The following is a 115,343-nucleotide window of genomic DNA, read 5'->3' as shown; positions in this document are numbered from 1 at the left end:
CTGACAGGTCAATTCATTCTCAACTACCTGCATATCAGCATCGCATCCCTACAGGTTGCAGGAGGACTGCTACTCTTGCTGATTGCACTAGACATGCTGCGGGGAGAAATGGACATCCCCATCGTAGAACAAGAACGAGATGTGGCTATCACACCACTAGCGCTCCCCTTACTGGCCGGACCCGGAACCCTGACAACGGTCATGGTACTGGTGTCTGATGCCCCTAATGCCCGCTTGAGTGTTGTGTTGGGAATCGTTGCTGCTATGGCTGTGACTTGGCTTATCGTTCGTCAAGCCAATCGGGTTGAACGTTGGATTGGTGTGCAAGGCTCGATCATCGCAATGCAGCTACTGGGCTTTTTGTTAGCCGCGCTGGCAGTCGAAATTGGGATTGGCGGACTGCGTGAACTTCTAGGGACGCCCTAATGGGCGATGGCATAAGTCTGGTAACCACTGGGTTGGAGGCGTTGCTGAAAAGCAGTATGAATCGAAACGAAGTTTCGATTCATACTGCTTTCAGCAACGCCAGGTTGGGGAGTGGAGAGTAGGAAGGAGCCAGAATAGTATCTGTATTCCCGCCGTGTTGAACTAGCCAAACAACCTTGGGCCGTGGTTAATGCGGTAGAAATAATCCTTCTTCTCGCGTTTATGCTGAAGTGCCCGGTGAACGAATTGAACCGGTCGCCCAATTAGCTTCTGAATTGGGGATTGTCGCATCCACCGCTCATACCCTTCTGCGATTGGACCGGCTAAAACATCCCGCCAAATCTGGGCTGTTCGATCGGCTGTAAAGTCTTTCGCTCGCTCAAACCCATTCTCAACCATCGCCTGATATAGCCCCGAATCGTTTTTCAGGCGCTGTAGGGCGGCAATTACTTCTTCTCGGCTACGAACTTCAATGTAATCTAGCTCTGATTTGCGTAAAGCCTGATAGGCGGGCTCCGGCCCTAAAATGGCAGGGCAACCCGCAAACCAGGAGTTAATCAACTTCAGGGACGGTTTGAGGGTGAGGTCGTACTCAGTGTTGTTGCGAACAGCCAGAACCACGTCGGCCTTGGTGTAGTCAGACCAGTAGCTAAACTGGAATTCTGGGTCTTCGATGGAACTCAGAACGAATTCAATGCCCATCGCTTGCAATTGCTGGATGAACTCCGGGTCCTTAAAGGGGTAAGCCAGATTTCGCTCGAACCCTTTGAAGACTACATTTTCAACCCGCGCACCCCGTGCTCGATCGCGGGGCTTCAAGTTGGGTTGGGGCCAGTGGGGGATGAAATGATCGGTATGGTCAACTACATTGAGCTCATTGTGCACAATCCGTTGTTCACAAATTCCTGGCCTGGCTCGATCATGGTGACAGACGACGACATAGCTGTTAAACACCCCTTCCCGAATATACAGCTGGTCGTAGGTGACGATGCAAATCTTGCCGGGAACGTAGTCAGGAACGAGAAAGACGTTCAATCCCCGCCGCTTTAGATCCAGATAGGTCTGGGGTGACCAGATGTCGCTGGCATCCGTGCAGCGTTCATACAAAGATTCAATTGAGGGGAGGCGATCGCCATTCATCACGTCTCCCCACTTCTGCCGGTCCTTGCAAACAAAGTAAACCGAGTAGGGTAAGGGCTCTAACTGCTTTAATTGAGACGATTCAGGAATAGAAGTGACCATTGCTTTCAATCATGAATGGGCAAATGCACAAAACACTACAAAGCACCGCACCCATAGGGCGACATTATAGTTCAGTCTTAACTTATGGATGAGAGAAGGAAATTGCAAGAAGATTTTTCCTGTGGGAAAGCCCCCTCGCAATCTAAATCGGATCGCTATAGCGCAGACGGTTTCTCAAACATCACCGTATCAGGGAACCCAAAATAGGCATTTTGTTCAGCACGTAACCGATCGCAGAGGCGATCCTGCGGCAGTTCTACATCATCGTAAGTAAGAACCTGGTCTCTAGAAATATTTCGCTTCAACCGACAACCTTCTGCCAGCCCCATAGGCAGCAATCGTTCGGCCTGGGCGATGTCAGAATTCTCACATTGTCCATAGGTCATGTAGTAGCCAATTCCATCCAGAACTTCCCCCACTTTCAAATCAATTTTTGCCGTCGCCACCACATCAATTCTCGGTCCAGCCAATGGAACCATCACCGGGTCATGGAAGAGAACCGCTCGTGCTACAGAGAGAGGTACTTCAAAATGGCAGAGATGATAGGGGGTGTAAAAGCTATACAGCGGACCTTCCCCCATCTTGTAATAGCTCAGATAGTGCTGATGCTTTGGATCTTCTTGAGTAGCCAGGACAAAAACTCCGGGTCCTGGCCTGGCTCCAACCACGTAATCGACCACGCCCCCCAATGCTTTAAGCTGGTCAACCTCGTACATGGTGGTCATTTCATCCACATGACCAGAGAAGTGATAGCCCAACATTTCCCGTTTTGCAACCTTCATGCCAGTCGCATTTGCCACTGTTGCCTGTTCAAAAGAAATTTTAGTGCCGTCGGCAAAACTTGTGACCATGTGGGGCTTCTGTCCCCACTTCCTGGCAAACCCTGCCTGCGTGGTGGGATTGCGGTAGGGATCTTGTAAACCCTTAATATTGCCGCACAGCAGAGGAGTCATGCCAAGCCCTCGAACAAATCGATAGAGGTTCATCTCAACCCCAGGCTGATCCCCATCACAGGCGGAAAGAATAACCCCGACGCGATCAGCATAAACTTTCAGGATCGGACCCAGCGTGCCATCCAGTTCAGCATTCATCAGGATGATGTGTTTGTGATGGGCGATCGCTTCCAACACTACCGCCGCCGCCAATTCAATCGTCCCAGTCACTTCAATCAAGGCGTCAATGCCTTCTGCCTGACATAGCAACATTGCGTCTTCCGTGACGGCGTACTGCCCCTGGGCAATGACCGCTTCTAACTCCGCCACCGTCTTCACAACTCGAACACTATCCACCCCCGCTTCTTCATAAGCTCGCCTGGCATTACTCAAGCGACGGCTAAAAACAGCTACTAGCTCCATTCCAGGAACCGAGTTCATGATCTGATTCGCAATGCCCCGCCCCATGAAGCCAGCACCAACCATACCAACCCTGATTGGATTACCAGCTTCCTGGCGAGCTTTAAGAGCATTGTCCACAATGATCATGGTTCAAGTGCCGGAGCGATCGCAGTAAAGGGTACCCAAGAAACATCTTTCTCTGAAATTTTGCTAACAGGCAAAGGCCAACGAATATCAAAAGCGGGATCATCATATTTAAAGCCCCGCTCACAGGCTGGATTATAAAGAGAACTAACCTGGTAAAAAACCTCCGTATTATCCGTCAGGGTTTGATACCCATGGGCAAACCTATCTGGTACATAAAGCATCCGGTAGTTGTCTGCCGTTAATTCAACACCGATGTGCTGCCGATAGGTTGGAGAATTGGGGCGCAAGTCTACAATCACGTCATAAATCGCTCCGCGGGTACATCGCACTAGCTTGCGCTCGATTGCTGGAGCAACCTGATAATGAAAGCCGCGCACAGTTCCTTTTTGATAATTAAAGCCGATATTAGATTGTAGAATGTCCATCTGAATTCCATAAACCTTCAATTCCTCAACACAGAAGGTTCGTGCGAAAAACCCTCGATCATCCTCTCGTTTCTCAAGTTCAATAACAAAGGCATCTGGCAAAGGTGTTGCGGTCAATTTCACGATATTCCATATCCTCCGCGCTCACCCTTTATCCTAGTCCAGCACGGCGGGAATATGGATACCATTCTGGCTCCCTCCGACTCCCCACTCCCCAACCCAATGGTTACTGGACTTATGCTATCGTCCACTAGTCCTTCTGGCTGTTGCCCTTTCAAATCTTCATTGTCTGGTTTTCTGGGCTTTCCAGTGAAAAAGTAGCTTATCACCAAAGTCTTAAGGGGGCCCATTGTCTTTACATGAAAGCATTTCGTAGCGACGAATTTGAGCTTCCATAACTGCTCGCACATCTCCCCCAGCAAAATAGACCTGATAAAACTCAATAATCCATTCCAGAGCTGTTTCAATCGAAATCTTGGGAGACCACCTCAGTCGACTCCTGGCTTTGGAGCAGTCCAATTTGAGATAGGTGTCTTCATAGGGATGGCAGGCCTGGTCAAGTTCCCATCTTGCACCTTTACCCCACTCCCTGGTTAAATGATCCACAATCCATGCTACGGGCTTGACATCTTCGTCAGCAGGACCAAAATTCCAGGCTTCAGCATATTCAGCCCCCTTGTCCCATAGATACTCAATCAGGGTTAAATAGCCGCTTAAAGGCACCAGTACATGCTGCCAGGGGCGAGTGGCTATAGGATTGCGAATTAGTACCGGTTCTCCAGCTTCAATTGAACGCATGATATCGGGAATCAGTCGATCCTTCGCCCAATCCCCTCCTCCAATCACGTTTCCTGCCCGGGCACTGGCAACGGCAACTCTGTGGCGATCGTAGTCATGGGGAGGAAAGAAAGACATCCAGTATGCCTGAATCACCAGTTCTGCACAGCTCTTACTGCTGGAATAGGGATCAAAACCGCCTAACGCTTCATTCTCACGGTAGCCCCAAACCCACTCCCTATTCTCATAACATTTGTCACTGGTAACCATTAAGACCGCTCTAACACTTTTAGTGCGAGCAGCTACTTCCAACACATGAACAGTGCCCATAACATTCACTGCAAAAGTCTCAACTGGTTTTTCATAAGAAGACCGTACAATCGACTGAGCAGCCATATGGATTAAAATTTCAGGCTGGTGTTCTTTCATCACTGCCTGAAAATGCTCTAAATCACGAATATCCCCATAAATAGAGGTCATTCCTTCAGTAATCTGGGCAATCTCAAACAAATTGGGTTGGGTAGGAGGTTCTAGCGCATAGCCCACAACCTGAGTTTTATGCATTTGAAGCCAAACAGAAAGCCAACTTCCCTTAAAACCTGTGTGCCCGGTTATAAGAACTTTTCGCCCTTGCCAGAATGCTAAGTTCATCGAGTTCCCTATGGTAGGTGGAAACCTGGAACGCTAATTTTCATACAACAATTCTCTAATAATCATTTTCTGTAATGGCAAAAGTTCTGTAATAGCAAAAGCCATTCGCCCCTACAGGTATGTCATCATTGATTAACGGGATTTGATATTGCCTGTAGGCTTGACAGCTAATGCCAGCAAACTTCGCCATGCTGAAAAGGACTGAGGGCGAACTGCAACTGCCCAAATTCCAGTCCTCAAAGCTTGAAGCTTCTGACCGCTCTGGTGTTCTTGCCATGATCTTCCCACCAGCATACCCTGCTTTTGTTCGCTAGCTGTCATAACTGCATGGTCAGTATTTGGAGGAGGAGTTGGGATGTGCCCCACCTGAACGTCATCAAATCCACGACTTAGCCGTTGCCGCTGGAGTTCAATGACCAGAGAATCAAAAAATACCCGTTCAGCAATCCGTTGCTTCCGAGTAATTGAAGAGTCATGTAGTCGATAGAAATACTCGATTTCCGGTAAATACCAGACTCGGCAAAGTTCTCCCATGCGCAACTGTAAATCAATATCCGCAGCATTTGCCAAACAAGATCGGCATCCACCGGATGCCTTTAAGACCTCCGCTCGAATGGCATAGGTGCAAAAGTGATTTCGAGTCACTCCCTGTTTCAATTCCTCAGTAATTTCCTCTTCCTTACTTTCACAAAATTTAGAAATGATACGGTCCTTCGCATCAATCGTAGCGAACCCCCCGCAAACCGCCCCAAACTCTGGATGTTGTGTCAACCATTCCACCTGTCGCTTAATCCGCCCTTTAGAAAATAAATCATCCGCATCCGATCGCATAATGATTTTGCCCTTCGCAGCTGCCCATCCTGTGTTAGCGGACTCTGCAAATCCCTGACGTGGCCCTGAAATAATTTTGACTCTGGGATCAGCGATCGCCTTCACTTTCTCGACCGAGCGATCAGTTGAACCGTCGTTGACAACGATCACTTCAAGCGGAATATCCTGTTCATCCAAAATAGAAGCCAATGTACCTGTAATGTAAGGCTCTGCATTATACATAGGAATAATGACAGTGACTAAAGTCATGATCTGAGTTAGTGCCTACAGATGGAAACTTCATGAGATAGAGAGTTCATATACTTCATTAATCCTGTGTTTTGGTGTTAATGCCCCTTTACAAGGGGGAACAGAAAGGTACGAATAAATTCAACAGGTCGAGTCGTCTATTGTTGGCCTCCTGTTCTCGAATATATTGCCTGATCACAGGTTCATCACACTCCACCGTCAAAACATAATAACCCTATGCCCAAAAGCTCTGCCTTATAAAGTTCCGCCTGAAAAGACTTTTGCTTAGCTCCCAGCCCCTAACTGGTGACAGTTTGCTAGGACAGGAATATAAGTATAGCGATAGTCATTATGGTTAGGACGGGGTGCAGGGATAGCATCCCTGGCTGGGAGGCTTCGCCCCCACTTTCTAATTCCAATGTCCTAACGCACCCGCGTAGAGCTATAATCAAAATTCAAGACTGCTCGTTATGAGCAAGTCTGCAGAAAGTGATTATGTAGAAAGTGATCTGTAGAAAGTGATTCTAAAATTCAAAGCCTAAAACTCAAAGCTTAGTTGTAGGCCATACATCCATAAACTGCTATCCCCAGCTCTGGTACCAGAGCTGGGGATAGCCATAGTAGATATAGCTGTAGTCACCAAGTAGATATAGTTGTAGTCACCAGGCTTAGAATGAGGTGTAGAGGTGGAACCCCTAGCTGGTGTCAAAGCCCCCATACCCCCTTAAAGCCAATGTCCTAAGAAACCTAGCAACTGCTCTATGTCCGTTGGGTTGGAGAATGGAGAGTAAGAGGAAAGCAGAATGGTATCCGTATCCCGCTGTGCTGCCCTACAACAGAGGTGCCATTGAGGGGGCTTGGGCCAGGGGCTTACCTTCAAAGTGTGGAGGAATCGCTACATTCATTAAGCTTAAGATAGTGGGTGCTAAGTCGAGCGAATGCCCATCCGGGAGCTTTGTACCTGATGCTACACCAGGTCCCTGAATCGCCAGAAACCCATCTGCACGGTGGCTACCTGTACGGGTGTAAGGAACAGGACCAATGCGCCCAACATCGGGACTGTCCACAGTATCAGTAACACATTCTTCCTGCCAGGTAACGACAATATCGGCATCTGGCAGTTTGGGATCTTGATCTGCCGCCGCCTTGCGCGTCCTCAAAACTCCCTTCACCATCGGCTTCCCTGTACGGGCATCCCGGAGCCGATACAGCTTTTCAATAATCTCATCACAGAGAGAATTGTACTCTGAAGGAGCAACGATACCACTGGGTTCTCTGCCCTGCAAATTGATGCGAATATATCCCTCAGAAAAGGTAGGAATCGCAAAAGCCTTCATTTGGGGCCACAGATGTTTGTACCAAACAGCTGGTTGGAAACATTGGGGCTGTCCTTGATGGAAAAGTTCGAAAGGAGACATCGGCCCCGGTTCTGAAGAATTTCCAAATAAGGGTTCAATCCGGTTAAAGTATCGGCTTGGTAGGTTCTGCCGCAAAAAAGACTTGAGTGGATTTGGCTCGTACTTTGTATTCCACAGAGCGCTAGCCCATCCCTCTTTTCTCGGATGTCTGCCAGTGATTGAAGGTTTGAGGGGACTGCCGACCTTGCCTGGTGCCAATCCCATTTTTCCTGGAAAGTTCAACCGAAAGAGGAATTCTGGTAGCAAAATCATGCTGGGGATATCCATGATGTTTGCCCCCATGCCATGGGCAGAAAAGAGCATTACATAAGCATCTTCTGGAGCTTTTTCCAGGATTTCGGCGATCGCCCGGTCCATTGCTTCAAAAACTTCCAGCATCATATCGCCAGAATATTGAGCGCCCATCTGCTTATACAGCGGATGATCTGAAGGATGCATCATGTGCCAGCAATAGTGGCCTACAACATGGGCCTCACCAAACACAGTCAAAAAGAGATCCCACCGTTCCCGGTCTAGCAGGTCGCGGCAAATTTTAGCCCGACGAGCAATTCCAGTCTCCATTCCTTTCTGAAGACGTTGCAAATCTGGCAAATCTAAAATATTTGCTTCGTCATTCCGCAGGAGGGGGTGTTCGCCATGACGAGCAACGAGTTCCTGAAATAACTCCTCAGGAGAGGACTCACTGGGGGTTTGAGGCGAATGGGCCCCCCAGGCTGAAACCTGAACTCCATTGATTCCTTCTAATACGGGAGCCTGGGGCACATCAACTACTGCAACCCGTCGGTTACCAGCTAGGGCATAAAACGGGCGGTACTCATCAAACTTATAAGCCTCAATTTCCTCTACGGTGTAGTTGTGCCCATGATATTTAATCGGTGACCAATAGCCTGTGGTGTTTGGAGAGCAGCCAGTTAAAAAAGTTGTCCAGGGGGTTTCCGCCCGGTAAAAGTCAAAGGTTTTCAAACGCCCGTAAGCACCGCCTTCCTTAAACCGACGCATTGTTTTCAAATGGCCCTGTGCCATCCATCTTTCGAGTAATGCTGGATCAGCGGCATCCAGTCCGATAGCGATTACAGGCTTGTTCATCTTCCTCTACTCACCTTCAAAAACATTTAGAGTTTTCCGAAAATTACTGGAATTTGAATCAGTTTGAAACAAAAAACATTCAAGAAGCTCTTAGAAATGCGAATTTAGTCCAACTGCTTTTACCTTGACTTCAAGTTTAACTTTGCCCAAAACTTAACCTTGCCCAAAAGCCCGACAAAATATTATATCCTCAAAAGAGTGTATGCAGAAAAAGAGTGTATACAGATGAAAGTATAGCTTTTCCACAAAGTAGATAGAGCAAAGCGCCTTAAAGATTCAAATAGTAGAATGAAGCTTTGATAAAGTTGTCTGTCAGTAGCCCCTCATGGCACAGGCAAGAACTTTCCAAGAATCAACAGAAATCAGGTTGTTTCTTAATGCCAAAAAAGCATGTTTTCTGGCAGTTTTAACATTTCCAGAAACCAAAGATTGCCAGGCCCAAGCACGATGAATTTTACTCAAATTGACATCACCTTCATTATTAATAACTTCATGCATAAAAGTAATTTGAAAATCGATTGATCGCCGATGATGAGCTTCTTTGAGTGCTTGAAAATTCGATTTTAACTGTTCAAGCCGTTTCGTATAGCCAATACTATTTGCATGCATTCGATATTTGAGCAGGATATGGGGCAAATTAGCAACTTTACCTACTTCAGCTAAGCGCAGAAACAGATCAAAATCCTCAGCGTACTTCATTTCTTGGCGGTAACCGCCTAATTTCTGTAAGATGTCTCGTCGGAGCATGCTGGCAGGATGGCAAATTGCTCCTCCCTTACCCTCCATATGAGCGGCATCAATGGCTTCGTGCTCCGTTAGGGTGGAGAAGGGACAGATGGGCAAACCCTCTGGATCAATCAATAAAACTTTTGAGCCAACAACTACATAATCGGGGTGGGTTTCTAAAAACTCAACTTGCTTTGAAAATCTTTCTGGTAGAGCAATATCATCAGCATCCATCCGGGCAATATAGCGTCCTGTAGCACAGTCAATTCCTTCATTTAGAGTGGCAATCAGCCCCTTATTTTCACGGCTGATGATTTTAATCCGCCCATCCCTCTGCTGGTAGTGCTTCAATATCTGCCCAGAACCATCAGTTGAACCGTCATCCAGAATAATGAATTCAAAGTTGTCAAAGGTTTGAGCCAGAATGCTTTCTATAGCTTCCCCAACATAAGCCTCAGCATTATAGACTGGCATCACAACTGATACGAGCGGATGGCCCATCCTGATTACCTCCTATCCCCCAACGTGCGTGTTAACTAAGTACAGACCAGCCGTAATGATAACTGCTGAGGAAAGCATTCCTAGTGCATCTAACCAGGGAATCCAAAGGGAATACTTTCTATATACAGCAACCAGGAATGGGTAGAACACAAGGTTGTGGATTGCGATACCGCAGATTAGCCCAGTTGTATCATAGAGTAATGCACCTGCAATCATTGAACCAAACAGGGCAATTGATCGCACCACCAAAAGATACAACAGCGTAAATGAATCACCAAAAGCAAGGAAAAACGGGCCGATAATTGAAGACACTGATACAGCGAGTCCCGCAGACAGAACTTGAAACATCCAACCAGCCTGGTGGTATCTGGAATCAAACAGCCAGTCAATGATAAAGGTGCCAAAAATGGCTGAGACCCAGATTGGCGGGAGCAACACCGCCATCATCGCAAGACGTAACTTTCTAACTTTCCTCCGCAATTCTTCGATGGGAATATGCTTGAGTTTAGAGTAGACGGGCAGCAATACGTTTTGATTCACACGATTGTGGATATCTTGAATAACCCCTGCTAACAGCACCGCAAGGGAATAAATTCCCAGTTCACTGATACTGAGGAATTTTCCTAAAACCAGCCTATCTGCATACTGAAGAAAAAAACCTAAAGCTGTGCTGAGGAAGATCCAGCGCCCAAACTTGGTTAAGGACTGAACCGCTTTCCAGTCCCAGGTAAACTGATGGTGAATCCCTGGTAGCCATCTATAGCTTAAAATCATCTTGACCAGTACCCCAAACATGCTTCCCGCGACTAACCCCCAAACGTTTGGGTAGTGCAATACCCAATGCAGGACGACGACTAAGGAAGCAGCCTGGGAAACTAGTTCAATCAGGGTCAGCCGACCGAGAGTAAGCTGGCGATTGGCGGTAAAGAGGGATGTTGAGTTAAAGCCAGAAATAACCGCACTCAAACCAGAGACTATAATCAACGCAAATAGCTCTGGCTGCTCGTAGAACTGGGCGAAAGGCCAGGCTCCGATGCAGGCACATAACCATAGAGCGACACCTCTAATGACCTGGATTGTCCAGGCAGTGTTAAGAAACTCCGGTTCGTCTCCCCGATCATTTTGAATAATGCTTGGACCAATTCCAACATCTGAGAACAGTTGGAGTCCAATGAGAAAGGTATTAACTAATGCCATCAGTCCAAAAACTTCTGGAGCCAATAGACGAGTTAAAACTAACTGACTACCAAAGCTTAGAATTCTACCAGCTCCATAGCCAACGAAAGTCCATAGAGTTCCACGAATGGCAAGGTTTTTGAGGGATGATGAGACGTTGGCAGCAGACATCAAGTTATGTTCCTGGCAAACAGAATATCTGAGTTATTGTTATTTCGTGGTAGTTTTAAGCGTTACCCACTCTGGCAGCACGGTTGAATGCACAGATGGTTAAAAATAAACCTTATTCAGGTTGAAAACTGTAGATTTTCCCAGGAAAAACTATAGGCTTCTAGGGCGACGAGGTTTAACTAATATGTCTAGATACCTTAGGTTACCCATAAACGATATGCATAAAGCAAATAGAATGAACAAAGACATACCATTCAACTTCTAGCAGATGAGAAAAGCTTATCACGATCCCTTTAGCAAGATTCTGTGTGGCAAAACAGAGCGCTAATATCTCGTGGAAACACGGATCAAACTTTATATTAGTGGCTTAACTGAAGCATGTCTGTAAAGGAATGATGAGTAAAAGGGTTAAGTCTATAAAAAAGAAAAGGAAATCTATAGCGATCCGGCTTGAAATTTGAGCAGGGTGCAGGGATTCCATTCCTTCGTAGGGGCTCTGCCCTCCTTGTTCACAAATAGTTTGGTTCACAAATAGTTTGTGAACGCTGTAGTATTGTTGGCCTCTCAAGGCAGGGTTTTCGATAACCGTGTAGCCTGGGGTGGCATCGGTTTCACCGCAGCACAGGCCAACAATTTCCACCCCTCAACTCGAAAGGGCAAAGCTAAGATGGCTCGGGTTCCGTAGATAATGGCGGTTTGACGCTGTCCACTATTGAATGCCCACCAACCGTATTGAAGCATAAATTGGAATCGGGATTGTCGGGTATCCAACGGTCGCCAGGGTTCCTCCGCCTCAAATTTGCCTTCAATGCCCCGCCGCTTCCATGCCCGCTCACAAGCTTCTCGTCCTTCATCTCTTTGGGCTAAACCCAAACGTTCACTGATGGAGTTCATATGCAATCGGTATTTGAGTAAGGGAGTCTTTAAATTTGCGAGTTTGCCGACTTCACCCAGTTTTAACCACAGGTCGAGGTCGTGGGAGGAAGGCATGGATTCTTCATAACCTCCAACCTTTAGAGCCGCTTCCCGACGAAACATTGCACATGGATGCCAGATACTACAATGCCCTGCTAAAGCCAGCCTTTGGATTTCATCGTCGTGCTCTGGAAGCTCTAAGCGCGTCAGGAATCGTCCGCGATCGTCAATAATTTCAAAAGCACCACTGACACAAACGACCTCTGGGTTTTGTTGAAGAAATGCCACCTGCAAAGCGAGGCGATCGGGCAGGGCAATGTCGTCAGAGTCCATGACAGCAATAAACTCCCCCTGTGCCTTGTTTAGCATTTCGTTTCTGGTACGGGGGATACCCCGATTTTCTCTGCTTGTAACGTTAATTCGGTTATCTTTGGCAGCAAACGATTTGAGAGTATCAAAAGATGAGTCTTGAGAGCCATCATCAATAATGATGAACTCAAAATCTTGGAATGTTTGGTTCAACACACTTTCGATGGTTTGAACCAAATAATTTTCACTGTTGTACACAGACATTAGAACTGAAACTTTTGGCCTATTTATCATATTTAGAGCGAAATAAAATTTGTCACAAAAAAGATGGGGAGTTCTTAAACAAAAATCATTTCTACTTTCAGATTTTTATAAACTATGCAATAAGCTATGCAAACGTCTTCCTTTCTCTTTGGTTTGTTATCGTTTTCAACGATCGCGTTCACAAATAGTTTTTGAACAAGGAGGGGGCCGCCCCCATGCAGGGGTGGAATCCCTGCCCCCCGTTCAAATTTCAAGAAGGATCGCTATATCTCAATTTCTGAATCGAAATCAGGTCTAACAACGAAGTAAGTAGGTAGCCATAATTAATTGTGAAGGGGGAGTGGGGGCTGCGCCCCAGGTAGGGGGTTTTACCCCCTCCACCCCCAAAATTATCCTTAATTTAATTGTGCCCAGCTACTTAGGTGAAGTTAAGCAATCCTTAATGTGGGAATAAGCCGATAAAAAAAATAAAGGTCACCGCGATCGCAACAAGAATAATAGGAATATCAACCTCAGGTTGCCAGATAGAGATTCTGTACAGAAAAATTGCCTTTAACGGGTACAACATCCAACCTAGAAACGATAGACCCAGGAGAACGCCTTGTTGACCTGCTACCTGGTTACCAAATAGCATAGCGGATGTCTGTATAGCGATCTGGAGTACCAGAAACACAGTAATGAGGGAACTTTTGCCCAGAGCAAGGAGGACATTATCGTAGGTCAGCGCTAAGATGCCAACGAGGGTGTCGATTGAAAGGAGTTGTAACATCCACCCTGCTGCTTTGTATCGGTCGTCATAAAGTAATTCAATTAGTTTATCCCCAAACATAATCAGAAATAGAGAGGCACACCAGGCAGTACCAATTAAGCCCAGGCGGGTTTTGCGCAGAACTGAACGTAGCTCTTCCGGTCTTTCGCGAAAGATTTCTGAGTAGGAGGGGAATAGCACCTTATCACCCAGTTTCATAATTAGCTGGTTTACAAGACGAGCCAGGGTAATGGCAATGGTATAGATTCCAAGGAAATGGACGTCCATCAATCGCCCAAGCAGGAGGCGATCGCCCTGCCCCGCCAGAAATGTTAAGGCTGTACTGACAAATATCCAGCGCCCAAATTGTTGTAATGACCTAAAAGCTTCTGGATTCCAGCAGAAGCGATTGGGTACCCCTTCTAGGAACAAGTGGCTTAGGATCGTCTCAACAAGAACAGTCACAATGCCCCCACCTACGAGAGCCCAAACGGAGGGGAAGATCCAGGCCCACAAAATCGTGACCATTAATCCTAAAGCATAAGTTCCCAGTTCTAGGATTGTTAGCCTGCCAAGTGCAAGCTTGCGGTTGGCAGTTGCAAGTTTGGTTGACTTGAATCCGGCGATTAGCGCGGTTGTTCCAGAAACTGGTAATAACTGCACCAGCATGGGCTCTTTGTAGAAGTTGGCTGCTGGCAGAGCGATAAGGCAAGAAAAAATCCAGAGTAAAAATCCTCGACTGACCTGGATCGTCCAGGCTGTATTGAGAAATTCAGGATCATCCCCCCGCTTGTTCTGGATAATACTGGGAACAATGCCGATGTCTGAAAACATTTCCAGTCCCATCAGGAAGACCTGGACGAGGGACATGAGGCCAAAAGCTTCGGGAAACAGGAGTCGCGTCAGGATCAGGTTACCACCTAATCGAAGGGCGTAGTGGGTCCATTCCCCTGCAAAAACCCACATCAGTCCGGTTAAAGCTCTTTTCCGTAGGGATGGCAATGGTCCTTCTCCGTTGAATTGGGATTCACAGGCTTAGATGATGACTGAGAGGCTTTAATCAAGGCTGAACAGCTTGCTGTTGCCTATGGTGGCGCCACTAGTGTTGCAAACACTAAATTCTGCAACATGGGAGTTTGGGGGCTCCGCTCCCAAGCAGGGGTGGAACCCCTGCCCCCCAGCAAAGCGAAAGTTTTGCTGTACTAGTGGTTTGTCAGTATTATCAGTATTAATTTTGTGTCCTGGATTGAGTCAGAGTGGTTATTTTGTGAGTTTTTAACTCACAAAATAAGTCTTGACAGACTACTAGATTGAGAGTGCCTATCTCTGACTAATATTCTCCACTGATAAGGCCATCTTTCAAGAACGTTTTCTAAAGCATAGGTGCAACTATTCCAAAGTATTCAGAATCGTTTGCCGCTTGGCATGAATGCTCTTCATATGCTTTTTGACGGTGTTGTAGCTGATGTATAGCTTGGAGGAAATGTCTTTGTAGCTGTAGTTTGCTCGATAGCAGAGCCAGACTTCAATTTCACGGGGGGTTAATCCATAGCGGCGAGCTTCGGCGATCGCGGCATTTTGAATCGACTGAAATCGATCTTCAAGGGTCACCAGGACGCAGGGGGGGTGTCCCTGTTCCAGGTTTAGCCATTGGGCCCGAATCCGGTAGGATGTTGCTTGTCCGGCATTGATCTCATCCTCGACTGTGAGTATCTGGTGAGGATAGCGATTGAGGCTTTCAATCAGGCGCTTGCAGGCGTTCCAGATTTCTTTGGGAACTCGCTCGGACTGGGAGATGCCTTTGCTCAATTGATGGCAGATCCGACGGGCACAGTCGTTAGCATGGATCCACTCACCCTGATCGGTCAGAATCAGAATGCCGTCAATAAAGCCTTCAAGAATAGCTTGCAGTAAGGAAGGTTGGTTACTGTAGGAAATTGAGGTGTCCATTGCGGTTCATTGGAGGTAGATGAGCAATGAGGAAGTACCCTAGGATAAATATGGATCCTTTAGAGATTTATGCCTTTCCGGAGAGGTGGGGATACAGTTTTATAAAGTCCTGCTTGGTCGGACAGAATTTTGCTGGTAATCAATCCTTGAAATAAGCAGTCTTTGAAGAGGTTTAGTTTAAGCCTGTGGTCATTACTTTGACGCAACGGTTGGCGATGTCCCCGGAGGTTCCGGTCAATTTAACGTTGTCATTGACGGCTGAGGAACGAACGCGATCGCGCCATCGCTTTGAAACGACGGATAGACAGCCGGTCTATCTTCAGTTACCTAGAGGAACCGTGTTGCGAGATGGGGATTTGCTCCAGTCCGAAGCGAATGGGGTAGTGGTCAGAGTCGTTGCGAAACCGGAACCTGTACTTACGGTGACTGCCGATAGCTTCCTGGAACTATTAAAAACGGCCTACCATTTGGGCAACCGCCATGTACCTCTGGAGATTACTCCATCCTACCTGCGGTTGTCTCCAGATCCCGTTTTACGGGACATGCTGGAACATCGAGGGATGCATATTGTGGAGGAAATTCAGCCGTTTCAGCCAGAGGTTGGGGCGTATGTATGGACATGGGCATTAGTGCAGGCTGTTAGAAATCCCGGCTAGTTGTGAGTGCACGGATGGGTGGAGGCGTTGCTGAAAAGCAATATGAATCGAAACGAAGTTTCGAGCATACAGCACCTATTTCATACCCAAATTCAGCAAAGCCCGGATGGGTGGATGGATAGATGGATAGATGGGCAGATGGGACACTCATCGATGATGCTGGCGTGGAGCTACTGCCATAAGTTGCTACAGAGAAGGGGGAGTGGTGGTTGAACGGAGTTTGTTGCGATTGTTGCAGCTGGCCAGCCCAGCACTGCCGGTAGGAGCTTATAGCTACTCTGAGGGGCTGGAGTTTTTGGTGCATAGTGGCAGGATTCTTGACCAGGGAAGTTTGCAGCACTGGTTGGTGCAGGAATTGTGCTATGGAGCGGTTCGGCTGGAAGCGGTAGTGATGGTGCGGAGTTACCAAGCAAGGGCAGGGGAAGACTGGGAGGCGGTTTGTGCCTGGAACAGGTGGCTGTCCGCAGTGCGGGAGACGGAAGAGTTACGCTTGCAAAGCTGGCAGATGGGGCGATCGCTACTCCGGTTATTGGTGGATTTGCAACCAGAGACGGCTGGAAGGCTACCTGTCGGGTTACGGGAGGAGGGGTGTAATTTTGCGATCGCCTTTGGTGTGGTGGCAGCAGACTGGCAAATTGATCTGCAAGGGGCCGTGCTGGGTTACTTGCATAGTTGGTCAACGAATTTGATAAACGCTGGAATCAAGCTGATTCCGTTAGGACAAACGGCTGGACAACAACTTCTGCTGGCCCTCAATCCGGTTCTGGAGCAGATGGCTCAAGAAGTTCTAAATATTCAGGACGAGGATTTGAGTACCTGTGGCTGGGGACTGGCACTGGCCAGTATGGCCCATGAAACTCAATACAGCCGTCTGTTCCGAAGTTAGAGATATAGCGGTACCAGATTGCTTAAGACACTGGGTTTAAGAGGGTGTGCCCCAGCCAGGGGTTCCACCCCTGCACCCCGTCCTAACCACAATGACTACCGCTATAAGGAGTCATTGATGTGTTGAATATGGCTGACATGGCTTTAATAATGACCACTAACTTCATTAAGATCTAGAATCTAAAATCCAAAATCGAGAATTTTTATGAGTACGCTTCGAGTTGGGGTTGCGGGTCCGGTTGGGTCGGGAAAGACAGCCCTGGTGGATGCACTATGTAAGGCGATGCGCGATCGCTATCATCTCGCCGTCGTTACCAATGACATCTACACTCAGGAGGACGCTCAGTTTCTGGTGCGGAGTCAAGCGTTGGAGCGCGATCGCATCGTCGGGGTTGAGACGGGCGGTTGCCCCCATACGGCCATTCGGGAAGATGCATCGATGAACTTGGCGGCGATCGAGGAACTGGAACAGCGGTTTGCCAATCTAGATCTGGTTTTTGTGGAAAGCGGTGGGGATAACCTGGCAGCAACCTTCAGCCCGGAACTGGTTGATCTGACGATTTATGTCATTGACGTAGCGGGTGGAGACAAAATTCCCCGCAAAGGTGGACCGGGGATCACGAAATCAGACTTGCTCGTAATCAACAAAATTGATTTGGCTCCCTATGTGGGAGCGGATTTGAGCGTGATGGAGCGGGATGCTAAAAAAATGCGAGGGGAAAAACCCTTCGTGTTTACAAATCTAAAAATAAATCAGGGTTTGACAGAGGTGATTGCCTTCATTGAGTCTCAAGCCAATTTCGCAGTCGAACCTCAAAACTAACCCGTTCAGGATCACCCGTTTGGAAATCCCTCTAAATCAGAGCCAGCGAAGGTTGCTCGCTCAAAAATTCTGGGATTAGCAGTTAGCAAGTGCAAAGAAAGAAGAGATTGTATATTGCAATACAATTCGGCGTAGAAGCCTGGACATAATATCTCAGAGTTATCACCGAGTCCCTATGTACTTCTCGGCTTAGTTTTAGTTGGGAGCTTCTAACTCCATGACAAAGCAATTTGGTCGGCGCGAATTCATTATCCTTGGTTCCACAGCCGCAGGCAGTGTTCTCTTAAAGGCTTGTGCTAGTTCTACGCCTACAGCAACCAGCCCATCTCCCGAAGCGTCGCCGGCAGCCACTGCTGCCTCTGGCGATGTGATTAAAGTGGGCATTCTTCATTCGCTCAGTGGCACGATGGCAATCAGTGAGAAGAGTGTGGTCGATGCTGAGCAGTTAGCCATTGAAGAAATTAACAACGCCGGTGGGGTGTTGGGTAAGAAGATTGAAGCGATCGTCGAAGATGGGGCTTCTGACTGGCCCACTTTTAATGAAAAGGCGAAGAAACTCATTGACCAGGATAAAGTGGCCACAGTCTTTGGCTGCTGGACTTCGGCGAGCCGTAAGGCTGTGCTTCCGACTTTCGAGTCAAAGAACCACATGCTGTGGTATCCCGTTCAATACGAAGGTCAGGAGTGTTCCAAAAACATTTTCTATACGGGGGCTGCTCCGAACCAGCAGATTGAGCCTTCTGTGGAATGGCTTTTGGAAAAACAAGGGGAAGGAGTTCTTCCTGGTAGGTTCTGACTATGTTTTTCCCCGAACGGCAAACACCATTATCAAAGCGCAGCTGGAAGCCCTGGGAGGCAAGACGGTTGGCGAAGACTATATTCCTCTCGGCGGCACAGAAGTGACCCCAATCATTTCTAAAATTAAGGCGGCCTTACCGAATGGTGGCGTAATTTACAACACGCTAAATGGTGACAGCAATGTGGCCTTCTTCAAGCAGTTGCAGGGTGCCGGGATGGGGCCTGACAAGTATCCTTCCATGTCGGTGAGTATTGCCGAGGAAGAAGTGAAGGCGATCGGCGTGGAATACCTGAAAGGCCACTACGCCGCCTGGAACTACTTTCAAACCGTAGACACGCCTGAGAGTAAGAAGTTTGTTGAAGCATTTAAGAAGAAGTATGGCGACGATCGCGTCGTTAACGATCCGATGGAAGCTGCTTACATCATGGTTTATCTGTGGAAGCAGGCTGTCGAGAAAGCTGCCACGGCGGATGATTTAGAGAAGGTGCGGACGGCGGCTATTGGTCAGACCTTTAACGCCCCAGAAGGAAAGGTGACAATGGAACCCAACCACCATATTTCTAAGTTCGTCCGGATCGGGGAAGTGCGGGATGATGGTTTGTTTGAAATTGTCTACTCCACTGACGAAGCGGTGAAGCCAATTCCCTGGAACCAGTTTGTGGCAGACACCAAAGGCTATGCCTGCGATTGGTCTGACCCTGCTAAGGGTGGAAAGTTCAAGATGACCTGAAGCCTTTCGCTTTTCTCCTTATTCTGCATTTTGGATTACAGACTTAGTTCGGATCCAAAATGCAGAATTGGCAAGTACATCGGTATCGCTTCTATGGGGGGAATACCCGTTGTCAGCACTGTTGGAATCGTTATTTGGCGGACTTAGTATTGGCTCTGTGTTGTTGCTTGCAGCGCTGGGTCTGGCAATTATCTTTGGATTAATGGGCGTCATCAACATGGCTCATGGCGAGTTGATGATGTTGGGAGCCTACACGACTTTTGTCGTGCAGAATGCGCTCAAGAAAACTGCTCTGGCCGAGGTTTACATCTTTTTTGCGCTGATCGCTGCTTTTCTGGTCACGGCATTAATTGGTCTGCTGCTGGAACGGGGGGTGATTCGATACCTCTATGGCAGACCCCTTGAAACGTTGTTGGCAACCTGGGGCGTTAGCTTGATTTTGCAGCAGTTTGTACGCACACTAAGCTGGCAGTTTGTGATTGGGCTGACACTTTTTTGCTTGTTGTTTTTTGGGGTATTTGGGGTGGTGTCTCGTCGCCCGGATTTTGAACGCATGCGAGGCTGGGTGATTGGTTTGATGCTGCCACTTTCGGCGGCGATCGCAGTCGTGGTCTCTTCTCTTATCGGGCAAACTTTTAAGCTGGCAGTAACCAAGCCCTGGTTTGGCACTCAGGGGGTGGATGTTACTGCTCCCAGGTGGCTCAGGGGTGGATTGCAAATTGCAGGAGGCTACCAGCTTCCCTACACCCGATTGTTCATCATTGCGCTGACAGTGACCTGTGTGTTTGGAGTGTATTGGTTTCTCAACAAAACACCCTGGGGGCTGCGCATTCGGGCGGTGACCCAAAATCGCAACATGAGTTCTTGTTTGGGAATTCCGACTAAGACAGTGGATGCGCTGACATTTGCGATCGGGTCTGGGCTGGCGGGTATGGCCGGTGTGGCGGTCAGTCTACTGGGTTCGGTGAGCCCCAACACGGGTCAGGCTTACATTGTGGATACCTTCATGGTGGTCGTTGTGGGAGGGGTGGGAAAGTTGGTCGGCAGCATTGTGGCAGCCGGTGCCATTGGAACCGTCAGCTATATCATTGGCTCGAATGCGCTCGGTCCGCTGGTATCGTTTAGCCCAGTCTTGCAAAGCTTTTTCGAGTTCTTTGCCAGTGCCAGTATGGCGAAGGTCATGGTTTTCGCGCTAATTATTGTGTTCCTTCAGTTCCGTCCTGCTGGGTTGTTTCCGCAGAAGGGACGGACGGTGGACGCATAGGAGGAGTTTGCCATGACGATTGAAACAGTCGAATCCCTGCCGGAGGTTGCACCCAGTACCACTGTACGTAGGCGGCGGCGATCGCTGTTGTTTGAGGCGGCGATCGTTCTGGCTGTGGCATTGCTGCTGCTATTTGTGATTCCTCCCATTCTGGTTGGCCTGGGGCAGGGTGTGCGAGTCAACCAGTTGGGCCGGTTTTTGGCGCTGGCGATCGCGGCCCTCGGTATTGATCTGATCTGGGGCTTTACAGGGCTACTCAGTTTGGGGCACGGCATCTTCTTTGCTTTAGGGGGGTACGCCCTGGCGATGTACCTTCAGCTGCAGCTTCCGCCTGGGCAGATTCCAGAGTTCTTTACTCTGTATGGAGTTGAGAAACTACCCTGGTTCTGGCAACCCTTCTACTCATTCCCATTTACACTGGTCGCAGTTTTTCTGATCCCGATGCTGGTTGCGGCGGCACTTGGCTACCTGGTTTTTCGCAACCGGATTCGGGGCGTTTATTTCTCGATTCTGACCCAGGCGGCGCTGATTGTATTTTTCAACTTTTTCAATGGTCAACAAAAGCTGATTAACGGGACTAATGGCTTAAAGACTGACACCGCAACCCTCTTTGGCATGCAGGTGGGCAGCAGCCCCATCATTCAGGGAGCATTTTATGCCCTCAGTGTATTGCTTCTGGTCGGTGGCTATGTCCTCTGTCGCTGGCTGACCAGTGGCCGCTTTGGACGAATGCTGGTTGCCATTCGAGATGATGAGCCGAGGGTTCGTTTTTCAGGTTACAACCCAACCTGGTACAAGGTTTTTGTCTTTGCCATATCAGGAGCTTTAGCAGGGGTGGCTGGAGCCTTATACACTGTGCAATCCGGTATTATCACACCCAAAGCAATGGATGTGGCGTTTTCGATTGAAATGGTTATTTGGGTTGCTCTGGGTGGACGGGCAACGTTGATTGGCGCCATTATTGGGGCATTGATTGTGAATTTTGCCAGAACGCTTCTCAGTGAGCAGTTTCCTGCATTCTGGTTGTTTTTCCAGGGAGCGCTGTTCCTGGTAGTGGTGACGGTGTTGCCCGATGGAATTTTAGGTTGGTTACGACGGGAGGGCATTAGTTGGGTGCGATCGCTCCTGGGTCGCTCCAAAGAAATTGAGACCTATCCAAGCCTTGAAGAAGATCCAGAAGTGCAATATGAGCGGGAAAATCTTGGAGATTGACAATTTAACAGTTAGCTTTGATGGGTTCAAAGCGATCAATCAACTCAACTTCAGTATGGATGAGGGAGAGTTACGAGTGGTCATTGGTCCAAACGGGGCTGGAAAGACAACCTTTATGGATGTGATCACTGGCAAGACGAAACCCACTGAAGGTCAAGTTTTTTTTAAGGGTAAGAACCTGCGCCCCTACGCTGAACACGAAATTGCCCAGATGGGAATTGGGCGCAAATTTCAAACACCACGAGTTTACCTGAAGTTGACTCCCCGCGAGAACTTGGAGCTATCCTGCGCCCGTCCCAAGAGCGTGTTTAGCTCGTTGTTTGGGCGTACTTCAATGGCGGAACGTCGCACGGTAGTTGGGATACTTGAAACGATTGGCTTGATCACCAAAGCAGACATTCCAGCCGAACTGCTTTCCCATGGCGAAAAGCAGCGTCTGGAAATTGGGATGCTGGTGGCTCAATCCCCGGACCTGCTACTGGTCGATGAACCTGTTGCTGGTCTGACCGATGAAGAAACAGAAAAAGTGGGAGACCTGCTGCTCGCTCTGGCTGAGAGCCACTCGATTATGGTGATTGAGCATGATATGGAATTTGTGCGTCAAATCGCCCGCACGGTCACAGTGTTGCATCAGGGTTCCGTCCTGTGCGAGGGCAATATGGACGAAGTGCAGACCGATCCGCGAGTGATTGAAGTTTACCTGGGTAAGCAACAAGAAGAAACCCCTAAAGCGGCTTGAAAAACTTTGAGTTCTAAGTTGTCTGGAGAAATTCAAGGAGTGTTTGAAATGGATCGATAGCGGCAGTTCAGCAACAAGGTTAGAGAGCCGCATGCATTAAATTAACTCGGCACTCAAAACTTAATACTCAAGGCAGGCAGAGACACTGCCCCGGTCAAAACTCAAAACTTGAACTTAAAACTGACAAACCACCCCATGAACCAAACCAATGGCGCAGTTGCACTTGAATCGGTAAACACGGCCTCTCAGCCAATGTTAGAAATTAATAATTTGAATGTGTACTACGGTGAAAGCCACATTTTGCGCAATGTAGACATGGGGGTGGCGTTGGGGAAAATGGTGTGTTTGATTGGGCGCAATGGGGTAGGCAAAACCACTTTGTTGAAGACCGTCATGGGCCTGTTGATACCCCGCAGTGGAACGATTAAACTAGCAGGGCAAACAATTACCAGCAAAACACCCGATCAACGGGCTCGTCTCGGAATTGGTTACGTTCCCCAGGGGCGCGAAATTATCCCCCGGTTGACGGTGAAAGAGAATTTGATTTTAGGGTTAGAAGCCAGACCGGGTGGGGTTGCCAGAACCCAGGAAATTCCAGAAGAGATTTTTGAATTGTTTCCGGTGCTAAAGACGATGCTGTCTCGCATGGGAGGAGATTTAAGTGGTGGGCAACAGCAGCAGTTAGCGATCGCCCGCGCCATGATGGGCCGTCCCCGGTTACTGGTGTTAGATGAACCCACTGAAGGAATTCAGCCTTCCATTATTTTGGAAATCGAAGCGGCTGTTCAGCGGATTGTTCGAGAAACTGAAATTTCGGTGCTACTGGTCGAACAACACCTGCACTTTGTGCGTAAAGCTGATTGGTACTATGCGATGCAAAAAGGTGGAATTGTGGCGCAGGGACCCACCAGTGAATTGAGCAATGAAGTTATTCAGCGATTTCTGGCTGTTTAATGATTTAGCATCCACGGTCGCCCGCAGGATTGATTTTGAAACGTTTGCGGTTTGGGTTCGCGATCGCGTTTGACCACTTCAGGTTCTAAACCCTGTTTGCGTAATGACAGACTACTTGACAGACTAATCGCAGGAGCCGTGATTACCCGTTTACCCAGCATTTGGCAAGTTGGGCAGAAAGCTGGATCACTGGATTGGGCGAGCGATCGCCATTCCTCAAAGACCCCACACAGTTCACACTTAAATTCGTACAGTGGCATGGTCAACCTCTTGCTAGGCAGGCAAAATATCCATATCAAAAATTTCAGTGGGAATAGCCAGAGTGCAACAGGCATTGGGGATATCCACAATGCCGCTGACCCTGCCTTCAATTGGAGCACAACTGAGCAACAGATAGGCCTGCTCACCTGTGAAACCAAACTTTTTTAGATATGAGATCGCATTCAAACAGGCCCGCCGATAGGCAATATGAACATCCATGTAATACTGCTTGCCAGTAAATTCATCCACCGAGATCCCTTCAAACACCAGGTATTCGGAATAGCGGGGTTCCACCGGCCCCGGCTTAAAAATGGGATTAATCAGACCATATTTCTCAACCCCACCCTTGATAAGATCAACGTGCAAATCGATATAACCCGACATTTCGATCGCACCACAAAAGGAAATTTCACCATCCCCCTGGGAAAAGTGAATGTCGCCCATCGAGAGCTTTGCCCCTTCTACATACACGGGAAAATAAATGCGCGTTCCTTTCGACAGGTTTTTGATGTCACAGTTGCCCCCATGTTCGCGGGGAGGAACAGTGCGGGCGGCCTCGGCTGCCACTCTTTCATATTCAGACTTTGGCAACGTACCCAAAATAGCGTTGGTAGGATTGGGTAATGCGGCCAAAACGGGCTTATCGCCAGAAAGCCCCGCTCCATAAGTTCGCAAATCGGGTGCAGTAGCCACCAGCTCTGATTCACGCTTATTCCAGGTTGCCAGCAGCTCATGGGAAGGTGCGCAGCCAATTAAACCGGGGTGAATGATACCGGCAAACCGCACCTTGGGAATATGTCTGGACGTAGTATAGATTCCTTGAAAATCCCAAACTGCTTTTGCCGCTTTAGGAAAATGATCGGTCAAAAAACCGCCCCCATTCTCTTTGGCAAAAATTCCTGTAAAACCCCACTCCTCGCCTTGAAGGGCACCAATGTCAAGCAGATCAACGACCAAAATGTCACTAGGTTCCGCGCCATTGACCCAAATTGGTCCACTTAAAACGTGAACAACAGTGAGATCGACATCCCGCACATCATCCGGATTATCATCATTTTTGATCTGTCCATCGGTCCAGTCTTTGCACTCAATGCGAAAGATATCTCCCGGATTGACAGAAACAACGGCTGGAATGTCAGGATGCCAGCGGTTATGTCCTGGCAGTTCCTGCTGATCCATTGACTTTGTTAGATCAACTTTGAAGAGTGTTTTAGGCATGGAATTACCACCACGAATGAGTCTACAACTGTTTTTGAGTCGCTTATGAACAGTTGTTCAGAGATTTGATGACGTTCTGACTTTAATGGTTGAATTTTGTATGATCTGTAAGATCAATCACATTATTCCAATTTTGTAAGTGAGTATCTGTCTACCCATCCATCCATTTATACTGTGTCCATCCCAGGGAACTGTGTTCATCCCAGGGGTTAGCAACGCCCAAGTAGATTTTAGAGAGTGTGCAAGTAACTAATTCCCCTCCAGATTTGAACCCGTCCTGTGGTTGGCACGGCACTTTACAACTTGTCTTTGCTCGGCAGAGAGAAGCAACTCAGCTTATGCATGAGTATGGGAAAGCTCCTCTTAAAGTGCAGCGCCCGTTTTATCCAGAAGGTTCAGAGGTTTGCCACAGTGCCATTTTGCATACAGCGGGAGGCATTGTGGGGGGCGATCGCCTCTCTCTCAATCTCCAACTCCAGCCAGATGCCCATGCTTTAGTCACTACAGTTGCCGCTGCAAAAGTCTATCGCAGCAATGGACTGGAGGCGAAGCAAACAATCCAGGTCGAGATTGCCCCAGGAGCCTGCCTGGAATGGTTGCCCCTGGAGACGATTGTGTTTAATCAGGCAACCTACCGTCAGGAGATGCGAATTGAGCTGGCTCCGGGCGCAAGCTGGCTGGGCTGGGAAATGACCCGGTTCGGTCGTAGCGCACGGGGAGAGCAGTTTGTAGCAGGGAATTGGCGATCTCACACGGAGGTCTGGCAGCAGGGTCGTCCATTATGGTGTGATCGTCAATGGGTTCCAGGTAGTAAGGAACTTTTTGACAGCCCACATGGTTTAGCAGGATGGCCAGTCGTTGGCAGTTTTGCTTTTGTGGGGCGACCCGTTGAACCTGACTTGGTTGAGAAAGCCCGTGCTCTTTGGGATAGTTACTCTGGGAAAATGACTGGAGAAACGGGGGCAACCCGTCTCATGTCCGGTTTTCTCTGTCGCTACCGGGGCCGTTCGACAATGGAGGCCCGTCAGTGGTTTATTGCCATCTGGCACCTGGTACGAACCCATGACCTGCATCGACCTGCCTGTATTCCCCGTGTCTGGCAATTGGAGCAGAGGTGTTAAGATGAATCGCACCCTCCCGATTGAACTTCCCTTGGATCAAATCGAGGCGGTCTGTCGCCGCAATCCGATTCGTCCACTCTCCCTGTTCGGCTCCATTTTACGCGATGACTTTCAGCCCGAAAACGATATGGATAGGCTTGTTGAGTTTACGCCAGGAGCGAAAGTCGGTTACTTTGACCTGGCAGTAATGGAAATTGAGCTAACTGAAGAGCTAACTGAAATTGTCGGTTGCCAAGTGGATTGACGAACGCCTGCCGAACTCAGCCAGTATTTTCGGCAAAAGGTCGTTGATACGGCTCAAGTTATCGATGTACCTGGATGATTCAACTCGTCTTAAACACCTGCAAGATGCGGCACAGAAAGCGATCCAATTTGTTCAGAAAACTCGAAGTGATCTGGAATCCAATGAAATGCTGGCGTTAAGTTTGGTTAAGTGTATTGAAATTTTGGGCGAAGCGGCATCCAGCGTTAATTGCCGGAGCTTGAGAAAATGATTGCTGATGAGGAGAAGAACTGAATATGCAATTGACACCGCAGGAAAAAGATAAATTGTTGATCTTTACGGCTGCCCTGCTGGCAGAACGCCGCAAGGAACGGGGCGTGAAATTGAATTATCCTGAAGCGATCGCTTACATTACCGCGGCCATTCTAGAAGGGGCAAGAGACGGTCGCAGTGTGGCTGATTTAATGAGCTATGGCACTACACTGTTGACTCGAAGCGACGTGATGGAAGGGATTCCAGAAATGATTCATGAAGTGCAAGTGGAAGCAACCTTTCCAGATGGAACGAAGTTAGTAACGGTGCACAATCCAATTCGTTAAAGGGGTACAGCAAATGATTCCTGGAGAGATGCTGATTCAAGAAGGTGAAATTGAACTGAATACCGGACGCGAAACGGTGAAACTATCTGTAGCAAATACGGGCGATCGCCCAATTCAAGTTGGTTCCCATTTTCACTTCTACGAAGTCAATGCCGCCCTCCAGTTTGACCGAGAAAAAGCCAGGGGAATGCGTCTGGATATTCCAGCAGGAACAGCGGTGCGCTTTGAACCGGGAGATGAGAAGGAAGTGACCCTCGTTTCTCTGGCTGGAAGCCGCGAGGTTTATGGGCTCAATAACAAAGTCAATGGTTCTCTCTAAAGTTATCCCTTTCAATTTTGGCGCATTTCTTCCAGCATCCTGGACTGGCGATCAGTGGTTGCCGCCAAAGCAGCGGCAACTGCTGCTAATTGCTCAATATTTTTTGCCTGCCGTTCAGTCGTCACTTTCAAATCTTCAAAAGCGATTTTCAAATCTCCAAAACCTTCTTTCATCGCAGCCCGTAGTTCAGCATTGCCTCTGGCGAGTTCTTCACGCAGTTCGGCATTGCCTCTGGCGATCTGCTCTCGCAATTCTGCATTGCCTTCTTTCAGAGCAATGCGCAATTCGATAATGCCCTCTGTCATTCTGCCAACCTGGTCAATCAAGATTTCAATCTTGCTGTCCATTAAGTCCACTTTTCGTTCAATACTCATACAACGAGAGGAAGGGGGGAGATGAGGTGGATCTTGAGGCTTGCCAATTATATGCCAGGTTGATACGGGTGCATTCAGGTGATTTTTGGAGTAAAGCAGAGACTTCAACGTGGGAGATATAGTTATGTATAAAGGAAAATATCAATTCAGGTGATTTTTGGAGTAAAGCAGAGACTTCAACTCCTCTGTTTCCAAACTCCCCTGACCCAATTCGCGCTTAAATAGGTAAGGTTCCTTAACCATTCATCGTTACGTGACTGAATTGAAAAAGCCTTCCCGCTCCCTGGTGGGAATTGCCGGAATTGTAGCCGTTGCGACATTGATCAGTAAGCTGTTTGGGCTGGTGCGGCAGCAGGCGATCGCGGCGGCCTTTGGCCTGGGTCCCGCCTTTGGAGCTTATAACTTTGCCTATGTCATTCCGGGCTTTTTGCTGATTTTGCTGGGTGGAATTAACGGCCCCTTTCATAGCGCGATCGTTAGTGTCCTGGCAAAGAAGAAACGGGAAGAAGTGGCTCCCATTGTGGAAACCATCACCACCCTGGTGGTCTGCATTCTGCTGCTAGTTACGGTGGGTCTTATCATCTTTGCAAAACCCTTAATGCATCTGGTTGCCCCTGGGCTGTTCATCACCGCTCAGCAGGGAGGCAATCTTGATCCCGCTGCTGTTCAGATCGCCCAACAAACGAGGGATATTGCCATTCAGCAGTTTAAAATCATGGCTCCCATGGCGGTGTTGGCCGGACTAATTGGGATCGGGTTTGGCACCCTGAATGCCGCCGATCAATACTGGTTGCCGTCGATCAGTCCTCTCTTTTCTAGTGTGACTGTGCTGCTTGGGATAGGAGGGCTGGCAATCTACCTGGGAGACAAGATTACGCTGCCCCAGTATGCGGCGATCGGGGGAGCCGTACTCGCCTGGACAACCCTGGCAGGAGCTGTATTACAGTGGCTGGTTCAGCTACCTGTTCAGTGGAAAGCTGGGCTGGGAAGCCTGCGCCCGCGCTTTAACTTTCGCCAGCCAGAGGTGCAGGAAGTCATCAAAATTATGGGACCTGCCACCTTCTCATCCGGCATGATGCAGATCAATGTCTGGACAGACTTGTTTTTTGCATCCTTCATTCCCAATGCAGCGGCTGCCGTTTCTGCGATGGGGTACGCTGGGCTACTGGTTCAGACACCTCTCGGCATTCTGTCCAATGTGATCCTGGTGCCGTTGATGCCCATTTTTGCCCGATTGGCAGCCCCTGAAAGCTGGGATGAACTCAAGCTCCGAATCCGTCAAGGTTTGATGATGACAGCCATCACAATGCTGCCCCTCAGTGCTTTTATGATTGCGCTGGCGCTCCCTATCTCGCGAGTAGTATATGAGCGTTATGCCTTTACACTGGAGGATTCCTATCTGACGGCCTCGGTGCTGGTTGCTTACGCCATTGGCATGTTTGTTTACCTGGGTCGGGATGTCCTGGTCCGTGTGTTCTATGGGCTTGGAGATGCGGATACACCATTTCGCATCAGTGTGGTGAATATTTTCTTGAATGCTCTGCTGGATTTCCTGTTGGTAAAGCCATTGGGAGCTCCCGGCCTGGTGTTAGCGACGGTTGGGGTTAACCTGATTTCAATGGTGGTTATGCTGTGGGCTTTAAACCAACGGTTGAATGGGTTGCCGCTAAGAGAATGGAGTGTGCCAGCACTGGGTTTGGCTGTTGGGAGCGCGATCGCCGGATTTGCCTGTTGGGGAACTCTGTGGGTAACTCAACAAACATTAGGCACAGAAGGTTTGCTGATACAACTCACGCAGTTACTCATTTCTGGCTTGATCGGCTTTATCGTTTTCGCCCTATTTGCAGCTCAACTGCAAATACCAGAAGTTGATTTACTGGTCAATCGGTTGCGTCAACGTTTCTTTAAGCAAGGCTAGTAGATCGAAACGAAAGCTTTGAAGGGGGAGTGGGGGCAACGCCCCTACTCCCCTATGTTGCAAAATTTAGTGTTTGCAAGACTAGTCAAATTCAATCTCATCTGAACGGAAGATAAATACAGCCTGCATTCCAGCTTCATCCGTATAAGTAGTGGCAGTCTCAGGGTCATAGAGATAGACCAGAATTTCAATAGGGGTTGAGGAAGTTGTCTGCTTAGGCTCTTCTCCCTCACCCCAAATCAGCGCAGCAACAATTCCAAAGGTATACTCCTTTGAATCTTTTGATCGCGCTCTAAATGGTTTTCTGAGGCGCACAATGTCGCCTATCTCCATCAGACAAGCTCCTGGTTTCCTGAAACGCTATACCTGATAGGGAAGGCATAGAGGGCGTACCTCCCTGAGATCGCCTTCCGCTGAAATGCCGGCGCTTCTTAACCAGATCTTAACCTAGAGCGGACTCGATCCTTTCAAAAGTGTAAAATCAAGAGTGTAAAAACCTCTCACAGGTTACGCTGAAATTGCTCCAAAATATCCATCAAGTTAACCTGACACTGCATTGGCAGCAGATCGGCCAAAGGGACTTCCCGCTTTCCGCCCCCCAGTTTCACTGGAATGCTTTGCAAAACCTTGAGGACCTCATCTTCATTTAGGGACTTGGAGTTGAGCATGGGATAAAGCCGCTCTGCCAGAACTGTATGCAAATGGGCATTTGAAAGGTAAAGATGCCACTTGGCGACGTCAATATAAACGTTTTCCCCAATTTCAGCGGCAAGAGACTCAATTGCTTCGCTAGTACTGATGTTTGCCATTGAAGGTATCCTCAAATTAAAATTTCAGCAAAGTTGCCCAGTTATCGTTTAGTTTTGGTTGTTTTTTTGTCAGATTTTGGTTGAAACCCCGTTCCTGAAACTGTATTAGCGGTCGAGACCGAATCTTCGTATTTCGCGATCGCAAAGATGAAAATAGCGTGGGCAACCAGAACGGCTCCCCAGCCTGCTGTGATCCATGGTGTCCAGGGTAACCCCCCAGGAGCACCCAATTCAGACGTTTCACCTAAAATGCGGAAAAACCACAGTCCAGAGTTGATAACCGCAAAGATTGCCACATGGACAGCAAAATTCATCCGGTCATCCAATCGACGGTAGGCAGAATCTTGGCGATCGGGTTTACGGGGCCAGCGAGGAGGCATAGGCAAATGATGGGATAGGTCGTCTACTTCAAGTCATCTACTTCTACGTTATCGGATTGCCTGGACGATGGACATCAAAAAATAGCCAGAAAGAATAGCATTGTAGAGTCCAAAGAATTGTTTAAATTGCGCCAGAATACTGGCTCTTTCAGCCAGAAACTAAGGTTAAAATTCAAACAGCGTTCACCCTTCCCACACACTGGACTACATTCGTGACTATCGCACGATTCCTCCGCAGAAGCACTCTCAAGAGTCGCTCAACTTACCTTGCCGTTATTGTGCTTCCTAATGAAGCGGCTACGTTTCAAGCCTACCGTTTGCTTCACTACCATGGTATTTCGCCAGAACATCTGGCGATCGTGGGTGAAGGATATAGCAGCCCTGAACGGGTTGGGCTAATGCAACCGGCCCAGATTGCGGTTCGTAAAGCCTGCAACTATGCCCTGGTTTCAACATTAGTAGGCACTACAGTGTGTCTGACAATTTCATTAATTGGCAGAATTGAATCAAACCTGATGCTCATCGTACCCCTGACAGGTCTATTAAGTGGGTTATGTGGGGCAGTCTTGGGGGCTTTACTGGGGTTCCTTGGCGAAGGCAGTACTGCCAGTATTTACCGCCATCACCTCAACCAGGGGCGTTACCTTCTAATGATGGAAGGTCCTGAACAACTTGTCCGCTGGGGCCAAGAAGTCTTGAGCCACTACTCTGCACCCAGCCCTCGCTAGTACAGCAAAACTTTCGTTTTGCTGAAGATGCAGGGGTGGAACTCCTGCTTGGTTACTTTGCCCCCAAACCCCAAGGATAATTTCGGGAGTGGAGGGGGTAAACCCCCTGCCTGGGGGCGCAGCTCCCACTCTCCCCTTTACAATTCTTTTACAATTAATAATGGCTACCTAACTTATAGCGATCCTATTTGGATGATGAGAAAGAGTTCTACAGAAACTCCTTTTCACAAAGCCTCTCCATCTCACAACTGATTTGGGACTGCTATATTTGGGGCTGCTATGTATAGCAGATATAGAGTTTAGGGGGTAGTTGTTAGTGAGGGGCGAGGGGAGTTGTTAGTTTGGCGTTGCTACTAAAAAGCAGTATGAATCGAAACGAAGTTTCGCGAGCATACAGCACCTATTTCATACCCAAATTCAGCAACGCCCTCAGTTTTAAGGTTTCATGAGGCAATAGGCTACAGGCTACAGGTGTTTCTCCTGGCTTCTGTCTCCTTCACCTCTAGCCCCTGCTCCCTCGCCAGAATCGATTCCGTTGGCAGAAGGAGAGACATGTCGCTTCAGCTCAATTCAACCCTTGAGCAAATGGTCAGGCACTTGCGGCGGGCCAATCAAATTGCCATTCGCGCCCGCAAGCTTGGGCACCATCCGTTTGGTGCCATTCTTGTTGCCCCAATCACGAAACAGTGTTAGTCGAGCAAGCAAACATTAATACTGTTAACCATGCTGAGTCCGTTCTAGCACGTGTAGCGTATATAAATTTCAGCCCAGAATATCTGTGGGAGTGTACCATCTACACAATGGTAGAACCCTGCGTGATGTGTGCGGGAACTCAATATTGGGCAAATAAATATTGGGCAAATATTGGTCGCCTGGTTTACGGCATTTCTGAGTTGCGTTTATTGGAACTCACTGGCAGTGATGAGCAAAATCCAACGATGAATGTTCCCCTGTCGTTTTGTGTTTGAAAATGGTCAAAAAGCTATCAAGGTCTGGGGTCCCTTTCCTACCTTGGAGGAAGAAATTGTGGCTGTTCATCGAGATTTTTGGCGATCGCACAAGTAGCAATCGTAAACTGCGTGCAGGAGCATTTATGGAATTGGGAAGCCAGGGGGCAGGAGTCAGAAGAAGAAAGGATTCTGGTTTCTGGGTTCTATTTTCAAATCAGCTTATAAGGTAAATAATGGAAGGGCAATTCACATTGCCCCCGGATGCCCTACTTTCTAGATGCCCTATTTCAAAGTATCTTCTAACGTCTCTTTCAAAACGGTGCGTGCCGCCAGGTGGTTACGAGTTGAAATCAGAATTTCAGCTTCCCGCTCTAGTCGAGCAGCAGTATCTTGCATTTCTAAAAGGGCCTGCTGTTCTTCTGCCACTCCGTAAAGATTACTGGCAATCCAATAGGAAAGCTCGATTGGCAAATCTGGCATGGTTTCGGGAAGGACGATTTCCTGCTCAGTTAGCTTTGAGGAAAGCCGAACCACATCTTGTAATAGTTGAGCAACGTTTTGGGTGAGGGGCCTTAAATCCTTTTTAGGTGGGTAGTCCTCTATCCACTCCACCAATCCAATCCGGTATGGCTTCTCCCGGACATATTCCAGCACTCGAAACCGTTGCTGACCAACCGTCAGAATTTTCATTCGGTCATCCGGTAGCCTTTGAAATTGAATGATCTCAGCGCAACAGCCAACGTTAGCTGGTTTTCCCTGATTTTGATCCCACATCAAAACTCCAAACCGGCGATCGCTCTCCAGAATTGTGTTCATCATAATCCGGTAGCGAAACTCAAAGATATGGAGCGGAAGGGGTCTACCTGGAAATAGAACCAGTTCAGGTAAGGGAAAAAGGGGAAGTTCTCGAACAGCGATTGAAGACGAAGGTGTCATTATGGATTAGAGAAAAGACAGTGCTTCTTTCTCTACTGTATCCCATCTAACCTGGGGATCAGCGACGGCAAGACAATTCTTGATGGCAGAAATAATAAGTAGGTAGCCATCATTAATTGTTAAGGCGGGAGTGGGGGCTGGGCCCCAGACAAAGGGTTTTACCTCCTCCACCCCCGAAATTATCCTTAATTTAATTGCGCCTAGCTACTTAGAAAACAAGACAGTGAATCCTGACTTCTGACCTTAAGAAAAAAGCTTCACCGCAATATCAACTCCAGCAGGCAAATCTAGCTTCATCAGGGCATCAATCGTCTTAGATGAGGTCTGGTAAATGTCAATAATGCGATGATGAGTACGGGTTTCAAAGTGTTCACGTGAATCTTTATCAACGTGGGGCGATCGCAACACACAATAGATCCGACGTCGGGTCGGTAAAGGAATGGGACCAATTGCAGTGGCATTCGTGCGATTTGCCGTGTCCACGATCTTTTCACAGGAAGCATCCAGAAGACGCCGATCAAAAGACTTCAGACGGATGCGAATTTTGTTCTGCTGAATAGTTGCCATTTCTGTGGAATGTTGAGTGGAATCTAAATTGTCAAGGTTCTGTTCACTGGATAGCTGTCACCAACCAGCTTTTAACTATCAGTCTTTGCAGTATATCTCGATTAGAGACGTGAGAGAGAAAAGCTATCAGCAGTCAGCTAGCTGACCACTGATAGCTAGTAAGCTAATTACCAAGTTTTATTTGAGAATCTTGGAAACAACACCAGCACCAACGGTACGGCCACCTTCACGAATAGCAAAACGCATACCCTGCTCAATGGCGATTGGGTTAATGAGTTCCACTGTCATCTTGATGCGGTCACCGGGCATCACCATTTCAGCTTCGCCGCCTTCATCAGTAGTGAAGTTGCTGATAGTTCCGGTTACGTCCGTGGTCCGCACATAGAACTGAGGACGATAGCCAGGGAAGAATGGAGTGTGGCGTCCCCCTTCTTCCTTCTTCAGGATATAAACTTCAGACTCAAATTGGGTATGGGGAGTGATGGAGCCAGGCTTGGCCAATACCATCCCACGCTCAATATCAGTCTTCTGAATACCCCGAAGCAGTACGCCAGCATTGTCACCAGCTATCCCTTCTTCCAGGCTCTTCTTGAACATTTCGATCCCCGTTACGGTCGTCTCACGGGTCGGCTTAATTCCAACGATCTCAATCTTGTCATTCAGCTTAACCTTACCCCGTTCAATCCGTCCCGTAGCAACAGTTCCTCGACCTGTGATGGAGAAGACATCCTCAACTGCCATCAGGAAGGGCTTATCCACATCCCGCTCTGGGGTTGGAATGTAATCATCCACCGCATCCATTAACTCGTAGATTTTGTCAACCCACTCGTTTTCACCCCGCTGGGTTTTGGGATTAGCAGTCATTGCCTCCAGTGCCTGCAGTGCAGAACCCGCAACGATAGGAATGTCATCACCAGGGAAGTCATAGGAACTCAGAAGTTCGCGAACTTCCAGCTCAACCAGTTCTAGCAGTTCCTCATCATCAACCATATCCTTCTTGTTCAAGAAGACCACCAGCCTGGGAACGCCGACCTGACGAGCCAGCAGAATATGCTCACGGGTTTGAGGCATCGGACCATCAGCCGCAGATACCACCAGGATTGCACCATCCATCTGCGCTGCACCGGTGATCATGTTCTTCACGTAGTCAGCATGTCCAGGACAGTCCACGTGAGCATAGTGACGATTGGCCGTCTCGTATTCAACGTGAGCGGTGTTGATGGTAATACCCCGCGCTTTTTTCTTCAGGGGCTGCATCAATCTCATCGTACTTCTTAGCGGCTGCCTGACCCAGAGCCGCTAGGGTCATGGTAATCGCAGCCGTCAGTGTCGTCTTACCATGATCTACGTGACCAATGGTACCGATATTAACGTGGGGTTTTGTCCTTTCAAACTTTGCACGTGCCATGAGTTATGTGTTCCTCTTCCTGTTTAAGCGTTCCCTTTGTTTTTAGCGATGATCGCTTCAGCTTCGTTGCGGGGTACCTCATCGTAGTTACTGAATTCCATCGTGAAGATCCCCGCGACCCTGCGTTTTTGTTCGAATATCAGTAGCATATCCAAACATATTCGCCAATGGAACCTTTGCAGTTACCTTGGCAATTCCACCCTCGTTGTCCTGTCCTTCAATTTGACCACGACGGGAATTGAGGTCACCGATCACGTTTCCAACAAAATCGTCGGGAACTTCAACCTCAACTTTCATCATAGGTTCTAGAAGAACAGGTGAAGCCTTCATGACAGCATCCTTGATTGCCATTGAACCAGCAATCTTGAACGCCATTTCAGAAGAATCGACCTCGTGGTATGAACCATCAACCAGGGTTGCTTTAAGGTCAATGACCGGGTAGCCAGCCAAAACGCCGGATTCACAGGCTTCTCGCATACCTTGCTCAGCAGGGCCAATATATTCTTTAGGAACAACCCCACCAACAATCTTAGAGACAAATTCGAAGCCGCTACCGGGTTCTCCAGGTTCTACCTCAATAACAACATGACCGTATTGACCTTTACCGCCACTTTGACGGACAAATTTGCCTTCAGCTCGAACTGGCTTGCGGATCGTTTCACGGTAAGCCACCTGAGGAGCCCCAACGTTTGCCTCAACCTTAAACTCTCGCTTCATCCGGTCCACGAGAATATCCAGGTGAAGCTCACCCATACCCGCAATTACTGTCTGGTTCGTCTCTGGATCGACATGGACTCTAAAAGTAGGATCCTCTTCCGCAAGGGACTGAAGCGCTTTGGAAAGCTTCTCCATGTCCTGCTTCGTCTTCGGTTCGACGGCAACAGAGATGACGGGTTCTGGAATGAAAAGAGACTCCAGAATTACAGGAGAACCTTCTTCACAGATGGTATCTCCAGTAAAGGTATCCTTCAGTCCCAAAACTGCGCCTAAATCACCTGCTCGCAGTTCGTCTACTTCGATACGTTCGTCTGCCTTTAACACGATCAGGCGAGAAATTCGCTCCTTTTTGTTCTTTGTTGAATTCAGGACATAGCTGCCCTTCTTCAAAATGCCAGAATAAACCCGAATGAAGGTGAGGCGACCGTAGGGGTCTGCCATGATTTTGAAGGCCAGGGCAGACATCGGCTGATTGTCATCGGCGCTACGTTCAACTGTTGAACCATCGGGTAGAGTTCCCTGAATCGCCGGGATATCGATGGGAGCGGGAAGGTAGTCAATCACAGCATCCAGCAGTAGTTGAATCCCCTTATTCTTGAAGGCCGAACCGCACAACATCGGAACAATCGTGCCGGCAATGGTTCCCTTACGTAAAGCAGTTCTGATCTCCTCTTCGGTAAGTTCTTCCCCTTCCAGATATTTTTCAGTGAGGGCATCGTCAGTTTCTGCAACTGACTCAATCAGTTTGAGGCGATACTCTTCAGCCAGAGCCATAACATCATCTGGGATTTCCATTTCCTGAATGTCAGTGCCCAGATCATTGGTATAGATGTAGGCACGCATCCTGACGAGATCGACGATGCCCTTTAGATTGTCTTCAGCACCAATGGGAATTTGAATGGGGACTGCGTTAGCGCGAAGGCGATCGCGAATCTGGTTATAGACCTTATAGAAATTCGCCCCCGTCCGATCCATCTTGTTCACGAACACAAGCCGGGGAACGTTGTAGCGATCAGCCTGCCGCCAAACCGTTTCGGATTGGGGTTGAACTCCCCCAACCGAGCAGAACACGGCAATCACCCCGTCCAGGACGCGCATGGAGCGTTCAACTTCGATCGTGAAGTCTACGTGCCCCGGTGTATCAATAATGTTGATCCGGTGCTCTGGCGCTCCTGGCATGGGCTGGTTCGGATTCTCAGGATCGCGATGAGTCCACTGAGTGCTAATTGCAGCAGCCGTAATCGTGATACCACGCTCCCGCTCCTGTTCCATCCAGTCGGTGACGGCGGTTCCTTCATGAACCTCTCCCATTTTGTGGACAACACCGGAGTAAAACAGGATCCGTTCGGTCGTTGTTGTTTTACCCGCATCAATGTGGGCGGCGATCCCAATATTTCGGACTCGTTCAAGCGGGATAGTACGTGGCACAGCTACCTCCTTAAGTCTCTGCCGCAAAGAAATTAAATTGACTGCTCTGTTAAGATTTTATACTTTTTGTGGGTTTGTTGGTGTTCTACTGCGCTTCCGGTGCAGGACTAGTAGCGGTAGTGGGCAAATGCCTTATTTGCCTCAGCCATGCGATGGGTTTCTTCCCGCTTACGAATTGCACTACCGGTCTCGTTGGCGGCGTCCATCAATTCGTTGGCTAGTTTGCTCGCCATACTCTTGCCAGAACGCTGACGAGAGAACTGGATCAACCAGCGCAATGCCAGGGCTGTCCCCCGATCAGAGCGGACTTCCATCGGAACCTGATACGTGGCACCTCCGACCCGACGTGCCTTGACCTCTACTAAGGGAGTGGCATTCTTAACTGCGCGCTCAAAAACTTCGATCGGGTCAGCTCCTGTCCGCTGGGCGATCGTATCAAAAGCGTCATAGACAATGTGAGCGGCAAGTGATTTCTTGCCGTTTTTCATAATTCGCCGAATCATCATGCTGACAAGGCGGGAATTGTGAACAGAATCGGGGGGAACAGGACGCTTTTGAACGGTAGTACGGCGAGACATATTAGACCTTTACAGTAAGAAGACAGACAGTAGTAAGACGGCTAGAAAGCCGACCGGAGAAGCCTGGGTTCTCAAAAACACTGGGGGAGATTTAAAGCGAACTCGTCAAACCAAGCTTATAGAGCAAGCAGCAAAACAGGCATACGCCCACAAAAGCCCCTTAGACAGGATAGCAAAACTAAGGACCAATCTGTTAAGCAAGCGCGGTAATTTCTAAGCTTTCGGGCGTTTAGCACCATACTTAGAACGCCCCTGCTTGCGGTCCTTCACTCCAGCGGTATCAAGCGTTCCACGAATAATGTGATAGCGAACACCGGGTAAATCCTTTACCCGACCACCCCGAATCATAACAACGGAGTGCTCCTGTAGATTGTGACCAATACCCGGAATATAAGCCGTAACCTCATAGCCTGATGTCAAACGAACCCTGGCAACCTTGCGCAGAGCTGAGTTTGGCTTCTTAGGAGTTGTGGTGTAAACCCGCGTACAGACGCCACGTCGCTGAGGGCAACTCTTAAGGGCTGGGGATTTGGTTTTCTTCTGGGTTTTTTCGCGTTCGCTGCGGATGAGTTGCTGAATCGTGGGCATGTTACAGAGTAGGTGCGGTTATGTTTACACTAATTTTTCCAAATCTTAATAGTATCGATGTTTATTCACTTCTGTCAAGTATTTGGAGAAAGTTGCAGCAATTCTCATTATAGGAATTCAACTGCTATAGAGTTCACAAATCGTTTGTGAACAAGGGGGCGAAGCAGGGATCAGTTGCCATCAGCATCATCCAGTCGGCAACGTCCCTGTGCTTTGCACTCAAGCCGCTTTTGACGTTCAAAGACGAGGGTTGCCAGGTCAGGCCTGCCGGTGAGTGGGAGTCGCCAGTCTGCCCAGATTTCGTATAGTTTGTCAGCCAGGAAACCAATGACGGGCAATTTTGTCACAGCGTAGATCCAGCCCATTCCAAGGACTTCGTAGACTTGACGAAACACTTCTACGTTTCTGATGACTGTGCCATTGGGAAGTAGGGCGTGGATGCGCCCCATTGCGGTTTCAAAATCAACTCCGCCATTAGTTTCGGGTGTATAGTCATCCTCTGCAATGTCAACGAATGCAACCAGGCCTCGCCCAGCATCCCGTCTTTTCAGAAAGTTGACTTCCCGCACGCACAGAGGACACTGGCCGTCATAGAGCAATTTAATTTTCCAGGAAGGGGCGGTTGATGGAGAAGGGACTCCTCCAGATAGCTGCTCTGACGCGGGTGCTGGTTCGGATGATAGTTGATTCATTGCTGCGCATTGTAAGGGACTCGTGGTCTGTCAAGACTGTTTTGATGGGTTGAAAACCCTCAAAACACCTAAGAGTTAGGTTTTGTAGATTTGAGTTATCTCTCAAATCTATCCTGACAGACTACTAGGGGTTGGGGGTTAGGGGCTGAGATGGGATTTATAGCGGTAGTCATTATGGTTAGGACGGGGTGCAGGGGTGGAACCCCTGGCTGGAGGCGAAGCCCCCACTCCCTCTCTAATTCCAATGTCCTAACGCACCCGTGTAGAGCTATACACATTTGAAAATAGCTGCAAATTTCTGTAGAGGGGGCGATGCCCACCCTACATAGAGGTTTCGGATGGGCACCTGGCTATTTTATGCGGTTTGCCGTTGAAGAAATGGGTAGTCAATCTATCCCTTCGCATCACCGCCATAAAAGGTCGAGCGATCATAGGGATTAAGGGGAGCATTGTGGGCAAATCGTTCTACCAGGTCGGGGTTGGAGATGTGGAGTCTGCCAAAGGCAATCAGATCTGCATCGCTATTTGCGATCGCCCGTTCCCCTGACTCCCGATCGTGCCCTCCAGCAGAAATGAGGGTGCTGTGGTAAACCGAACGGAAATAGCCGGAAGTGAGTTCTGCCTGTTCTTCAGTGGCTTCCGTACAAAGCACGGTACTGCGGTGCTTTATAGTCTGTCTAGCATCCTCTGGCTTCATGCCACAGATTTGGATGGGGAAATGCGTTGTTCCAACAGGGTGTACAACTTTTCAGCGATCGCCCTTTGGGGCACAATCCCAACCACCCGATCCACCACCTGACCAGCCTGGAAGATCAGAATTGTGGGAATTGCTTGAATTCCATAAAGTGAGGCAATTTCGGGGTTCTCATCGACATTTACCTTGCCAACTTTAACCCGTTCTGCAAAGTCGTCTGCCAGAGCTTCGACTGTAGGACCCACAACCCGACAGGGTCCACACCAGGGAGCCCAAAAGTCTACCAGGACGAGACCTGCATGGGTCAGTACTTCGTCCTTAAAGTTCGTGTTCGTCAGTTTTAAGGTGTTGATATTCATGGCAACTCCTGATGGCTCGTCAATCGCTTGAGAATAGTGCGCCATATGCAACCAGCAGCACTGTCACCCATTTGGAGCCAGATGATATTAGCGGCTAAGTACATTAATGGTTAAACAACCATTTAACTATAATGATAGTAAGGACTCTTGAGTTTAGTCAAGTAATTATTTACCTATTTCAGTAAAGGATGGCATGAGATAGTAGTATTCAGTAATTGCGATCGCCTATGACAGACAAACTCTCCCCTTTCTCTCCTTCTGCCACTGTTCCCAACGACACTGAACAGCGGGCGAAGATCTTTGCGGCTCTTTCCGACCCTACCCGTCTGCGAATTGTTGAATTACTTTCTAAGCAAACTGAACTAAGTGGTTCGGAAATTGCGGGACAGCTTGGAATCAGCCTTGCTTTATTCTGCCACCACTCCAAAACCCTGGCAGAAGCAGGGCTATTGTGTGTTCGCAAGGAAGGACAGACGAAGTACAACTCCCTCAACCGCAACTTACTCAACCATTGCTTTGCCAGCTTTATGGAAGGGGGACGTGAATGGATGGGTAGATAAGTTTTGAGTTTTCCCCTCACTTCTCCTAAAGAGTCGTCAGTCCAGGGCGATTGAGAAATTTTTCTGGTAGTTCTTGTCCTCTGCCTTCTGCCGTATTTTGGAATAGACTGGTAAATGCTCCTGCGCCCCAGCCTTGTTGGGGAAACATTCGGTAGCAGGGACGCGTGGTCAGGTGGGATTGGAAAGCGGCCAGGTGGGGAACTTCTACCGCCTGAAATTGAGGAAACCGCTCTAAAAACCATTCAACAACTTGCTCATTTTCTTCTGGAGAATAGGTGCAGGTCATGTATACCAGAAAACCTTGTGGTACAACCAGTTGGGCGGAGTTTGCTAGAATGCGTTTTTGACGATTGGCATTGGTGTTAATGGTGACTGGATGAAAACAACCGGGGGCTTTTCCACCTTTTGCAATCAGGGATTGGCCACTACAGGGAGCATCGACCAGAACAACTTGGGCTGTTTGGGGAATCTCTTCGGCAAGAATTTTGGAGTCGAGGCGGAGGGCGATCGCAGGACTGACCTGGCACCGTTTCAAATTAGCAATTAATGGCGCAGTTCGCTTCCCAATTACCTCATTACTGATTAACAACTTCGGGCGCAACGCAACCCAGGCAAAGATGCTCTTTCCACCAGGGGCAGCGCACATATCAAATACAAGCCCTATCGATTCAGAAATACCGAGCAGTGGAGATGCAGCAAACACCGATGAAAAATCCAGGCAGTAATAGGCACCCTCCTCATGCAAAGGACTCTGTCCTGGCTTTTGCCCAAGCGCTAGTCGGTCAACAAAGTGGGGTTGCCAGGATAGGGGTGGCTCGATTTCAAAGGGGGGGGGGTCTGGTTTTTCGCGACACCAGAGGATACAGGGACTGAAGGATCCAGGTTGTAACAGGCTATCAAGAAATTGTTCGCGTTCCTCTGGTTTCTCAAATAATCGCTGGCTCAGTTTCAATAACAGCTTGGAAGGCTTTTCCATCAAAAGGGATACGAAGTGCATGGTGGTAGCATGTCCAGTCTAATCTAGTGTTGCAAGTCATAAATTTTGCAACATGGGGCAGAACCCCCTTCAAAACTTTTGTTTTGATCTATTAGTCCGTTCTCGGATGAGCAAAGGATCTTGCTTCCAGAAAATCAGGAGTTCAGGTAGTCTATATTCCCCGACAACTCTGAGGCATCCTTTACACTGAAAATAGCAACGCTACTCTTCAGCTATGAAAAAGCTTGCCAAAGTTCATCGTCTATCTCCTGTCTTGCCAAGCTTTTGGGGCATTGAACAATTGCCCGGATTGGATACGCAAGATCAGGCAAAGCTGCTGGAGTGCGGAATTGAAACGACTCAGGATTTGTTGCAAAAAACCAGTACTCCTGCCAGAAAAGAGGCCCTTGCAGCAGAACTCCAGCTCCACCTTCAGCACATACAGAAATGGGCTGCACTCGCTGATTTGGCAAGAATTCCAGCCGTTGGTTGTCAGTATTGTGGCTTATTGCTCCACTCTGGAATTTGTTCACCTGAGCAACTGGCCCAAACACCGCTTCAGACTTTGCATAGACTGATTTTGCGCTTCTATGTGGCAAACCTGCAACGGCAAGATTTGTGTCCGCCCAAAGAACAGCTTGCCCAGTGGATTCAGCAAGCACAGAATTTATAGGGTTTAGAGAATGATCTCGCTTGATAGGACAGGGTTGGGGGTAAAAATCAATGATAGTAACCACGGCTAAATGGAATTTGGACGATTACCACCGTATGGTTGAGGCGGGAATTTTGGACGATCGCCGGGTTGAGCTCTTAAAGGGAGACATTGTTGAAATGGCACCCGAAGGGGAACCTCACGCCTATTCAAGTGACGAAGCGGGTGAGTATTTGTCAAGGCTACTGGGCGATCGCGCCAAAATTCGCCAGGCCAAGCCAGTGACCTTACCAAACAACTCCGAACCAGAACCGGATATTGCGATCGTTCAACGGTTGGGGCGGGAATATCGATCGCACCATCCCTACCCTGAAAACATCTTCTGGTTGATTGAGTACGCTCAATCCAACTTGGATAAGGATCTTGAGGTTAAAGCCAGAATCTATGCAGAAGCAGGAATTCCTGAATATTGGGTCGTTAATTTGAAAGCACTGCAACTGTTTGTCTTTCGAGATCCTCAAAATGGTGAATATGCATCAAAAACTATTCTGACTGAAGGCACCATTCAACCGTTGGCATTTCCAGATATTCTCATCTCTGTTGCTGCAATCCTGAATAGTTAGCGCGATCACTTTCTGGATAATGCTTTCTTTAATGCTGTGTTGTATAACTTTTCATTCGCTTCCGCTGATTGAAACAAATCTACTATTGGAGAGGGATAATCTACTCCAATTTCGACACTGAAGCGTTTTTGTTCTACCGGCAATAGTTTCCAGGGCTCGTGAACTTTCCCAGCAGGCACACCGGCTAACTCTGGCAACCAATGTTTCACGTATTTGCCATCCGGGTCGTAATCCTTCGATTGCTTCAGAATATTGAAAAATCGAAACCCACGAGCATCGTTGCCAACCCCAGCGGTATAGTTCCAGTTGCCGTAATTGCTGCACACGTCATAGTCAATCAACAGCGACTCAAACCATTCTGCCCCCATGCGCCAATCAATACCCAGATTTTTGGTCAAAAAGCTGGCAACGTTTTGTCTGCCCCGGTTAGACATAAACCCCGTTGCGGCCAGTTCTCGCATGTTAGCATCTACTAGAGGAAATCCAGTTTTTCCTGTACGCCAGAGGTCAAACTGTTCCCAATCTTGCTTCCAGGGAATTTCAATCCCTTGCAATCCCTCAGGAAAGAAGATTTTGTTACCATGCTTGGCCGCAATAAAGCGAAAATAATCTCGCCACAGCAACTCAAACATCAACCAGTAGGTGGAGTCATTTTTGATCCGCAAGTTTTCGTACTGCTGCACCTGCTCATAAATGTAGCGGGGAGAAATACAACCCAACGCCAACCAGGGTGAGAATTTTGAAGAATAATCGGCACCCACCATGCCATTCCGAGTTTCTTTATAGACCCGCAAGCCATCCTGTTTCCAGAAATAATGGTCAAGCCGTTTCAGGGCCTCAGTTTCACCACCTTTGAAGGGTAGAACAGAACGGGGATCGAACCTGGGTAATTTCAATCCAAAGTCTGATAGTTGGGGCAATTCCCCAGGTTCAATGATGCCCGGCAGGGGCGGTAATTGGGAGGGAGCCAGCAGCGCGGGTTTGACCGTAGATTCCTTTTCGACTTGCTTACGAAAATGGGTGAAGAGTTCGGGGAGTTGCTGAATTTCAAAGGGTAAATTATCAGGATGGTAGAGGGTATGTCCCCAAAAAGAATGGAGAGTAACACCGAGAGGTTGGAGCGCTGCTTCGAGGGCAGTTTCAACCGCAACCTCTTCGGAAGTGACTTCTGAGGAACAGTAAATGAATGTTATTTCAAACTGCTTAACAAGTTCAGGAATGATGGCTTCTGGTTTGCCGTGACGAATGATCAGCTCATTACCCAGGGAGCGGAGCGATCGCCGCAAATCCGCTACACTTTCCAGCAAAAACTGTGCCCGAAATGCCCCTGTCTTAGGAAATCCAAAGAAAGTTTGTCCAAACTGGCGTGGATCAAAACAATAGAGTGGAATGATTGCTGAGGAAATTTTTATAGCCTGGTGCAACGGCTCGTGATCGTGCAACCGCAGATCATTACGGAACCAGATCAGGGTGCGTGGTTCAGTCATAAGTCAAATGGATTCAAATGGATAGCTATAGCCATCAGGCTTAGGACGGGGTGCAGGGGTGGAACCCCTGGCTGGGGACGAGGCCCACTACACCCCCTTAAAACCAATGTCCTGAGCAACCTAGCGACAGCTATAAACACTGGGGAGGGGGAAGGGGGCAACCCTTTCTTAATAAAGCGTAATATGGTTTTCAGAATTAAGCCGCAATTTCGGAAAACTGAAGTACGATCGCCTTTAGATTGGCAATCTGCACGTCTGGGCTGGAGTGGTGGGAAAGTTCTGCTACTCCAGTTTGCGTTAGATTGATGCCTCCGGGGGAATATGCACAAAACACGACCACGACAGACTTTAATGGCCTTCCAGTCTTTTCTAATGACTCCCCTGGATGGGCTGCTAAGCAATTCGGAAACCAATGCAGAAACGCAAGTGTTGAAATTGTTTCGTCAGGTGACGGCGAGTGTTCCGGCTTATCAGCTTTTTCTCAAGAAACATGGAATCGATCCAGCCTCGATTGAAACATTTGCTGATTTTCAACAAATTCCGCTGACAACGAAACAAAGCTATTTACAGCATTATCCACTGGCGCAACTATGCCGCCACGGACAGTTGGAAACCTGCGATATGGTTGCTGTTTCATCCGGTTCCACAGGGCAACCGACGTTCTGGTTGCGATCGCTGATCGATGAATTTCAAATTGCGACCCGGTTTGAGCAAGTGTTTCACGACAGCTTCTGGGCAGACCAGCGGCGGACGCTGGCAGTTGTATGTTTTGCCCTGGGCACCTGGGTTGGTGGGATGTTTACAGCCAGTTGCTGTCGCCACCTGGCCAGTAAGGGCTATCCGATTACGGTCATCACTCCGGGTAACAACAAGGTTGAGATTTTGCGTGTGGTAAGAGAGCTAGCCCCTTTGTTTGATCAGACGGTGCTATTGGGCTACCCACCGTTCCTTAAGGATGTGATTGATACTGGCATCGCTGAAGGCATTCCCTGGCAGAACTACGGCATAAAGCTGGTCATGGCAGGAGAGGTGTTTAGTGAAGAATGGCGATCGCTCATTGGCTCTCGCATAGGCTCCACCTATCCCTGTCACGACTTTGCATCCCTTTATGGCACCGCAGACGCAGGTGTATTGGGGAATGAAACGCCGCTCAGTATTTGCATTCGTCGCTGGTTAGCAGAAAATCCAGGGGTTGCTCGCGAGTTGTTTGGCGAATCTCGTCTACCAACACTGGTGCAGTACGATCCGGGGTTACGCTTTTTTGAAGTGCAGGAGGGTACCCTGCTGTTTTCCGGCAATAATGGCATTCCCCTGGTGCGCTACCACATCTCAGACCAGGGCGGAATTATTCCGTTTAATAGGATGTTGAAATTCCTGGCCGATCGGGGGTTTGACCCTGTTAAAGCGTTATCCGGGACATTCCCGCAAGTGGAAGGACGGGGAATACGCCCTTTGCCCTTTGTGTATGTGTTTGGGCGATCGCATTTCACCGTTTCCTACTTTGGCGCAAATATTTATCCCGAAAATGTCACAGTGGGATTGGAACAAACGCCAGTTTGTGAATGGGTGACTGGCAAATTCGTGATGCAGGTCGAAGAGGACCCGGATCGTAACGAATTTCTGTCGATTGTTGTGGAGCTGGCACCGGGGATTGAAGGGAATGATGCCAAACGGGGAGCGATCGCCCATTCCATCACCCATCACCTAAAGCGGCTCAACAGCGAGTTTGCCAACTATGTCCCGAAATTCTTTCAAACTCCCCACATCATCCTCAAACCAACTGGCGATCCAGAATATTTTCCTGTCGGAGTGAAGCATCGCTACACAAAACGTCCCTAATTCGTTCTAATTCTCTCTTCCCTCCAATTTCTGCCGAATGACTTCAATCAGGCGATCGCATTCGGATTCCAGGGTGAAGTAGTGAACACAGGCGCGAATGCAATTGGGGTTAAGGATCGTGCGTACCAGAAGATTCTCCTTTTCCAGAGACTGCACCAGTTGAGGATGGGACTGACCTCGCACCTGAAACGATACAAGCCCCGCTTCTGGAGGCTGGGTTCGCAGGCAGGAGACACCGGGGAGTGCAACTAGTTGCTGCCAGAGGTAGTGGCTGAGGGATTGGGTGCGCTGATAGCGGTCCTGGGGGGTGCCTGCCTGGTGGTGAAGGGCGATCGCTTCCCTCAGGCCGGTGAATAGCGGAAATGCAGAGGTTGCCACCTCGTACCGCTGCCCATCTGGTTTCCATCCGGTTGGATGACCGGTGGCGTCGGTGGTAACGCCACGCCATCCGGCAAAGGTAGGGTGGAGGTCATCCCTCGCTTCCGGTCGGACATAGAGCCCTCCCACCCCCTCCGGACCACACCACCACTTGTGCCCGGTAAAGGCGTAAAAATCTGCCTGTAACTCATCCAGCTTGAGAGGTAATACGCCGACGGATTGGGCTGCATCCACCAGAACCCTGACAGGGTAATGTCCTGAGTGGGTATGACAGGCTGCCACAACCTCTGCCAGTGGCAGCACCTGCCCAGTATTCCAGAGGATGTGACTAAGGGCAACCAGGCGGGTATTGGGTTGCAGGTGGCTGGCAATCATCTCAACAGGGTTGCCTCCATTCAGGGTTTTGCTCAGGGGACAGGTAGATACTGCAATTCCAAACCGACGCTGAATTTCCTGCACCGTTGCAATTATGCTGTGATGTTCGCAGTCGGTCAGTAGCAGATGGTCGCCCGCTCGCCAATCCATTCCCCACAGGACGATGTTGCAACCAACCGAGACATTTTCGGTGAGGGTGATGGTTTGCGGAGCGGTGCCCAGTTCGGTCGCGATCGCTCCCCCTCAATTTTTCCATTTCGTCCACAACCCAGGCATAGGCTTTGCCCGAAAACGGTCCCAACTCCTGGATGCGCTGGTAGGCGTACTGGATGGCTGCGATCGCCCCCTGGGACATCGGTCCCTGCCCCCCGTAGTTGAAATATCCCTTGTTCTGCAAAGCTGGAAACTGCTGACGATAATCTTCAAGCACCGCCTGAGAAGGAAAAATGCTGATCATAAGTAGGTAGCCCCAATTAATTGTAAAGGGGGGAGTGGGGGCTGCGCCCCCAGGCAGGGGGTTTCACCCCCTCCACCCCCGAAATTGTCCTTAATTTAATTGCGCCCAGCTACTTAACAGGTTGATTTTTAGCAATTCGTGATTAGCAGTTCCCCCTTACCTGCTAGCATTAAGCTATTGACTGAATTTACAGACGGATGCATCGATTAATGGTGTGTTCTAGAACACTTTAGATTCGCATCTGCTGGTTCATACTTACTGGTTCATCCTTAATAGGGTTTTGTGAATATAGGTCAGGGCTAATTGAATCTCTAAATTAACAATCCTTACTGCAAGTAGCCATTCGCTAGTCGCTTACGCCAACAGACGCATGCTCATTGATGCCGAACTGCTACTGAACTATCAACGCTGTAGCCGACGGGCGTTTCTAGATAAGCACGGCAATTTAGCGCAACGCGACCCACCAAACGATTATTTGCTCAAGATTCTACAAGACAGCCATGCCAATCGGCAGACGATCATGGCGAATCAGGTCTTCCGTCAGCCCAGCTATTCCCATCGAGACTGGCGAGCCGGAGCCTCCGAGACCCTGAAACTAATGCAGCATGGGGTAGATCGGATCTATCAGGGGGTGTTGCTATTTGAAGGAGAAGACGGCGTTACCCTCGTTAGCAATCCTGATTTACTGATCAAACAGCCCGGTCAATCCATCTTTGGCGATTGGCTCTACCTTCCAACGGATATCAAGTTAGGCAAGCGTCCCAAGCTGGAATATCAAATTATTGCGGCTTACCATACTTACGTACTGGCTCAGGTGCAGGGAGCCTGGGTGGAGACGGCATGGCTGCTTCTGCGAGAGCGGGGACATTACGCCGTTGACATGTGGGAAATGCTGCCCAAAATGCAGGAAATTCTAGACGAGTGCGTCTTGACTCTGTCGCAATCCCAGGAACCGGAGGTCTTTATCGCTCGCAACCGATGCAGTCTCTGCCACTGGTTTAATCATTGTTATTCGTTGGCAAAGTCTGACCATCACCTTTCTCTACTTCCCGGTGTCACCCCTGCCCGCTACGCTCAGTTGCAGGCGCTGAACCTGACAACCGTGCGGGACCTGGCAGAAATTCACCCTGCTCAATTGGAACCTCTACCCGGATTTGGCAGAGAAGCCGCCTACCGGCTGGTGCGCCAGGCTCGCTCCACGCTGCAAAATCGGGCCCTGCTGACTGAAGAAAATGTAGACTGGACATCATCAGCTAATACCCGCTCAGCACTGCCTGCCCGCCCACCCCAACGTTTTTTGCCGGATATCGAATTGCCAACGGCTTCGATTGAACTTTATTTCGACATTGAAGCGGAACCTGCTTTGAATCTGGTCTATCTACATGGAGTATTGGTAGTAGATCGCCAGGCTAAAACAGAAACCTTTCACCCCTTTATTGCCGAATCCCCTGAAGAAGAAGCCATCGTTTGGCAACAGTTTCTAGACTTGGTCTGGTCTCACCCAACGGCTCCCATTTATCACTTCTGTCCCTTTGAGGTACAAACGGTTGAGCGCCTGGCAAAACTTTACGGTACGCCTTCCCATCAAATCCAACCTCTGCTGACCCGCTTCGTCGATTTGCACGAGCGGGTCACGCGTTTGGTGACACTTCCGGTTGAAAGTTATGCGCTTAAGCCGATCGCCCGCTGGTTGGGTTTTGAGTGGCGTGACTCAACTGCAAACGGGGCCCAGTCAATTTACTGGTACTCCCAGTGGCAGGTTACGGGCGATCGCACCTATCTCGATGCCATCCTTGCTTATAACGAAGACGATTGCCGCGCAACTTATCGTGTCAAGGACTGGCTGGTGAATTTTTTGCAGAATGTCTACCAGGCAGAGTTGGCTTAGAGCCTTCCAAAAACTATAGCTGTCGCCGGGTTGCTCAGGACATTGCTTTTAAGGGGGTGCGGGGGGTTCGCCCCAGCCAGGGGTTCCACTCCTGTACCCCGTCCTAAGCCTGGTGGCTATAGCTATAGCAACACCTACCTTCCGGCAGCAGGTTTGCCCCCGGTGACTTTCAGGCGTCGAGTGATGAGGGTCATCCCGTCATGCCGAACGAGGACGGCAGAAATCCAGCGGCTTTCTCCATTGAGGGGAGCACGCCCCACCTTGAAAATACCACCCGCATTGAGCAGTTCCAGTTCAGCCGTGGTGGGATTGACAAAGCCATCTGGCTTGATGGGCTCCTCCAGGGCAGCCCCCAACAGCAAATCATTCCCCAAAGGTTCCTGCACGATCGCATCAAAATTAAACGACTGCCCCACCTTCACCTGCTCCGGCAAATTCAGAATCACATTTGGGGGGTTGCTGCCAGAAGTGAGGGCTGTTTTCTCTGCCAGAATCTCTTGCTGAACAATTTTTTGAGCTTCAAAGCGCTGTTGCGATTTCAGCGTGGAATTAATTTTCCATTCGCGATCGCCTACCTTCTGGGTACCAGTAATTTGGGTGGTTGTTTCTGCCACAACACCCTTTCCATCTGTTGTCCAGGAAGTAATTTGGGTCTGGTAGCGCAAATCTGGGTAACGCTTCCATAACTGGGTCAGAGCCCGTTCCAGCGTTTGACGGGTCAGGCCATCAGAATGGGTAAAGTTTGGGCTGTAGTATTGCAAAACCGCCTGAACGTCGTGCTTGTTCGCTGCGGCATCAATTTGAGTGACCAGATTACTCAGTTCGGCGGGTGCTGACTGAGGCGTCTGCGCCCTGACATTGCTAGCCTGGAAAGCGCTGCCCAGGGAAACAATCACTCCCACTGCACCCCAAAACATCTTCCATTGCCGCCCCCGTGCCCAGTCTGGGAGAACTGCTTGCCAAAGAGGTTGGTGGGTTAGAGGTTTGTGCATAGTACTGGCAATGTAAACAATGTAAAGAACAGAAGGAAGCATTCAGAATGCGGTTTGCAATCTATCATCTATAGGTTAGCCTGACAATTCATGTTGGGTCACTGCAAGAGAATTAAGACAACCTGTGAATGAGTGACCTGATTTTACTCTGAACCGATAGCCTGGAGTCGCCCCCGTGACACCCATTCGATTATTGATTGCCGCCAGCGGAACAGGAGGGCACGTGTTTCCTGCGATCGCCCTCGCTGAGCAATTGCCCAACTTTGAGATTGAATGGTTGGGCGTACCTGATCGCCTAGAAACTCAACTGGTTCCTTCCCAGTATCCCCTCCACACTGTCGGCGTAGAAGGTTTTCAGAAGCGAGGGCTGGCAGCCGTCAAGGTTTTGCTGAAACTCGTTGGCTCCATCTGGCGGGTGCGGCAATTACTTCAGCAGGGAAAATTTCATGGGGTGTTCACCACTGGCGGATACATCGCTGCACCGGCTGTGATTGCAGCCCGTTCCCTGGGTTTGCCCGTGATTCTGCATGAATCCAATGCCCTGCCGGGGAAGGTTACTCGCCTGCTGGGTCCCTGGTGCAGCACCGTTGCGCTTGGGTTTGAAGCCGCCGCCGCCTATCTGCCCCGTGCTAAAACGGTTGTCGTTGGCACCCCTGTCCGGAACCAGTTTCTAACCGATACCAGCCTCGACCTGCCTGATTTGCCGATTCCAGTCGATGTTCCTTTGCTGGTGGTGGTGGGTGGTAGTCAGGGAGCGGTGGCGGTTAACAAATTGGTACGAACCTGTGCCCCTGCCTGGTTAGACGCAGGCATTTGGATTGTTCATCAAACGGGAGAGAATGATGCGGAGGTCGGTAGCCTCCAGCATTCCCACTACTTTCCACTACCGTTTTACAGCCACATGGCAGGGTTATTTCGCCGTGCCGATTTAGTTATTAGCCGTGCCGGGGCCGGAACTTTGACCGAACTGGCGATCGCTCACACCCCCTCTATCCTCATTCCCTACCCCTTCGCCGCTGAGGATCACCAGACCTACAATGCAAAGGTGTTTGCCGAAGCCGGTGCTGCCCTGCTGTTTCAGCAATCAGACCTAACTCCAGAGGCGCTAAAAAAACGAAGTTCTACGTCTACTCAAAGATCCCATGCCAGATTCCAGCGGTAAAACACCCTTAAAAGCAATGGCAGAACAGGCCAGTAGCCTGGCAGTACCAGATAGCGCTCGCCAATTAGCAACGTTAATAAATCAAATATTGACCCGTTGATTGGGCGAAAGAATTATTGAGAACAGTAGTAGGCATAGGGGGGAGGGGGTGATGAGGTGATATAGCGGTAGTCATTGTGGTTAGGACGGGGTGCAGGGGTTCCACCCCTGGCTGGGGGCGAAGCCCCCACTCCCTTTCTAATTCCAATGTCCTAACGCACCTGCGTAGAACTATAAGTTTTGAGTTCTGAGTTTCCCATACCTGTTCCCTACTCCCCAGATCCCAGTCCCTAACTCTTCCTCACTCCTGGCTTCTTACTCCTAGTCCCCAACCTCTATCACTTGGCCGCCGTGGCTGCGCGGATCAGAGCTTCCCCTGAGAGGTGACTGGGGCAGAAAATGCAGAGGTCTGTCCGGTTGTTTGAGCGTAGGGAAGAGGTTCTTTGGCTGCCAGTGCTACCAGGTTGGCTTCCATGATGGAACGGGGTTGTTCACCAATTGCCTGAGCGACCGCTTGCCCATCCTGGCTCAGGAACACAAAATGGGGGATGCCGTCCACTCGATAGGACAGGATTTCGGGTAACCACTTGCTGTTATCCACACTCAGCATGACGAAATTGATGCGATCGCCATACTGTTCCTTCAACGCTTCTATATCCGGTGCCATCGCCTGACAACTGGTACACCAGTTGGCATAAAACTCCATGAGTGTGGGTTTACCATTTGTTAACGCCACCTCCAGGGGCACGGAATCTTCCGCGATCGCCGTCAACGTTGCAGGTCCACTCTCTGTCCGCAATCCTAAAAATACAGACACACTGAGAACTACGGCTACCAGTACAATCAGTAAATTTCTGACCCTGGTTGCGAGCTGAGAAGATGGGGCAGTCTCAGTTGAGGCAGATGGGGAGTTGGGTAATCGTTCGGTCATCTTTGAATGCTTTCTTCACAAGCCGTTACACCACCTTCAGTTTACCGAAACTCCCCCTCATATTTGAGAAATACAATAATACCCCTCCCTTACCCTGGTTCCTGCTGCCTGCGCTTCCGTAAAGCTCCTAAACCCAGGCCAATCAGACCGGGCAACAAAGCTGGTGTTGGGATAGCCGCACCATACTGCTAAATGGCCCACTTCCCAGTCCGTATCAGGAATGTCATTGAAGGATCGAGAAGCGATCGCCCCTTATTTCCGCACTCAGGACAATGAGCCAATGCTATCTTGGTCTTCGCCAGAAGAGAAAACAAATTAGTTTCCTAGAGCTGAATCCGATAAATTCTACATATTCTTACTCAAATAACAACGGCTCCTCAGTATGTTTTCTGAAAAAGCTTTGGATATTGGGCGAATTCAAAAATTCAGTAAAATATAGTGAAATTATCCGGCTTGCATCATTGATCGAAAGAAGAAATAATACTTAGCCTGAGATAACGTTTTGAGAAAATCCACAAATCATAAATAGGTAGTCATTATTAATCGGTAGGCATTGTTGAAATTGAGTATGAAATAGGTGCTGTATGCTCGAAATTTCGTTTCGATTTATGCTGCTTTTCAGCAACGCCAATTGGTAAAGGGGGGAATGGGATCTACGCCCCCAGGCAAGGGGGTTTACCCCCTCCACCCTCAAAATTATTCTGAATTCAATTGCGCCTAGCTACTTACCAAGTGAATTAGATTCCGCTCAACTCCCTACTTGTCTTTTGCAAAGGGCGCTAAGGAAGGCTATAAACCTCTAAGTCTTAAGGATCTCGTTTAGAATCGAGTTGCGATTCTTTCTGAAGGTACTGTGAAAAAGCGAGTCACGCTCACTTTTCCTAAGAGATCTGTGCAAATGCCAGTCACCTACCGATTGGCAAAAGACTTTAATGTTGCGGCAAACATCATTCGGGCTCAGGTTGCCCCTAACCAGATCGGCAAACTGGTACTGGAGCTTTCCGGTGATATTGACCAATTAGATGCCGCAATTGACTGGATGCGTTCTCAGGATATTGGGGTCTCCTTTTCTAATCGGGAAATTCTGATTGATGAAGAAACTTGTGTTCACTGCGGTTTGTGTACTGGTGTGTGTCCTACGGAAGCACTAAGCCTCGATCCCCAGTCCTTTAAGCTGGTGTTTACGCGATCGCGCTGCATCGTTTGTGAACAGTGCATTCCTACCTGCCCAGTTCAGGCAATCTCGACCAATCTTTAGAAGTCAGGAGTCAGAAGCCAGAAGGGGTAGGTGGAGGAGTGGATGGGTAGAGCTATGGGTTTGTCAATTTTTTGTGGTAATCCTGGAAAGGGGGTCAAGGAATCAGGGTTTCAAGCGGCCTCAAATTGTTAATGATTTTTCTATCAATGCTCCTGGAACGATTGGGAACACTAGGATTAAGAGCAGATTTTGCAGTTGCCTCTGCTTGTTGTTCTTGTTTCCCTGCGGCGGATATCTGCCATGTCTATTCAAAAAGTTCCCCTCGAAAGTATCCATAAGATCCGCCAGCATATTAAGAGCGTCTTGGCGTTGCCAGAGTCAGAGAATCATCCCCGCTCCTGGTCTTCCTATGATGAGGTGGATGAACTGCCTGAACCCGACTCTCTTAGCGACTTGGGAGAACTGTTTAACTTTGGCGGAGTAGTTGAGGAAGCCGTCTACGCTCCCAATACGAAAGGACAGTGGTTTATTAGTTCTGCTAATCCTGGAGATGCATTGTTGAAACTGCCGGGGCTGCGATTGAAACCCGATCTGCGATTGGTTTGCTTCCTGCATCGGACTGTCGATGATGGCATTGGAGTAACCTGGGCTGTGCCGGAGGCCCTCAGCACAACGGCTCAGCTAGAAAAAGCACTTATCAGTTGTCGCGATCGCGCCCATGTGCCTAAGCCTGAAGGGGCATTAGCAGACGTGATGGAGGCTATTGAGGGCGATCGCTCCCCTGCCACCTACATTGTGGCCTCCATTCTGCGGCGAGAGCTAAAAGAACTGGGAGCATTGGGCAAGTCTTGTAACTGGACGCACCATCGCCTAATCAACGTGCCGCCTGGTCAGGCAAACTGGCACTGGAAAGTTGAACAACCGAAAGATTTATCACCCAAAGTGCGCGTATTTCCCGATGGAAAGACGGCTATTGAGTTCTTCACCTGCCGTATCGTAGCTCCGGTTGCAATTTTTCAACACATTGATCAGTATCCTGACGGACATTACAGAGCGGCCTGTTTAGATCGGCCTGTGGCGATCGCTCAGAAAGCTTGAACAACGAAAAGCTTGAACAATGAAATTTTGAGATTATATAAGATTATAGCTGTCGCCAGGTTGCTTAGGAATGAGAGTTAAATAACTCCGAAAACCTCACCCCGCCTTTGGCATCCCTCTCCGACTCGGAGAGGGAAAGGGGGAGAGGTTAATTCACTCAAAGAATGCGGTGTGATTAAATCCATGATCCCTACGATATTGGATTTAGGAGGGAGAGCAAAGCTCCCAGCCAGGGTTTCTACCCCTGCACCCTGGCCTAAACCTAGTGGCTATAGCTATACCTGGAAATTAGGGTGAGGTTCGGAATAATCAGCCGCCTTTGCAACGTCCCCCAAGGCATAGTAAGCCACTTTGAGACTGCCTAAGACCTGCTCTTCTACACGATGGTCTTGCATCAGACGGGCGATCGCCAGGCGTTGCTCGTAATAATCAATTGCTTTCAGATATTCGCCGAGGGCATCATAGGCTACACCAATGCTTCCTAAGGCCTGCTCCTCACTTCGTCGGTCTTGAATCTCACGGGCTACGGTTAGCCATTGGTGACTGTAATCGATTGCCTGCTGATAGTTTCCCAGAGCGTAGCAGACATTACTGAGATTGCGTAAGATTTTACCTTCTGTGCGGCGATCTCGAATTTCCCGTGCCAGAACTAGCCGCTGCTGGTAGTAGTTGATTGCCTGCTGGTAGTCCCCCAGGGCGTAACAGGCATTGCCCAGGTTTTTAAGAATCTGGTCTTCAACCTGATCATCTCCCAGTTCTCGAACAATCTCAAGGCTTTGCTGTTCATAACCAATAGCCGTTTCATAGTCACCCAGAGCTTTATAGGCTAAACCGAGATTGTTCAGGGCTGCCATTTCACCCCGGCGGTCTTGAATTTCCTGGGCGATCGCAAGGCTCTGCTTCTGATACTCAATTGCCTTAGTCTGATCTTTCAAATGGCGGTAAGCATTACCCAGAGTACTTAATATTTTGATGATGCTGCGTCGATCTTGAAGCCTTTGGGCAAATTCCAAGCCTCTCAAAGAATATTCAATTGCTTGGGTGTAGTGTCTTAGGTTGTAGTAAGTCAAGCCTAGGTTGCTGAGAGCTTTTCCTTGCCCCTGTTCATTTCCAATCTCCCGGTAGGCGATGTAGCCTTCTTTTAGAAGCCGAATTGCCATTTCAAACTGGCCAGCCTGGTGGCACTCTAGCCCCTGTTTCAGCAGACTATCTGCCAGGCATTGCGTTGCCTCTAAATCTGAGCTTGCCAGTCCGGAGCCTGTTTGACCTGGTGCTTCACTGTCTGCTGAATTGTCAGATGGAAAGAGAGTTTCGCGAGGAGGTACGGATGCTGGGGAGGTTTCTTCGAAATCGCCCTGCAATGACTCATTAATAGGGTATTTAGACCAGCTATCCATTGTTTACGCCTCACTGGATGATTTGGCTCAACCCGGTTGGCATCTGCATCCCTTACCATTCAATTTTTGCTGACCAGAGGTTGATCATTTAAGTGCTTTGTGACACCTGTAAAATCGACTGCAAGGGTAGAGTACACCGGTTAGTAATCAGCCTAACGCTTATGACTCACCGAAGACTCTGTGATTTTCCTGAGTTTATCTAATGATAGTTTACGAATCGATCCGTATTTTTTACAGGGGGTCTACTAACCCCTTGACAACGGTTGAAGGACCGACCAAGGAAACGTAAGGCTCAACCAGATAGCGCTGGGCAACTGCCTGAGTATCTTCGGCAGAAACGATAGTGACTTGCTCTTGAAAGTGATGATCAAATTCGATACCTAAACCCAGCGTTTCGTACCAGCCGTAGATTTGCGCGATCTGGGCGTTGGTTTGTTTGCCCAGGGCATATTGACCCAGCACCTTATTCTTGGCGGCTTGCAGGTCTTCTGGGTCGAGGAGGTGGTGGCGCAGGCGATCGACCTCGGTTTGTAGCCCTTCTACGGCGATCGCTGTATTTTCGGGTGCGGTGCCCATGTAAACGACAAATTGGGCCGGGTCAAGCCGGGTCGGGTAAAAGGCCGATACTTCGTAGGCCAGCCCCCGCTTTTCCCGGAGTTCCACAAATAACCGGCTTGAAAGTCCATTCCCCAAGTAGCTATTGAGGAGTTTGAGGGCGACATAGTCTTTAAGGGAGTCAGGGTAGAAGACAGAGGAGGAATGCGAAAAGACTTGTGTATCCGATGCTTGCATAGTCGGGCTTCCCACCGGGGGGGCCAGGTAGCCAAGCATGACGATGGATTGTTGGGTTTCTTGAGCGATCGCCGCCCGCACCGGATTCGATGCCACAGCGGGAAGGGTAAGACTGGGCAAAGGATCTTTGGGCGGATACCAGTCGCCAAATACACGATTTACCAGGTCAATGGCTGTGTCTGGATCAATCCGACCGGACAGACTGATGACCATGTTGTCCGGGCGAAAGTGGGTGCGGTGGAAGTTCACCAGGTCTTCCTGACTCAACCGGGCAACCGCTTCTTCTGTCCCTAAGCCGGATAGGGCATAGGGATGCTCCCGGTACATAATCTGCCGCAATTGGTCAAAGGCAACGGTAAAGGGCTGCTCTTGCTGGGAGCGGATAGCCTGAATGGTGAGACGACGTTCCAGTTCAATTTCTGCCTGGGGAAAAGTGGGCGATCGCAACAGTTCCCCAGCCAGGCTCAAAATTTCCTCAAAATCAGCAGAAACCGTTTTCAAGCTAAGGAGAAAGTAATCGGTGGTGGAGTCGGCACTCAGACTGGCTCCCACCGTTTCCACCCGTTCAGCGATCTCCAGGGAGGACAGGGTTTCTGTTCCCTTTGTAATAACAGTGGAAAGCAGGTGCGACAACCCTGCCTGGTGAGTGGTCTCCCAGCGGCTACCTGCCCGGATGAAAATGCGGGCGGCGATAATATCGGCGGCTGGATTCTCCCAAACCAGGACGGTGATGCCGTTGTCTAAAACCGTTCGTACCTGGGGCGAATAAATGGAGGTCAAAGTCACAAAATTGTCCTTAACGAATCAGATCAACTTTCAGAATCAATACCCAACATCAATGCACCGCTTTACGCCGCCAACGGTCTAACTACCGTAGCCGCATAGTGGTAGGGGGAAAGATAGTGGCTGGCGAGCCGCTGCAAATCGCTTGCCTGAATGGCTTGAATCCGCTGTGGGTAAGTGGTTGCAATTTCCGGTCTGGCCAGGATGCTGTAGTAGCCGTATAGCCCTGCTAATTGACTGGGGGTTTCGGTGGAAAAGGCGTAGTCATTGCAGAGGAGGCGTTTGCAGCGAGCCAGTTCCGCTTCGGAAACAGGGATAGAGGCCAGTTCGGAGAGGCGATCGCAAATAATGGCTTCTACCCGCTCCAGATTGTCAGGGTCAAGCCAGGCTGTAATTGTAAATAGCCCTGACTCGCGCTGAAGCGAAAAACTACTACTAACCGCCTGCACCAGATTGCGTTCCTCGCGCAGTTCCCTCACCAGGCGAGAAGTGCGCCCTTCCGCCAGCAATACGGATAAAATATCGAGCCCATAGGCATCGTGCAGTTGCTCATCTAACCCCTGGAGGGGAGAGTCGATACCCGGTCCCAGCCAGGCCATCATCAGCCGTGCCTGCTCCAGTCGGGGAAGCCACAACTCCTGCCGCCGAATGTCGGTGATAGGAGGTTCTGCTTCCGGTTCACAGCGGGGGCAACTTATCGGGGCGAAGGACGGTTTAAAGGTCTGGGTAACCAGATTAACAGCATCATCCTGCGTAATGTCGCCCACAATTACCACCGTCATATTTTCTGGCTGGTAATGGGCTCGATGGAATCGACGCATCGCGTCAGGCGTCAATTCCATCAGGATTTCTTCCGTACCCAAAATGGGACGTCCGTAGGCGTGATGCTGGTAAATACTTTCGATAAGTGCCTGAAATGCAAGCCAGTCAGGACTGTCGTAAGCCTGGCGAATTTCTTCCAGCACCACGCAACGCTCTCGCTCAAACTCTTTGTCAGGAATCGCGGCATTCATTATCAGTTCTGCCAGATAGGGCAGGGCTTCGTCCAGATGTTGGGCCGCTGTGGTGACAAAGAAGTGAGCGTAGTCATGACTGGTAGCTGCGTTGGTGATGCCGCCCCGGCTTTCAATGATCATGTCAAACACACCAGGGGGCAGCAGTTCCGTACCCTTGAAAATCATGTGTTCTAAAAAGTGTGCCATGCCGCACCACTCATCGGGTTCGGCGATCGCTCCCGCATTCACCCATACATCAGCCGCTACTACCGGAGTAGCAGAAAGGTGCTGATGAATCAGGGTAAGCCCATTCTCTAACCGCAACAGGTTGGCTGGAAATTGAAGGGAAACGGGAGCAGTGGTTAAATTGGCGAGGTTCAATCGGTTTACCCAGTAATTTTGCAGGATGACATTAGAGCAATTATAGATAACTTGAACTCGATATAATCATGACTTAACTTCAGTTGTGGAATTTGAGGGAGTAAAGGGTGGGAGAGTGGGGGAGTGGAAGAGTGGGGGAGTAGGGGAGTGATGGAGTAAAGAAACCTCACCCCCTCCCCCCTCCCCTTTTTCCCCACCCATCCACCCATCTACCCCTTCATCTCTCACTCATCAATAATGACCAAACTGATTATTCAGATTCCCTAATGACCAAACTGATTATTCAGATTCCCTGTTTTAACGAAGAGGCAACGTTGGGTTTAACACTGGCAGAATTGCCGCGCCAGGTGGCAGGCGTTGATAGGGTGGAATGGTTAATTATCAATGACGGCAGCACTGATAGAACGGTGGAAGTGGCGCGATCGCACGGCGTTGACCACATTGTTAGCTTTGACCATAATCAGGGGCTTGCTAGAGCCTTTATGGCGGGGCTAGAAGCCAGCCTCAAAGCTGGAGCGGACATCATTGTGAACACGGATGCCGATAACCAGTACTGTGCGGCGGATATTCCGGCTTTGATAGAACCGATTGTGCTGGGACGGGCAGAAATTGTGATCGGTGCCCGCCCCATCCGCCGGATCAAGCATTTCTCGCCCATTAAGAAGTTCCTGCAAGAGTTTGGCAGTTGGGTTGTGCGGATGGTCAGCAACACCGATATTCCCGATGCGCCCAGCGGGTTTCGTGCCCTCAGCCGCAATGCTGCCCTTCAGATTAATGTCTTTAACTCCTACACCTACACCCTGGAAATGATCATTCAGGCTGGGCAGAAAGGTATGGTGATTACTTCCATCCCCATCCGCACCAATGGCTATCTGCGTCCTTCCCGGTTGGTGAAGAGTATCCCGGCTTATATCCGGCGATCGATCCTGACGATCCTGCGCATTTTCATGACCTATAAGCCGCTCAAGTTTTTCTTCCTTCTTGGAAGCATCCCGTTTACTTTAGGGACGTTATTGGGAGTGCGGTGGCTGGTGCTGTTTTTCATAGAAGGGACCCTCAGAGCCAGGGTTCCCAGCCTGGTGCTGGCTGCCATTTTGATCCTGATTGGCTTTCAACTCTGGATTTTTGGTCTGGTCGCAGATTTGATGTCAGTCAATCGCAGGATCTTGGAAGATATTCAGCTACGGCTGCGCAGGGCGGAGGTGGAGAGGAGGGAGAAGGAAGAGAGCTAAGGGGGGAATGGGATAGATGGGTAGTAATAGGACTGCTAGCGATCCTTCTTGAAATTTGAACGGGGTGCAGGGGTGGACACCCTGCGTGGGGGCGAAGCCCCCTTATTCACAAACTATATTGTGAACGCTATATATCTCCAGAAGTTAGCTCAACTCAGATATCCAAAGACGTTGTAAAGATGGACATCGGTTAAATTGGGTCTTAATAGCCTTGCTGGAAAAGCAGTATGAATTGAAACGAATCCATACACAAAGGTGAGATGGGACTTTGGCTGGTGTCAATGTAAGGTCAAACCAGAGTAGGTAACTTATGGGTGAGAACACTTTGCAAGAGGCTTCTACGGCGGCTCTGGTCGCGGCGCAGCAGTTTCATCGACAGCTTCAATTCAATGCCAGCATGGCTTTTCAACGCGATCGCTGGTGGCAGCGTGGAGTCGTGGCGCTTGCTATCACAGCAACGGTACTCGTTGTTTTGCCTTGTATGGTGCAAGGTTCAACCAATCTGGCAGCGGTCATGCAGATCTGCCGGATTGGGTTGGTGTTGCTGGGGTTGGCCTTTGCGGTGCTGGTGGGAACATCCCGGCCTCTACAGGATGGGCAGAATTGGCTCACTCTAGCAGCAGGGACGGCGGCGACCGAACGTGTTATCTATCTCTACCGCACCTTGCTGTATCAATCATCCACCCGGAACCTGTGGCTGACGCAGCAGGTTGCCAGGATTCAGGAGCAGGTGCAGGAACGACTGGGCAGGGATTGGATTCTGCATTCCCCCAGTCATGAGGCAACGGATTTTGAACGATGGGAAGTATTTGATCTGCCAGCAGAGGGCTATCTGCAACAACGGCTAATGCCGCAACTGGAGCAAGCTGCGCAACAAGCCAGCCAGCTATCCGCTGCGCGCGATCGCTACCAGAGTGCGATTTGGGTCAGTACGGGGCTGGTGGTTGTGTTGCCCATTCTGAGTAGTAATGGTGCCAGTTGGGGTGCGATCGCCCCCACCTTTGGTTTGGCGTTTTTGCTCTGGTTGAGAGTGGCCGCCCTGAATCGCTGGCTGGAAACCTACGGTCAATTAACCCTGGGTCTGACGCTATTACGGGACCACTGGCAAAGCTTATCTGCCCCAGAGCAAACCAGCCAGGCATTTTTCCGTCTGGTGATTGCATCCGAAGCGTTGATCGAAAGTCCGTATCGGCAGGTGAATGATCAGGTCAAGGAATCGGTGGATCTGTTGCGGGAAAATGCCCAAACTCCGATTCAGTCAATTCTGACGCCATCCATGCCGATCGCACTGGAGCAGGAACTCCAGATGACACCTTCTGCTAATGGGGCTGAACCATCGGTTGAGGCGATCGAACTGGCTGCCGCGGTTGAAGCGCCATCGGAAGCATCCTCCAATAGTGAAAAGCCCCAAGAGCCAGTAGAGGTTCCCCAGGTTGCTCAACCCTCGCCTCCCCCTGCTCCGACTCCGCCAGTCACTCAACGGGGCAGACCCCATGCTTTTGTGGTCATGCCCTTTGGTCGAAAGCAGGGACCGGATGGACGATGGATTGACTTCAACAGCATCTACCAGAATTTGATCAAACCCGCGATTGAAGAAGCCGGGTTTGAGTCCTTCCGGGCCGATGAGGAAGCGTCGAGTGGCGATATTCTGGCCGATATGTTTCAGGAACTGTTGCTGGCCGATCTGGTGGTAGCCGACCTGAGCATCGATAATGCCAACGTGTTCTATGAATTGGGCATTCGCCATGCCCTGCGTCGTCGAGGTGTCGTCCATATCCAGGCAGGGAGGGCGTACATGCCCTTCGATATTTTCAATGTGCGCACACTGGTTTACCACTGTGATGACAGTGGTTGCCCGGATGTTCAGTTTACGACAAAAGACAAACAGGCTCTGGTGAAGATGATCCATGCTACCTGGTCATCAGAGCGGAACCGCACCCATAGCCCCATCTTCAGCCTGCTCACGGGACTCCCCGAACCCAATCGCAAAGCTCTGCGCACACCTCTGGCAGAAGGCTATTGGAAAGAGTACACCACGCTTCAGTCCCTGATTACAATCGCCCAGCGCCAGAAACGCATTGGTGATGTCATCCTGCTGGCCGAGGAGGTCAACAACCCTTTAATTAAAGAAGACATTATTGCTGAGGCTGGCAGTGCCCTGAAAAGCATGGGAAATTCGGCTCTGGCGCTAAAGCAATACCGTCAGGGGCTGAAGATCAATCCCGAAAATGTTACCTTCCGCTGCGAAGAAGCCCACCACCTGAGCCGGATTGGGCAATACGACGAAGCGATCGTGAAACTGGAGCAACTGCTGCAAGACATCCCCAACTGCGTAGATGCCACCACCTATCTGGCGCGAATTTACAAAGACCTGTGGAAACAGAACTGGATTGCGATTGAGGATGAATCTCAGCGAATTCGAGTAGCCTACGAAGCCTCATTTCTTCTGCAAAAGGCGATCGCCAATTACCTGCGGGGCTACTCCCTCGATCACAACCAGTACTACCCCGGTGTCAACGCTCTCACCCTCACCGCGCTGCTGGATCAGTTAGCCCAATCGGCGCAGCAAGACAGCGGTGACTCAGACGAAGCAGCCTACCGCAGCAAACTGTCCGCTCTCAAGGGTTCGATTCGGTTCTGTTTAGAAAGTAGTTTGCTCAAAGCACCCAATGACTATTGGGCAGCGCTTTCCTTGGGGGATCTGGCAGTTTGTGTGGCGGAATCACCCCAGCAGGTTGCCACCGCCTACCGGAAAGCCCTCGCCGTTCTCTGGAATAACAAGTTTGCCTTGCAAGCCACGCTTGACCAGCTCAAATTGATGCGGCTGTTGAACTTCCGTCCAGAGTTTGTACAGGCTGGCATCGCCGTTTTGGAAGCCGAACTCAAACGATTTGAGCAGCAGGAGCGGCTATTTGTCCATTCCGACGAAGCAGAAATGGCAAGACCCGCCCAGGTGATTATGTTTACTGGGCACATGATTGACCGGCCTGACCGTCCTAAGCCTCGCTTTCCGGCAGCAATGGAGGCAGAAGCCGCAGAGCGGTTGAAGAAATCGCTAGATAAACTGGAAGCGGGTGCCAGCAGTATTGCAATTACCCCCGGCATTGCCTGTGGTGGAGACATTCTCTTCCTGGAAGCCTGCCTCAAGCGCAATATGCGAGTTGAGGTGTACCTACCATTCGAGCCCTCTCAATTTATTCAAGACTCCGTCAGCTTTGCAGGAGATCAATGGGTTGAGCGATTTTACACCATTCTCAACCACCCCAACCTCACCCTTCACCTTCAGCCTGAACGTTTGGGACCTGTTCCAACTGGAGACAGCCCCTACGGACGCAATAATCGCTGGGCGCTCTACTCAACCCTGATGTATGACATTCGCCGAGTGAGGTTAATTGCGCTATGGAATGGGCAGGGCGGCGATGGACCCGGTGGCACTGCCGACATGGTGCAGCAAGTTCAACAGCTTGGTGGCATTGTGGATCACATTGACATTACCAAATTTGATTATTGGCAAAAGCATACGTCTCCCGCTGAGCCAATTCACCACAGCCTGCAAGTTCAGGCACAGCAACAGATGGATAAGTTATAGCTCTACGCGGGTGCATTAGGACATTAGAATTAGAGAGGGAGTGGGGACTGCGCCTCCAGCCAGAGGTTCCACCTCTGCACCCCGTCCTAAGCCTGGTGACTATCGCTATACCTATTCACTCATCTACCTGGTAAAGCTTGCTGAGCAGCCTGGGTAATTTGCTTCAATGTGTTGAGATCAACTGCAAGGCCAGAGGATTGGTTGAGTGGTAAAAGGTCGGTTTCTCCGGGGATTGAGCCTAGTGCAGGGGATGCCTGTTCCTGTTTGAGCCACAGCAAATATTCAATGTTGCCCGCCGGACCCAAAAGCGGCGACCAAGTTAGTCCCTGATAGTGCCAACCTAAATGATGTGCTGCCTGTAAAACTTGCAGAATAGCGGTGGCCTGGTCAACAGGATCGCGCACGACTCCATGCTTACCCACTTTAGTGCGCCCAACCTCAAACTGCGGTTTTACCAGTAGAATTAACTCTCGCGATGGCTTGAGCAATTGCCATAGAGCAGGTAGCACTTTCGTCAGGGAAATAAAGGAAACATCTGCCACACCCAAGTCAGCTTCTGGTTCTTTATCGCCATACAGTTCCTCCGGGGTCAAGTAACGCAGGTTGGTGCGCTCATGTAAGATGACACGGGAATCTTGCCGGAGACTCCAGGCAACCTGCCCGTAGCCAACATCCACTCCATATACTTTCTTTGCACCTGCTTGCAACAGGCAATCGGTAAACCCTCCAGTCGAAATGCCGCCATCCAGGCAGACTCTGCCAGCGACCGGAATGGCAAAGGTTTCCAGAGCCTTAGCCAGTTTTTCACCTCCTCTGGAGACATAGGGCGATCGCGCCTTCACCTGAATCTGGGCTGACGTTTCTACTTCTGTTCCTGGCTTATCGATCACCTGTTGATTCACCATAACTTCCCCCGCCCGAATCAACCGCTGCGCCTGTTGCCGGGAGGAGGACAGATCAAGTTCTACCAGTAGTAAATCGAGTCGTTGTTTGGGCACAGGAAGAATAGGGGGATAGGGGGAGGGATGGAGGGAGGAGGGATGGAGTAAAGAAACCTTACCCTATCACTCCCTCACCTGATCACCCCTCACTTGACTAACAACTAACGACTAACAACTACTTAGCTTCCGCTTCGCTTCTTGCCATAGCTGCTCTAATTCTCCCAGGGTGTACTCCGACAGGGGGCGATCGGCAACGGATTCCATTTGCTGTAGACGGTGAATAAAGCGCTGATTGGTGCCTTGTAGGGCTGCACTGGGGTCGAGGTCATACCAGCGAGCGACATTGATCAGGGTAAACAGGAGGTCGCCGAGCTCTGCTTGCTGGTGTTCCTTATCAGAATGGGCGAGGGCTTCCTTAAATTCATCCAGTTCTTCCTGAAATTTATCCCAGACCCCATCGATGGTTTCCCACTCAAAGCCCTCGGCGGCGGCTTTACGAGAGATTTTCATCCCGGCCATCAGGGGAGGGAGCGATCGCGCATATCGGCTCAGCTTACGGCTGAGGGGCGGCGTCATATTCGGATCTTCCCCTTTCTCCACCGCTTTGATTTGTTCCCAGTTGCGATGGAGGTCATCCATGCTCTCCACCTCCACATTGCCAAATACATGGGGATGACGTCGAATCAGCTTTTCACTGATGTTGCGGGCTATTTCAGTCAGGCTAAAATGGCCCCGCTCACTGGCAATCTGGGCTTGCAAAATCACCTGCAGTAGCAAATCTCCCAGCTCTTCACACACGGTCTCAGGGTTGCCATTTTGAATTGCATCGACAGTTTCATAGGCTTCCTCAATGATGTAAGGAATTAGGCTCTCCGGCGTTTGGGCCAGATCCCAGGGGCAGCCACCGTTGGGCGATCGCAACCGGGCAACCACCTCCACCAACTGCTGAACAGCCTTCAGCCTCTCCTGTGTTGAAAGATCCTCAGAGTTTGTCATGGGAGCAGAATGGATGTTTACACTCTATTGGTATAGCAGGAGGATGGGATAGTTGTTAGTTGTTAGTGAGGGTGAATGAGTAGGTGGGTGGATGGGTAGATGGGTAGATGAATTTTGAGTTAGGACCTTTTGCCTTTGCTCCCCTGCTCCCCCTCCTTTCGCCTTTCCCTTTCTGGCCCCTAACCCCTGGCCCTCAGGTCCCTCTTGGCTTCTGACTTCTCTCTCCTTCTTCCCAGCCCGTCACTAATGGGATTGATGAATGGGAAGGTTAATGACAAATTCCGCTCCCTGGCCGGGTGCGGAAATGCAGGTGAGTTCGCCCCTGTGTTTTTCGGTGATGACCTGGTAACTGATGGATAGTCCCAGTCCTGTTCCTTTGCCTACGGGCTTCGTTGTAAAAAAGGGATCAAAAAGCTGCTGGCGTTGATGTTCGGTCATACCGGGGCCATTGTCGGTGATCGCAATCTGGACGCGATCGCCTCCCAGGCTTTCTGTACGAATGGTGATGGTGGGAAGGTAGGGTGTGGATGGGCACTCAAAACTCTGGGCTCTTAGTTCACAATTCTCTTCAAGTGCATCGATCGCATTGGCCAGAATGTTCATGAACACCTGGTTAAGCTGCCCAGGATAACATTCCACCAGCGGCAGGTTGCCATACTCTTTAACGATTTCAATTCCGGGGTGGCTGCCTTTGGATTTGAGGCGGTTTTGCAAGATCATCAGCGTACTGTCGATGCCTTCGTGAATGTCAACCGCTTTCATTTCGGCTTCATCCATACGGGAGAAGTTGCGCAGCGATCGCACAATTTTTTGGATGCGGTCAGCTCCAACCTGCATGGATGACAGCAGCTTGGGCAGATCGTCCATCAAAAACTCTAGATCAATCGCGGTGGCAGTTGCCTGCACATCGGGTGCCGGGTTGGGGTAGTGCTGCTGGTAAAGCTGAATCAGGTGGATCAAATCTTGAGTGTATTCACTGGCATGGTTAAGGTTGCCGTAGATAAAATTGACGGGATTGTTAATTTCGTGGGCAATCCTGGCAACCAACTGCCCCAGGCTGGACATTTTCTCGCTCTGCACCACCTGTGCCTGCGTTCGCTGCAACTCGATTAAGGTTTTTTCTAACTCCTGTGCCTGGTGGCGCAGCTGCTGCTCTGATTTTCGAACGGCTTCCTCTGCTAACTTTTGCTCAGTGATGTCAATGTCAACGCCTAATAATCCCCGCACTTCGGTTCCATCCCATATCGGCGCAAGGATGGTCGAGCAAATCCAGGGTTTTCCATCTTTCTCATAGCAGCTTTCAAACCGAAGCACTTCTCCTGCCAGCACGCGAGCATTGTTTTCCAGCCAGGTTTGCAGAATAGCAGGAGGCAAATCCAACTCCTGGGGATGTTTACCGATGAGATTGCCCCATTGTTCAACAGATGCGGCATTTTGCATCGTATGGCGGCTTTCGGTATCCGATGCCCAAAAACCGAAGGGCAAATTATTTACCAGTGCCCACAGACGGGCTTCGCTTTCCCGTAAAGCGGCAGTGCGTTCTTCCACACGGGCTTCTAGTTCTTTATTCTGGTGCTGAAGTGCGAGTTCCGCCTCTTTGCGCTCAATGAATTGTCCAATCTGACTGCCAACCGCTGCCATGAGAAGCATCAGATGCTCATTTCGTTGAAGCTGCTGCTGGCTGAAGAGCGTAATGACTCCGATAGTATGTTGGTGGCAGATAATCGGAAATCCCATTGCGCTGTGTAAATGGGCCTTAGACGCGATCGCTGCCCGCAAAAAGGCGACATTGGAACTGACATCATCCATCCAAACGGGTTTACCCTTAAGCCAGGTTTGACCGGGTAGCCCAACCCCAGACGCAAAGGTTGTTTTCTGGCTAACAGCCTCAAACTCGCTCAGGTCACAATCCGGCGGATGCCAGTTAGCCACATAGCGCAACACATTAGCCTGAGAGTCTACCGTCCAAAACTCGCCTAGGTCCCAACCGAGATTTTCACAGAGCGCCTGCAACAGTTTGGGCGTGGCTTCCTGGAGATTGGAGGCCTCTGCCAGCACCTGAGTAGCTATGTATTGAAAGTTCAGGAGGGAAAGGAATTGTTTCAGCGTCTCTTCAGTAGAGAAGGGTTAGGCTTTCTTCAACGACTCAGGAGTTGATGTTTGCATGTTGTCTGGTTATCTCCATCCATTACCTGCTATAGCGATAATCACCAGGCTTAAGACGGGGTGAAGGGGTAGGCCCCCTGACTGGAGGCGCCGCCCCCACACCCCTTTAAAACCAATGCCCTAAGAAACCTGGCGACAGCTATCAGTGTGCCAGACCGTGGTAGACTCTCTCCTGGGTAGGGATGTTCCGCGAAACTTCCCCACGTAGCCACCTGGAACGTCTTTATAGACAAAAAGCAACATGCCTGTGGCATCCGCCTATTTTTCGGTTAGCGTCCAGGAGCCATCCCAACTATCGGGTGGGGGATTGGTGAGCCAGTGCTGACAACGGCTAAGATGCAGAGTAGCAGACTTGTCATCCTTATTGATGTTCAAAACAGTACCAAATTCTGCCATTGCCATTGGGAAGTTGCGTGCCAGGTAGTACTCGCGCCCTTTGTGGTAGTGCTCAATGATTTGCTCTTTTTCGCTGGATAGGGGCTCATTGCGCAAGCCAACTAACTCATAAATCTTGACGGGTTTATCTTTCCCTTTAACTTTGATGTAGTCAAGTTCCCGTGCCCAAATGCGGTCTGCGCAGGGTTTGTAAGTATACTCGCTGATGACGATGTCGGTTCCATAGAGTTTGCTGGCACTTTCTAAGCGAGAACCCAGGTTGACACCATCCCCGATCGCTGTAAACTCCATCCGTTTGCTGGAGCCAATGTTGCCACTAATGACGACATCGGAGTTGATCCCAATGCCAATCTTAATCGGTTGTTGTTTTTTGGCAATTCGTTTGGCGTTGAATTCTACTAACCGATGGCGCATTTCAATGGCAGTTTGGACTGCCATCCACTCGTGGTCATCCAGGGGCAAAGGCGAGCCGTAGACAGCCATGATGGCATCGCCGATGTACTTATCCAGCGTGCCTTTGTAGGTGAAGACGGCATCCACCATCTGCTCAAAGTATTCGTTGAGCATTTCCACCACTTCCTCAGCTTTGAGGGATTCAGTCAGGGTGGTGTAACTGCGGATATCGGAAAAGAGGACGGAGACTTCTTTGCGATCGCCCCCCATCTTGGCCGCATCGGGGTTCTCCAGCAACTGTTCCGCCAGTTCCTGGGTCATGTAGCGGTACATCGTACTCTTCAGCCGCTTTTCATCGCTGATGTCTTCCATCACCACCAGCGCTCCCGATACCCGTTTGCTGTCATTAGCATCGGCGATTGTGTTAACCGAGAGGTTAATACTGTGCAGTTCTTCTCCCTGGAGGGGTTCCAGCGTTTGGTCAGGATAGTATTGACTGCGGCTCTTTTCGTCCTTTCCTTCCAGAGCCATGCGGAACCACTTAGAAAAATCACCTTTTTGGATTCTAATCAGATCCTCAATTTGTTTGCCTTCTAAGGCTTCTTGTTCACTTAAACCCAGAATCTCCTTCGCACTTTCGTTAGCGGCGATGATGTTGCCCTGCTTGTCGGTGGAAATCACGCCGTTAGTGAGCGATCGCAAAATGTCTCGCTGCATCTGCTCCTGTTGCCGCACTGTTTCGAACAATTTCGCGTTCTGTAGCGCCACACCCGCTTGTATGTTGAAGGTTTTCATGAATTCCTGGTCGGTGGAGTTAAAGCTCGCCTTCCAGCATTCGGGGGCTTCTGGGTAGTTGGCAGGGTCGTAAGGAGGGTAATCTCCCTGCTTGATTTTGTTAACGAGTTGAGTCACCCCAATCAGTTCGCCATCGGCATTAAACACAGGCATACAAAGCATGCTGCACGTGCGATAGCCCGTTTTCTGGTCCGTCTCCTTCGAGGTTTGGGAATTGGGGTGGTCGTACAGGTCAAAGGGAATCAGCAGGGGTTCGCCGCTGGTGGCTACCTGTCCGGCAAAACCGGCCCCCCTGGGAATGCGAATTTCTTGTAGCGAGCCATCAGCAACCTGAATTTTGGTCCAGAGCTGGTCGCGATCGGGGTCAATCAGCCAGAGTGTGCTGCGATCGGCATTCATCAGCTTCTTGGCTTCATCCATCACGTTCTTAAGGGTGGCTTCCAGGTCAAGGCTGCTCTTACTGAGAGACTGAGTAGCCTGAATCAGGGCGTTAGCGGCCCGCTGCTTTTGGGTTGCCGCATAGAAGGATTGGGAGGACTCCAGGATCAATCGGATCGACGGGGCAAATTCTCGGAAAACCTGTTCATCCCGTTCGGTAAAACCCTCTAGATCAATGCGGTCTGCCAGGGGAATGGCTGGATCGGCGTTTTTCTTCAGCTTGTTAATCAGTTGAATCACGGCTACCAGGTCGCCCTCATCGTTGAGCAACGGCAGAGCCAGCATGGTGTAGGTTCGGTAGCCTGTGTTTTTGTATTGAATCTTTGCCTGAGCAGAGCGGGGGTCGTCGAAGAAATCAAAGGGAATGTTTACCACCTTTTTGGAAGTGGCCACTTCACCTGCAATCCCTTTGTCGGTTGGAACCCGAATTTCAATCGTTCCACCGCTTTCCTTAGCAACGGTGGTGTAGAGTTCATCCTTGTCCTTATCTAGTAGAAAAATCGTGGTACGATCTGCGTTCAGAAGTTCCCCAGTTTTGGCAGTGATGGAACTCAGCATTTCTTCCAGGACAGCATCAAACCCCTGCATATCGAGCATTGATAGGGTCTGATTGACGATGACGAGCTTTTGCTCAACGTCTGCGACTACCTCTTTAAACTTTTCCTGGGTCAGTGGTGCCAGGAAAGATCGAAAGGTGCCTCGCGTTGTTGATAGGGCTCCTCCTTTGGTTCCGGTCTGCTCATTTCTCTGAGAGGGGGAAAAGCTGGGTTGGTGTTGATGGGATTCTCTTTGCTCACTTCTGGTACGCAAATCGGTACTAATTTCACTGACAACCGCTTTGCTTTGCATAGGAATCACTTCCACATCGGGGTAAGCGACAACATCAATCGTGGTGTCACTGCAGTTCTTTTCAGGCAGATGCGGCGATGTTGTTGTCATTTCCATTAGTTTTATTGTTAAGAATTAAAGGTATCTTCAGCAATACGTATTCTCACAGGCCTATCGATGCCACACTCAAACAAATTTAAAGGCTCTCCAGGGCAATGAGGTCGCGATCGCCATCAACCATACTCGTATCATGGGGTCAGTCCAGCAATCATGGGGGTGAAAGGGGGAGTAGGGAAGCAGAATGGTAGCTGCATTCCCGTCGTACTGTACTAGTGAAGTTTGGAATTCAGGATGATTGTGGCATTGCGTAGCGAAATTAGGTGTACTGGTGCTTACCATTGACCGATCTGGCCGTGTTCTCATGTCAGAGTGCCCACTCCACAACAGATCTGTTCGTAGGTTTAAAAAATTTTGCTGCATTGCCCTTGATCCTGACAGGAGTAGATGCGATCGTCCTCACACTTTAGCGCGGTGTTTGGGAAAAGGAGGAGAGGGAGGGTTGGTAGATTTCCATTCTCCGTGTCGATTAAGCTGGCATCAAGACCTTTTTTGAAATCTTTGTTTTCACGGAGTTTGAACGGGGCGTGGAAGAGGGAGGGGGCTCAGTTGGAGGGTTAAGCAGGTTGGCTGCGTTGGTTGAATGGTTTTGGCGGAGATTGGCCGCCTGAATCAGCAGCGATTCGGCAAAGGCGATCGCTTCCTGAATCGATTCCCCTCCTGCCAGTTGGGCCAATTCTTCCCGACGCTGCTGGTTATCCAGGGGGGCAATGCGGACCACGGTGCGAATGTCTGAGGGGAGGGGTGAAGGGTGAGGGGTGAGGGGTGAGGGGTGGGAAGTGGAAAGTTCAGGGGGAGATTTCTCGACATCTCCCCGTCTCCGCGTCTTTATGGTTTTTTGTTTCCTCAGCTTTTCCTGGTTTTCGCCCGTTGGTAGTTACCAGTTGCTGGTCGCCGATGACCTCCTTGCTGACGCGGAAATGATGGTCTGCCATGGCGGCGACAATGGGCTGGTGGGTGACGCAGAGGACCTGGTGACGATGGCTCAGTTGATAAAGCTTTTCGGCGATCGCCTGGGCCACCCGTCCCGAAACCCCCATATCAATTTCGTCAAACACGAGAGTCCCAACGGGATCGATCTGGGTAAAGCTGGCTTGCAGAGCGAGTAAGAAACGGCTCATTTCGCCACCGGAGGCGATTTCGGTCAGGGGTTGCAGAGGTTCACCCGGATTGGGGCTAAAGAGAAAGATAATTTGGTCTGCTCCCAGAGCAGAAGGCGGGATGGGATTGATTTGCACCTTAAATTTAACTTTTTCCATTGCCAGAGGTTTTAATTCGGCAATCAACCGCTCTTCCAGATCGCTTGCCGCTGCCTGACGAAGCTGGGTTAGTTTGGCGCAGGCTTCGATTAGCTCGATTTGGCGCTGCTGATAGGCGGCTTCTAACTCTTCGAGGGATTGCCCACCCCCCCTCAGTTGTTCCAGATCGTCTTGTAAGCGTTGATAAAGGGCGATCGCATCCCCCAGGGTGGGGCCATACTTGCGGCAGATTTGCTTCAGGACAACAATTCGCTCTTGCACTTCCTGCAATCGTTGGGGATCGGCTTCAATACTTTCGCCATAGAAATTAATTTCCCGTCCGGCCTGCTCCACCTGGGCCAGGGCGTTACTCACCATGTCCAGAATGGGTTGAAGTTGGGGATCGTACTCCACCATTTCCTGGAGCGTTTCTTCGGCTCGGCCCAGGAGATCGGCGCAGGCTTCGCCGCCACTCTCGTTTTCATAAAGAGACTGATAGACCTGGTAGCTTTTTTGTTGGAGTTCGACACTGTGGGTCAGGCGCTTGCGTTCATGCTCTAACTGATCCAGTTCATCGGGATCAGTGAGATTGGCGGCTTCTAACTCCTGAATTTGGTACTCAAATAGATCCAGTTGTTGCAGTCGTTCCTGCTCAGACCTGCGGCGGCGATCGAGAGCCTGGGCGGCCTGCTGATAGCCTGTCCAGGCGGCAGAAACCTGGTCTCGCTGTGATAAGAGAGCTTCGCCACCATAGCTATCTAGCCACTCCCGTTGCAGAGGGAGCTGTCCGATCTGAACGGTTTGCCCTTGAGCGGTAATTTCAACCAGGCGATCGCGCAGTTCTTCCATCTGTTGCCTGTTGACCACCACCCCATTCACACGCGAACGGCTTCGCTGGCTGCCCTGGTTGAGGGTAATTTCACGGCTACAAACCATCCTGTTGTCATCCGCGGGGGGAATGTCTTGACTATTGAGCCAGGAAACCAAATCGGAGTCTACTTGAAAGATGGCTTCTACCAGTGCCCGCTCCGCCCCAGTCCGCACTGCCCGACTGGTGACCTTTCCTCCCAATACAGCATCGATCGCATCTAAAATGATGGATTTCCCCGCACCCGTCTCCCCCGTCAGTACAGTCAACCCGGCACCCAGTTCCAGATCCAGGTGGTCAACCAGGGCAAAGTTTTCAATTCTCAAGGAGAGCAGCATGGGCATTTGGGGCGGAACAGTGAGGGGATTGATGGTAAGTTAGTTGTTGGTGTTAGTTGTTAGAGGGGGGAGGGAGTGGATGGGGGATGGGTGATAGGGTGGATGGGTGATGATTAAAACAGCTTCTCCTTTCCCTCCTCATGGTATCGATCTCTGAAGCATTGGCAAGCGCTTTTCGTGCCTATCAAACTGAGAATCTGTTTGAAGCAGAGTGGACGTGCCAGCAAATCGTTCAACAGCAGCCGGATTATGTACCAGCGTTGCATCTGCTGGGGGCGATCGCCTATCAAACGGGGCGGTTGGACACAGCAATCGCCCGCTATCAGCAGATTTTGAGTGTTGACCCCAACCACGCTGAAGCCCATAATAATCTCGCCGTTGCGCTGCAAGATCGGGAAGATTGGCGTCAGGCCAGGATGCATTTTCAGCGGGCGCTGGAGTTGAATCCCAATCATGCACCCACCTACTTCAATTTTGGCAATTTGCTGCTGCAACAGAAGGATTGGGGGGGGGCGATCGCCCAGTATCAGCAGGCAATTGCCCTCAACCCCAACTATGCCAGGGCTCACAATAACCTGGCAAACGCGCTAAGGCAACAGAGGCAACTGGATGCGGCAATTGAGCATTATCACAAAGCGATTGCTCTGGAGCCAAACAATCCGCAGACCTATAACAATCTGGGAAATGCATTGCAGGAGGTGGGGCAGTTTGAGGCAGCGATCGCCCAGTATCAGAAATCCCTTACGCTTCAGGCAGATAATCCCGAAGTGTATTTCAATCTGGGAAACGCGATGGGTTCCCTGGGGCAGTTTGAGGCAGCAATCACCTACTATCACAGTGCCTTGAATTTAGGATTTAATCGGGCTGAAGTTCACAACAACCTGGGGTTAGTCCTGCGGGAATGTAGATACCTTGAACAGGCTGTTGAGCATTTTCAGCAGGCAATTGCCCTCAACCCTGATAATGTTGAACCCTACGTCAACCTGGGCATTGTCCTGTATGAGCAGAATGATTTGGTGGGAGCAATCACCCAATGCAGACGGGCGATCGCTCTCAATCCTGACCATGCCGACGCCCATCTGAATCTAAGTTTTGCGCTACTGGCATCCGGTGACTTAGAGCAGGGATTTGCTGAATACGAGTGGCGCTGGAAGTACAAAGAGTTTGGCATCCAGTTAGAGAAACCCCGTTGGGACGGCTCTGACTTGCAGGGAAAAACTATTTTGCTCTTTGCCGAAATGGGATTGGGGGACGCAATTCACTTTATCCGCTATGTGCCGCTGGTTGCCCAAAGGGGAGGACAAATCCTCGTTGATTGTCGTCCGGAGCTGGTTCGCTTGTTTTCTGAGATACCGGAGGTGAACCAGGTCATTCCTAGAGGAACCACCCATCCTCCCTATGATGTCTACACTCCCCTATTCAGTCTTCCGCACTTGTTTGGCCACACCCTGGATACCATTCCTGCACAGGTTCCCTACCTGTCGGTATCCAACACTGGCGTTCAACTTCCAGAGCGAGATCCAAACATCCTCAATGTGGGAATTGTTTGGGCGTCTGCTATGCCGTCTAGAGAACTTACGACCCCTGACGCCTATAGACGTTACCTCATCCACTCTTACAAAAGCAGAACTGCCCCCCTACCAATATTTATGGCTCTGCAATCCGTTCCTAATATCAAGCTTTACAGCCTCCAGGCTGGCTCCCATGCTGCTGATATTTCTCTTTATGGGTTTGAGCAAAATCTTGTGGATCTGAGTAGCCACATTCAAGATCTGGCCGATACTGCAACCCTCATTTCCCAGCTCGATCTGGTCATTTCTGTAGACACCGCTGTTGCACATCTCACCGGAGCCCTGGGTAAACCCATTTGGGTAGTGCTTCCCTTCGCCTGTGACTGGCGCTGGATGCAGCAGCGAGAAGACAGTCCCTGGTATCCAACTATGCGCCTTTTTCGGCAAGACGCTGCGGGCGACTGGGCAGGGGCGATCGCAAAGGTCGTAGATGCTTTACGCAATTGGAAACATTAAGTTCCTGCTTTTGGTATATCCGCTTTTGAACTCAATTTACGCAGAATTGTTCAACCGATTGGGGCTATCTTAGATAGTTCTTTGCTCAGAAATTTTCCAAGCTATAGCTTTACGCGGCTGCGTTAGGACATGGGAATTAGAGAGGGAGGGGGGGCTTCGCCCCCAGCCAGGGGTGGAACCCCTGCACCCCGTCCTAACCATCATGACTACCGCTATATCTTGAGTTTCAACCGTTGATTCTGGCGATCAACGCCAGCGAGGGCTTCTTTGGCTTCTTCTTCGGTCAGGAAATCAACATCGCGAGTAGATTTTACGATCGCACGAATGGTTGCCAGGGGTGTCTGCAATTCATGAGCCGCAGAGCCGGTTTACTTTTCCCCTGAAACTCATTGGTCGTTGCTGAATTTGAGTATGAAATAGGTGCTGTATGCTCGAAACTTCGTTTCGATTCATACTGCTTTTCAGCAACGCCGTCGTCAACAGTACCCAGATCCATGTCCATTCGCATTGCCTTTATCTGATCTTCAGACATTGACATTGAATGGCCCATTTGCGGATGCCAGGCAATGGGGGTGCTGGGGGCTTTGGGATACCAGGCAGTCCGCCACTGTTTCATTTGATTGATCTCTGTTTCCTGCGCCTTGAAATATCTTGAGCCAGCTTTTTGAGTTTGGGGCGACTGGATTTCTGTAACACTTCTGCTGCCATGCTCAAAGCACCCTCATGATGCGGAATCATGCTATCAATAAATCGCAAATCAAATTCCCCATCTGCCGGCCCTAAGTTCATCATGCTGTGATCCATCATGCCATTGGGTTTCATGTCGCCATGATTCATGGAGTATTGATCGCCAACATTCATGGCACCTGAGTTTTACGCTTGAGCCTGGTTCCGGGCATGCGTAGAGCAGGCGGTCAAGACTCCAGTCGTTGGAGCGATCGCAACAACGGCCAGCCTCAGAAATTTAGCTTTTAAAGCGATTTGTTTCATAGCCTCTACACATTTAAAGTTAGGCAAAACAGTTAGGCAAAACAGCTTTCTTGATTCTGTTCCTTCCAGGTAACTGGAAAGTCAAGGATGGAAATAGCCTGGGCTTCAAGTCTCAACTTCAGCAGCCCTGGCTGCCTTCCAGACAGTAATAGCTCCCAGTCTTCCACAGAGAAATGAAATCAGGATGAAATTGAACGACCTCTTGACTCTCCAGTTGACTGGAGCCTTCAAGATGAGATCAAATGTGATTGAGAATTTGGACAATGACTCTGCAACTTAAAGTTCCTGACATGGCATGTTCAGCTTGTAGTGACACGATCGCAAAAGCCATCAAGGCGATTGACTCAACAGCAACCGTACAGGCAGACCCCAAAACAAAGCTGGTTGAGGTTGATACACAAGCCTCCGAGACAGCCATCCGGAGTGCGATCGCAACTGCTGGCTATACCATCTCCGATTGACCAGGAGGTCATTCATGGAAAATACAACCCTGAAACTCAGAGGGATGAGCTGTGCCTCCTGTGCCAGCAATATTGAGGCCGCAATTCGATCGGTTCCGGGAGTGACTGCGTGTACTGTGAACTTTGGAGCTGAGCAGGCGTCTGTAATCTACAATCCCCAACGAACTGATATAAAGGCAATTCAGGCGGCTGTTGGTGAGGCTGGCTACGTTGCTTCTGCAATTGAACATAGCACCCTGACGGAAGAAGATGACGAAGAGAAAGCAGCACGGCAGGCAGAAAACCGGGATTTGACTCGGAAGGTCTGGGTGGGTGGCAGCATCAGTATTATTTTGCTGGTGGGTTCTCTCCCGGCGATGGTGGGGATACCCATTCCTTTTATTCCTGGCTGGTTACATCACTTCTGGTTGCAGGCAGTTCTGACGGCTCCGATACAGTTCTGGTGCGGCAAGACCTTCTACATCAATGGCTGGAAAGCCTTCAAACGCCACACCGCCACAATGGACACCCTGATCGCCCTGGGAACACTAGTCGCTTACGTCTATTCCCTGTTTGTGACAATCAATCCAGGCTTTCTCATTGCCCAGGGAATCACGCCCAGTGTCTACTACGAAGTTTCGGCAATTGTTATCACCTTAATCCTGCTGGGGCGATTGTTCGAGAATCGGGCAAAGGGGCAAACCTCCGAGGCCATTCGCAAGTTGATCGGCTTACAGGCAAAAAGCGCACATGTGATCCGCAATGGTCAGGAAATGGACATTCCCATTGCAGAAGTGGGATTGGGCGATATGATTCTGGTGCGTCCAGGGGAAAAGATTCCGGTGGACGGTGAGATCATTGAGGGTTCTTCCAATGTGGATGAGTCGATGGTGACGGGTGAAAGTATTCCCGTGAAAAAGCAAATGGGCGATGAGGTGATCGGTGCAACCATGAACAAAACGGGTAGTTTCCGCTTTCGTGCCACCCGCGTCGGTAAAGATACCTTTCTGGCTCAAATCGTCAAACTGGTGCAGCAGGCGCAAGGCTCAAAAGCACCGATTCAACGGTTAGCCGACCAGGTGACGAGCTGGTTTGTTCCGGTCGTAATTGCCATTGCGATCGCCACCTTTGTCCTCTGGTACAACCTGATGGGCAATGTAACACTAGCCCTGATTACCGCCATTGGTGTGTTAATTATTGCCTGTCCCTGTGCCCTGGGGCTGGCCACACCGACCTCTATCATGGTTGGTACAGGTAAAGGAGCCGAAAACGGCATCCTGATTAAAGGTGCTGAAAGTCTAGAACTGACCCACAAAATCCAAACGATCGTATTGGATAAAACAGGAACCTTAACCCAGGGGAAACCCACAGTCACTGATTTTGTCACTGTCAACGGCACTGCTAATGACAATGAATTGAAACTGATTCGGTTAGCTGCCTCGGTTGAGCAAAATTCAGAACATCCCCTGGCGGAAGCCGTCGTGCAGTATGCTCGATCCCAACTTGGGAATAAACCCTTATTCGGAGTGCAGGCTTTTGAAGCGATCGCTGGCAGTGGTGTCCAGGGAATGGCTTCTGATCGCCTCATCCAGATCGGAACTCGACGATGGATGCAAGAACTGGGAATTGACACTCTTGCTCTAGAGCAACAGTGGGAACGTCTAGAGTATTTGGGTAAAACAGTCATCTGGATTGCCGTTGATGGCAGAGTGGAAGGTATTATGGGCATTGCCGATGCGCTCAAACCTTCCTCCGCCAGGGCAGTTCATGCCCTGCAACGTCTCGGTTTAGAAATGGTGATGCTGACCGGAGATAACCGTCGAACGGCTGAAGTAATCGCCCGCGAAGTTGGCATCAAGCGAATTTTTGCCGAAGTGCGCCCCGATCAGAAAGCGGCCAAAGTCGCAGAAATTCAACGGGAAGGGAAAGTCGTTGCAATGGTGGGAGATGGCATCAATGATGCTCCTGCCTTAGCCCAGGCGGATGTTGGCATTGCCATCGGAACGGGAACAGATGTGGCGATCGCTGCCAGCGATATTACGTTGATTTCTGGAGACTTACAGGCCATTGTTACGGCGATCGAACTATCTCGTGCCACGATTCGCAACATTCGCCAGAATCTCTTCTTCGCCTTCATCTACAATGTGGCTGGAATTCCCATTGCCGCAGGCATTCTCTTCCCATTTTTGGGTTGGTTGCTAAACCCCATTATCGCAGGGGGAGCAATGGCATTCAGTTCTGTTTCCGTTGTCACCAATGCTCTGCGATTGCGGAACTTTCAACCCAAAACATTCAGCTAGTAGTCCGTCAGTATCCAGGTCACAGCGAAGGAGGTTGGGGGGCAGGTTAAAGTGAAAACCCCACCCCTGCACCCGTTCAAATTTCAAGAAGGATCGCTATAGTTATGTTCAGGAAAGTGAAATTTTTTGGAACGCTGGCAGGATTAGGATTTCTGTTGGGTGCAATCTTCGGAGCAATTGCCGCTGAACCGGAAATGGGCAAGATGGAAAATCACACCATTCCTCAGCCCAACCAGTTTCAGCGTATCGAACAACCCCCTGGCAATAAGATCGCTGTCACATTAGGTGGATTAGGACTAATTGGCTTAGAACTTTGGTGGTTCCTGTTCAGCAAACCCAAATCGCGTCAAGTCATTGCAAAGGATGGCATTCAGGAAGTTACAGTTACCGTCAATGGGGGGTACGAACCGAGCCAGATTATAGTACAAACAGGACAACCAGTGCGATTAAATTTCCATCGCAAAGACCCCAGCAGTTGTCTAGAAGAAGTCCGCTTCCCTGACTTTCACATTGCTCAAGAATTGCCGTTGAATCAAATTACAGCGATTGAATTCACACCCAGTAAACCCGGTAAATATGAATTCACCTGCGGCATGAATATGTTTCGTGGCATCATTGAGGTCCAGCCTGCAACACTATAGCGTTCACGCATGGTTTGTGAACAAGGGAGGGGGAGTAAGGGCTTCGCCCCCACGCACGGGTTTCACCCCTACCCCCCGTCCTAAGCCTGGTGGCTATGGCTACAGTTGCATCTATAGCAGTCCTAAATCAGTTGTCGGATTGAGAGGCGGCGTTGCTAAAAAGCAGTATGAGTCAAAACGAAGTTTCTTCAAGCATACAGCGCCTATTTCATACCCAAATTCAGCAACGCCTGAGAGGTTTTGTGAGAAAGGATTCTGCAGGAATCTTTTCTCACAAAACAGATAAGTAGTTTAGCTGGGTGTAATTATTATTAAATTTAAGGATAATTTGGGGGATGGAGAAGATTTCACCCCCTCCCTATCTGAGGGCGCAGCCCCTACTTCTCCCCTTACGATTAATTGTGATTACCTACTTGAGATCGCTATAGCAACTTCTCACATCACAAGATTCAATTTGTTAACATCTTAGGAAATTTCTGCACTGCTCTTTCTTGAGCGCAGTACTTTTTTAAGTAAGCATCAATGAGGATTTTAAGCAAGCTTCAATGAAGATTCTGGTTGTAGAAGACGATCAATTGACTGCTGAAGCGCTGGTTGCTACGTTAAGCAATCAACATTACACCGTTGAGGTTGCCTCAGATGGAGAGTCAGGATGGATGTTAGCGGAGGCGTTCGCCTATGACTTAATTCTGCTGGATGTGGCCCTGCCTGAGCTGGATGGCATCAAGCTTTGTCAACGGTTGCGATCGCACGGGTACCAGATGCCTATCCTACTGCTGACGGCTCGAAGTAGCAGCCATGACAAAGCGATCGGGTTAGATGCAGGTGCCGATGATTACATCGTGAAACCCTTCGATCCAGAAGAGTTGGTAGCTCGAATCCGAGCACTACTGCGTCGCAATCAAACAACCATCCAATCGGTACTGGAATGGGGTGATTTACGCCTCGATCCAAGAAGTTGTGAAGTCACCTATGGAACACAGCCCGTTTCCCTGACTGCCAAAGAATATGCCCTCCTCGAACTGTTTCTACGAAATAATCAGCGGGTGTTTAGCTGTGGGGCAATCCTGGAAAACCTCTGGTCGTTTGAAGACGTTCCCAGTGATGAGGCGGTGAGAACTCATATTAAAGGTTTGCGCCAAAAACTCAAAGCTGCAGGTGCCCCAACCACTCTAATTGAAACGGTCTATGGAATTGGCTATCGACTCAAGCCGTTAGAAGGGAAAAAGGGAGGTCGGGCAACCCGGAAAATGACATCTCCCTATCCGTCACCTGAGTCGGTTGAAGTGAGTGCAGAAGAGATTGGGCAGCAGACCTGGGCCGCGATCGCCGAGGTATGGCAACGATTCCAACCTAGAGTGGATGAACAGATAACCGTGTTGGAACAGGCCGTTGCTGCATTGAGTAACCGAACATTGAGTGGGGAACTGCGGCGGCAGGCAGAACAGGAAGCGCACACATTAGCAGGTTCTCTGGGAACCTTTGGCTTTGAACAGGCTTCTCAACTGGCTCGAACAATTGAACAGCAGTTGCAGTCGAGCGAACGTCCAAGTTCTAACCAGATTCATCATCTTCAGTCGCTAATTGCGGCACTACGCCAGGAAATTGCAGGTTCTGAAAACCAGGATAGGTCACCTGCACAAACAGAAAAACATCCGTTGCTTTTGGTGATAGACAGCGATCGCGCAATAGCTGAATCCATTGTCACTGAAGCAGCGAATTGGGGATTACGAGCAGAGTTTGCAATGGATCTGGCAATCGCCAGAGAAATCATTCAGCGTGAGCAACCAGATGTTATCCTGCTAGATTTGGCAGTTTCTAAACACACCATAGACTGCTTCAATCTATTAGTTGAATTACAACAGCAAATCCCCTCCTTACCTGTGCTGGTATTCACCGCCAAAGAAGATTTACAGCATCGTTTAGAAGTTGCCCGTTTGGGTGGACGGGCATTTCTGCAAAAACCGATGCCTGCAACCCAGATACTTAGAGAAGTGACCCGTATTCTGCACCAGACTGATCCAGTGGATGCCAGAGTGATGGTCGTAGACGATGACCTGCAACTGCTGGCAACGGTGAGGACGCTACTACAACCCTGGGGGCTTCACGTTACAACGCTCAATAACCCCAATCAGTTTTGGGAAACTCTGGAAGCCGTCGCACCAGACCTCTTAATCTTAGACATCAAAATGCCCAACATCAGCGGCATTGAGCTATGTCATGTGGTACGTAATGATGGGCGCTGGAGTGGTTTACCGATTGTTATCTTAACAGCTTATACTGATGCTAATACCGTGAATCAGGTGTTTGCAGCAGGTGCTGATGACTTTATCAGCAAGCCGATTGTGGGCCCCGAACTGGTGGCTCGTATCATTAACCGGTTAGAACGCATTAAACTGTTGAAAAATTTAGCTGCGCTGCATCAAGATGAAGTGGCAGAGGGAAAGAAGACCGAGACTGCCCTGCGAAAAATAAAAGATGAATTGGAAATACGAGTGGCAGAACGGACGGCTGAGTTAGTCCGTGTTAATGAGCAGTTACGCTCTGAACTCAACGAGCGCAAACAAATCGAAGAAGCACTGAGAGTCTCACAGAGGCGCTTTTCAGGCATTCTCGATATTGCGGATGATGCAGTGATTTCTGTAGATGGAAAACAACGAATTACCCTGTTTAATCAAGGGGCAGAAAAGATTTTTGGCTACACCGCCCAGGAAGCGATCGGTCAACCGCTAGATCTGTTGTTGCCAGTTCGCTTTGCGGAACTGCATCGGAAATATGTGAATGACTTTGGTCAATCTTCCAGCGAAGCTCGTCGCATGGGGGAACGTCGCGAGATTTTTGGTCGCCGCAAAAATGGAGAAGAATTCCCGGCAGAAGCTTCCATCTCCAAGCTGCAATTGAAAGGGGAAACAATCTTTACCGTAATCTTACGAGACACGAGCGATCGCAAAGTGATTGAACGAATGAAAGATGAGTTCATTTCCATTGTCAGTCATGAACTCCGCACACCTTTAACCTCCATTCACGGCTCACTGGGAATGCTAGCCAGTGGCTTGCTTGATGCCGAGCCCGAAACCGGAAAGCGACTGCTCGAAATTGCGGTTGATAGCACTGAACGCCTGATCCGATTGCTCAATGATGTTCTCGATGTTGAACGGATTGAATCGGGCAAAGTCACAATGGACAAACACCTCTGCAATGTGGCTGACTTGATGACGAATGCCGCGAATGTAATGCAGGCAATGGCAGAAAAATTTGGCGTGATGTTATCCGTAACACCTTTGTCAGTTGAGGTGTGGGCAGATGGCGATCGCATTATTCAAACGCTCACTAATCTGTTAAGCAATGCCATCAAGTTTTCGCCTCAAGGAGTAACAGTTTGGCTCACAGCAGAACTCAGGAGTCAGGAGCCAGAAGCCAGGAGTCAGGAGCCAGGAGAAACATCCGTCGCCTGTCGCCTGTCGCCTGTCGCCTCCATCCAAACTCAGCCCTCAGCCTCCAGCCCTCAACATTCCCCCACCCCATCCCCCCATCACTCTATCCCCTCTCAACCCCCACCGCCTACTCTTTCCTACATCCTCTTCACTATCAAAGATCAGGGACGAGGTATTCCAGCAGACAAACTGGGAACTATTTTTGAACGCTTTCAGCAAGTCGATGCATCCGACTCCCGTAATCAAGATGGTACTGGCTTAGGTTTGGCAATCTGCCGCAATATTGTGCAACAGCATGGAGGTCGTATTTGGGTTGAGAGTGTCTTGGGTAAGGGTAGTACTTTTTACTTTACGTTGCCAGTTGGAGAGAGGTGATAGGAGCGATCGTCTGAATTACACAGCCATTAATGACCAATGACTAAACGCATTCTCGTCATCGATAACGAGCAATACATTCAGGAAGTAACACAAATTTGTTTACGAACGACTGCTGGATGGCAGGTGTTGACTGCCAGTTCTGGGCAAGAAGGGATTGCCAAAGCAGAAGCTGAGCAACCGGATGCGATTCTGCTGGATGTGATGATGCCTGACATGGATGGACCTACGACGTTTCAGCAGTTGCAGGCTAATCCAGCTACTCGTCAGATTCCGGTAATCTTGCTCACCGCAAAAGTGCAAGCATCTGATCGCCGTCGTTATGAAGAACTGGGTGTGAAGGGGGCGATCGCTAAACCTTTCAATCCTTTACAACTCGCCAGTCAGGTTGCAGCAACCCTTGGCTGGAGCCTTTGATGAATTGGGAAGTTATATAACGATCCTATTTGGATTGTGAGAAAGGATTCTTGCAGAATCCTTTCTCACAAAGCCTCTCAATCTCACGACTGATTGAGGACTGCTATATCGAGTTATAGCAGTAGTCATTATGGTTAGGACGGGGTGCAGGGTGGAACCCTGGCAGGGCGAAGCCCCACTCCCGCTCTAATTCTAATATCCTAATGCACCCGCGTAGAGCTATAAACAATTTTGACAGTATATGCTTGATGGAGGGAGCCACGGGTCAGAAGCCAGGAGCCAGAAGTAGGATTAATTCTGGCTCCTAGCTTCTGGCTTCTCAAATCCTCGATCTGCTGCCTCGATCTGCTGCATTTAACAATCAAATTAGTATTAGCTTAAAGTAGCAGGTTGAGGATAATTTCTGAACAATCCAAGCTCCTCTGCTCGTTGAAAAGCCTGCTGCAATGGCTGCCCCTGGCTAATGGCAATATGCATTAACACCATTGCTGCTGCCAATGTTGCATTGTTGCAACACACTAACATGGGTTTAGGTAATTGATTAATCTGACTGAGAACTCTGACTGCTGTCTCAGGGGTCATAACTTCAGCATCCGTCGGCAGGTTAACGTAGCACAACCCTAAGCGTTCGATCCGCTGTTGTTCGTCATTCGAGAAATGATTGGGCGATCGCAAATTGAGTACGGACTTATATCCCTCTTCGGCAATCTGCTGCAATTCCCTAAAAGTGACTGGCCCTGCGATCGCAAGTTCATCATTAATCTTCCTGACAATTTCCATTGCGCCCTCCTAAGCCAGCCGATCGCATCAAGTTTGAAGTGAAGTCCTATTCTCAAGTTAGGACAAAAATTTGAGAAACCTGTGAGGAAACCCATAATAACTAAGGAATGAGAATTAAATAACTCCGAAAACCTCATCCCGCCTTTGGCACCCCTCTCCGACTCAGAGCAGAGAAGGGAGGAGGTCAGTTCGCTCAAGGAATGCGGTGTGATTAAATCCATAAGCCTAAGTAGCTAGTGGTTTAGCAAGGGAACTTTGCCTGTTTATCCAAGCTCAGAAAGAAAAACCAATTTACGGGGTTTTGAAGAGTTCTAAACCCTTCAAAATCTGCCTGCCTGGTAGTTTGCCAGGTGCAATTCAATCAAGGATAATTTTGGAGGTGGAGGGGTAAACCCCTGCCTGGGAGCGCAGCCCTATTCCCCCCTTGACAATTAATAATGGCTACCTACTTACCACTCTACAGAGTTCAATTCAGAACTCAAAACTCTCTGCAAAACTGAATTTCTACTCTCTACAAAACTGAATTTCTGCTTTCACCACTGAAGGATCCGCAGTACGAGAGATACGGAAATCCAACTTCTCGCAAACTCGTTGCATTCCAGAGTTATCAGAGAGAATTTCTGCTGTAATGCGATCGAGATGCTCATCACGCCCCACTTGCAGCAACCGTCTTAGCAGTTCAGTCCCTAAACCACGACCCTGAAAACGATCGCTGACCAGCATGGCAAACTCGGCATCGTTGGTTCCATGCAACTTACTGAGCCGTCCAACTGCTAGAATTTCGTGTGATCCAGTTTCGGGATTCTTATAATCTGCAACGAGTGCCATTTCGCGATCGTAGTCAATAAAGCAGATGCGAGTCAGGCGCTCATGAGCAATGCGCTGATCCAGTTTGATCAAGTGAAAGTAGCGCAAGTAAACACTTTGCTCTGATAAGGTTTTGTGGAACTGAATCATCAACGGTTCATCTTCAGGCCGAATTGGACGAATACTGACTTGCGTGCCATCTTTTAGCTGCCATGGTGTGACATATTGTGTGGGATAAGGGCGAATAGCTAACTTTGGTAGCTGCTCTTTACTAACAGTTGCATCCTGTAGAACAATGCGAGCATCCAATGCCAGCAAGGGTGAATGGTTATTTGCTCCCATTGGAAACGCCACCAACGGATTGATATCAATCTCTTTGATCCAGCGTTGTTCTGCCACAAGTTGACTAAATCGTACTAGCAGTTGTTCAAGAGCGCCCAGATCGACGGGGGGTTGTCCTCGTACACCTTGCAAAGCTTTATAAATGTGCGTTTGCTCCATCAACCGTCGCGCCAGCGTGGAGTTAAGTGGAGGAAGGGCGATCGCCTGATCCTGAAACACTTCAACCAACTGTCCACCTGCACCAAATAGCAGCACTGGGCCAAACTGAGGATCAAGGCTACTGCCAATGATCAATTCATAGCCACTCAACCTCACCATTGGCTGCACGGTCACACCTAAAAAGTGCTCAGCTCCAACCTTCTCGGTTACGGAAGCTTCAATCGCTTGATAGGCTCGTCGTACAGCTTCTGCATCCACCAGACTAAGCTGCACACCTCCAACATCAGTTTTATGGGTAATGGTTTTAGAGAACAACTTGAGCACCACTGGATAGCCGATCGCTTCTGCGCAATCAACAGCCTCTGCTTCACTGGCAGCAATACAATCTTGAATCACCGGAATGTCATAAGATGCCAGAATTTGCTTTGACTCTGCTTCAGTGAGAATGGTTCTGTTGGCTTGCCGTGCAGCAGTGATGATATTTTCGGCTAACGTATGATCTTTCGTGGATACCTCAAAGCAATCAGGAGTTCTTGCTTCTACACTGGTTGACAAAACAGGAGTTTCGTAGATGCCACGCAAGTTATAGCTAAACCGCCACAGGTAGCTAAACACAAGCGCAGCCGTATCAGGAAAGCGGTAGGTCGGAATCTTTGCTTGATTCAGCAGTAATTCACCTGCACTTACATCAGAATCCCCCATCCAACTGGCAAGAACAGGTTTAGCGGACGGGTGTGAATTCTGATTTTCAACCCATGTTTTCAACCGTTCCGCTGTTTCTGTTGGGTCAGTCATTGCCTGAGGGGTGAGAATCACCAGCAATCCATCACTCTCTGAGTCCTGAGCAACCGTCTCAATTGTTTGCTGATAGCGGTTTGGGTCAGCATCCCCCAAAATATCAATCGGATTACAGTGGCTCCAAAATGGCGGAAGCTGCTGGTTGAGAGCCGCGATTGTCCCCTCTGAAAGCTGTGCCAGTTGCCCTCCATTTTTCAGCAAGGCATCGGTTGCTATCACACCCGGCCCTCCAGCATTGGTGATAATTGTTAAACGCGGACCTTTGGGGCGCGGTTGTTTTGCCAATACCTCTGCCATATCAAACAATTCAGAGATGCGATCGACCCGCAGTACGCCACACCGACGAAACGCGGCATCCAGAACCGCGTCACTTCCTGCCAGGGCTCCTGTATGTGATGTAGCAGCCTGAGCGGCAGCTTCTGTGCGACCCGCTTTGAGAACAATGATAGGTTTTGTCAGGGCAACTTCCCGCGCGGCTGACAGGAAAGAACGCGCCTCTCCGATCGATTCCATGTAAATGACAATGCTGTGGGTATGCGGGTCGTCTCCCAGATAGTAAATCAGATCGCCCCAATTCACATCCAGCATGGAACCAATGGAAATGAAAGTACTAAAACCAACATTTTCTCGAAAGCTCCAATCTAAAATCGCAGTACACAGTGCGCCACTTTGGCTGATAAAGCCCACATTGCCGGGACGTGCCATTGCATTAGCAAAGGTGGCATTTAACCCGGTGATAGGATTCATTACCCCCAGGCAATTAGGACCAATCAGCCGCAGTTTACTCCGCTGAAGTTGTTCTCGAATTTGCTGTTCCAGTTCAATCCCCGCGGCACCAGTTTCTCGAAATCCAGCAGAAAGGACGATCGCACCTTTCACCTCTGCATTTACACAATCTTGAATAACATCTGGAACTGTAACTGCGGGGGTGGCAATCACTGCCAGGTCTATAGGTTCTGGTATATCGGCGATCGCAGCATATGCCTTGACTCCTAAAACGCTGTACCGTCTGAGATTGACGGGATAAACTGTACCACCAAAGGAACTGCTGAGCAAATTCCACAGCACAATTCGCCCAACACTTCCCGGTCGCTCTGTTGCTCCAATGACAGCCACTGACCTGGGAGCGAAGATCGCATCAAGTGGACGGTACTCCGAGCGCAAAATATCGTAGGCACGATCAGAAGTAGAGGATAGGAGTGATTCCATAACTTGTACCGTGATGAGCATTCCCTAGTATGAACTAAGTAGCCGGGCACAATTAAATTAAGGATAATTCTGGGGGTGGAGGGAGTGAAATCCCCTGCCTAGGGGCACAGCCCCCATTCCTTCTTCTTACAATTAATTGGGTAAAGCTACTTACATCAAGACCGAAACTTTATCAGGCTTGTAATAAAGAGCCGATTCTATCCGGCAACCCAAATATGCCAGAATGTACAGCTCTTTCAGGTCTTGAATGAGCGGATAGCGAGGGTTTGCACCTGTGCATTGGTCATCAAATGCCTGTTCTGCCATGTGTTCTACTTTGCTGTAAAAACTCTGTTCGTCCTCCGTCAGGGCTTCTTTGATGGTGTTAGGGATCTCAATCTGATGCTTCAAATCTTCGATCGCCTCTACCAATCGTTCCACTTTCTCATCTAGTGTATTGCCACCGAGATTCAAATAATCTGCAATTTGAGCGTACCGTTCCTTTGCATAAGGATATTTGTATTGCGAGAAGATGGCTTGCTTGAAGGGTACATCGGTGGCGTTATAGCGAATCACATGAGAAATCAGCAGTGCATTTGCTAACCCATGCGGTACATGGAATGTAGACCCTAATTTGTGCGCCATTGAGTGACACACTCCTAAGAAAGCATTGGCAAATGCCATGCCTGCGATCGTTGCCGCATAGTGAACTTTTTCCCGTGCTTCTGGATCATTTGCACCATTCTTATAGGCACGGGGTAAGTACTTAAAGAGAAGTGCGATCGCCTCCAGTGCGAGTCCTTCAGTGAATTCAGTGGCTAATGCTGAAACGTAGGATTCCAGTGCATGGGTTAATGCATCAATTCCGCCATAGGCCGTTAATTTTTTGGGCATATTGAGAACGAGTTCTGGATCAATAATCGCCATGTTTGGCGTCAGCGCATAGTCTGCCAATGGATATTTAATGCCAGCAGAATCATCCGTGACAACGGCAAATGGCGTGACCTCTGATCCAGTTCCAGACGTAGTTGGAATTGCAACCATGAGTGCTTTCTGACCCAGGGCAGGTAGTTCATACACTCGCTTACGAATGTCCATAAACCGGGTTGCCAGACCTGCAAACTCCACCTCTGGATGTTCATACATCAACCACATCACTTTGGCAGCATCCATTGGAGAACCGCCGCCAATCGCAATAATTACATCAGGTTGATAGTTTCTAAGCAGTTCCAATCCTTTGTTCACATTGGACAGGGTGGGATCAGGCTCGACATCGTGAAAGACATCGTGTTTGACCCCAATTTCATCTAACACCGTCGTCACTTTCTCGACTAAACCTAAATCAAACAATGGCTTATCCGTGACGATAAACGCTCGTTGCTTACCTGCAAGTTCACGCAAGGCTACAGACAAACAACCATACTTGAAATAGATCTTTGGCGGCACACGGAACCACAGCATATTTTCCCGTCGCTCTGACACGGTTTTGACGTTAAGCAAATGACGAGGTGTGACATTATCAGACACGGTGTTGCCGCCCCAAGTGCCGCACCCCAGAGTCAAAGAGGGATCGAGTTTGAAGTTGTAGAGATCGCCGATCGCCCCCTGAGAAGATGGGGTGTTAATCAACACTCGCGATGTTTTGACTGAGCTTTTGAAGTAGGCAATGTCATCTAAGCAAGTTGGATTGACATACAATACAGAGGTATGCCCTTGCCCACCAAATTCCACCAATTGTTTCGCTTTCTCGACTGCATCCAGGAAACTGCTAGCTCGATACATTGCCAGAATGGGCGACAATTTTTCGTAGGAAAATGGTTCATTGACACCAATCTCATCAACTTCTGCAATCAACACTTTCGGTAATGTGCAGGGTAGTGGATTTAGGCTCTCGTTTTTTCCGCGATTCTTGCTTTGATGTTCCAGACACACCAGTCCAATGCCTGCCAGTTGAGCGATCGCCCCCACTGATTGCCCCACAATAGCTGGATTCAAGCGGCCATCCTTCAACAGCACCTTACCAACCTTTGCCTTTTCTCCGGCTGAAAGGAAGTAAGCACCGCGATCAATAAATTCTTGCTTTACCTGCTCATAAATTGAATCCAGCACCACCACCGACTGCTCTGACGCACAGATCATACCGTTATCAAACGTCTTACTCAGCAGGATAGAACTGACTGCCGTTTGGATATCTGCAGTTTCATCAATCACCGCAGGTGTATTCCCGGCACCAACGCCCAAAGAAGGATGGCCTGACGAGTAAGCCGCTTTCACCATTCCAGGCCCACCAGTGGCAAGAATTAGTTTGATATCGGGATGCTGCATCAACGCCTGCGATAACTCAATCGTGGGTTCATCAATCCAACCGATGATGTTCTTTGGCGCTCCAGCGGCGATCGCAGCCTCCAGCACTGTTCTGGCGGCTGTTACTGTGCTACGTTTTGCCCGTGGATGTGGAGAGAAAATGATCGCATTGCGAGTTTTAAGGGTAATCAGGGCTTTGAAAATTGTGGTCGAAGTCGGATTTGTGACTGGAATAATTCCCGCTAAAACTCCCATCGGTTCTGCGATTTTTTGAATTCCGAAGGATCTGTCTTCCTCAATCACACCACAGGTTTTTTCGTGTTTATATTTGTTGTAAATTATTTCTGAAGCAAAGTGATTCTTAATCACTTTATCTTCAATAACTCCCATTTTCGTTTCGTCTACCGCTAATTTTGCCAGCGGAATCCGAACGGCATTGGCAGCGAGCGCGGCTTGTTTGAAAATAAGATCGACTTGCTCTTGAGAATACGTCGCATACTGTTCTTGTGCGGCTTTGACCTGCTGAATCAGTGTTTCGAGTTCTTCACGATTGGTAATGCTCATAATCTGCTCCGTGTTCTCATGGTGCAATCAAAACTTAGGCAACGTTGATACCTCGACTATGGAAGATGGCATGTGCTGCCTGCACTTGTTCTGCTGTGGGAGGTTGCGTCTCTTTAAGCTGGTATTCATAGCCCAATTGCCCCCACTTATATTCGCCCATCTTGTGAAAGGGCAAAACTTCTATCTTTTCAACGTTTTTCAGGGTTGCAACAAAATCTGCCAGCCCTTCAATGTTGTGGGGTGCATCGGTTAAACCGGGAACTAAAACAAACCGAATCCAGGTGGGTTTATGGATAGCGTTGAGGTAACGGGCGATCGCCAGGGTTGGCTCCAACGAAACACTCGTGACTTTTGCATAAATATTAGGATCATAGGATTTGATATCCAGTAGTACCAAATCTGCCTGCTCAATCACAGGCTTTGCTACCTGCAAATCGCAATATCCAGAGGTATCCAGTGCCGTATGAATGCCCAGTGCTTTGCAGCGTCTGAAGATCTCCGTAACAAAGTGCGGTTGATAGAGCGGTTCCCCGCCACTCACTGTCACTCCACCACCAGAAGCATTCATGTAAGAAGTATATTTCTGAATCTCCTGTATGAGTGTATCAACACTAACCTTCTTACCATTTTCTATGTAGCGGCAATCCGGGTTGGAACAATAAAGACACCGCAAGGGGCAGCCTGCGGTGAAGATAACAAACCGAATTCCGGGACCGTCTACCGTGCCACAGGTTTCAATGGAATGAATATATCCTTGAATGTCTGTAGGTTGTGGAGAGTGAATTGTTGAGACTTGCATTGCTGCTGCCTTTAAAGGTGATTGGGCCGGTCTTTTGTAACCTCACCTTCGGTTATAGGCAAAGAATTTGGGGGACTTGTGAGCACGGTTTGTGATTGTCAGGAGCGGTTGATGTCAAGTGAGCGATCGCCCATTAGCCCTACTAACGGGTTACCAAAGGAACTTTACCTGGTTATCTAAATCCGGAAAAACCAATTTACGGAGTTTTGAAAAGTTGCAAACCCTTCAAAATCTGCTTGGCGGACTACTATAGCTTTACGCGGGTGCGTTAGGACATTGGAATTAGAGAGGGAGTGGGGGCCTTGCCCCCAGCCAGGGGTTCCACCCCTGCACCCCGTCCTAACCATAATGACTACCGCTATAACATTGAGTAATTTATGAGAAAGCCCATGAAAAGGAGATTCTAGAGCTTTTCTAATGCCTCACTTTTCTAATGCCTCACTTTAGATCTGTCAAACCACTACTCTAAAACGCGGTAGAAGAGCAGTGGAGCAATAACAAGCCAGATGAGAACTATAACCCAAAGCCGCCCTGCAAAAATGTTGTAATCACTTAAAAGCTTGTTCCAGGGATGTCCAGCAACATAATGACCGAAGAGAAATTCAAACATAATTGTGAGTGCAAGCCAAATTAGCCCAACTATCAGCGCTTGCTTCAAAGACTCAAAGCCCCAAAAGTAGATAAGTACCCCAATATAAAGACTGAATAGTAAAATTCCAGTAATCGATGAAAGCTGATGAGCACGCAATTCACTCAAATGCTTTCTGTAGGTGAACTCCCGAATCGTGCCGTTGATGATGCCAATAAACACCATTGGAATCCACGCCAGAGTGTAACGTAAAATCATAGCTTCTTTTTTAAGGCTTCAGCGATCGCCACCATATCAGGAAAGCGATCGCTATATTTGCCCTGAAACAACTAATCCTGAAACAACTAATTTAGAGTTGATCGTGGAAGGTGCGCTTAATCACATCTAACTGTTGTTCACGAGTCAGTTTAATAAAGTTGACGGCGTATCCAGAGACTCGAATCGTGAGTTGCGGGTACAGTTCGGGATGATCCATTGCATCCAAGAGCATGTCTCGGTTCAGGACGTTTACGTTGATGTGGTGTCCACCATCATGGAAGTATCCATCTAACATGCCGACAAGGTTTATGAGGCGATCGCCCTCTGTCTTTCCTAACGCTCCCGGCACAATCGAAAATGTGTTTGAGATGCCATCCTGCGCATAAGCATAGGGGAGCTTAGCAACAGAAGCCAGTGAAGCGATCGCACCTTTACTGTCTCGTCCGTGCATAGGATTAGCTCCTGGTGCAAATGGTTCTCCTGCTTTCCGTCCATCCGGAGTATTGCCTGTTTTCTTGCCATAGACAACATTAGATGTAATCGTTAACACAGACTGCGTTGGTACAGCATTACGATAGGTTTTGTGCTGCTTCAATTTGTTCATGAAACCTTTTACCAGATCAACAGCTATTTGATCGGCGCGATCGTCATTGTTGCCATACTTCGGAAAATCTCCTTCAATCTGGTAATTAACTGCCAATCCGTTCTCGTTGCGAATGACTTTCACCCTGGCGTATTTGATGGCTGATAGAGAATCCACCACAACCGATAATCCAGCGATGCCACAGGCCATTGTGCGAAAGACATCGCGATCGTGCAGTGCCATTTCTAACCGTTCATAACAGTATTTATCATGCATGGAATGGATGACATTGAGTGTGTTGATGTAGGCTTTAGCAAGCCAACTCATCATGAGATCGAATTTCTGCATCACCTCCTCATAGTTCAGATAATCTGAGGTAATCGGAGCGTAAGCAGGTGCGATCTGTTCGCCAGTCTTTTCATCTTTGCCACCATTAATCGCATACAGCAAACATTTCGCCAGATTCACCCGTGCACCAAAAAACTGCATTTGTTTGCCAATTCGCATAGCAGAAACACAGCAGGCGATCGCGTAATCATCCCCCCAATAGGGACGCATCAAATCATCGTTTTCATACTGAATCGAACTGGTTTCTATAGAAACTTTGGCACAATAGTGTTTGAAGGCAATGGGCAATCGCTCTGACCATAGCACCGTCAGGTTGGGTTCAGGAGCAGGGCCCAGGTTGAACAGCGTGTTAAGCATCCGGAAGCTTGTCTTTGTCACCAATGGTCTTCCATCTTCGCCCACGCCGCCAATACACTCTGTTACCCAAGTTGGATCACCAGAAAACAACTCATTGTAGTCAGGCGTTCGTAAGAAACGCACCATTCGCAGCTTCATGACAAAATGATCGATCAGTTCCTGCAACTCCGATTCGGTCATTGTGCCGTTCTTCAAATCCCGCTCAAAATAGATATCCAGGAAGGTTGAGACCCGTCCTAGAGACATCGCAGCCCCATTCTGTTCTTTCACGGCTGCCAGATATGCAAAGTAAAGCCACTGCACTGCTTCTTTGGCATTGGCAGCAGGATGACTAATCTCAAAGCCGTAGCTGGCTGCCATCTCTTTCAGCTCAAACAAGGCTTTGATTTGTTCGCTGATTTCTTCTCGCAGTTGAATAGTATATTCATCCACTACATCCAGCTCTAGAGATTGCAATTGAGTTTTTTTGTCGTCAATGAGGCGATCGCACCCATACAAAGCAACGCGACGATAATCGCCAATAATCCGCCCCCGACCATAGGCATCGGGTAATCCAGTAATGATGCCGGAGTGCCGCGCTAATCTCATTTCGCGAGTATAGGCATCAAATACACCATCATTATGGGTTTTGCGGTACTTAGTAAAAATTTCCTCAGTTGTGGGGTCGAGCTGGTAACCGTAGGCTTCCAGTGAGGCTTTCACAACGCGGATGCCACCAAAAGGCATGATGGCTCGTTTCAGAGGTTTATCGGTCTGTAAACCCACAATCTGCTCTAGCTCTCGATCAATGTAACCAGGGCTATGGGATGTGATAGTGGAAACGATCGCCGTATCTGCATCCAGAATACCTTTTTCTCGCTCTTGTGCCATCAAGTCTTTGACACGATTCCAGAGGGTCTGCGTCCGGGTTGTTGCTCCCGTCAGGAATGCTTCATCTCCCTCATAGGGCGTGCAGTTGGTTTGGATGAAGTTACGCACATCTATTTCGTTCATCCAACTGCCAGAATTAAATCCTTGCCATTGTTCAAACAAATTCATTTGTGCCTCCTGAAGGAGTAGTGAGTGATGAGTAGTTATGGTCAGGCTTCCAGCGAGATTTAGAACATTAACAAGAGGATGGCGATCGCTAAAAGCCCGTTTCTCACCTTATTTCTGTTATAGAAACCTTATTTCTGTTATAGAAAAGGAATTTGAGGAATTTGTGAGGAGAGGAACTTGTGAGGAACCGTTGAGTGTTGAGCAAGGTATAACGATAGCCACCAGGCTTAGGACAGGGTGCAGGGGGTGGAAACCCCTGCCTGGAGGCGAAGCCCCCATTCCTTCTTCTTACAATTAATTGGGTGCAGCTACTTGTAAAGAATTGGGTTTACTCAACACTCGAATTCAGAATCAACTGGCTTCAACGGCTGCAATCTCCAGCAAAGTCTTTAACACCGAATCTGGGTTAAGGCTAATCGAGTCAATCCCTTGCTCGACCAGGAAGCGGGCAAACTCAGGATAGTCGCTTGGTGCTTGACCGCAAATGCCAATTTTGCGATCGTTTTGTTTTGCAGTGAAGATGGCACTTGCAATCATGCGCTTGACGGCAGTATTGCGTTCGTCAAACAGATGGGAAACCAGAGCCGAGTCGCGATCGAGCCCCAAGGTTAACTGTGTCAGATCGTTCGAGCCGATGGAAAATCCATCAAAAACTTCACTAAATTCATCAGCTAACATAACATTACTTGGCAACTCACACATGACATAAACTTGCAGTCCATTTTCACCTCGTACTAATCCGTGTTTTGCCATTTCAGCTAATACGCATTTCCCCTCTTCTGGTGTGCGACAGAAGGGAATCATCAGAATCACATTGGTCAGGCCCATCTCATCTCGAACTCGCTTCATTGCCTGACACTCCAGGGCAAAGCCATCTCGATAGCGATCATCATAGTATCGGGACGCGCCCCGCCAGCCAATCATTGGATTCTCTTCATCAGGTTCAAATTGCCGACCACCTAGCAAGTTGGCGTATTCATTGCTCTTAAAGTCGGACATGCGAACAATGACGGGTTTGGGATAAAAGGCAGCGGCGATCGTGCCAATCCCCTGGGCTAGCTTATCTACAAAGAATTGGGCTTTATCCTCATATTGGGCTGTGAGTTCAGCAATCTTGTAGCGAGCCAGCTCATCTTCCAGCTCATTAAAGTGTAGCAATGCCAATGGATGCGCCTGAATATGATTGGCAATGATAAATTCCATTCGGGCTAAACCAACGCCATCGTTGGGAATGGCGGATAGGCTAAATGCCTCCTCTGGATTACCTACATTCATCAAGATTTTCGTACGCGTTCGAGGTAGATTTTCCAATGTTACTTCGTTAACTTCAAACGGTAACAGACCATTATAGACTCGCCCTTCTTCACCTTCAGCACAAGAAACTGTCACCTCTTGTCCCGTTTTCAAAACCATAGTGGCATTACCACAGCCGACGATCGCCGGAATGCCCATTTCTCTTGCAATAATGGCAGCATGGCAGGTTCGTCCACCCTGATTTGTGACGATCGCACTTGCCTTTTTCATAATCGGTTCCCAGTCTGGATCAGTGCGGTTCGTCACCAAAACTTCACCCGGTTGAAATTGCTCAATTTTATGGACATCGAGAATTATTCTGGCTTTACCTTGTCCAATCATTTCACCTATGGCTCGGCCTTTCACCAGAACAGTACTCCTCTCCTTCAGTTCATAGTTTCGCAGCATGTTCTGAGCTTTTTGCGATTGTACTGTTTCAGGACGTGCTTGAACGATAAATAATTCATTCGTGATTCCATCCTTTGCCCATTCAATATCCATCGGCGTATAAACGCTCCGAATGATAGAGTAATGATCTTCAATCTCACACGCCCACCTGGCCAAGGTCAGAATCTCATCATCATTGAGGGCAAACTGATGTCGCTGTTCCAGTGGAACGGAGATATTCTTGGTAAACTTAGAACCGCCCAGATCATAAATCATTTTGATTTCTTTGGTGCCTAACCGCTTCTCTAAAATGGGTTTGAACCCCTGCTTCAGCGTTGGTTTGAACACCAGGTACTCATCGGGATTCACAGCTCCCTGCACCACGTTTTCACCCAACCCATAAGCAGCAGTAATCAGGGCTGCATCCTTGAAGCCGGTTTCAGTATCAATCGAAAACATCACACCAGAGGATGCCAAATCAGAGCGCACCATCTTTTGAACCCCAACAGAGAGAGCAACCTCGAAGTGGTCAAAGCCCTTAATTTGACGGTAGGAGATAGCGCGATCAGTAAAAATTGAAGCAAAACACTTGTGGCAAGCTTCCAGTACACCTTTTGTACCATGCACATTCAAATAGGTTTCCTGCTGTCCAGCAAAGCTAGCATCAGGTAAATCTTCTGCTGTCGCACTGGAACGAACAGCAACATCGGTATCTGCACCGTAACGTTCGCAGAGTGCTTGATATCCCTGAATAATCGCTTCTTGCAGTTCATCGGGAAACGGCGTTTGGAGGATCAGCGATCGCGCCTGCTTGCCCACCTGTCGCAAACTGAGTACATCTTCAACATCCAGTTCAGCAAACAAGTGGCGCAGTTTTTTTTCTAACCCTGCAATCTCAATGAAGTAGCGATAGGCATAAGCTGTAGTGGCAAATCCATCAGGAACATTGATCCCTTTTGGCGAAAGTTGTTGCAGCATCTCTCCTAAGGACGCATTCTTGCCCCCAACGAGTGGAATGTCTGCGATACCAACTTCTCGAAATGGCAATACAAATGCGTGTGTTCTTGCATGCAAGGCTGATTGAGCAATGGTTGTTGAATGTAGCATGGAGTTCTTTCCTCTAACCTATTTGTTTGTCAAGTTGCAGCGTGCTAAAACAAATGGAGGTATCTTTCAGGCCTTTCTAAAGCTCTACAGCTGTAGTTATAGAAGAAGAAGTTGGGGAATTTGTGAGGGTATAGCTCTACGCGGGAGCGTTAGGACATTTGGAATTAGAGAGGGAGTGGGGGCTTCGCCCCCAGCCAGGGGTTCCACCCCTGCACCCCGTCCTAACCATAATGACTATCGCTATAACCAATTGAATGAGCATCACAATGTAAAAAACAGCATTGCTGAAAAGCAGCATGAATCGAAACAAAGTTTCGAGCATACAGCACCTATTTCATACCCAAATTCAGCAATGCCCAACGTAAAGAATAATGCCCAACGTAAAAAATGCAGGGGGAATCCATTGGACTTTATCTCTTTACCAGGCTCACACCTGGCCATATCGATTAGAAGCTCCTGCTTCCCGTGTTGGTTCAGAGAAGCAAGAGCTTCGATGGCAAACTTACGAAGCCGGATCTTCCTAATTAGAATAGGCGATTCTTTCAACGATGAGATGCATCTCCTCGGTTCCGCCAACCTCAGGCATTGCTGAAATTGTAGTTTCCGCAATTTCCCCTTCCCCTTCTGGCTCCTGACTCCTGACTTCTAATTTTATGGATGCTGCTGAGTATGGACCATTGTTACTAGTTTCTTTGGGTATATCTTTCTACAGCCGCATTGGGTATGGGATCAGGGAAAATAGGAATTGGCGGGGAACCTCCGTGGGCTGTTTCTAGCTGTTCGGGAGTGAGGGAATTAACGAGATGGAGTTGAAGTGGTGGGCGGGCGATGGACAGGGCATAGGCAGCATTCAGGTAAGCTCGATACTCTGGCCGATCGCCCACGTACACTTGCATAAATACCAGGTTCAGTGCCTTCACGTATTCCCGCGCCAAAGTTGGCTCCGGTCCCGAAAGTAAGATGCTAATTGTGCCCGGTTCTGGATTCACATCGCCACCAGTCCCATCCATAGCGGTATGTCCAGCCAGATGGATATTAACCAGGTACTTCTCCTTTGTTTTCAGCCAGAGAAATGGGTGGACCTGTTCCAGCACGAAGGGCGTGACAATATCGCGGGAGCCACCCAGAATCATTGTGGGTACCTGAATTGTGCCCATCCCTTCTGGCCCAAAAACCAGACTGGTAAATGGACTCATGGCGATCGCGGCCTTAATCCGTGGCTCCTTCAACAGGCTGACATCAAAATAAGGTAACTCTGTGTTCAAACACTGCAAAGAAACGGAAGAGTTGAACCTTAGAGCCGTCGAGCACATTCGAAACAACCGAGCCAAGTTGAAGGTTGCCCCCGCCGTGACAAGTGCGGTATAACCCCCAAAAGAGTGCCCAATGATGCCCACTTTCTGGACATCAAGCTTACCAGCCAGTTCCGCTTGAGATAATTGCTCCAGCTTATCTAAGGTTTGTTTAACGTCTAAAGGGCGTTCGATAAACTCTGTTAAGGTAACATTGCTGCCAGACAGCCCTTGAAACAAATCTTCCCGTTGTTGGGCGCTGCTGCCAATATGTTCTGGCAAGGCAGCTACAAAGCCATGGGAGGCCAGATGCCTGCCAAGGTAAGCAAATCCAGCAGGAGTTGAACCCAAACCGTGGGAAATGATCGCGACAGGTGCAGGTTGGGATTTCCCTTCTGGCAGATAGAGATCGACATAGAACGATCGCAAAGTCGCGGCTTTTTCAATAGTCTGCGTTTTGCGTGCAAGTTGAAGAGTTCGCCTGGTGACCTTAAAGGGTCCCGGTAAACGTGGGTCCGGCAGCCTGGGGTTGATGACAACAGGAACGGTCGCTGCTTCATTCTGGGCATTCTGGGCGATCGCGGCCACAGTAGTATCGGTGTAGTCACTCACAGCAGTCAATAATCTTTGGATGGCCAGCAGCCGCTCTGCATCCAACAAAATTCCCTGCGTTGGAAACCGTCGCATCAAATCAATTAGTGTAAATCCTTCTGGATCCGTTGCTGCCAGGATCCAGCTTGAACGCATGGCATAGAATCCATTGATTCTGGCTTCCGTTTGAATGAACTCCCCAAGCTGACTGATGGCATCCTCTCCTAGCGGAGAGTAGCTCAGTCGGGAAACCACAACCGGGTTTAACTGGAAACGCCGTCGAAGAGCCCTCCGTAACTGCGCCATGGCTTCGTCACCGGCAAACTGTGCATAAAACCTCAACTCACGGTCAATCTCACCAGTCTCAGCGAAAGTCTCTAGTGAGTCTAATGACAATGAGAGCTTTAATGGTCCAATTCGGATATAAAGTTTTTCAGCACTAGATATTGGGGTTGATTCGAACATGATGGGCAACGCTGTAAGCACAACCAGGCATAAACCTGACGCAAATCGCTGAAGCTTCCGTTTTCCACCAGCCATCCATCGTTTCATTGAACTCCCTCACCCTACTTTGGCCCCAAACAATCTACAATCATTCCACTTGAACGTTCTTCTTTCTTCTTTCTTCTTCATGTCGTCCCCACTTAGACTGGCTCCAAAAGCGACCCGACGTCGAAAAAATCTTTGGTTTGAGCGATTTATGGCGATCGCCGCCTCTACCAATTTGCTGCTGGTAATTCTTGACCTCACCTACGTTCCCTGGCGCAACTTTTGGCTACAGGGAAATGTAACCATTCCCTTGACCAGCCAGCAGATTCGGATTCCCATGCCGCAGATCTCCTGCCCCGATCGCTCAGTTGAAACAGGGGAACCCCCACGTACCATAAGACAATCCGCCATTACCTGTATCTATGATCCGGTCAAAGGGATACAGCCCCACCGGGATACCCAGCTGTATCTGAATACCGTCGCAACCCTCCGACAACAGGTGGAGCAAAAAGGACTTGCCAATGGGCTGCAATCACCTGAAGTACAGGCAACGTTAAAAAGTCTACGGGTCTACAGTGGTGACATGATTGAAACCAACCCGTTTGAAATTGCAGGCAAAAGCGGAACGCTGGAAAAGATCAAAAATCGCATGCGCCGACATGTTGAAACTAAAAAATCAAAGCGATCGAGCCGGGAAGCTTTTGAGCTGTTCTGGAGTACAAATTATCTCACTCCAGCCAATTGGAACCAGGAAATGGAATGGTTTGGGAAGGAAATTGAACCGTTAATTCAAACTAACTTTTACCGGACCATTGGCGAAAATGGCCAATTTACCAATCATTTCTGGATACTGGATGCTCCGTTTGTCATTCTCTTTCTCCTGGAATTTCTGGCACGCACCTACTATCTGAGTCGGCGCTATCCCAGTCTGCGCTGGCTGGATACCATGTTCTGGCGATGGTACGACATGCCTCTGTTTATTCCCTTCAGCCTGTTTATGCCTGTTTTGGCATTGTCCCGATCTTTCTCAACTGCCATTCGGCTCCATCAGGCTGAGTTAATTGATTTACACGAAATTCGAGATCAGGTCAGGCACGGGGTGGTAGCTGATCTCGCAGGAGAGTTGACTGAGGTGATTGTCATCCAGGTTTTAAACCAGGTACAGGCATCGCTCCAGCAGGGAGAGTTGATGGAGTGGCTACAACAGTCAGGGCAGAAGCGATATGTAGACATTAACAACATCAATGAGATAGAGGCGATCGCAAATCACCTCACCAGACTCATGCTCGATGAAGTTTTTCCAAAAATTCAACCTGATTTAGAAGCCTTATTCAGCCATACGATCAACAATATTCTTAACCAGGCTCCGGCCTACAGAGCTCTACAGTCCTTACCAGGGATTGGCCATCTACCTAAACAAATAACCGAACGTTTAGTATCTGACCTGACTGAATCGGTCTACCGCTCCACGAGAAGAGTTACAGAAGATCCGATTTCGACAGAACTGAGAAACCGTCTGGTACAGAACTTTACAACAAGCCTGGCCTCTGCTGCAAAACAACAAAATACATTACCAGAACTACAAACGCTGCTCAGCGATCTGATTGAGGAAATCAAGATCAATTACGTTCAACGAATTGCTGAAGAAGATATCGATCTGTTGCTGGAACAAACGCGTCAGCTCCATCAACTTCCTCGTAAGGATTAATCTCCACCAATACTAATGCCACTGCCAAAGATTTGGGCTCCAGTGATGTCAATGTTGGTTAATGTTGCGCCAATGGTGCTGGCATGAATGAGTTTGGCATTGGTCAGGTTTGCCCCTGCTAAATTGGCGTCATCGAGAACCGCATTGGTTGCAAAGGCTTCAGTCAGGTTTGCAACTTTCAGGTTTGCACCTGTTAGATCGGCACCTTCCAGATTGGTATTTTTCAAAATGGCTCCTTGCAAGTTCGCATTCCGCAAATCTGCACCAATCAGGTGGGCGCCAGTCAGATCTGCCCCTGCCAGGTTGCATCCAGCGCATTCTCTGGTTTCCAACAGCCGCCGGACGTGGGCAGGATTTTCTGCACTTGCAGGTAGTGTCAATGACACGGTTGCAACGAGAGCGATCGCGGGTAACATAACGGCCTTCATAATCCTTGCCTCCTGCGGCACCAAACCTTCCAACAGCTTCTACATCAGACCTTTTGCAGAATTCGGAATCGCAGCGGAATTGCAGGGAACGAAGTGGCACTGCTGAGGTCTGAGCAAAGCTCTCTATTACTAGCTTGGCATAATTTTCAGAAGCTGCCTCATGCTACAGGATGACCGTTTGGGGTTAGTTGGTTAGCCGGAAATCGAATGTCTTCTGGCGAAGGGCAGAATTTTACTGGCGATTCCAGACATCCGATTTCTGTAAGCTTAGGAGAAGCGATCGCGATCGTGGGGTTCTTCAAAATCAATCAAAGGCCCCTTTGCTACAATCCGGTTAGGATTGATCGCTGTTTGGCTCATGTAATAATGCCGTTTGATGTGATCAAAATTGCAGGTTTCCCGCACACCGGGGAACTGATACAGGTCTTTCAGATAGTTCCATAGGTTGGGATAGTCTACGATTCGCTTCAAATTGCACTTAAAGTGACCGTAATAAACCGAATCAAACCGCAACAGCGTAGTAAACATGCAAACATCAGCCTCAGTTAGCTGATTGCCACACAGATAGCGCTGGTTTTCCAGCACCGATTCCCAGCGATCAAGGTGTTCAAATAGTTCGGTCACGGCTTCTTCGTAGGCTTCCTGGGAAGTGGCAAAACCAGAACGGTAAATACCGTTGTTGATTGGCATATAGATAGCATCGATCGTCTGATCAATTTTTTTCTGTAGAGATTTGGGATAAAGATCAATGCCGTTTTGGGCGATCGCTTCAAACTCTGTATCAAACATACGAATAATTTCGCGAGACTCATTGTTAACAATGGTTTGAGTTTCCTTATCCCATAGCACAGGTACGGTTACTCGCCCAGAATAGTCGGGTTTGGCTTTCACATAAATCTTTTGCAGGTACTTTGCTCCATTAACAGAATCAGGAATTGCCCCTGCTGCTTCAGAAAATGCCCAGCCCATATCACTCAAGACTGGATCAACCACTGATAACCCGATCGCATCCTCCAGCCCCTTCAGCTTTCGCATGATCAGTGTGCGGTGCGCCCAGGGACAGGCCAAGGAAACGTCTAAGTGGTAACGGCCCGCCTCTGCCTTAAACCCACTGGAACCATCTGCTGTAACTGGAACCATCTGCTGTAATTTTGTTCCGAAACTTCGTCGGCATCCGATTAAACCGACCTTTGCCCTCTCGCTCAGTCCATTCCGTAGTCCATTTACCGTCGACCAGCATTCCAAGTGCCACGGGTTCTCCTTGGGCAGTTGTTAGTTATTGGTTGTTACTATGCTAACACATACATTTTGTATGCAAACAAATAATGGCAGTAAATACTTCGTCGAGGATGCTTTGGTTAAGCAGCGATAAGTAACGTTTGCATCAGGACCCAGATCTTGTTACTGTTCGCCCCAACCGGGCTGTTGGGCTCGCTTCAATGCTCACAGATATAGCTAGCCACTAGGCTTAGAACGGGGTGCAGGGGTAGAACCCCTAGCTGGGGGCGAAGCCCTCACTCCCTCTCTAATTCCAATGTCCTACGCACCTGCGTAGAGCTATATATCCTTAGCAAAACTATAGATAAGCTGCGTTTGCAAGCGATCGCACACCGTCGATGGTTTTTGACTGAGAGGAAAAACGCTTCGATCCAGCTTCATCTGTAAGCCTGTCAGCGGGTCAGATCCGGGAGAGATGATGAATTCCAGGGTTTGTAAATCAGGAATGGTGGTGAGATTGTCCAGGATTTGGGCGATCGCTTCTACGTAGGGGTGGTTGGGATGCTGATACCAGTCGGGAGCACCAACCAGAGAGTTCTCGAGGCCAAGATGAACTACTAGCCCGGCCCCACTGAAGAGAGCAGAAGCAAGGGGGCGGGCTTCTTCCTGCAACATAAAGTCGTGGATTTTTGCCAAGTGGCGGAGTTTTTCTAGCCAGCCATAGCGTTCCGTAACAGAGAGGGATTCATCCTGCCAGTGGAGGGCGATCGTGACCAGGTAGGTGCGTAGCATCCAGTGACCCAGCTTTTCTGCCTTGGTAGAGAGGTAGCTGGAGTTGTAAGTCGTTGCCTCAATCAACAGTGGCACCCGCTCGACTACTTCCAGACCGTACCCCTTCAATCCAGCGATTTTGCGGGGGTTGTTGGTGATCAGGCGCATTTTACGCACGCCCAGGTCATTGAGAATTTGGGCACCCATACCGTAATTTCGCAGGTCTGCCGGAAAGCCCAGGTGTTCATTAGCTTCCACAGTGTCAAACCCCATGTCCTGAAGTGAGTAGGCTTTCAATTTATTAACCAGGCCAATGCCACGCCCTTCCTGACGGAGATAAACCACCACGCCCTGCCCCGCATTTTCAATCATCTTAAGTGCGGCTTGAAGTTGCATCCGGCAGTCACACCGGAGCGAACCGAGGGCATCTCCGGTCAAACACTCGGAGTGCATCCGCACCAGTACGGGTTGGTTAGCAAACCTGGTGGGGTCACCTTTGACGATCGCAACGTGCTCTGAATTATCTAGAGTGTGCCGATAGGCATAAATCTTGAAATGCCCGAAATCGGAGGGAAGGTCTGCGATCGCCTCCCGCGAAATTAGCCGCTCATGCTCCAATCGGTAGCCAATCAGATCGGCAATGCTAATAATCTTGAGCTGATGAGTCCTAGCATACTCAATCAACTCCGGCAGGCGTGCCATTGAACCATCGGGATTTTGAATTTCACAAATGACCCCAGCCGGATACAGCCCGGCCAGTCGTGCCAGGTCAACGGCTGCCTCTGTATGCCCTGCCCGCTTCAACACCCCCCCTTCCTTGGCCCGCAAGGGAAACACATGACCCGGGCGGCGGAGATCGTGGGGACGGGTCAGGGGATTAATGGCTACCTGAATCGTGCGAGCCCGGTCTTCGGCTGAAATTCCAGTAGTGACCCCAACGCTAGGAGACGCATCAATACTGACTGTGAATGCCGTTTGGTTACTATCGGTGTTGTTCGTAACCATTAACGGCAGTTCTAATTCATCCAGGCGATCGCCTGTCATTGCCAGACAGATCAGGCCACGGGCATAAACTGCCATAAAGTTGATCAAATCTGGAGTGGCAAACTGAGCAGCACAGACCAGATCACCTTCATTCTCGCGGTTTTCATCATCCACTACGACAACGGCCCGACCTGCTTTCAAATCAGCCAAAGCAGCTTCAATGGAATCAAATTGAAAGGGAACAGAAGGGGTTTGGGACAATTCTGCGGAAAAGCTCAAGGTAACATCCGTAAAGTTTCTTAAAACTCACTGACATTTAAATTTTAGTCTGTTTAACCTGGCAAGAGATTCTTTAAGGTTACTAGTTCTGTCTTTAGCGATACTCCACGAGCGTTTCTATAGAGAAAGAGAATTGCAGCCACAGCCACCAGGCTTAGGACGGGGTGCAGGATACTTACTATTAAACTGGCAACCAAAGATCTGGCAACCAAAGATCTGGCAGGGGGCTTCGCCCCCACACCCCCTTTAAGGCCAATGTCCTAAGCAACCTGGCGACAGCTATCCAAAGATCTGCTGTCAGTAGGTTGAGTTAATGAAAGAAGGGAATTTGTTTCTCTCTTTCTAAAAACTTCCCAAAACCTGCTAAGGACTATTACAATGCATCAAACATTGCATCTCTTGCACAAGTACCTAAGTCAGGTTTGGAAAGTGATTTCTGTAATACAGCAATCAACTTTTGCAAGGAGCCTGCGGAAGTAAATCGACTATCCAAAAAGGTAAACCATCATGGGGGATTTGGGACGCGTACCCGTTGGGATCATTGGTGCGTCAGGGTATGGTGGAGTACAGTTGGTGCGGCTCCTGGTGGATCATCCCCGCTTAGAGCTTGCCTACCTGGGAGGAGAAAGTAGTGCTGGACAGGCTTTTTCTGATTTGTATCCCCATTTGGGGCATCAAGTCCAGCAAGCAATTGAGCCGATTGACTTGAACAGAATCGCCGATCGCTGCCAGGTGGTATTTCTTTCATTGCCCAACGGGCTGGCCTTTAAGATGGCTCCTACTTTGCTGGAGAAAGGCTGCAAAGTCCTGGATCTGTCGGCAGACTACCGCTTTTTTGACTTGGCAACCTACACGGCCTGGTACGGAGGCGATCGCACCGACAAAGACATTGCCGAAACAGCCGTTTATGGGTTGCCAGAACTTTACCGCGATCGCATCGCCCGTTCCCAACTGGTAGGTTGCCCCGGTTGCTACCCAACCGCCAGCCTGCTGGCCCTTTCCCCGCTGCTAAAGCAGGGACTCATCGTACCAGAGACAGCCATCATTGATGCCAAATCAGGTACATCGGGGGGGGGACGGCAGGCAAAGACTAACTTGCTCCTGGCAGAAGCCGACAATTCCCTATCGGCCTATAACGTTGCTCGCCATCGCCATACGCCAGAAATTGAGCAGATTTGTAGCGATCTGGCGGGTCATGAAGTGCTGGTTCAGTTCACACCTCATCTGATCCCTATGGTGAGGGGTATCCTGGCAACCGTTTATGCCACCCTGCGGGATCCTGGTCTGGTGCGGGAAGATTTGCTGACTATCTACACCGCGTTCTACCGCAGTTGTCCCTGGGTGAAAATATTACCCAGCGGCGTTTATCCTCAGACTAAATGGGCCTATGGTACCAACCTCTGCTACCTCGGTGTGGAAGTGGATCCCCGCACAGATCGGGTGATTGTAATGTCGGCGATTGACAATTTAATGAAAGGCCAGGCAGGTCAGGCCATTCAATGTCTCAATCTGATGATGGGATGGGATGAAACCCTGGGACTGCCTCAATTGGCATTTTATCCTTAATGGGATGGCACTAAAACGGTAATTGCCTTGGCAACAACCCGAAAGTAGGCAGGTGTCGTTGTTGTAATTTCGCCATCGGTGTTAATTAGGTAAGGGCGACGGGTGATTATCTCAATTTCCTGACCATGAATCGTTCTGACCCAGGGCCAGAAAGCCTGAGTGCCTGATCGCATCGCCGGTAACAACGGGATCATCTGCCACCAGTGGTCAATTTCAAGGCTATAGAGATCAAGCCGCTGGTCGTCAATAGCCGCATCTTCTGCTACCGTCATCCCACCTCCGTAATAGCGTCCGTTGCCAACCGCAATCTGAACAGTTTTGACTTTTAAGGACTCGCCCTTAACGCGAATTTCGGCGGAGAAAGGAACGGAGTGGAAAAGAACCTGAAGCGCAGTAATGGCATAGGCAAATACTCCCCAACGGCGCTTCGCTTCCTTGCTCAATTTTTGTGTGATCCCCACACTCAAACCCAGGCTGGCTACATTAAAAAAGTGCTTACCGTTAACCCAACCTAAATCAATGGGTTGCAATCGGCCAGTGTTGATAACATCACAGGCCGCCAGTAAAGAATTTGGAATTCCCAGCGTACGAGCCAGGTCGTTGGCCGTACCCATCGGCAAAATGCCCAGAGGTAGTTGAGTATCAACCAGTCCTTCGATCGCTGCATTCAGCGTGCCATCCCCCCCACCCACAATCACCAGTTCCACCTGATCCTGGTAGCGGCGAATAATGTCAGAAATATGATGGGGATTCTGGGTTGATTCAATCACCAAATTAAAGTTCAGCGAAATCAGATGAGAAATTGCATTGGACAAATCCCTCTGACCCCGTCGAGCCTGGCGGTTAATCAGTAGCAATGCCCGCTTATTGCCACTTACCGCCACAACTTATTCTCCAAATCTCGCACCTGGCGTTCGAGGCGATCGATCCGGCCCCGGAGTTCATCCATTTCCGCCTGGCGGGGAACCCCAATATCTTGCAGAAGGTTTCGCATTTGGCGTTGCATTGTGGATTCGAAGTTTCCCTGCTCCGACTTCAGTTTTTGCATTAAGTCATCCACAACCGTTTTCGCCTGATCCGGGTTGAGTTTGCCGTCTTTGACCAGTTCATCACTAACTTCTTTAATCTTTTCCGCAACGAGTGAGGTGGTACCAACACCAATCATCAGGAGTTGCGTGAGCCAGTTGTTATTATCCATGCTGTTTTCCTAAAAACGAGGCTGAATCAAATGAGGGGGCGATCGCCGACACCCCCGAACCCATCCAGCGAGAACTGAGTGTCAGACGGCAATCGTTTCCAAATTACAACCCTATTCTGTCAAATTTGCAGTTGCCATTGAGCGATTCCACCTTCGTAACGCAATTTTTACATCAAAGTCTTAATTGTCAAAAAATTTTATCGGGCAAAAAAACACTTCTAAAGTTAGAAGTCCGCTTTCTATTGAAAAGAATGTAAGGAAACAGAGCCTCAACAATACATGGAACCTTTTGGGACAGTGCAGAGCGGTGTTGCAGCATTTAGCTTCTGGCTAAAAGCATCCACGAGAATGATTGCCCAGAAAGGACTCGAGATACCTCTACCGTTTCGATTCATACTGCTTTTCAGTAACGCCACTGTTGAAGAGGCTATGGAGCAATGGAGGTATAAGGTAAGCCCTGCTCTATCACTCATCACTTATCCACGGGTAGACCTCAAGAGGTAATGATGAAGGGCGCTAGCTACCACTATTTTAAATTGAAAAATCAGTATGACTTTAAATTGAAAAATCAGTATGACTTGAGCACTACCTATCCACGTAACTAAGGCTGGGAACACTGCCCTTACACCCCCTTTCGGCCTAACATACTAACGCGTTTGCTTAGAGCTATATTTACTACAACACAGATTCCGTATAATTTTCATGTTTATATAGCCATAACTACTAGACTTAAGACAGGGTGCAAGAGTGGAATCCTTGGCTGGGGACTTGGCCTCACCCTCCTTGAATCTAGTGTCCTAAGCAATATGGCGGCATATATGTATACATAATGTATATAAGATTAAGCTTCTGGCTCCACCGATGGTTATTGAATGGTTGAAAATCAAAGTGTCTTCTGAACTACGCGAAAAATATATTCAGAAAGATGAAGAAATTTGGTCGGCAGCACTGACCAAATATCCCGGCTTTTTAGGTAAACAGGTGTGGATTAATCCTAAGCAGCAGGATGAAGTAGTCCTGGTTATTTATTGGGAAAGCCGCGATGCCTGGAAAGGCGTTTCGGCGACGCACATGGAAGAAACTGAGCAACGTTTCCTAAGGGAAATGGGGGAGGGCACCTACCAAATCATTGAAGAGGGAGAGTATCAAGTCCGTAAATTTCCTCAGCCATCTACTCCTCAGCCTTCCGGCAACCACTAAACAGATTGGCTTACTGATGCCTGTACCATTAGGCCAATCTTAACGTATCAAAAAGGACAATTCTTTGCTCCTGGCCAAATAACCAGGAAACTCTGATACCCCCTCCATTCTGGATCCATGGCCTTTTGTGAAGGGATTCAAGCCGTCTAAATAGAACAACGCTCAGACTGGTGAGCGCTTTATTGTTATAGTAGAACCGCGTTTTAGAGGGAACTGCTAGTATAGCTCTTGCCGCCACCACTACGGTCATCACGGGGTTTGGCTTTGTTCACTTTAAGTTCGCGTCCTAGCCATTCTGCACCATCAAGTTCGGCGATCGCCGCGTCTTCGCTAGCTTCGTCCTTCATCTCAACAAATGCAAACCCACGTTTTCTACCCGTTTCACGGTCTGTAGGAAGGCTGATTCGGGCTACCTCGCCGTACTCCGAGAAAACTTCTCGCAAATCCTCCTCAGTAGCCTGAAAGGACAGGTTACCAATGTAAATAGTCACGCTTCTCTCCAACCAAAATCTTTAAGGGGGAACGTCCAATAAGGGTCGAAGCAGCAAAGGAGATAACTACTTGCGATAGCTCATTGAGACAATATTCGTTGGTCATTATAACTGAATCTAACCGTAGAAGCAGCATAGATTCAATGAAATGTCTACCCTCAAAAAACTCAATTTCTGTCAAGAGGATGGCTGAGGCTTCTGTAGAGGAAGTCTTTAGCACGATTGCCCTTCCTGCAAGCTGGAACTCAGAACCCTGAATCCATCGGTTGAGGACCCAAAGCGTTTTAAGATGAAGTGGGTAGAGTTCAAGAGGTAGCGATTAAATGGCACTAGCTGCTGTCAATCTCAACATTATGATTGAGACACTACCTGAAGAGGAGCCAGATTTAGTGAGGTCATTGTGTCTGAGGGAGCAATGCTGAATGGATACTAAGGCTTTTAAGCGATCGCTGAACAATTCTGAAAACTACCACCGCAAGGGCTTTGGGCACGAAGCCGAAGTTGCCGGTCAGATGCAGTCAGAGTACGAAAGCAGTCTGATCCAGCAGATCCGAAACAATCACTTCACCCTCCAGCGAGGAGATGTCACCATTCGATTGGCTGAAGCCTTTGGATTTTGCTGGGGAGTTGAGCGGGCAGTTGCGATGGCCTATGAAACCCGACAGCATTTTCCTGAAGAACGCATCTGGATTACCAATGAGATTATTCACAACCCTTCCGTCAATCAGCGCCTCCGGGAAATGGAGGTTCACTTTATTCCAGTAATTGCAGGCAAGAAGGATTTTTCTGGTGTTGAGCCTGGTGATGTAGTGATTCTGCCTGCCTTTGGAGCTAGTGTGCAAGAAATGCAACTCCTCAATGATCGCGGCTGTACGATTGTTGACACCACCTGCCCGTGGGTGGCTAAGGTCTGGAATACCGTTGAGAAGCATAAGAAGAATTCCTATACGTCTATCATTCACGGGAAGTACAAGCACGAAGAGACGATCGCTACCAGTTCCTTTGCAGGCACCTATCTGATCGTGCTGAATATGCAAGAAGCTGAGTATGTGGCAGATTACATCCTCAATGGGGGCGATCGGGATGCCTTCATGGCCAGGTTTAGTCGCGCCTGTTCCGAGGGATTTGACCCCGACCGTGACCTGGAACGGATTGGGATCGCTAATCAAACCACCATGCTCAAAGGTGAAACTGAACAGATTGGCAAACTGTTTGAACGCACAATGATGCGGAAATACGGCCCCGACCAGCTCAACCAGCACTTTCTTAGCTTCAACACCATCTGCGATGCAACCCAAGAGCGGCAAGATGCGATGTTCAAGCTTGTCGATGAACCCCTGGATCTGATGATTGTGATTGGTGGCTACAATTCCTCCAATACCACCCATTTGCAGGAAATTGCAGTTGAGCGGAATATTCCCTCTTACCACATCGATAGTGCTAACCGCATTGGCCCCGGTAACCGAATCGAGCATAAACCATTGGATCGGGATTTGGAGGTAACCGAAAACTGGCTGCCCACTGGTCCTGTAGTGATTGGCATTACCTCTGGAGCATCCACACCTGACAAGATTGTGGAGGATGTAGTTGAGAAAATTTTTCAAATCAAAGCAGTTGCCCCTGTAGCATAGGCCAGACCTGTCAATTCTCCATGCTACCCCTGGTAACAGCTATATCTATCACTGACACCTCAATGAGAGGTGTAACATCTCTGTTCCACCAGCCTATACTGTCATAAACTGGCGTTAGCGTCAGGGTGGATCTGGGTAATATAAGGGATGGCTGGGTTCTCCGAGTTTAAACCGACTGATTTGTTGGCTCGAATTGCGCAGATTGCAGCAGTTGTAGCACCAAAGTCCAGAACAGCGGAACCTGAAGTAAAAGCTGAGCTTTATGACGGCTTGAGGGTAACCCTGGAAAATCAGGGTGGGCCAAGAGTGACCCTACTTTCGAGTGAAGCAGTTGCCTTTATCGCCAGTGAGGCAGTAGCTCTGCACAATGTGGAAACCTACCTTCAGCTAGGTGAAGTGTTGCATGAACAGCGAAAGCTGACTGAGGCAGTTTCCGTCTTTCAACGAGCTGCCCAGCTTTATCCAGAAGATGCCAGAGTTTATGGAAAACTGGGACAGATTTTTGCTGAGCGGGGGCAATTTGTCGAAGCGTCTAATGCGCTATGGCGCGCGCTTCAGCTAAATCCGAATGATTCCGATACATGTGTTTGCTTGGGAACTGTTTTGGAACAGCAGGGTAGTATAGCAGATGCGATCGCCCTTTACCGAAAAGCTGTGCAGCTTAACCCGCAGGATGCTACTGCCTGCAAAGGTCTAGGCATTCTCCTATTTAGGCAGGGCAACTTTTCAGAAGCCATTGCCCTGTTTCATCAGGTGATTCAACTCAGTCCCAATCATGGTGATACCTATACAGAACTGGGCATTGTTTTAGCCCAACAGGGCAATCTGGAAGAGGCGATCGCTTTTTACCGCAAAGCGATTCAGCTCGATCCCAATCATGCGAGGGCCTACTTTAGCCTGGGAGTTGCATGGCACAAGCAAGGCAAGCTAGAAGAGGCGATCGCCGCTTACAACCGGGCTATTCAAATCAATTTGGACTATGCCGAAGCGTATCTAAATCTGGGGATTGCGCTGGAGCAACAACAGCATCGAGAGAACGCGATTGTGGCTTTGCAAATGTCCAGAAACCTGTACCGCAAACAGGGCAATATTCAGAAAGCCACTCAAATCGAAATCAGCCTCAACCAGATCAAGGCGATCGCCGGAGACAGGTAAAAGGGGAACTTTAGTTGTTGTTTGTTAGTTGTTATCGCTATAGCCACCAGGCTTAGGACGGGGTGCAGGGGTGGAACCCCTGGCTGGGGGCAAAGCCCCCACCCTTTGAACCCATGTCCTGAGCGACCTGGCGACAGCGATAGTTGTTAGAGCGGGGTGAAAGGTAGATGAGTGATAGGGTGATTGCTCTTTACATCCATCACTCCATCACTCCATCACTCATCCACCCTCCCACTCATCCCCCCATCCCCCCCATTCTCAGTCTTCTTCACCAAACTCCAGAACAGGCAAATTCTCCTCCAGCACAGCATACTCTTCCAGCAGATTGGCAGTCACCAGACGGGCAACCCGGCTACTGCGCCAGTATCGGCTGTGGTCAGATACCAGCCCCAGCGCCATCGTGACGTCTCCAAGGCTTTTTTTAAGAAAGTTGCGCTCACCCAGATACTTGTCTTGCAGGTAGAGTGTAGAGTCGTCCAGTTCCAGGCTGGCTTTGATAGGGTAGGCAAAAATGTCGGAAGCGTGGATTACATTGATCCACCGAAGCGGTTTGCCAGTATAGCGGCTGGCAAATTGTTTTAGCCGCTGCACATCAATGCTTAGAACCTGGTTGAAAAACAGAATGGGGGATCCGAGAGTCGTGACGCTTCTTAACCGCACCTTTCTTCCCTGGCTGGAGCCACTCAATCCCTTAATCACATTGCGGATGTAAAAGGCGGGATCGTTGGGAGCAAAGGCATCTGAAAAGAGGATGTCCCATAAAATGATGCTGCCGAGGGAATGGGCAACGATATGAAGGTCTTCTTCAAACGGAGTATCGGCTAGAAAATTAAGGAACTGGACCGCAATAATCCGTCGGACTTCACGCCCGCGAGTGCTGTTTAGATAGGTAAAGATGTCATTGAAAACCCCGGTAATTAGCTGTTCCCGCCGCTGTCGGTAGTGGAAAATGTCGTCAATATCAATTAAGGGATGCTCTAACTGGAAGACTTCCAGGTCCTGTTGCACCCAGTCCCAAACTTTGTTCGTGTTGCCCAGGGCATCGCCCCAAAAGCTGGAGTAAAACTCAGGCAATGGCAGGTCTCGACTGGAGAATTCTTCAATCAGACGCGATCGCACCGGATCGGCATAACCAACCTGCCTCACCGAGGCTCCATGCATAAACCAGACCAGCATGATTCTCTTCCCAACCCTTGCAGGTTTAGTGTCTCATTCAACTTCAGACTTGTGAACGGTTAATTTTTTTCGTACTGCTCGTATGCTGAAACAATGCGCTGCACCAGGGGGTGGCGAATAACATCGGCTTTGGTCAGATGACAAAAAGCAATCCCTTCCACGGATTGCAGTATCTTTTCGGCAACAGCCAACCCGGAAGACTGATGGGAGGGTAGATCTGTCTGGGTCAGGTCTCCGGTAACCACCATGCGAGAGCGAAAACCCAGCCGGGTCAGAATCATTTTCATTTGGGCTGGAGTCGTGTTCTGCGCTTCATCCAGAATGACGAAAGAATTGTTGAGCGTCCGCCCCCGCATATAGGCGATCGGGGCAACCTCAATCACACCGCGCTCCATCAAACCGGGGATTTTCTCAGGATCAATGAACTCATACAGCGCGTCATAGAGGGGGCGCAGGTAGGGGTTCACCTTTTGCTGTAAATCTCCCGGCAAAAATCCCAGCTTTTCACCCGCTTCAACGGCAGGACGGGTAAGAATTAATCGCTCATATTGATTGGCTAATAACGCCTGCACCGCCAGTACAGCCGCCAGGAATGTTTTTCCGGTACCCGCTGGCCCAATACAGAAGGTCAGGTCATGGGTACGGACTGCCTGGATATACTGGCGTTGCCGAAAAGTTTTGGCACGGACTTCTTCACCCCGGCGTGTGCGGGCTAAAACATCCTGCTGGAGGTCTTGCAGGTCATCCTGACGCTGAGTATCCAGGGCATGACGAGCAGTCAAAATGTCTACCCCGCTAATCGGTTTGCCCTGACTCCAAAAATCTTTCAAGGCCATGACCAGCCGATTGCTCAGGTCGCGCTGAGTTTTTGTGCCTGAAATGAACAGTTCTTGCCCACGCAGAACAACCCTGGCTCCTGTCTGTTGGGCCAAAGTTTTCAGGTTTTCTTCTCGTTCACCGGCGAGGGCGATCGCGCTATCAATGCTGGGCAATTGAATGACGAGGGAATCTACCACTATTAACTCAAAACCGATGAACTATACCTGAATTAGTTCCGTTTACGGGATGCTTCAGCTTTCCGTTTACGACGCAGGCTGGGCTTTTCATAGCGTTCACGACGCTTAACCTCCGATAGGATGCCAGCTTTCTGAATTTTTTTCTTGAAGCGCCGCAGGGCTGAATCAATGGACTCGTTTTCACCTAGACGGATCTCTGCCACAGGATGAGTTCACCTCCTTGCCACAGGTCA

At 49.2% G+C, this 115,343-nt stretch carries 101 protein-coding genes and 3 pseudogenes (1 of these 104 only partly in view); 41 read left to right on the top strand and 63 right to left on the bottom strand.

Features of this window, described 5'->3' with window-relative positions; all coding sequences use genetic code 11:
- Positions 1–426: the 3' portion of a MarC family protein gene (locus P4D80_RS23355; protein WP_421656452.1), read on the top strand. It extends 171 nt beyond the left edge of the window; 426 of the gene's 597 nt are visible here — the last part of the coding sequence; its start codon lies off the left edge, out of view; it ends in the stop codon at positions 424–426.
- On the opposite strand, the gene P4D80_RS23350 is transcribed toward P4D80_RS23355, so the two are convergent.
- The 12 genes from P4D80_RS23350 to P4D80_RS23295 all read right to left on the bottom strand — a co-directional run bounded on the left by P4D80_RS23350 (position 423) and on the right by P4D80_RS23295 (position 15,325).
- Positions 423–596, bottom strand: a complete 174-nt coding sequence (locus P4D80_RS23350; RefSeq protein WP_421656451.1) for a hypothetical protein — start codon at positions 594–596, stop codon at positions 423–425. The two genes, P4D80_RS23355 and P4D80_RS23350, sit on opposite strands and share 4 nt — an antisense overlap.
- On the bottom strand, positions 589–1,668 hold the full coding sequence (locus P4D80_RS23345) for a glycosyltransferase (RefSeq protein WP_421656450.1): 1,080 nt from the start codon (positions 1,666–1,668) through the stop codon (positions 589–591). Before P4D80_RS23345 ends, P4D80_RS23350 begins: the two co-directional genes overlap by 8 nt.
- Positions 1,669–1,823: 155 nt before the next feature.
- Positions 1,824–3,149, bottom strand: a complete 1,326-nt coding sequence (locus P4D80_RS23340) for an NAD(P)H-dependent oxidoreductase (RefSeq protein ID WP_421656449.1) — start codon at positions 3,147–3,149, stop codon at positions 1,824–1,826.
- Positions 3,146–3,697 carry a dTDP-4-dehydrorhamnose 3,5-epimerase gene (gene rfbC, locus P4D80_RS23335; RefSeq protein WP_421656448.1) on the bottom strand — a complete coding sequence of 184 codons (552 nt, stop codon included), beginning with the start codon at positions 3,695–3,697 and terminating at the stop codon, positions 3,146–3,148. The genes P4D80_RS23340 and rfbC overlap by 4 nt, the downstream gene beginning before the upstream one ends.
- Positions 3,698–3,910: 213 nt before the next feature.
- A complete protein-coding gene (gene rfbG, locus P4D80_RS23330) occupies positions 3,911–5,002 on the bottom strand; it encodes a CDP-glucose 4,6-dehydratase (RefSeq protein ID WP_421656447.1) in 1,092 nt (363 codons plus the stop codon).
- A gap of 132 nt (positions 5,003–5,134) precedes the next feature.
- Entirely contained in the window at positions 5,135–6,082 is a 948-nt protein-coding gene (locus P4D80_RS23325) for a glycosyltransferase family 2 protein (RefSeq protein WP_421656446.1), read from the bottom strand.
- Positions 6,083–6,891: 809 nt separating this feature from the next.
- On the bottom strand, positions 6,892–8,565 hold the full coding sequence (locus P4D80_RS23320; RefSeq protein WP_421656445.1) for an alkaline phosphatase family protein: 1,674 nt from the start codon (positions 8,563–8,565) through the stop codon (positions 6,892–6,894).
- A 312-nt stretch (positions 8,566–8,877) separates the two neighbouring features.
- Positions 8,878–9,792 (bottom strand): glycosyltransferase family 2 protein, encoded by a 915-nt coding sequence (locus tag P4D80_RS23315; protein ID WP_421656444.1) that lies wholly within the window; start codon positions 9,790–9,792, stop codon positions 8,878–8,880.
- 12 nt (positions 9,793–9,804) lie between these two features.
- Positions 9,805–11,139 carry an oligosaccharide flippase family protein gene (locus P4D80_RS23310; protein ID WP_421656443.1) on the bottom strand — a complete coding sequence of 445 codons (1,335 nt, stop codon included), beginning with the start codon at positions 11,137–11,139 and terminating at the stop codon, positions 9,805–9,807.
- A gap of 564 nt (positions 11,140–11,703) precedes the next feature.
- Positions 11,704–12,657 (bottom strand): glycosyltransferase, encoded by a 954-nt coding sequence (locus P4D80_RS23305; RefSeq protein ID WP_421656442.1) that lies wholly within the window; start codon positions 12,655–12,657, stop codon positions 11,704–11,706.
- Between the two features lie 409 nt (positions 12,658–13,066).
- The gene (locus tag P4D80_RS23300; RefSeq protein WP_421656441.1) at positions 13,067–14,377 is read right to left on the bottom strand and encodes an oligosaccharide flippase family protein; all 1,311 of its coding nucleotides are present in this window, start codon (positions 14,375–14,377) and stop codon (positions 13,067–13,069) included.
- A gap of 387 nt (positions 14,378–14,764) precedes the next feature.
- Positions 14,765–15,325 (bottom strand): helix-turn-helix transcriptional regulator, encoded by a 561-nt coding sequence (locus P4D80_RS23295; RefSeq protein ID WP_421656440.1) that lies wholly within the window; start codon positions 15,323–15,325, stop codon positions 14,765–14,767.
- A gap of 185 nt (positions 15,326–15,510) precedes the next feature.
- Here P4D80_RS23295 and ureE point away from each other — a divergent pair, with 185 nt between their 5' ends.
- From ureE to urtE, 9 genes are all read left to right on the top strand, one after another.
- On the top strand, positions 15,511–15,981 hold the full coding sequence (ureE, locus tag P4D80_RS23290) for an urease accessory protein UreE (protein ID WP_421656439.1): 471 nt from the start codon (positions 15,511–15,513) through the stop codon (positions 15,979–15,981).
- 202 nt (positions 15,982–16,183) lie between these two features.
- Positions 16,184–16,867, top strand: coding sequence for an urease accessory protein UreF (locus tag P4D80_RS23285; RefSeq protein ID WP_421656438.1), 684 nt, complete (start codon positions 16,184–16,186; stop codon positions 16,865–16,867).
- Positions 16,868–17,071: 204 nt separating this feature from the next.
- The gene (gene ureG / locus P4D80_RS23280) at positions 17,072–17,689 is read left to right on the top strand and encodes an urease accessory protein UreG (RefSeq protein ID WP_421656437.1); all 618 of its coding nucleotides are present in this window, start codon (positions 17,072–17,074) and stop codon (positions 17,687–17,689) included.
- Between the two features lie 217 nt (positions 17,690–17,906).
- Complete coding sequence (locus P4D80_RS23275) at positions 17,907–18,485, top strand: transporter substrate-binding protein (RefSeq protein ID WP_421656436.1); 579 nt, start codon at positions 17,907–17,909, stop codon at positions 18,483–18,485.
- Positions 18,421–19,218 carry a transporter substrate-binding protein gene (locus P4D80_RS23270; RefSeq protein ID WP_421656435.1) on the top strand — a complete coding sequence of 266 codons (798 nt, stop codon included), beginning with the start codon at positions 18,421–18,423 and terminating at the stop codon, positions 19,216–19,218. The genes P4D80_RS23275 and P4D80_RS23270 overlap by 65 nt, the downstream gene beginning before the upstream one ends.
- A 109-nt stretch (positions 19,219–19,327) precedes the next feature.
- Positions 19,328–20,482, top strand: coding sequence for an ABC transporter permease subunit (locus P4D80_RS23265; RefSeq protein WP_421656434.1), 1,155 nt, complete (start codon positions 19,328–19,330; stop codon positions 20,480–20,482).
- 12 nt (positions 20,483–20,494) lie between these two features.
- On the top strand, positions 20,495–21,694 hold the full coding sequence (gene urtC / locus P4D80_RS23260) for an urea ABC transporter permease subunit UrtC (RefSeq protein ID WP_421656433.1): 1,200 nt from the start codon (positions 20,495–20,497) through the stop codon (positions 21,692–21,694).
- Positions 21,669–22,433: an urea ABC transporter ATP-binding protein UrtD gene (gene urtD / locus P4D80_RS23255; RefSeq protein ID WP_421656432.1), complete on the top strand. Its 765-nt coding sequence runs from the start codon at positions 21,669–21,671 to the stop codon at positions 22,431–22,433. Before urtC ends, urtD begins: the two co-directional genes overlap by 26 nt.
- Before the next feature lie 195 nt (positions 22,434–22,628).
- A complete protein-coding gene (gene urtE / locus P4D80_RS23250) occupies positions 22,629–23,387 on the top strand; it encodes an urea ABC transporter ATP-binding subunit UrtE (RefSeq protein WP_421656431.1) in 759 nt (252 codons plus the stop codon).
- On the opposite strand, the gene P4D80_RS23245 is transcribed toward urtE, so the two are convergent.
- Positions 23,384–23,647 (bottom strand): FmdB family zinc ribbon protein, encoded by a 264-nt coding sequence (locus P4D80_RS23245; protein ID WP_421656430.1) that lies wholly within the window; start codon positions 23,645–23,647, stop codon positions 23,384–23,386. The genes urtE and P4D80_RS23245 overlap by 4 nt on opposite strands.
- Positions 23,648–23,660: 13 nt before the next feature.
- A complete protein-coding gene (fmdA, locus tag P4D80_RS23240) occupies positions 23,661–24,866 on the bottom strand; it encodes a formamidase (protein WP_421656429.1) in 1,206 nt (401 codons plus the stop codon).
- Positions 24,867–25,105: 239 nt separating this feature from the next.
- Between fmdA and P4D80_RS23235 the strand changes: the two genes are divergently transcribed.
- Genes P4D80_RS23235 through P4D80_RS23215 form a run of 5 tightly spaced genes read left to right on the top strand, consistent with a single transcriptional unit; the run spans position 25,106 to position 27,128 of the window.
- The gene (locus tag P4D80_RS23235) at positions 25,106–25,987 is read left to right on the top strand and encodes an urease accessory protein UreD (protein WP_421656428.1); all 882 of its coding nucleotides are present in this window, start codon (positions 25,106–25,108) and stop codon (positions 25,985–25,987) included.
- Between the two features lies 1 nt (position 25,988).
- Entirely contained in the window at positions 25,989–26,231 is a 243-nt protein-coding gene (locus tag P4D80_RS23230; RefSeq protein WP_421656427.1) for a nucleotidyltransferase family protein, read from the top strand.
- Entirely contained in the window at positions 26,209–26,481 is a 273-nt protein-coding gene (locus P4D80_RS23225) for a hypothetical protein (protein WP_421656426.1), read from the top strand. Before P4D80_RS23230 ends, P4D80_RS23225 begins: the two co-directional genes overlap by 23 nt.
- A 25-nt stretch (positions 26,482–26,506) precedes the next feature.
- Complete coding sequence (ureA, locus tag P4D80_RS23220; protein WP_421656425.1) at positions 26,507–26,809, top strand: urease subunit gamma; 303 nt, start codon at positions 26,507–26,509, stop codon at positions 26,807–26,809.
- A gap of 13 nt (positions 26,810–26,822) precedes the next feature.
- Positions 26,823–27,128, top strand: a complete 306-nt coding sequence (locus P4D80_RS23215) for an urease subunit beta (protein ID WP_421656424.1) — start codon at positions 26,823–26,825, stop codon at positions 27,126–27,128.
- Positions 27,129–27,139: 11 nt separating this feature from the next.
- Here the strand turns inward: P4D80_RS23215 and P4D80_RS23210 are convergent, their stop codons facing one another.
- The gene (locus tag P4D80_RS23210) at positions 27,140–27,502 is read right to left on the bottom strand and encodes a hypothetical protein (protein WP_421656423.1); all 363 of its coding nucleotides are present in this window, start codon (positions 27,500–27,502) and stop codon (positions 27,140–27,142) included.
- A gap of 253 nt (positions 27,503–27,755) precedes the next feature.
- Here P4D80_RS23210 and murJ point away from each other — a divergent pair, with 253 nt between their 5' ends.
- Complete coding sequence (murJ, locus tag P4D80_RS23205) at positions 27,756–29,420, top strand: murein biosynthesis integral membrane protein MurJ (RefSeq protein ID WP_421656422.1); 1,665 nt, start codon at positions 27,756–27,758, stop codon at positions 29,418–29,420.
- An 81-nt stretch (positions 29,421–29,501) separates the two neighbouring features.
- Here murJ and P4D80_RS23200 read toward each other — a convergent pair whose 3' ends face one another.
- The 3 genes from P4D80_RS23200 to P4D80_RS23190 all read right to left on the bottom strand — a co-directional run bounded on the left by P4D80_RS23200 (position 29,502) and on the right by P4D80_RS23190 (position 30,609).
- Complete coding sequence (locus P4D80_RS23200; RefSeq protein WP_421656421.1) at positions 29,502–29,753, bottom strand: hypothetical protein; 252 nt, start codon at positions 29,751–29,753, stop codon at positions 29,502–29,504.
- A gap of 167 nt (positions 29,754–29,920) precedes the next feature.
- A complete protein-coding gene (locus tag P4D80_RS23195) occupies positions 29,921–30,229 on the bottom strand; it encodes a DUF3181 family protein (RefSeq protein WP_421656420.1) in 309 nt (102 codons plus the stop codon).
- Between the two features lie 41 nt (positions 30,230–30,270).
- Entirely contained in the window at positions 30,271–30,609 is a 339-nt protein-coding gene (locus tag P4D80_RS23190) for a 2TM domain-containing protein (protein ID WP_421656419.1), read from the bottom strand.
- Between the two features lie 212 nt (positions 30,610–30,821).
- Between P4D80_RS23190 and P4D80_RS23185 the strand changes: the two genes are divergently transcribed.
- The 4 genes and pseudogenes from P4D80_RS23185 (at position 30,822) to P4D80_RS23170 (ending at position 32,305) form a co-directional block, all read left to right on the top strand.
- Positions 30,822–31,337 carry a hypothetical protein gene (locus P4D80_RS23185; RefSeq protein ID WP_421656418.1) on the top strand — a complete coding sequence of 172 codons (516 nt, stop codon included), beginning with the start codon at positions 30,822–30,824 and terminating at the stop codon, positions 31,335–31,337.
- A gap of 552 nt (positions 31,338–31,889) precedes the next feature.
- Positions 31,890–32,030 carry a hypothetical protein gene (locus P4D80_RS23180; protein ID WP_421656417.1) on the top strand — a complete coding sequence of 47 codons (141 nt, stop codon included), beginning with the start codon at positions 31,890–31,892 and terminating at the stop codon, positions 32,028–32,030.
- A pseudogene (locus P4D80_RS23175) lies at positions 32,024–32,122 on the top strand (nucleoside deaminase); the annotation flags it as partial. The gene P4D80_RS23180 and the pseudogene P4D80_RS23175, both read left to right, overlap by 7 nt.
- A gap of 15 nt (positions 32,123–32,137) precedes the next feature.
- The gene (locus P4D80_RS23170) at positions 32,138–32,305 is read left to right on the top strand and encodes a hypothetical protein (protein ID WP_421659619.1); all 168 of its coding nucleotides are present in this window, start codon (positions 32,138–32,140) and stop codon (positions 32,303–32,305) included.
- A gap of 264 nt (positions 32,306–32,569) precedes the next feature.
- On the opposite strand, the gene P4D80_RS23165 is transcribed toward P4D80_RS23170, so the two are convergent.
- The 9 genes and pseudogenes from P4D80_RS23165 to trxA form a co-directional block, all read right to left on the bottom strand.
- Entirely contained in the window at positions 32,570–33,223 is a 654-nt protein-coding gene (locus P4D80_RS23165; protein WP_421656416.1) for an LON peptidase substrate-binding domain-containing protein, read from the bottom strand.
- A 243-nt stretch (positions 33,224–33,466) separates the two neighbouring features.
- Positions 33,467–33,790: a 30S ribosomal protein S10 gene (gene rpsJ, locus P4D80_RS23160; protein WP_421656415.1), complete on the bottom strand. Its 324-nt coding sequence runs from the start codon at positions 33,788–33,790 to the stop codon at positions 33,467–33,469.
- 177 nt (positions 33,791–33,967) lie between these two features.
- Positions 33,968–35,198, bottom strand: a pseudogene (tuf, locus tag P4D80_RS23155) (elongation factor Tu).
- Between the two features lie 23 nt (positions 35,199–35,221).
- A pseudogene (gene fusA, locus P4D80_RS23150) lies at positions 35,222–37,343 on the bottom strand (elongation factor G).
- Between the two features lie 107 nt (positions 37,344–37,450).
- A complete protein-coding gene (gene rpsG / locus P4D80_RS23145) occupies positions 37,451–37,921 on the bottom strand; it encodes a 30S ribosomal protein S7 (RefSeq protein WP_421656414.1) in 471 nt (156 codons plus the stop codon).
- Positions 37,922–38,134: 213 nt separating this feature from the next.
- A complete protein-coding gene (gene rpsL, locus P4D80_RS23140) occupies positions 38,135–38,509 on the bottom strand; it encodes a 30S ribosomal protein S12 (RefSeq protein ID WP_421656413.1) in 375 nt (124 codons plus the stop codon).
- 170 nt (positions 38,510–38,679) lie between these two features.
- The gene (locus P4D80_RS23135) at positions 38,680–39,201 is read right to left on the bottom strand and encodes a thiol-disulfide oxidoreductase DCC family protein (RefSeq protein WP_421656412.1); all 522 of its coding nucleotides are present in this window, start codon (positions 39,199–39,201) and stop codon (positions 38,680–38,682) included.
- A gap of 391 nt (positions 39,202–39,592) precedes the next feature.
- Entirely contained in the window at positions 39,593–39,898 is a 306-nt protein-coding gene (locus P4D80_RS23130; RefSeq protein WP_421656411.1) for a hypothetical protein, read from the bottom strand.
- Complete coding sequence (gene trxA, locus P4D80_RS23125) at positions 39,895–40,254, bottom strand: thioredoxin (protein WP_421659592.1); 360 nt, start codon at positions 40,252–40,254, stop codon at positions 39,895–39,897. Before trxA ends, P4D80_RS23130 begins: the two co-directional genes overlap by 4 nt.
- Before the next feature lie 227 nt (positions 40,255–40,481).
- On the opposite strand from trxA, the gene P4D80_RS23120 reads away from it, so the two are divergent.
- Positions 40,482–40,814, top strand: coding sequence for an ArsR/SmtB family transcription factor (locus P4D80_RS23120; protein WP_421656410.1), 333 nt, complete (start codon positions 40,482–40,484; stop codon positions 40,812–40,814).
- A gap of 25 nt (positions 40,815–40,839) precedes the next feature.
- Here P4D80_RS23120 and P4D80_RS23115 read toward each other — a convergent pair whose 3' ends face one another.
- Entirely contained in the window at positions 40,840–41,811 is a 972-nt protein-coding gene (locus tag P4D80_RS23115) for an RsmB/NOP family class I SAM-dependent RNA methyltransferase (RefSeq protein ID WP_421656409.1), read from the bottom strand.
- 214 nt (positions 41,812–42,025) lie between these two features.
- Between P4D80_RS23115 and P4D80_RS23110 the strand changes: the two genes are divergently transcribed.
- Both P4D80_RS23110 and P4D80_RS23105 read left to right on the top strand, forming a co-directional pair.
- Positions 42,026–42,463 (top strand): DUF4332 domain-containing protein, encoded by a 438-nt coding sequence (locus P4D80_RS23110; RefSeq protein WP_421656408.1) that lies wholly within the window; start codon positions 42,026–42,028, stop codon positions 42,461–42,463.
- A 50-nt stretch (positions 42,464–42,513) separates the two neighbouring features.
- Complete coding sequence (locus P4D80_RS23105) at positions 42,514–43,065, top strand: Uma2 family endonuclease (RefSeq protein ID WP_421656407.1); 552 nt, start codon at positions 42,514–42,516, stop codon at positions 43,063–43,065.
- A 5-nt stretch (positions 43,066–43,070) separates the two neighbouring features.
- On the opposite strand, the gene P4D80_RS23100 is transcribed toward P4D80_RS23105, so the two are convergent.
- Both P4D80_RS23100 and P4D80_RS23095 read right to left on the bottom strand, forming a co-directional pair.
- Positions 43,071–44,552, bottom strand: a complete 1,482-nt coding sequence (locus tag P4D80_RS23100; protein ID WP_421656406.1) for a DASH family cryptochrome — start codon at positions 44,550–44,552, stop codon at positions 43,071–43,073.
- Between the two features lie 196 nt (positions 44,553–44,748).
- The gene (locus P4D80_RS23095) at positions 44,749–44,886 is read right to left on the bottom strand and encodes a hypothetical protein (RefSeq protein ID WP_421656405.1); all 138 of its coding nucleotides are present in this window, start codon (positions 44,884–44,886) and stop codon (positions 44,749–44,751) included.
- Between the two features lie 17 nt (positions 44,887–44,903).
- On the opposite strand from P4D80_RS23095, the gene P4D80_RS23090 reads away from it, so the two are divergent.
- Complete coding sequence (locus P4D80_RS23090; RefSeq protein ID WP_421656404.1) at positions 44,904–46,391, top strand: phenylacetate--CoA ligase family protein; 1,488 nt, start codon at positions 44,904–44,906, stop codon at positions 46,389–46,391.
- A 6-nt stretch (positions 46,392–46,397) separates the two neighbouring features.
- Here P4D80_RS23090 and P4D80_RS23085 read toward each other — a convergent pair whose 3' ends face one another.
- A complete protein-coding gene (locus P4D80_RS23085; protein WP_421659591.1) occupies positions 46,398–47,303 on the bottom strand; it encodes an aminotransferase class V-fold PLP-dependent enzyme in 906 nt (301 codons plus the stop codon).
- A 668-nt stretch (positions 47,304–47,971) separates the two neighbouring features.
- On the opposite strand from P4D80_RS23085, the gene P4D80_RS23080 reads away from it, so the two are divergent.
- Entirely contained in the window at positions 47,972–49,489 is a 1,518-nt protein-coding gene (locus P4D80_RS23080) for a TM0106 family RecB-like putative nuclease (RefSeq protein WP_421656403.1), read from the top strand.
- 134 nt (positions 49,490–49,623) lie between these two features.
- Here the strand turns inward: P4D80_RS23080 and P4D80_RS23075 are convergent, their stop codons facing one another.
- Positions 49,624–50,523 (bottom strand): nuclear transport factor 2 family protein, encoded by a 900-nt coding sequence (locus P4D80_RS23075; RefSeq protein ID WP_421656402.1) that lies wholly within the window; start codon positions 50,521–50,523, stop codon positions 49,624–49,626.
- A gap of 133 nt (positions 50,524–50,656) precedes the next feature.
- On the opposite strand from P4D80_RS23075, the gene murG reads away from it, so the two are divergent.
- Complete coding sequence (murG, locus tag P4D80_RS23070) at positions 50,657–51,643, top strand: undecaprenyldiphospho-muramoylpentapeptide beta-N-acetylglucosaminyltransferase (RefSeq protein ID WP_421656401.1); 987 nt, start codon at positions 50,657–50,659, stop codon at positions 51,641–51,643.
- A 403-nt stretch (positions 51,644–52,046) separates the two neighbouring features.
- On the opposite strand, the gene P4D80_RS23065 is transcribed toward murG, so the two are convergent.
- The gene (locus P4D80_RS23065; protein ID WP_421656400.1) at positions 52,047–52,613 is read right to left on the bottom strand and encodes a thioredoxin family protein; all 567 of its coding nucleotides are present in this window, start codon (positions 52,611–52,613) and stop codon (positions 52,047–52,049) included.
- 89 nt (positions 52,614–52,702) lie between these two features.
- Positions 52,703–52,786, bottom strand: a complete 84-nt coding sequence (locus P4D80_RS23060) for a PTPA-CTERM sorting domain-containing protein (protein ID WP_421659590.1) — start codon at positions 52,784–52,786, stop codon at positions 52,703–52,705.
- A 680-nt stretch (positions 52,787–53,466) separates the two neighbouring features.
- Here P4D80_RS23060 and P4D80_RS23055 point away from each other — a divergent pair.
- Together P4D80_RS23055 and P4D80_RS23050 are read left to right on the top strand one after the other, a co-directional pair.
- Positions 53,467–53,871, top strand: coding sequence for an NIL domain-containing protein (locus P4D80_RS23055; protein ID WP_421656399.1), 405 nt, complete (start codon positions 53,467–53,469; stop codon positions 53,869–53,871).
- A 240-nt stretch (positions 53,872–54,111) separates the two neighbouring features.
- On the top strand, positions 54,112–54,909 hold the full coding sequence (locus tag P4D80_RS23050) for a hypothetical protein (RefSeq protein ID WP_421656398.1): 798 nt from the start codon (positions 54,112–54,114) through the stop codon (positions 54,907–54,909).
- 275 nt (positions 54,910–55,184) lie between these two features.
- On the opposite strand, the gene P4D80_RS23045 is transcribed toward P4D80_RS23050, so the two are convergent.
- From P4D80_RS23045 to P4D80_RS23035, 3 genes are all read right to left on the bottom strand, one after another.
- Positions 55,185–56,306: a tetratricopeptide repeat protein gene (locus P4D80_RS23045; protein ID WP_421656397.1), complete on the bottom strand. Its 1,122-nt coding sequence runs from the start codon at positions 56,304–56,306 to the stop codon at positions 55,185–55,187.
- 231 nt (positions 56,307–56,537) lie between these two features.
- Positions 56,538–57,884, bottom strand: coding sequence for a M16 family metallopeptidase (locus P4D80_RS23040; protein WP_421656396.1), 1,347 nt, complete (start codon positions 57,882–57,884; stop codon positions 56,538–56,540).
- A gap of 62 nt (positions 57,885–57,946) precedes the next feature.
- The gene (locus tag P4D80_RS23035; RefSeq protein ID WP_421656395.1) at positions 57,947–59,257 is read right to left on the bottom strand and encodes a M16 family metallopeptidase; all 1,311 of its coding nucleotides are present in this window, start codon (positions 59,255–59,257) and stop codon (positions 57,947–57,949) included.
- A 266-nt stretch (positions 59,258–59,523) separates the two neighbouring features.
- On the opposite strand from P4D80_RS23035, the gene P4D80_RS23030 reads away from it, so the two are divergent.
- Both P4D80_RS23030 and P4D80_RS23025 read left to right on the top strand, forming a co-directional pair.
- A complete protein-coding gene (locus P4D80_RS23030) occupies positions 59,524–60,489 on the top strand; it encodes a glycosyltransferase family 2 protein (protein ID WP_421656394.1) in 966 nt (321 codons plus the stop codon).
- Between the two features lie 310 nt (positions 60,490–60,799).
- A complete protein-coding gene (locus tag P4D80_RS23025) occupies positions 60,800–64,078 on the top strand; it encodes a tetratricopeptide repeat-containing protein (protein ID WP_421656393.1) in 3,279 nt (1,092 codons plus the stop codon).
- 119 nt (positions 64,079–64,197) lie between these two features.
- Here the strand turns inward: P4D80_RS23025 and P4D80_RS23020 are convergent, their stop codons facing one another.
- From P4D80_RS23020 to recN, 6 genes are all read right to left on the bottom strand, one after another.
- Positions 64,198–65,076, bottom strand: coding sequence for a TlyA family RNA methyltransferase (locus P4D80_RS23020; RefSeq protein WP_421656392.1), 879 nt, complete (start codon positions 65,074–65,076; stop codon positions 64,198–64,200).
- A 111-nt stretch (positions 65,077–65,187) separates the two neighbouring features.
- Positions 65,188–66,015 (bottom strand): nucleoside triphosphate pyrophosphohydrolase, encoded by an 828-nt coding sequence (gene mazG, locus P4D80_RS23015; protein ID WP_421656391.1) that lies wholly within the window; start codon positions 66,013–66,015, stop codon positions 65,188–65,190.
- Positions 66,016–66,258: 243 nt separating this feature from the next.
- On the bottom strand, positions 66,259–68,073 hold the full coding sequence (locus P4D80_RS23010; RefSeq protein WP_421656390.1) for an ATP-binding protein: 1,815 nt from the start codon (positions 68,071–68,073) through the stop codon (positions 66,259–66,261).
- A 366-nt stretch (positions 68,074–68,439) separates the two neighbouring features.
- Complete coding sequence (locus P4D80_RS23005; RefSeq protein ID WP_421656389.1) at positions 68,440–71,142, bottom strand: GAF domain-containing protein; 2,703 nt, start codon at positions 71,140–71,142, stop codon at positions 68,440–68,442.
- Between the two features lie 475 nt (positions 71,143–71,617).
- Entirely contained in the window at positions 71,618–71,869 is a 252-nt protein-coding gene (locus P4D80_RS23000) for a hypothetical protein (RefSeq protein WP_421656388.1), read from the bottom strand.
- A gap of 67 nt (positions 71,870–71,936) precedes the next feature.
- Positions 71,937–73,598, bottom strand: a complete 1,662-nt coding sequence (recN, locus tag P4D80_RS22995) for a DNA repair protein RecN (RefSeq protein WP_421656387.1) — start codon at positions 73,596–73,598, stop codon at positions 71,937–71,939.
- Positions 73,599–73,732: 134 nt separating this feature from the next.
- Here recN and P4D80_RS22990 point away from each other — a divergent pair, with 134 nt between their 5' ends.
- Positions 73,733–75,619 carry a tetratricopeptide repeat protein gene (locus P4D80_RS22990; RefSeq protein ID WP_421656386.1) on the top strand — a complete coding sequence of 629 codons (1,887 nt, stop codon included), beginning with the start codon at positions 73,733–73,735 and terminating at the stop codon, positions 75,617–75,619.
- 212 nt (positions 75,620–75,831) lie between these two features.
- Here P4D80_RS22990 and P4D80_RS22985 read toward each other — a convergent pair whose 3' ends face one another.
- The 3 genes from P4D80_RS22985 to P4D80_RS22975 are packed head-to-tail and all read right to left on the bottom strand — an operon-like array spanning position 75,832 to position 76,480.
- Positions 75,832–75,966 (bottom strand): hypothetical protein, encoded by a 135-nt coding sequence (locus tag P4D80_RS22985; RefSeq protein ID WP_421656385.1) that lies wholly within the window; start codon positions 75,964–75,966, stop codon positions 75,832–75,834.
- A complete protein-coding gene (locus P4D80_RS22980) occupies positions 75,930–76,235 on the bottom strand; it encodes a hypothetical protein (RefSeq protein WP_421656384.1) in 306 nt (101 codons plus the stop codon). Before P4D80_RS22980 ends, P4D80_RS22985 begins: the two co-directional genes overlap by 37 nt.
- Entirely contained in the window at positions 76,232–76,480 is a 249-nt protein-coding gene (locus P4D80_RS22975; protein ID WP_421656383.1) for a DUF305 domain-containing protein, read from the bottom strand. Before P4D80_RS22975 ends, P4D80_RS22980 begins: the two co-directional genes overlap by 4 nt.
- 392 nt (positions 76,481–76,872) lie before the next feature.
- On the opposite strand from P4D80_RS22975, the gene P4D80_RS22970 reads away from it, so the two are divergent.
- The 5 genes from P4D80_RS22970 (at position 76,873) to P4D80_RS22950 (ending at position 84,216) form a co-directional block, all read left to right on the top strand.
- Positions 76,873–77,070 carry a heavy-metal-associated domain-containing protein gene (locus P4D80_RS22970; protein WP_421656382.1) on the top strand — a complete coding sequence of 66 codons (198 nt, stop codon included), beginning with the start codon at positions 76,873–76,875 and terminating at the stop codon, positions 77,068–77,070.
- A 14-nt stretch (positions 77,071–77,084) separates the two neighbouring features.
- The gene (locus P4D80_RS22965) at positions 77,085–79,349 is read left to right on the top strand and encodes a heavy metal translocating P-type ATPase (protein ID WP_421656381.1); all 2,265 of its coding nucleotides are present in this window, start codon (positions 77,085–77,087) and stop codon (positions 79,347–79,349) included.
- A gap of 104 nt (positions 79,350–79,453) precedes the next feature.
- Complete coding sequence (locus tag P4D80_RS22960) at positions 79,454–79,990, top strand: cupredoxin domain-containing protein (protein WP_421656380.1); 537 nt, start codon at positions 79,454–79,456, stop codon at positions 79,988–79,990.
- Positions 79,991–80,535: 545 nt separating this feature from the next.
- Positions 80,536–83,799: a response regulator gene (locus P4D80_RS22955; RefSeq protein WP_421656379.1), complete on the top strand. Its 3,264-nt coding sequence runs from the start codon at positions 80,536–80,538 to the stop codon at positions 83,797–83,799.
- A gap of 39 nt (positions 83,800–83,838) precedes the next feature.
- Positions 83,839–84,216 carry a response regulator gene (locus P4D80_RS22950; RefSeq protein ID WP_421656378.1) on the top strand — a complete coding sequence of 126 codons (378 nt, stop codon included), beginning with the start codon at positions 83,839–83,841 and terminating at the stop codon, positions 84,214–84,216.
- 372 nt (positions 84,217–84,588) lie between these two features.
- Here P4D80_RS22950 and P4D80_RS22945 read toward each other — a convergent pair whose 3' ends face one another.
- The 8 genes from P4D80_RS22945 to P4D80_RS22910 all read right to left on the bottom strand — a co-directional run bounded on the left by P4D80_RS22945 (position 84,589) and on the right by P4D80_RS22910 (position 100,265).
- A complete protein-coding gene (locus P4D80_RS22945; RefSeq protein WP_421656377.1) occupies positions 84,589–84,996 on the bottom strand; it encodes a hypothetical protein in 408 nt (135 codons plus the stop codon).
- 504 nt (positions 84,997–85,500) lie between these two features.
- Positions 85,501–88,311 carry a bifunctional acetate--CoA ligase family protein/GNAT family N-acetyltransferase gene (locus P4D80_RS22940; RefSeq protein ID WP_421656376.1) on the bottom strand — a complete coding sequence of 937 codons (2,811 nt, stop codon included), beginning with the start codon at positions 88,309–88,311 and terminating at the stop codon, positions 85,501–85,503.
- Positions 88,312–88,461: 150 nt separating this feature from the next.
- A complete protein-coding gene (adhE, locus tag P4D80_RS22935; RefSeq protein WP_421656375.1) occupies positions 88,462–91,158 on the bottom strand; it encodes a bifunctional acetaldehyde-CoA/alcohol dehydrogenase in 2,697 nt (898 codons plus the stop codon).
- A 34-nt stretch (positions 91,159–91,192) separates the two neighbouring features.
- Positions 91,193–91,957, bottom strand: a complete 765-nt coding sequence (gene pflA, locus P4D80_RS22930; RefSeq protein WP_421656374.1) for a pyruvate formate-lyase-activating protein — start codon at positions 91,955–91,957, stop codon at positions 91,193–91,195.
- Between the two features lie 460 nt (positions 91,958–92,417).
- Positions 92,418–92,804 carry a hypothetical protein gene (locus P4D80_RS22925; protein WP_421656373.1) on the bottom strand — a complete coding sequence of 129 codons (387 nt, stop codon included), beginning with the start codon at positions 92,802–92,804 and terminating at the stop codon, positions 92,418–92,420.
- A gap of 91 nt (positions 92,805–92,895) precedes the next feature.
- On the bottom strand, positions 92,896–95,130 hold the full coding sequence (gene pflB, locus P4D80_RS22920; RefSeq protein ID WP_421656372.1) for a formate C-acetyltransferase: 2,235 nt from the start codon (positions 95,128–95,130) through the stop codon (positions 92,896–92,898).
- Between the two features lie 351 nt (positions 95,131–95,481).
- Positions 95,482–97,917, bottom strand: a complete 2,436-nt coding sequence (gene ppsA / locus P4D80_RS22915) for a phosphoenolpyruvate synthase (protein WP_421656371.1) — start codon at positions 97,915–97,917, stop codon at positions 95,482–95,484.
- Positions 97,918–98,600: 683 nt separating this feature from the next.
- Positions 98,601–100,265 (bottom strand): alpha/beta hydrolase, encoded by a 1,665-nt coding sequence (locus P4D80_RS22910; RefSeq protein ID WP_421659589.1) that lies wholly within the window; start codon positions 100,263–100,265, stop codon positions 98,601–98,603.
- A 166-nt stretch (positions 100,266–100,431) separates the two neighbouring features.
- On the opposite strand from P4D80_RS22910, the gene P4D80_RS22905 reads away from it, so the two are divergent.
- A complete protein-coding gene (locus P4D80_RS22905; protein ID WP_421656370.1) occupies positions 100,432–101,997 on the top strand; it encodes a hypothetical protein in 1,566 nt (521 codons plus the stop codon).
- Here the strand turns inward: P4D80_RS22905 and P4D80_RS22900 are convergent.
- From P4D80_RS22900 to ribBA, 3 genes are all read right to left on the bottom strand, one after another.
- Entirely contained in the window at positions 101,994–102,425 is a 432-nt protein-coding gene (locus P4D80_RS22900) for a pentapeptide repeat-containing protein (protein WP_421656369.1), read from the bottom strand. The two genes, P4D80_RS22905 and P4D80_RS22900, sit on opposite strands and share 4 nt — an antisense overlap.
- 267 nt (positions 102,426–102,692) lie before the next feature.
- Positions 102,693–103,460, bottom strand: coding sequence for a glutathione S-transferase family protein (locus P4D80_RS22895; RefSeq protein WP_421659588.1), 768 nt, complete (start codon positions 103,458–103,460; stop codon positions 102,693–102,695).
- A gap of 522 nt (positions 103,461–103,982) precedes the next feature.
- Positions 103,983–105,677 (bottom strand): bifunctional 3,4-dihydroxy-2-butanone-4-phosphate synthase/GTP cyclohydrolase II, encoded by a 1,695-nt coding sequence (gene ribBA / locus P4D80_RS22890; protein WP_421656368.1) that lies wholly within the window; start codon positions 105,675–105,677, stop codon positions 103,983–103,985.
- Between the two features lie 507 nt (positions 105,678–106,184).
- On the opposite strand from ribBA, the gene argC reads away from it, so the two are divergent.
- A complete protein-coding gene (gene argC / locus P4D80_RS22885; RefSeq protein WP_421656367.1) occupies positions 106,185–107,243 on the top strand; it encodes an N-acetyl-gamma-glutamyl-phosphate reductase in 1,059 nt (352 codons plus the stop codon).
- On the opposite strand, the gene P4D80_RS22880 is transcribed toward argC, so the two are convergent.
- Positions 107,240–108,127: a lipid kinase gene (locus P4D80_RS22880; RefSeq protein WP_421656366.1), complete on the bottom strand. Its 888-nt coding sequence runs from the start codon at positions 108,125–108,127 to the stop codon at positions 107,240–107,242. The two genes, argC and P4D80_RS22880, sit on opposite strands and share 4 nt — an antisense overlap.
- Positions 108,118–108,441, bottom strand: coding sequence for a phasin family protein (locus tag P4D80_RS22875; protein ID WP_421656365.1), 324 nt, complete (start codon positions 108,439–108,441; stop codon positions 108,118–108,120). Before P4D80_RS22875 ends, P4D80_RS22880 begins: the two co-directional genes overlap by 10 nt.
- A gap of 861 nt (positions 108,442–109,302) precedes the next feature.
- On the opposite strand from P4D80_RS22875, the gene P4D80_RS22870 reads away from it, so the two are divergent.
- Entirely contained in the window at positions 109,303–109,641 is a 339-nt protein-coding gene (locus P4D80_RS22870) for a TIGR03792 family protein (protein ID WP_421656364.1), read from the top strand.
- Positions 109,642–109,844: 203 nt separating this feature from the next.
- Here the strand turns inward: P4D80_RS22870 and P4D80_RS22865 are convergent, their stop codons facing one another.
- Entirely contained in the window at positions 109,845–110,132 is a 288-nt protein-coding gene (locus tag P4D80_RS22865; RefSeq protein ID WP_421656363.1) for an RNA recognition motif domain-containing protein, read from the bottom strand.
- Positions 110,133–110,554: 422 nt separating this feature from the next.
- Here P4D80_RS22865 and P4D80_RS22860 point away from each other — a divergent pair, with 422 nt between their 5' ends.
- Both P4D80_RS22860 and P4D80_RS22855 read left to right on the top strand, forming a co-directional pair.
- Entirely contained in the window at positions 110,555–111,763 is a 1,209-nt protein-coding gene (locus P4D80_RS22860; RefSeq protein ID WP_421656362.1) for a 4-hydroxy-3-methylbut-2-enyl diphosphate reductase, read from the top strand.
- Between the two features lie 147 nt (positions 111,764–111,910).
- Positions 111,911–112,918, top strand: a complete 1,008-nt coding sequence (locus tag P4D80_RS22855) for a tetratricopeptide repeat protein (protein WP_421656361.1) — start codon at positions 111,911–111,913, stop codon at positions 112,916–112,918.
- A gap of 258 nt (positions 112,919–113,176) precedes the next feature.
- On the opposite strand, the gene P4D80_RS22850 is transcribed toward P4D80_RS22855, so the two are convergent.
- Genes P4D80_RS22850 through rpsU form a run of 3 tightly spaced genes read right to left on the bottom strand, consistent with a single transcriptional unit; the run spans position 113,177 to position 115,313 of the window.
- Complete coding sequence (locus P4D80_RS22850) at positions 113,177–114,094, bottom strand: hypothetical protein (RefSeq protein WP_421656360.1); 918 nt, start codon at positions 114,092–114,094, stop codon at positions 113,177–113,179.
- Positions 114,095–114,153: 59 nt separating this feature from the next.
- Entirely contained in the window at positions 114,154–115,110 is a 957-nt protein-coding gene (locus tag P4D80_RS22845; protein ID WP_421656359.1) for a PhoH family protein, read from the bottom strand.
- 32 nt (positions 115,111–115,142) lie between these two features.
- Positions 115,143–115,313, bottom strand: coding sequence for a 30S ribosomal protein S21 (rpsU, locus tag P4D80_RS22840; protein ID WP_421656358.1), 171 nt, complete (start codon positions 115,311–115,313; stop codon positions 115,143–115,145).
- Positions 115,314–115,343 lie beyond the last annotated feature (30 nt).

This window comes from Leptothermofonsia sp. ETS-13 (assembly GCF_049200465.1).
GTDB lineage: Bacteria > Cyanobacteriota > Cyanobacteriia > Leptolyngbyales > Leptolyngbyaceae > Leptothermofonsia.
This window is presented reverse-complemented; position numbering and strand designations above follow the sequence as displayed.

Bases quoted from the DNA above. Each gene is read 5' to 3' on its own strand.
- P4D80_RS23190 (WP_421656419.1), bottom strand. From the start codon at position 30,609: ATGCCTCCTCGCTGGCCCCGTAAACCCGATCGCCAAGATTCTGCCTAC.
- ureG (WP_421656437.1), top strand. From the start codon at position 17,072: ATGAGTACGCTTCGAGTTGGGGTTGCGGGTCCGGTTGGGTCGGGAAAG.
- urtE (WP_421656431.1), top strand. From the start codon at position 22,629: ATGAACCAAACCAATGGCGCAGTTGCACTTGAATCGGTAAACACGGCC.
- P4D80_RS22975 (WP_421656383.1), bottom strand. From the start codon at position 76,480: ATGAATGTTGGCGATCAATACTCCATGAATCATGGCGACATGAAACCC.
- P4D80_RS23050 (WP_421656398.1), top strand. From the start codon at position 54,112: ATGTCTATTCAAAAAGTTCCCCTCGAAAGTATCCATAAGATCCGCCAG.
- P4D80_RS23100 (WP_421656406.1), bottom strand. From the start codon at position 44,552: ATGACTGAACCACGCACCCTGATCTGGTTCCGTAATGATCTGCGGTTG.
- P4D80_RS23115 (WP_421656409.1), bottom strand. From the start codon at position 41,811: ATGCACTTCGTATCCCTTTTGATGGAAAAGCCTTCCAAGCTGTTATTG.
- P4D80_RS23245 (WP_421656430.1), bottom strand. From the start codon at position 23,647: ATGCCACTGTACGAATTTAAGTGTGAACTGTGTGGGGTCTTTGAGGAA.
- P4D80_RS23180 (WP_421656417.1), top strand. From the start codon at position 31,890: ATGTCGCTTCAGCTCAATTCAACCCTTGAGCAAATGGTCAGGCACTTG.
- P4D80_RS23295 (WP_421656440.1), bottom strand. From the start codon at position 15,325: ATGGACACCTCAATTTCCTACAGTAACCAACCTTCCTTACTGCAAGCT.
- P4D80_RS22855 (WP_421656361.1), top strand. From the start codon at position 111,911: ATGGCTGGGTTCTCCGAGTTTAAACCGACTGATTTGTTGGCTCGAATT.
- P4D80_RS22900 (WP_421656369.1), bottom strand. From the start codon at position 102,425: ATGAAGGCCGTTATGTTACCCGCGATCGCTCTCGTTGCAACCGTGTCA.
- rpsL (WP_421656413.1), bottom strand. From the start codon at position 38,509: ATGCCCACGATTCAGCAACTCATCCGCAGCGAACGCGAAAAAACCCAG.
- P4D80_RS23325 (WP_421656446.1), bottom strand. From the start codon at position 6,082: ATGACTTTAGTCACTGTCATTATTCCTATGTATAATGCAGAGCCTTAC.
- P4D80_RS22965 (WP_421656381.1), top strand. From the start codon at position 77,085: ATGGAAAATACAACCCTGAAACTCAGAGGGATGAGCTGTGCCTCCTGT.
- P4D80_RS22910 (WP_421659589.1), bottom strand. From the start codon at position 100,265: ATGTTCGAATCAACCCCAATATCTAGTGCTGAAAAACTTTATATCCGA.
- P4D80_RS23215 (WP_421656424.1), top strand. From the start codon at position 26,823: ATGATTCCTGGAGAGATGCTGATTCAAGAAGGTGAAATTGAACTGAAT.
- rpsJ (WP_421656415.1), bottom strand. From the start codon at position 33,790: ATGGCAACTATTCAGCAGAACAAAATTCGCATCCGTCTGAAGTCTTTT.
- P4D80_RS22940 (WP_421656376.1), bottom strand. From the start codon at position 88,311: ATGGAATCACTCCTATCCTCTACTTCTGATCGTGCCTACGATATTTTG.
- P4D80_RS23165 (WP_421656416.1), bottom strand. From the start codon at position 33,223: ATGACACCTTCGTCTTCAATCGCTGTTCGAGAACTTCCCCTTTTTCCC.
- P4D80_RS23080 (WP_421656403.1), top strand. From the start codon at position 47,972: ATGCTCATTGATGCCGAACTGCTACTGAACTATCAACGCTGTAGCCGA.
- P4D80_RS23275 (WP_421656436.1), top strand. From the start codon at position 17,907: ATGACAAAGCAATTTGGTCGGCGCGAATTCATTATCCTTGGTTCCACA.
- P4D80_RS22905 (WP_421656370.1), top strand. From the start codon at position 100,432: ATGTCGTCCCCACTTAGACTGGCTCCAAAAGCGACCCGACGTCGAAAA.
- P4D80_RS22955 (WP_421656379.1), top strand. From the start codon at position 80,536: ATGAAGATTCTGGTTGTAGAAGACGATCAATTGACTGCTGAAGCGCTG.
- rfbG (WP_421656447.1), bottom strand. From the start codon at position 5,002: ATGAACTTAGCATTCTGGCAAGGGCGAAAAGTTCTTATAACCGGGCAC.
- P4D80_RS22850 (WP_421656360.1), bottom strand. From the start codon at position 114,094: ATGCTGGTCTGGTTTATGCATGGAGCCTCGGTGAGGCAGGTTGGTTAT.
- pflA (WP_421656374.1), bottom strand. From the start codon at position 91,957: ATGCAAGTCTCAACAATTCACTCTCCACAACCTACAGACATTCAAGGA.
- P4D80_RS22970 (WP_421656382.1), top strand. From the start codon at position 76,873: ATGACTCTGCAACTTAAAGTTCCTGACATGGCATGTTCAGCTTGTAGT.
- pflB (WP_421656372.1), bottom strand. From the start codon at position 95,130: ATGAATTTGTTTGAACAATGGCAAGGATTTAATTCTGGCAGTTGGATG.
- P4D80_RS22960 (WP_421656380.1), top strand. From the start codon at position 79,454: ATGTTCAGGAAAGTGAAATTTTTTGGAACGCTGGCAGGATTAGGATTT.
- P4D80_RS23305 (WP_421656442.1), bottom strand. From the start codon at position 12,657: ATGATAAATAGGCCAAAAGTTTCAGTTCTAATGTCTGTGTACAACAGT.
- urtC (WP_421656433.1), top strand. From the start codon at position 20,495: ATGACGATTGAAACAGTCGAATCCCTGCCGGAGGTTGCACCCAGTACC.
- P4D80_RS23315 (WP_421656444.1), bottom strand. From the start codon at position 9,792: ATGGGCCATCCGCTCGTATCAGTTGTGATGCCAGTCTATAATGCTGAG.
- P4D80_RS22875 (WP_421656365.1), bottom strand. From the start codon at position 108,441: ATGGATAATAACAACTGGCTCACGCAACTCCTGATGATTGGTGTTGGT.
- P4D80_RS23130 (WP_421656411.1), bottom strand. From the start codon at position 39,898: ATGAAGCCAGAGGATGCTAGACAGACTATAAAGCACCGCAGTACCGTG.
- trxA (WP_421659592.1), bottom strand. From the start codon at position 40,254: ATGAATATCAACACCTTAAAACTGACGAACACGAACTTTAAGGACGAA.
- P4D80_RS22945 (WP_421656377.1), bottom strand. From the start codon at position 84,996: ATGGAAATTGTCAGGAAGATTAATGATGAACTTGCGATCGCAGGGCCA.
- P4D80_RS23105 (WP_421656407.1), top strand. From the start codon at position 42,514: ATGATAGTAACCACGGCTAAATGGAATTTGGACGATTACCACCGTATG.
- P4D80_RS22860 (WP_421656362.1), top strand. From the start codon at position 110,555: ATGGATACTAAGGCTTTTAAGCGATCGCTGAACAATTCTGAAAACTAC.
- P4D80_RS23345 (WP_421656450.1), bottom strand. From the start codon at position 1,668: ATGGTCACTTCTATTCCTGAATCGTCTCAATTAAAGCAGTTAGAGCCC.
- P4D80_RS22950 (WP_421656378.1), top strand. From the start codon at position 83,839: ATGACTAAACGCATTCTCGTCATCGATAACGAGCAATACATTCAGGAA.
- rpsG (WP_421656414.1), bottom strand. From the start codon at position 37,921: ATGTCTCGCCGTACTACCGTTCAAAAGCGTCCTGTTCCCCCCGATTCT.
- P4D80_RS22925 (WP_421656373.1), bottom strand. From the start codon at position 92,804: ATGATTTTACGTTACACTCTGGCGTGGATTCCAATGGTGTTTATTGGC.
- P4D80_RS23135 (WP_421656412.1), bottom strand. From the start codon at position 39,201: ATGAATCAACTATCATCCGAACCAGCACCCGCGTCAGAGCAGCTATCT.
- P4D80_RS23065 (WP_421656400.1), bottom strand. From the start codon at position 52,613: ATGACCGAACGATTACCCAACTCCCCATCTGCCTCAACTGAGACTGCC.
- P4D80_RS23005 (WP_421656389.1), bottom strand. From the start codon at position 71,142: ATGACAACAACATCGCCGCATCTGCCTGAAAAGAACTGCAGTGACACC.
- P4D80_RS22980 (WP_421656384.1), bottom strand. From the start codon at position 76,235: ATGAAACAGTGGCGGACTGCCTGGTATCCCAAAGCCCCCAGCACCCCC.
- P4D80_RS23340 (WP_421656449.1), bottom strand. From the start codon at position 3,149: ATGATCATTGTGGACAATGCTCTTAAAGCTCGCCAGGAAGCTGGTAAT.
- P4D80_RS23320 (WP_421656445.1), bottom strand. From the start codon at position 8,565: ATGAACAAGCCTGTAATCGCTATCGGACTGGATGCCGCTGATCCAGCA.
- P4D80_RS23230 (WP_421656427.1), top strand. From the start codon at position 25,989: ATGAATCGCACCCTCCCGATTGAACTTCCCTTGGATCAAATCGAGGCG.
- ureA (WP_421656425.1), top strand. From the start codon at position 26,507: ATGCAATTGACACCGCAGGAAAAAGATAAATTGTTGATCTTTACGGCT.
- ppsA (WP_421656371.1), bottom strand. From the start codon at position 97,917: ATGCTACATTCAACAACCATTGCTCAATCAGCCTTGCATGCAAGAACA.
- P4D80_RS23030 (WP_421656394.1), top strand. From the start codon at position 59,524: ATGACCAAACTGATTATTCAGATTCCCTGTTTTAACGAAGAGGCAACG.
- P4D80_RS23200 (WP_421656421.1), bottom strand. From the start codon at position 29,753: ATGGAGATAGGCGACATTGTGCGCCTCAGAAAACCATTTAGAGCGCGA.
- argC (WP_421656367.1), top strand. From the start codon at position 106,185: ATGGGGGATTTGGGACGCGTACCCGTTGGGATCATTGGTGCGTCAGGG.
- P4D80_RS23170 (WP_421659619.1), top strand. From the start codon at position 32,138: ATGGTAGAACCCTGCGTGATGTGTGCGGGAACTCAATATTGGGCAAAT.
- P4D80_RS22990 (WP_421656386.1), top strand. From the start codon at position 73,733: ATGGTATCGATCTCTGAAGCATTGGCAAGCGCTTTTCGTGCCTATCAA.
- adhE (WP_421656375.1), bottom strand. From the start codon at position 91,158: ATGAGCATTACCAATCGTGAAGAACTCGAAACACTGATTCAGCAGGTC.
- mazG (WP_421656391.1), bottom strand. From the start codon at position 66,015: ATGACAAACTCTGAGGATCTTTCAACACAGGAGAGGCTGAAGGCTGTT.
- recN (WP_421656387.1), bottom strand. From the start codon at position 73,598: ATGCCCATGCTGCTCTCCTTGAGAATTGAAAACTTTGCCCTGGTTGAC.
- P4D80_RS23120 (WP_421656410.1), top strand. From the start codon at position 40,482: ATGACAGACAAACTCTCCCCTTTCTCTCCTTCTGCCACTGTTCCCAAC.
- fmdA (WP_421656429.1), bottom strand. From the start codon at position 24,866: ATGCCTAAAACACTCTTCAAAGTTGATCTAACAAAGTCAATGGATCAG.
- P4D80_RS23090 (WP_421656404.1), top strand. From the start codon at position 44,904: ATGGCCTTCCAGTCTTTTCTAATGACTCCCCTGGATGGGCTGCTAAGC.
- P4D80_RS22870 (WP_421656364.1), top strand. From the start codon at position 109,303: ATGGTTATTGAATGGTTGAAAATCAAAGTGTCTTCTGAACTACGCGAA.
- P4D80_RS23195 (WP_421656420.1), bottom strand. From the start codon at position 30,229: ATGGCAAACATCAGTACTAGCGAAGCAATTGAGTCTCTTGCCGCTGAA.
- urtD (WP_421656432.1), top strand. From the start codon at position 21,669: ATGAGCGGGAAAATCTTGGAGATTGACAATTTAACAGTTAGCTTTGAT.
- P4D80_RS23075 (WP_421656402.1), bottom strand. From the start codon at position 50,523: ATGCTTCCTTCTGTTCTTTACATTGTTTACATTGCCAGTACTATGCAC.
- P4D80_RS23110 (WP_421656408.1), top strand. From the start codon at position 42,026: ATGAAAAAGCTTGCCAAAGTTCATCGTCTATCTCCTGTCTTGCCAAGC.
- P4D80_RS23045 (WP_421656397.1), bottom strand. From the start codon at position 56,306: ATGGATAGCTGGTCTAAATACCCTATTAATGAGTCATTGCAGGGCGAT.
- P4D80_RS23310 (WP_421656443.1), bottom strand. From the start codon at position 11,139: ATGTCTGCTGCCAACGTCTCATCATCCCTCAAAAACCTTGCCATTCGT.
- P4D80_RS22895 (WP_421659588.1), bottom strand. From the start codon at position 103,460: ATGCGAAAGCTGAAGGGGCTGGAGGATGCGATCGGGTTATCAGTGGTT.
- P4D80_RS23210 (WP_421656423.1), bottom strand. From the start codon at position 27,502: ATGAGTATTGAACGAAAAGTGGACTTAATGGACAGCAAGATTGAAATC.
- P4D80_RS23025 (WP_421656393.1), top strand. From the start codon at position 60,800: ATGGGTGAGAACACTTTGCAAGAGGCTTCTACGGCGGCTCTGGTCGCG.